The sequence below is a fragment of the Cellulosilyticum sp. I15G10I2 genome (assembly GCF_900095725.1).
Taxonomy (GTDB): Bacteria; Bacillota; Clostridia; order Lachnospirales; family Cellulosilyticaceae; genus FMMP01.
Window position 1 is genome coordinate 172,881 of sequence record NZ_FMMP01000015.1, and the last position, 95,448, is coordinate 268,328.

The following is a 95,448-nucleotide window of genomic DNA, read 5'->3' on the forward strand; positions in this document are numbered from 1 at the left end:
CGGAAGGAAATGTGTGTTCTATTAATAAATGAATATTTTCTGCAATATCATGGGCGCTGCTTAAAGATTGATGACCATCTGCCGCTATTTCTATATCTACATATATTTTAGAGCCAAACAATCTCGTTTTTATTTCGTCTAAGCTTAGCACACCATCTTGTTGTTTGATAAGTTCTTTCATACATAATAGTGTTTCAGGATCACAAGCGTGATCTACGAGTTTTGAAACAGTATCTCTTAATATATCATAAGCAGCTTTTTCAATAAATAGGCATATGATTACACTGGCAATAGGATCGAGTACCGAAAATCCAAGTCTAGCACCCAAAATACCGATAAAACTTCCGATAGAGGATAAGGCGTCAGAACGGTGGTGCCAAGCATCAGCCATTAATGCGCTAGAGTTTATTTTTTTGGCGGCCCCTCTTGTGTACCAGTACATCCATTCCTTTATTGCAATAGAAAGTATGGAGACTATAAGAGCAAACACACCTGTTATTTGGAAGCTGTCATAATCATAGTTGTAATTTAAAATTTTATTAACACCATTTAAACCAATGCCAAGTCCTGTAGCACCGAGGATAATGGCGAGAATAATAGAGGCAATACATTCTAAGCGCTCATGACCATATTGATGTTCGGCATCAGATGCTTTATTTGAGAGATTGACACCAATAATGACAATGAATGTACTAAATACATCAGATGCAGAATGAATGGCATCTGAAATCATAGCACTAGAATGTGCAAAAAGACCTGCAAAAAGTTTAAGTAGTGATAAGGCTATATTAGTGATAATACTTACTGCAGATACCTTCATCGTGAGCTCATTTTCTATACAATTTTCCATATAGTTACCTCCATATAATGCGTATAGGATAGCTCTATGGCATTTAAACCATCAGAATGCAGTACAAAGTGTTTTGTGATTATTCTATTCTATTATACTATGTGTAGTATCTTAAAGTGGTGCAAATATAAAAAACTATATTTTCTAGTTTGGTATACATATATTTTCTGAGGAATTATAATGAACATTAGCAGGGTAAAAAACCTAAAACAGAACAAGGAGAAAGATATGGATATAAAAGCATACTGTTTATCATTGCCTATGGCGACATTAGATTATCCATTTGGAGAGACGCCAATGGTGATAAAAGTCAATAACAAGATGTTTGCACTTATTAGTAACGCAGGGGACGTTTCTTTAAAATGTGAGCCGCTTCAAGCTTTAGCTTATCGTGACATGTTTGAAGCAGTTATACCAGGCTACCACCTTAATAAACAACATTGGAATACAATTAAACCGAACTTGGATATAGATGATGAAATGCTTAAAAGGATGGTTAGGGAATCCTATAAAGCTGTTGTTAATACATTTCCTAAGAAAGATAGAGCGTACTATTTAAACTTATTATTTTAAAAAAACACCTATTGACTTTAACCTTGGGGGAAGGTATACACTTACCTTGTCGACGTCAATTGAATAAGGATAGGAGGGGGAGATAAATATTTTTACCATTGGAATGTTTTCAAAAATAAACAGAATTACTACAAAAACACTTAGACACTATGATGAAATAGGATTATTAAAACCTGAGCATGTAGATGCATTTACAGGATACAGGTACTATACAACAAGTCAGCTCATGCAGCTTCATAAAATTATAACGCTAAAACAAATGGGACTATCGCTTAGTGATATCAAAGAAGTATTAAGTAATCCTAAAGCCATTGATCTATTTCTAAAGCTAAAAGAGCAGGATGTTTTAAATACCCTAAGAGCTGAAAATGCGAAACTATTACAAATCCGCAGCTATCTAAGCTGTATAAAAGGAGAGAATCAGAAAATGTATACACCAATTATTAAAGAATTGCCAGAAGTAATCGTAGCCTCTATGAGACAGGTAGTAGCAAGTTATGAGGAGTTTTTTCATCTTTGTCCCAATGTAATGGCAAAGGAAATGGAACGTTTAGGTTGCATATGTGCTGTGCCGGCGTATTGTTTTAATATTTACCATGATGGTGAATATAAAGAAAAAGATATTGATGTAGAAATTTGTGAAGCTGTAACTGAGCTTAAAGAGGATACCGCGCTATTAAAGTTTAAAAAAATGGATAAAGTATCTCGTGCGGTTTGTGTGCTTCATAAAGGACCCTATAATAATCTTGGTGAAGCATATGCCTTCATCTTTAACTGGATTAAAGAAAACAACTATGAAGTGATTGATGATCCAAGAGAATCCTTTATTGATGGTATTTGGAATAAAGAAAGTGAAGAAGATTGGCTGACAGAAGTGCAAGTACCTGTTTGTATGAAATAAACTTATATATTATAAGTGTAATATTGAAGAATTTCCCATAGAGGCTAAATACGCATATGAAAGCTTAAAAAATAAATAATAAGATAAACAAAGAAATATTGAAGGGAAGAATAATCTATGAAAAAATCTTTAATTCTATTCCTTGTTATAGGTATAGTTAGTTGTACTTTAAGTGGGTGTGCGAGATGGGAAAGAGATGAGACTGAGATTAGTACTTTTTTAGGTAAATAAATAAAGGTTTAATACTACCTAATAGATTAACTAACTATTGGGTAGTGTTTTTTTATCTATTATTAAATTATAGGTTAAGCCGGCCAAGACAAAAAAACCACCGAGTATTTTGCCGGCAGATAATAAATCGAACCTCATGTAGTCGATAATAATACCAACAAAAAACTGACCTATAAAAACTAAAAGCGTTAAATAAAAGCTAGAGATTTTAGATGTCATGTAAGTGGACAATATAACGATTAGAACGCCTATAAGCCCGCCAAGATAAGCCCACCAAGGGATGTTATGTAAGTTTGCTCGAAGCGGATACAAGGTTTCTTGACTAAATATTAAAATGGTAAAGGAGAATAGTAATCCAACAACATAGTTGAAAAATGTCCCCTCAAAAACACCAATTCTTTTAGCAAGATTAGCATTTATAATTCTGGCAGCTACAATAGAAACGCCAGCTAAAAATGATAGTATTATGACGAACATGATAACTCCTCCTTTAAAAAACAGCCATTATAAAGATGCCTAAGATAATAAATAGAAGTCCAACTAGTTTCTTCTTCTCAAATTTAACAACAGTCATTTCCAATATACCAAAATGATCTATGAGAATAGATGCTAAAGATTGGCCCAGTAAACTAAGCGCAAGGGTTAAAGAGGCACCCAGTAACGAAAAGCTTAAATTACTAAACAGAACAGTTAAGACCCCTATACCACCTGCGCTATATAAGTGGAGTGGTATTTGTGATGTGAACTTAATCTTTAATTTGCCGATTAAAAGAATGAGTATAACAGCAAAAAGCCCAGTAATATGTATCAGCACACTAGAAGTATAATTTCCGATAGCTTGGGATAAAGTACCATTAAACAAAAGCATTATAGCGATTAAAACACCTATAAAAGCTGAAATGAATATATTCATAAGTGATCCCCCTTTTAAAACTTTAATACTAATTTATCATGATATGCTTGCAGAGCGTTATGACATATGTCATATTAGAAATAAGACATCGTAGTTTGAGTTTGTATAAAAGATTCAAAGGAGAAAGCTGATGATAAAAATAAATGATTCTGAGAAGCTGAATCACTATGTGGCCAAGTATGATATTGATAAGCTATTTGATGAGGATGCAAAAACTTTTATAGAATTATTGTTTTTTAAAAAAAATGAGTATATTTGCAGGCAAGATGAACCTATTCATTACCTATTTTTCTTTGTAGAAGGCAAGGCGAAAATTTTTACAACACAAGGTAATGGCAAGTCTTTGCTGCTGAGTTTTTATCAAGAATTTAAAGTATTAGGAGATTTAGAGATTATTAATTTTGAAGTAGCAACTGCAAATGTACAAGCTATAGAAGATACTTATTGCTTAGGCATCCCCGTTGAACAGGTAAGAACATACTTATTTAATAATGTGAAGCTTTTAAGATTTATCTGTCAATCTCTAGGTGAAAAGTTAAATAGGTGTACTAAAAATAGTTCTGTTAACTTGCTCTATCCTCTTGAGAATAGATTGGCAAGTTATATGCTTGCAACTGCACCCAAAGAAGAGCTTAATGGAGAGAATATAATAAAGCTAAATGAAAATTTAACCGAGGTATCAGAACTATTAGGAACAAGCTACAGACATTTGTTAAGAACTTTAGATAATCTATGTTCAAAAAATATTATCAAAAAGAAGGGACATGGTTTTGAAGTTTTGGATGAAAGAGCTTTAAAAAAGCTTGCGGAAAACGTCTATAAATAAGAGAGATTTTAAAAGGTGATTATAGAGAATTTGTCTAAGTTTAACATTGCAAATAGAAGGTTTAGAAAGAATAATGGTATATTTATATAATAAACTATTGCATTTAAGACTTACTTGTGGTATATTTTTATTAAGGAAAACGTTTGCCCTGTATTTTTTTATAGATAGAGGAGAAGTATGAAAACAACAATAAAAGATATTGCACAAAAAGCCAATGTATCAGTTGGTACAGTTTCCAAAATTCTTAATAAAAAAGATGGGCATATTAGTGATGAAACAAGGCAAAAAGTCATGGCGACAGCTAAGGAGCTTAATTATACGCCAAATACTTTAGCAAGGAGTCTTGTAACAAGGCAAACAAAAACAATAGGTCTTATTTTACCTGATATTTCAAACCCTTTCTTTCCAGAACTTGCAAGAGGTGCAGAGGATAAGGCGAGTGAAGCTGGTTACAGTATTATGTACTGTAATACGGATGATGATATGAAAAAGGAAGATAAATATATCCAAATGCTTACTGAAAAAATGGTTGATGGCATTATTATTACCCAATCTACTGCGAGAAAGATGACATCAGAAAAGCTTCAATCAGTAACCACACCCATTGTTCTTATAGACAGAGATGTAGAAGGAGAAGGGATCCGTGGAAAGGTGCTTGTTGATAACTTGATGGGAGCTTATGAGGCGATGAAGCATTTAATTTTAAAAGGTCATAAAAAAATCGTATTTGTTGCCGGGCCGCTTACTTCAAATACAACGAAGGCAAGGCTAGAGGGCTATAAAAAGGCTTTAAAAGAGTTTAAGATTCCTTTTAATCAAAACTATATTTTAGAGGGACAATATAAAAGTGAATGGGGTTTTAATGCGGTTAAGCAGCTGTTTGAAAAAGACTATGATTTTGATGCAGTGTTTTGCGGCAATGATCTTATTGCTATTAGTGTAGTTAGAGCCCTAAAAGATGCTGGTAAACTAATACCACAAAACATAGCGGTTATAGGATATGATGATATACCCATGGCAAGTCTTATAGAACCTCCCTTAACGACAGTGCGTCAGCCAATCTATGAGATGGGGTATCATGCCGCCGAGATGCTGGTAGATATTATTGAAAACCCAAATGAAGATATAGAAGAAAGAAGCGTATTATTAGATACGCAACTAATAATAAGAAAAACGACTTGACTTATTTTTTTAGCATTTTAGGAAAACGTTTGCCTAGTAGTGCATATTTCTATGAGGAGGTTAAGATATGATTACAGTTGTTGGAAGTTTAAACATGGACTTAGTAACTAAAACAGATAAGGTACCTAAGGTAGGAGAGACATTTTTGGGTGTTGAGTTTAAGCAGGCAGCAGGCGGAAAAGGTGCAAATCAGGCAGATGCCATTGCGAAGCTTGGCGGAAAAGTTGCAATGATAGGCAGAGTAGGGAGTGATCAATTTGGAAAAACTCTTATAGAGAGCTTGAAGCATGATGGGGTTGAAGTATCTCAAGTTCAAGTAACAGAAGGTATCTCTACAGGTATTGCGACTATTATTGTAAATGGTGACGGCGATAATTCAATCATCGTGGTGTCAGGTGCAAATTTTAAGTTAATACCACAAGACATTGATAGAGCTGAAGAAGTCATTAAGGAATCAGCTATAATGATTGCACAACTTGAAGTGCCCATAGGCGTCATTAAGTATGCCTTTAAAAAGGCAAAGCAATATGGCAAGTATACGGTATTAAATCCTGCACCAGCAAGAGAACTTGATCAAGAACTTCTGGAGCTTACAGATCTCTTGGTTCCTAATGAAACAGAACTTGAAATACTAAGCGGCAGAACGCTTGTAACAAAAGATGATATGCTCGTGGCAGCAAAAGAACTTATGCAAAAAGGTGTAAAAGAAATGATTGTTACACTAGGTGGCAATGGATGTCTTCATATTAATAAGACAAGCAGCAATCATTATCCTGCACATCTTGTAGAAGCAGTAGATACAACAGCGGCAGGAGATAGCTTTATTGGAGCCATAGCAACGGCACTTTCTGAGGGTAAATCAATTGAAGCAGCTATTCATTTTGCAGCCAAGGTCAGCGCGCTTACAGTAACACGGGAGGGTGCACAAGATTCTTTACCTACCAAAAAAGAAGTAGAAGAATACATGACAGACATTTAGAACAGGAGAAGATTTCATGAAAAAAGGTATTCTTATTCATTCAGAAATATCTTATGCTATTAGCAAACTAGGTCATGGAGATGACATTGTTATAGCTGATAGCGGTTTACCTATTCCAAATAAAGTACAAAGAATAGATTTAGCATTAGCAGAGGGCATACCTTCTTTTATGCAAGTATTAAATGTTGTTTTAAGCGAACAACGCGTAGAGGAAGTCATTATTGCACAGGAGGTAAAAGAGCGTAACCCAAAGGTGTACGAACAACTATTAGAAACTGTTTGCAATTATGAAAAGACAGAACAGATTAAGCTTAAAATAACAGAAGTTTCTCATGAAGTATTTAAAATGGAGACTCAAAAAGCCAAGGCAATCATAAGGACAGGAGAATATACGCCTTATGCAAATATCATATTAAGATCAGGAGTGGTTTTTTAAGAGGAGGATTGTCATGGATCATACAATTTTAGAAATGAAAGGAATTACAAAAGAATTTCCAGGGGTGAAAGCATTAAACTCAGTTGATTTTCGTATCATTCGAGGCAAAATTATGGCACTGCTTGGTGAAAATGGTGCAGGTAAGTCTACATTGATGAAAATACTTACTGGCGTATATCCTAAAACACAGGGATCTATCCTATATGAGAATGAAGAGGTAACATTTAATTCCACAAAAGACTCTCAAGAAAAGGGCATTGCAATCATACACCAGGAACTTAACCTGATCCCTCAGCTTACCATGGGAGAGAATATCTTTTTGGGCCGAGAGCCAGTAAATGCAGCACGTAAAATTGACTCAAAAGCCCTATACAAAGAGGCTGAGGCTCTGCTTAAAAGACTAGGCGTAACAGAGGATCCCCGGACCATTACCGGAGAACTTAGTATAGGTAAGCAGCAAATGGTTGAGATTGCAAAAGCATTATCCTTGGATGCAAAAATAATTATTATGGATGAACCAACGGATGCGCTTACAGACAACGAGACAGAAAACCTTTTTAGAGTCATGAGGGAGTTAAAAGAAGAAGGTCGCAGCCTTGTATATATCTCACATCGCTTAAAAGAGATTTTTGAGGTATGTGATTATGCAACGGTTCTTAGAGATGGAGAGTTTGTAGCAGAACATGCAGTAAGTGAATTAACAGAGGATAAAATTATTGAACTCATGGTGGGGCGAAAGCTTACTGAACAATTTCCTAGGATAGAGTCTTATTTAGGAGAATGCGTACTGGAAGTTAAAAATTTATCTAATAAATATATAAGGGATGTTAATTTTACACTTAGAAAAGGTGAGATAGTTGGCATTGCAGGGTTAATGGGGGCAGGAAGAACGGAACTTGCTAAGACTATTTACGGAGCAATTCCCAAAGATAGGGGAGAGATCCTTATAGACGGCAAATCAGCAGAGATAAAGTCTCCACAGCAGGGCATAAAGATGGGGATATCTTATGTGTCAGAGGATAGAAAAAGAAATGGCTTAGTATTAAGTCTTTCGATCAAGGAGAATATGACCCTATCAGCACTAAAAGACTTTTCAATTGCCTTAGGGACGATTAGTAATACACAAGAAGAAGTCGTTTCAAATGATTATGTAAAAAAAATGTCTGTAAAAACACCAGGTATTAATCAGCTTGTTAAAAATTTAAGCGGCGGCAATCAACAAAAAGTATCTATTACTAAAAGTCTTATGACAAAGCCTAAGATACTGATATTGGATGAGCCTACAAGAGGTGTAGATGTAGGTGCAAAGAAAGAAATCTATGACATTATTAACAGTTTTAAGAAAGAGGGAATGAGTATTATTATGATTTCCTCAGAGATCCCTGAGATTCTAGGTATGAGTGACCGTATTCTTGTTATGCATGAAGGTAAGATAACTGGGGAACTAAATAGAGAAGCTGCAACTCAGGAGAGTATCATGAAATGTGCAGTTGGTGTAAAGGGAGGCGCAAATAAATGAGAACATTGCTACAGAAAGATATACTCATGAAATACAAGTCAGTTATAGGGTTGATTCTCTTTTCAGCCATTGTAACAATCATTAATCCAAGTTTTTTAAGTATGTCTAATATACTTAATGTATTTAGACAAACATCTATTAACGCTATTATTGCTGCAGGAATGACATTTATTATACTTACAGGCGGGATTGATCTTTCAGTAGGGTCTATACTTGCAGTAGCAGGTGCTATTGCAGCCACGATGGTTACAGATGGGCAGAATGTAGTTATTGTGCTCCTTGCAACACTTCTGATAGGCGCTGTAATTGGAGCGCTCAACGGTATTATCATCAGCAAAGGAAAGGTACAAGCTTTTATTGCCACATTAGCTATGATGACCTTAGCCAGAGGCTATACTTTAGTATTTACAGATGGTAAACCTATCGGGGTGGAAGCGTCAAAGAGTGCAGATGTTTTTGCATCGATAGGATCAGGTTATATACTTGGTATTCCAATTCCAATATATATTACAGTATTGGTTTTTATGATTTCATACTATATTCTAAAACATACGCGGTTTGGACGCTATATCTATGCTATGGGTGGCAATGAGGAAGCTACTAAGTTATCGGGCATAAATGTAGACTTGGTTAAAATCTATGTTTATGCATTATCAGGGGCTTTAGCAGCCCTTGCGGGTATTATTGTTACAGCAAGACTTTCTTCAGCACAGCCACAAGCGGGTGCCGGTTATGAACTTGATGCTATTGCTGCTGTTGTACTTGGTGGTACAAGTCTTGCGGGAGGAAATGGGAATATATTTGGTACGATAGTTGGGGCGCTTATTATTGGTATCTTAAATAACTCACTGAATTTAATGAATGTATCTTCATACTATCAATTATTGGCCAAAGGATTGGTTATATTGATTGCGGTATTGTTGGATAGAAAAAATAAGTAAAAAGAGATAAGGTAAAAACGAAAACTAGGAGGAAGAAAGATGAAAAAAATTATTGTATTATTAATTGTATTAACATTATCTTTAGGTGTTTTTGCAGGATGTGCAGCTAAAAATTCAGAGCCAAAGGCAGAAGGCAATACAGCCTCAAAACAAATAGGACTTGTTATTTCAACACTTAACAACCCATTTTTTGTAACACTAAAAGAAGGTGCTGAAGAAGAGGCGAAAGCATTAGGCTATGAGCTTGTTGTATTAGATTCACAAAATGATCCAAGCAAAGAAATGTCAAATGTAGAGGACCTTTTAACTAGAAATGTAGCTGTTCTTTTAATTAACCCTACAGATTCAAACTCTGTTGGTAATGCAGTGAAATTAGCTAATAATAAAAAAATACCAGTTATTACTCTAGACCGTGGTGCAGATTCAGGTGAAATCGTTACACATATTGCATCTGATAACGTTGCTGGAGGGAAGATGGCAGGAGAATATATTGTAGAGCAGCTTGGCGGCAAAGGTAATGTGGTAGAGCTTGAAGGGATTGCTGGAGCATCAGCGGCAAGAGACCGTGGAAATGGTTTTAATGAAGCGATCAAAGGATCGGGCATTGAAGTTATAGCAAAACAAACAGCTGATTTTGACAGAACTAAAGGACTTTCAGTTATGGAAAATATTCTTCAGGCACAGCCTAATATTGATGCTGTATTTGCACACAATGATGAAATGGCATTAGGAGCATTAAAAGCTATTCAAGCATCAGGAAGAAACATTATGGTTGTTGGTTTTGATGCGACAGACGATGCAGTAAAAGCAGTGGAAAACGGAGAAATGGCAGCTACAGTTGCACAACAACCTTCTTTAATTGGTTCAGCAGGTATTCGATATGCAGATAAAATTATTAAAGGTGAAACAGTAGAAAATGCTGTACCAATTGAATTGCAATTAATTAAAAAGTAAAAATGCTATGATTTAATTACTAATAGAGCTGACAACGTTCTTTAACGGTGTCAGCTCTATTTATAATATGCTACTGGTTTATCATTATCTTATACATCATTTCATAGAAACGAATTGACAAAAATTATTATCGTGATAAAATAATCTTAAGGTTAGATATTTTTATTACGATAAGAGGTGGTGGGTATGACAGGCGAATTTGATTTTTCATCCTATATTCATTTGGTCGATTTTTTAGGAGCTTGCTTTGGAGAAAACACAGAAGTCGTATTGCATAGTTTTGAAGATATGAACCATTCCGTTATTGCAATACATAATGGACATATCAGCGGCAGAAAAATTGGTGCACCACTCACTAAGTTTGCATTATCAAAATTAAAAGACAAAGGAAAAGAAGGCCCGCCATACTATTTGAATTACTTGGGCATGTCCGAAAACAATATTTCGTTAAGATCCAGCAGTTTTTTTATATTAGACAAGCAAGGTAATCCTAGAGGGATGTTATGTATTAATACAGATGTGACAAAGTACCAGCAAGCGGCAGAGTTATTGCAGAAATTAGCTTTTATGCCATCGACGTACTCTGAAGAAAAGGAAAATAATAATAGTATTGAAGTTTTTCAAGCGACATATGAAGAGGTGATTCAGGGCATAATTAATGATGTCACCCAATCCGCAGGCGTAGCAGTGGAGCGTTTAACTGTGGACGAGAAGGTTGAGATTGTAAAACGTCTCAATGATGAAAAGTTTTTTCTTATAAAAGGCGCTGTAAGCCAGGTTTCGGATATGTTAGGCGTTTCTGAAGCCACCGTGTATAGATACTTAAGTAACATTAATAAAAAAATGAAGAATGGAGAATAACTATGAGCAAAAAAATAATTAATGCAGAGGCAGCACCAGCTGCAATAGGACCTTATTCACATGCAGTGGATACTGGCCTCGGTTTTATTATCACATCAGGTCAAATTCCGATTGATCCTGCAACAGGTGAACTCGTCCCTGGCGGAATTGAAGCGCAAACAGAACAAGTATTTGCAAATTTAAAGGCAGTTCTTGAAGAGGCAGGGTCTTCTTTTGATAAAGTCGTAAAAGCAACTGTATTTTTACAAGATTTAAAAGATTTTGTTGCAGTAAACAACATCTATGCAAAATATTTAGGTGTTGATTCGCCAGCACGTTCAGCTGTACAAGTAGCAGGGCTGCCAAAAGGTTCCCTGGTTGAAATAGAAGTTATTGCATTAAAGTAATTAAATAGAATAACAACTAATTATTATAGTAATAAATGGTTATTAACTGAAATAAGCAGTATTTCCTTATGATAAGAATAATAAAAAGAATTATCAAGCCTTGATTTTGTTGATTTTAAACAAAATTAAGGCTTTTTTTATTTTGTTTGCAGTGGTATTGACAAATGGGCTGAAAAGTTATATATTAATATTGTAATAGAAAATTATTATCGAAATAAAAATTTATTATCTGCGTTATAATAAATTTTGCATAATGCTAAAGTTTATATAACGTATACATATTAATCTAAAACGGAGGAATTTGTTATGTCTAATGCAAAACACCCAGCAGAACCATTTAAAATCAAAATGATAGAACCACTTAATATCACAACGAGAGAACAAAGAGAAAAGGCTTTAAAAGAAGCAGGGTATAATCCATTTTTATTAAAATCAAAAGATGTATATATTGATTTGCTTACAGATAGCGGAACAGGTGCTATGAGCGATAACCAATGGGCAGGACTTATGTTAGGTGACGAAGCCTATGCAGGAAGCAAGAACTTCTATAATATCTGTGATGCGGTTAAGGATATTTTTGAGTACAACTATGTAGTACCAACACATCAGGGCAGGGGAGCAGAACAGGTATTATTCCCGCTATTATTAACACCAGGACAGTATGTATGCAGCAATCATCATTTCGATACAACTAAAGCCCATGTAGAGCTCTCAGGAGCAAAGGCTAGAAATTTCCTCATCCCAGAGGCTACAGACACAGGAACATACTATGACTTTAAAGGTAACTTTAACATCCCAGCACTTGAAGCTTTTATTGAAGAAGTTGGATCAGAAAATGTCGCATTTTTTATTATGACAGTGACGAATAACTCAGCTGGCGGACAACCTGTTTCAATGGCAAACATGAAAGAATTGAAAAGGGTTGCTGATAAATATGGTAAGAGAATTGTAATGGATTCTGCAAGATTTGCAGAGAATGCAATGTTTATTAAGCAAAGAGAGCCGGGCTATGAGAATACTTCTGTAAAAGATATTATTACTGAAATGTACTCTTATGCAGATATGTTAACGATGAGTGCAAAAAAAGATGCGATTGTTAATATGGGTGGTATGATTGCTATTAAAAATGATGAAGAAATATATAGAGGTGCACAAGCAAGATGTGTACCCATGGAAGGCTTCGCGACTTACGGGGGTTTATCAGGAAGAGATATGGAAGCACTCGCTAGAGGCTTATACGAAGGTATTGATGAAGACTATTTAGCTTATAGATTAGGTCAGATTAAATATCTAGGGGATAAATTGATGGAAATAGGTGTACCTATCCAGTATCCAACGGGTGGTCATGCGGTTTTCGTAGATGCCAGAAAAATTTTACCTGATATGCCAGGCTATGAATTTCCTGCACAAGCAATATGTAATGCGCTTTATCTAGAATCAGGCGTTAGACCTGTTGAAATAGGCTCTTTCCTACTAGGCCGAAATCCTCAAACAGGGGAACAAGAAGAGTCAGCACTTGAGCTTGTAAGACTGACTATTCCGAGAAGAGTTTACACACAAAGTCATATGGATGAAATCGTTGAAGGGTTTAAAGAAGTAATGGCGCATAAAGATGAGTTAGTTGGATTAACCTTTGATTATGAACCACCAGTACTTAGACATTTCTTAGCAAGACTCAGACCATTAAACAAATAATACATTTAGTTTTTAAAAACCCTCTTGAATCTTAATAGCAACAATCTACTATTTAAGGTTTGAGAGGGTTTTTTTACAAATTTAAATCATATTATTAAGGGGGAAGCTTATATGAGAGAAAAATGGCAAAGCAGGAAAGGTTTTATCTTTGCTGCCGCAGGAGCTGCGATAGGTTTAGGAAACTTATGGAGATTTCCATTTCAAGCTTATAAAAATGGTGGAGGCGCATTCCTTCTGCCCTATTTTGTAGCATTAATTACATGTGCAATTCCACTTATGATTATGGAGTATGCCTATGGCAGGAAGATTCGAGGAGGCTCTGTAAAAGCATTCGCTGACTTAAATAAAAAAGCTGAGGTTGTTGGCTGGATTCAAGTTATGGTGCCTATTATTGTTATGATGTATTATTCTGCAATTATTGCAGTGTCGGTTATTTTTATGATTTTCTCCTTAGGGCATGCATTTGGTATGATTAACTGGCTTTCGGATCCAGGTCCAATTATGGGGATGGTTACGGGAAGTGCAGAAAATGCATTAGATCTTGGAGCGGGTATTAGTATGTACATATTAATTGCTGTTATTTTTGTTTGGCTATGTAATTGGCTGATTGTTAAGAAGGGTATCTCAGGTGGTATAGAAAAAATGTCAACCCTATTTACCCCTATGCTTATGGTATTAATGGTTGTATTTATGATTAATGCAGTGCGTCTGCAAGGTTCTACAATTGGATTAGAAGCACTTTTTAAACCAGATTTCTCAAAGATTTTAAACCCTAGTATCTGGGTTTCAGCTTATGCGCAGGTATTCTTCTCGACTACCTTAGCTGTGGGGGTTATGATTGCATATGGTTCGTATTTACATGAAAAGGCAGATGTTGTTAATAGTGCATTTATTACTGTTTTTGCTAATGCGAGTTTTGACCTTATTGCAGGTGTATTAGTATTCTCAACACTTGGATATTTGGTAAATAGTATAGGGGTAGAATTCACATCCTTTGGAACTGGTGCAGGCGTTGCATTTATAGCATTTCCGATTGCTATTTCAACCATGTCTCAAAATGTATTTGTTCAAGGGTTGTTAGGTTTCGTATTCTTCTTCTGTTTATTTATTGCAGGACTCTCATCAAGTATTTCAATGCTTGAATCCTTTGCTACTGCAGCGCTTGATAAATTTAAGATCTCAAGAGAAAAACTAGTAACCATTATTTCATTAGTTGGCTTTGCAGGCAGTGCATGCTTTGCAAGCTACGCAGGATTCAACTATATCCTAGATATAGTTGATGCTTATGTAGGCAATATTATTATTGCAGGGCTGGGACTAGTAGAAGTAATCTTAATTAGTTACATTTATGGAACAGGTAAACTAAGAGAAGAAGCTAATGCGTTTTCTGACTTTAGAGTTGGCAAATGGTGGGATTATCTACTCAGATATTTCACACCGCTATTACTAGGAGCAGTTGTTATTACAAATCTATTTAACTTAGTTACTGGACTATTTAATCAAGATTCTGTAGGAATTCTTTCTAACATCGTATTTGGATGGGGAACAGTATTAATTATGGTTGGTGCTTCAGTCCTATTTTATAAAAGAAAATGGACTACAGATGCACATCAAGAATAATTGGAGGGGATCATATGTCTACTAGTGCAATAATAATGATGATCATTGGATGCGGAACAGTCTGGGGTGGTGTTATTGTTACAATTCTTATTGCCTTGGCTGTAGAGAAAAAAAATAATCTCAAAAAGGAAATGAATTAATGGGTAGAGGTATATAATAAATGTAAATGGGCTGACCTTAAACTAAACTTAGGGCAGCCCATTTATTGTTCTGCTATAATAAAATCTATATAGAAAACGATTGAGTATTTTCAGTTAGATGTAGTTTGCCGAAGTCTAGCAAGAAGGGACTTAGATTTTTATAAATACAAAAGTGAGCAGGTGGAAAATCCTAAAACCTTCTTGCGGATCTATAGCCATAAATGTATAAATTTAATCGCTTTCTATATAGTATAAATATAGGTAAAAATAGGAGATGAATTACATGACGATAGAAATTATTCCTTTACTTGAAGGCGTATCAAATGCCACTTTAACAGCATATATTCAAGATGCATCTATGGATCAGCGCTTCCCAATTATAAGACCGGCAATTATTATATGTCCAGGTGGGGCCTATATAGGAATCACAGAAAAAGAAGCTGAGCCGGTTGCACTAAGATTTATAGCAGCGGGATATCATGTGTTTGTGCTGAGATATTCCATTGGAACTCAGATTGGGAGATTTCCAGCTCCTTTTATAGATGCAGCCAAATCAGTCATGCTTATACGTGAGAATGCCAAGAGATGGTATGTAGATGCGGATAAAATTAGTTTATGTGGATTTTCAACAGGCGGTCATAGCGCGGCGGTCTTATCTGCATCGTGGCAAGATGATTATTTAGTAAAAGCCATTGGCGCAGATAGCCATTTATTTAAGCCTAATGCTTTGATTTTGGGGTATCCCTTATTAGATCTATATCAGTTCAAGATGAAGAGTCTTAAAAATTCCCTTGATATGCAGCCTTTATTAGAGATGATGTTTAGCGCTATATATGGCACCATAAATCCAAATGATACGCTTCTAGAGGAGTGGAGTTGTACGCGCAGAGTCACTTCAAATATGCCGCCAACCTTTTTATGGACAACTTCAGAGGATGCAGTTGTGGATGTAGAAGAAAGCCTTAATTTTGTTAAGGTTTTGGTTGCAAATAAAATTCCTTATGAGTTTCATATCTTTGAAAAAGGTGCCCATGGATTATCATTAGGAGATGAAACAGTTGGATATAAAGAGGCAGATATGAGAAAACATGTAAATGTTCATAAGTGGGTAGACCTGGCACTGAGTTGGCTTAAGAATTTACAAGGCTGAAGGGCTTAATAAAGTACCTTTACAATTTGCTGAAAAATGGTATAATACAAACGATTAAAAAGAAACATTATTAATAGACAGGAGATGAAAGCATTGAACTGGGAGCTACTTATAGGCCCTGTAGTTGGGGGTATCATAGGCTATATTACAAATGGCATAGCTATTAAAATGCTATTTAGACCATTAAACCCTATTCATATATTTGGAATAAAATTGCCGTTTACACCAGGGATTATACCTAAAGAAAAAGGCAGGCTGGCAAGAAGTATTGGGCAAGTAGTAGGGAAAGAACTTATTAATAAAAATGTGCTTGAAAAAGTACTTTTACAAGAAAATATATATGCGCAGATCGATCAGAAAATAGATGATGTTATTGGGCAATACGAAGCGAGTGAACTTACGGTAAAAGAACTCTCCGAGAAGATGATTGACAGGGATTCATTAGAGGAGATAGGTATTGAGGTAGAAAAAGCACTTACAAACAAACTTTATACTAAAATAGTTGAGATGAATTTAGGGGAGATCGCCGTAACAAACCTTATAAAAGAGGTTAATAATGGACTAGATAAATCTTTATTTGGAGCATTTGCATTTTTTATTAATGATAGCCTTATAGAGAGTATCGCGCTTAAACTGGAACCTATCATTAATCAAATGGTTGAAGCCCAGGGAGAACAGCTTATAATACGTGCTGTTCAAAGAGAAGGCGAAGCGTTTTTGAATCAGCCTATTATGCATATCACGTCTTATGCAAAAGAAAAAGCAGCGCTCATAAAAGATATAGTTAGAAAAGCCTATACGTATTTTGTACAGCATAATCTAGCACATGCTCTAGAGATTGTGGATTTATCAAAGGTGGTAGAAGAACGTATTAATGCTTTTGATACACTTGAACTCGAGAAAATGATCTTACAGATAATGGCTAAGGAACTAAATGCTATTATATGGCTGGGTGCTTTACTCGGTGCAGTACTAGGCTGTATAATGAGTATAGTCTAAAAAGTATTTCTTTGGTAATAGTGTGTCTATATATGATTTTTGGAGGTGAGAAGATGGACGAGGACAGTATAAAGAACATTAAGGGTGAGTGCGTATGGGATACGTGCGCTCATAAGATAATGGTTATCCAACTGAAATGTTCATCTTTTCAAGTGGATCTGAAGCAGAATAGATAACTTGACTCCTTAATGTTCCTTACTAAAAAATAGAGATTTATTAAATGGCATAATTTATACAAATAATGAACAAGAAGCCTAGTTATTCAAAATTGATGGCTTAAAGTAGGAGGAACTACGATGGAACAAGTACTGCAGCTTATTGAAGAAAAGAAATTTATAGAAGCAAGACAAGAGCTTAATAGAAAAAATGTAGTTGATATAGCTATGTTGTTTGAAGAAATGAGTAAAGAAAATGTTGTTAAAGTATTCAGGGTGCTTCCAAAAGATATAGCAGCTGATGTTTTTGCCTATATGGAACACGAACAAAGAGTTATCATTATAGATTCTTTAACAGATAAAGAAGTTTCTCATATTATTAATGATTTATTTATAGATGATACAGTTGACTTTTTAGAAGAACTTCCAGCTAATGTGGTTAAGAGAGTACTTAAGAATACAGATGAAGACACAAGAAAAATAATCAACCAATTATTAAAGTATCCTGAGGGTTCTGCTGGAAGTATTATGACTATTGAATATGTTAATCTCAAAAAAGAGATGACAGTAGAAGAGGCCCTCAAACATATTAAAAAGACTGGGATAGATAAAGAAACAATCAATACCTGTTATGTAACCTCAGAAAACAGAGAGCTACACGGTATAACATCTATTAGAAAACTTATATTAAGTGATGCAGATGTCTTCATAAAAGATATTATGAAGACAGAGTTTATTTATGTGCACACCTTAGATGATCAAGAAGAAATAGCAGAACTATTCAAAAAATATGACTTGTTATCTGTACCTGTTACAGACAATGAACAAAAGCTAGTTGGGATTATAACAATCGATGATATCGTGGATATTATAGATCAAGAAAATACAGAAGACTTCCAGAAAATGGCAGCAATGACCCCTTCAGATGAGGAATATTTAAAGACAGGGATATGGACGCTTGCCAAACATAGAATTGTATGGTTGTTGGTTTTAATGATTTCAGCGACATTTACTGGCAACATTATTAAGCGGTTTGAAGATGTGTTGCAATCAGTTGTGCTGCTGGCAGCATTTATTCCTATGATTATGGATACGGGGGGGAATGCCGGCTCGCAATCTTCGACGCTTATTATTCGTGGATTGGCACTGGGGGAGATCACCTTAAAGGATATGCTTAAAGTTATATTTAAAGAATTTAAAGTAAGCTTTATGGTGGGTAGTGCGCTTGCGGTTGTTAACTTCATAAGGATATATTATTTTGAAAGAACAAGTTTTCATATTAGTCTTACCGTGTGTATTACTTTGTTCTGTACAATCGTTATGGCAAAGGTATTAGGAGGTATACTTCCTATAGTTGCTAAGAAACTTAAACTAGATCCTGCGATTATGGCAGGGCCATTAATTACTACTGTAGTAGATGCTATAGCATTGATATTATACTTTACAATGGCAGCGTGGTTTTTGGGATTATAAAGAGACTTAAATAGTATTAACCACTATAACAATAACTTCTATGAGAGGTGTTAAAAGAACTCTTATAGAATTTTTTTTATTATTCAAGAAATGGAGAGGGCGTATCTATAAAAGAGTATTGTAAACTTTTAGAAATTAAAAAGTTGACAAATGGTATGGGATAAGTTTACAATACTCTTATAAAAAATAACAAATGGTAAGGAGAAAAAAATGGAATCAAGAACAATAGCGCAAACCAAAACGTATACATATGTTATCTGTGCCCTCTTTGCAGCACTTTCAGCAGTAGGTGCTTTTATTAAAATCCCTATGCCTCTAGTGCCGTTTACACTGCAATTTTTATTTACAGCATTATCAGGTGTTTTGCTGGGTTCAAAAAGAGGGATGCTCGCACAAATGCTTTATGTAGGTATCGGACTTGCGGGCATTCCTATATTTACAAAAGGCGGCGGCATAAGTTATGTTTTTCAGCCTACCTTCGGTTATCTCGTTGGATTTATTATAGGAGCATATATTATTGGGAAGATCGTTGAGCAAAAAGGTGCCAGTTTCAAAGTGATATTTATGGCTTCTTTTATTGGCGTTATAGCTATTTATATTTTTGGAGTAATATACATGTATTTTATTGTTAATCTTTATATTGGAAGCCCGATGCCTTTAAGTAAGGCCATTTACGTAGGTGCAATAGCTTGTTTGCCAGGAGATCTAATATCATGTTTTATTACCTCGTTAGTAGGTTCTAAGTTAGTTCCCATATTAAAGAAACAACAGCTTATTTAAGTGATGATGCCTGAAAAAGAATAGAAGGAGCTGCGATATGCATTTATTAGATCAACTCGTTAGGGATATTAAGGCAGGGTATCACATTACAAAAGAAGAATCTATAGCTCTACTAGATTATAAAACAGAAGATTTAGCAAGGGTAGCTGATGAAATAAGAGCCTATTTTTGTGGGGATCATTTTGATTTTTGCAGCATTATTAATGGTAAAAGCGGCAAGTGCAGTGAGGACTGTAAATACTGTGCGCAATCCGCACACTATAACACGCGTGTGGAAACATATTCGCTCCTAAGTGCAGAGGAATTTGTAAGAGATGCAGCCTATAATGCAAGGCAAGGTGTAGATAAATACTCTATTGTAACAGCAGGGAAGAAGCTTAGCCGCGAGGATGTAGAACATGTCTGTGAAGCCTATAGAGCTATAGGAGATCAAGTAAAGGTTAAGCTATGTGCTTCTCATGGGCTTTTAGATGAGGAGGCTATGCTTAAACTAAAAGAGGCAGGCGTACTGAGGTATCATAATAATCTAGAAACTTCAAGAAACTTTTTCCCAAAGATCTGTACCACACATACCTACGATGAAAAGGTAGAAACGATTAAAGCTGCTAAGAGAGTTGGTTTAGAAGTTTGTAGCGGCGGGATACTAGGGCTTGGAGAAAGTGTAATAGACCGTATAGATCTAGCTTTCGAGCTTAGGACATTAGAAGTAGATTCTATTCCGCTTAATATGCTAAATCCGATACCAGGGACACCACTTGAAAATATTTCCAAAATGACAGAAGATGAATTTTTGAAGACAGCGGCGCTTTTTAGATTCATCAACCCCCAAATATATATAAGACTTGCAGGCGGTAGAAATCTGCTTAGCGGATATGGAAGAGAAGCTTTAAGAGGGGGGGTTAATGCCACTCTTACAGGAGACCTTCTTACAACCTGTGGCAACAAAATTGTAGATGATATAAAAATGGTTAAAGCATTAGGTTATACCCTATAGCCGCGTAATGGATGAAATAGTAAGCGTATATAAATGGTGTATGGATGAAACAATAAGTATATAATAGATTCATACACTTAATAACTAGGAGTCAATGCTATGATCTATAGAATTAAACAATTTTTCCAGGGGTTGGCTGCAAATATTAATGAACAAGATAAGGTGTTTATTAATAACTATCTAAATGAAAAGGAACAGAGGCTTTTTTTTCAACTAAGACTTAGTGAACAATACCATAGTTTAAAGGTGGCATATGGCTGTTTCAAATGCTTACCACAAAGCAGATCGTTAATTAGATCAGCCCTTTTACATGATATCGGCAAAGTAGGAAGCAACTTGAATCTGATCAATAAGTCTCTTGTAGTGCTTGCCAAGAAGTTAAATATAAAACATCAATTGCTTCCTGAATTTTTGCAAAGAGCAATGTACTATAAAAAAGAGCACCCTGTAATCGGATATCGACTGCTCTTAGCGTATGATTTGGATCCAAGAGAGCTTCTCCTTATTAAAGATCATCACCACTTTAAGAAAGAGCAAACTATAGAAATGCAAATACTCCAATGTTATGATAATAAATTCTAATGAATTTATTATTGAAATGGACAGGGAGCAATGTTATAATCAAAAAAACGGGAATGAATGTCTCCCTTGGTAAAAACCAAAACCGCTTATTTAAGCTGATGACTTCTGTGATAATTTTATCGCAGTGCATCAGTTTTTTTGTTTATAAAGAATAAAGGAGAGAATCATATGTTACTAAGTTTTGCACTGATTTTATTGATTGGATTTATATTAAGCGGCATCTTTCAAAAGCTTAAATTACCAGGTCTTTTAGGAATGCTGATAACAGGTATTGTTTTAGGTCCGTATGTACTGGGGTTGATTCATCAGGATATACTTAATATTTCATCAGATCTTCGTACTATTGCACTCATTGTTATCTTAACGAGGGCCGGTTTGGCACTGGATCTTGAGGACTTAAAAAAAGTTGGAAAGCCTGCAATTCTAATGTGCTTTGTGCCTGCAACCTTTGAGATTGCTGCTGTTACACTGCTGGCACCTTTATTGTTGCAAATATCTTATATTGAAGCAGCTATTATGGGAACAGTATTAGCAGCGGTATCACCAGCTGTAATTGTTCCTAGGATGCTTAAATTAATGGAAAATGGCTATGGCAAAGTAAATAGTATTCCACAGCTTATTATGGCAGGAGCTTCTGTTGATGATATCTATGTTATTATCTTATTTACCTCTTTTATGAGTATGTATGAAGGGCAAGGATTTAATATGGCTGGGTTGATTCATGTGCCGATAGCTATAGTTGTTGGACTCGCAGCAGGCATTATAGCAGGACTATTACTCGTGTGGTTGTTTAATAAAATACACATGAGAGATACTATAAAAATACTTGTTATTTTAAGTACAGCTTTTATATTTATTTCAGTTGAAGCTATTGTGAAAGATTATATCCCTATGTCAGGCTTATTGGCTGTAATGGCTTTAGGGGGAACTATTTTAAAACAATATGAGGTTTTAGCCAGGAGATTATCTGGGAAATTTTCTAAGATATGGGTAGGTACAGAGATGCTGTTATTTGTACTTGTAGGAGCGGCTGTTGATATTAGATATATCGGGAGTGCAGGGCTTATGGCAGTGATACTTATAATAAGTGCACTTGTTCTTAGAATGGGCGGCGTATTTATATGTGTTATTAAAACCAAATTATCTGCCAAAGAAAAACTCTTCTGTGCGATTGCTTATTTACCTAAAGCTACTGTGCAGGCTGCGATCGGGGCCATCCCGCTTTTAGCTGGTGTTAAAGCTGGTAATACCATTCTTGCTGTCGCGGTACTTGCGATCATAATTACAGCTCCCTTAGGAGCTGTTGGAATAGATTTGAGCTTTAATAAACTGCTTTCTAAGTAAAGCTGGTATTATTATTTGCGTTTAAAATAATTCATCATTTTTTTATGATGATTGATATCTCTAATCTTCTTTTGCTTAACATGTGAAGTTTTTATGCCTTCTATCAAAGAGACTGTCATAATGGTAAGTATAATAGAAAAGGGTAGCCCGGTGGTAATAACTGCTGTTTGGAGTGTAGACAGACCTTTTTCGCCCCCAATAAGCAGTAAAATGGCAGCAATAAAGCCTTCCATACAGGCCCAGAAGACTCTCTGAGTCATAGGAGAATCTAAACGTCCTCCGGAAGTAATATTATCCACTACAAGTGAGCCGGAGTCGCTTGAAGTTACAAAAAAGGAAATCACAAGAATCGTACCCAAAATAGATAAAAGGATTCTAAGTGTACCTGCTAAAAAGGGAATGTTTAAGTAATTAATCATTTCAAATAAGGCAATTGGCAGATTATCTTGAACGACATCAAATAAACTACCACCTGAGGCTTCATTAAGATAAATAGCAGTTCCGCCGAATATGGACAACCAAATAAATGATAAGAGAGAGGGGACTAACAGTACCGCTAAAACAAACTCGCGGATGGTCCTGCCTTTAGAAATTCTGGCGATAAACATACCTACAAATGGAGACCAAGAAATCCACCATGCAAGGTAAAATACAGACCAACTCCCTTGCCAAGCTTGATCTTTAACAGAAACGCGGAAAGCTGATAAGATAAAATCATTAAGATAAAGGCCTAAGGAATTACAAAATAATCTGATGATATAAAGCGTTGGCCCTAAAATGAAAATCGCAAGCATAAAAACAGCAGCCAGTTTAATATTTAGGGTAGATAAGAACTTAACCCCTTTATCTAAACCTGAGACAACAGATAGGGTAGCTATTAAAGTAATAATAGTAATCATGATAACCTGAACAAGTATGCTGATTTCTAGCCCAAATAAATAATTAAGCCCGCTATTAATCTGTTGTACTCCAAGACCTAAAGACGTTGCTAAACCAAATAAACAAGCAAGTACTGCCAAAATATCGATAATGTCTCCCAAAATGCCTAGTACTTTATCGCCTAGTAATGGATAAAAGACAGACCTTAAAGAAAGAGGCAGTTTTTTATTGTAGGCAAAGAAAGCCAAGGCTAAGGAAATAAGCGTATAGATTCCCCAAGGGTGAAAGCCCCAATGAAAAAACGTTGTTGCCATAGCTGAATAGGTTGGGTTAGTGCTTGCGAATATAGGTGGGGCAATCTCGGCGTGATACAAAGGTTCTCCAACAGCCCAAAACATAAGACCTATGCCCATGCCAGCAGAGATGAGCATAGAGTACCATGCAAAGTTAGAGAATTCTGATTCGCTCTCTATGCCGCCAATCCTTACATTACCCAGTTTAGAAAAGGCAAGAAATAAACAAACAATAATAAAGAAATTGCTAGATAATATAAAGACCCAGTCGCATTGTGTAATGATAATTTCCTTTATATTTTCAAACATGTCAGTAGCACGATCTAAGTCTAAAAGTGCATATAAAGAAAATATTAATATAAAAACACCAGAAACAATAGAAACTACAGGATTTAAATCAAATCCGAACTTATTAAAGTTACGGCTGTAGAGCTTCTCTTCTAATTTTTTAGTAAGCTCATCTTGTTGTATATCTATGGTATCTTTCATTATAGAACCACCTTCCTAATACTAATAAAAGCTATACTCATGCTAGAGGTATAGCTTTTATTAGTATTAGGAGGGTGAAAAAAATTATACCCATTATATTAACTTTGGGTCTCAACAGGAGAAAGAGCAATTAGAGTTAAGCTTTTTGCCCACGCTAATATTATAGTACTTGAAAATTTTACTATGAAAAAAAGTCAATAACTAATGAAAATAAGAAAATATAAGCTGATATTATGCAATAAAGGTAGAGATATTGACACGCTGAGTGATATGATATATATTTTACACATGTTTTAGAGAGGGAGCATTCAAAAAAATATACAAATAGTACAAATATGTGGAGGAGATGATTTAGTATGAAATTAAGAAAGACTCTTATGTTAACTCTTAGTTGTATTATGGCAGTAGGTTCAGCTGGATGTGCATCAAAAACAACCAATCAAGCACCGGCTGCAGGCAGTGAAACTGTTCAAGGTGGAAATGCCAGTTCAGAACAGATTACTTTAAGAATGGCTTGGTGGGGATCTCAAGCGCGTCATGATGCAACAACAAAAGTCATTGAGATGTACCAAGAACAAAACCCTAATGTTAAAATCGAAGCAGAGTTCTATGATTTTGATGGATACTTTACAAAACTTAATACATTAGTAGCCGCTAATGGTGTTTGGGATATTTTCCAATTAGGAGGCAACTTCCCTACATATATTGATAAAATTGTTCCTCTTGATGAGTATATTAAAGACGGCATTGTTGATGTTTCAAATACAACAGAAGCATTTTTACTTACAACACAATCAGAAGGTAAACAAATCGGCATTTCTAATGGTGTTAACACTTATGGTATTGCGTATGATCCAGCAATGTTTAAAGAAGCTGGTGTTGAAGAACCAACAGAAAATTGGACATGGGATGATTTTAAGAATGCCGCTTTAACCATTCATGAAAAGTTAGATATATATGGAAGTTCTAAAATAGATGACTTTATTGCAGGGGGGTCAATGGGAGTATCTCAAGAAGACTACGCCTTAAACTTCTTTGCGGTATCAAATGATAAATTAGGTTTTGATGATCCTAATATGTTAGTAGACTACTTGCAAATGAAAAAAGATTTGGTAGACGCAGGGGCGTATCCAGATCCAGGAGCAATTGCTGAAATTAAAGATATTGAAGGAGATTACCTTGTAACTGGTGAAGCTGCTATGACTTGGGTAGCAAGTAATCAAATGCCTACTATTGCACAAGCAGCAGGCAGAGAAATTAAGCTTGCTACAGTTCCAAGAAAAAAAGCAGATGGACCAGCAGGTGCGACAATTCAATCTTCACAAATGCTTTGTGTATCCAAAGACTCAAAATATCCAGAAGAAGCTGCAAAATTCATTAGTTTCTTCCAAAATAATGAAGAAGCGAATAAAATTTTAAACGGTGAACGTGGTATACCTATTATGTCTAATGTACGTGATATGTTACTTGCAGAAGCAGATGAAGCAAAACAAGAAATGTATAACTTTGTTGATCTTGTAGGAAGTTTTAAAACTGGTCAAATAAATGTAATCAGCCCTCAGCCAAAGGCAGAAATAGAAGACCATTACAAACTATTACTAGACCAAGTTATTTATGATCGAAAAACAGCGCAGGAAGCAGCTAAAGAAATTTATGAGTTTGCTGCAGCGAAGTTCAATTAAGATTAATAATTGTCAAAGCGAAAGGTAAATACTTTGCTTGCAATAGGACTCTTATACTGTTCTTTTAGTATAGTATAGGAGTCCTACTATTAAATAAAGAATGTAATTATTTACATGAAGATTAGTTAGAGGAGAATAATATGGATAATATAAAAAAGAGAGATTCAGCGACATTTTCTAAATTTCTTCATAATAATAATACGGTAGGTTATTTCTTTGCAGCACCGTTTATTATTGGATTTTTAGGTTTTACCATTATACCCATGCTTACTTCCATGTATTATTCTTTTACGAATTATAATATGGTATCTCAGGAGAGTTGGGTAGGCTTTCAAAATTATGCACGACTATTTACAGATAAACGTTTTATAAATTCAGTTGCCGTTACTTTAAAATATGTGCTTTTATCTGTGCCTTTGAAGCTTATTTTTGCTTTATTCATTGCTTATTTATTAACTAGAAAGAGCAGTGCAGTAAGTGTATACCGTTCACTATACTATGTACCGTCACTTATTGGGGGCAGTATTGCTGTAGCATTAGTATGGAAAGAACTCTTTTCTACAAAAGGACTTATTAATGCGATGCTTATTTCGGCGGGATTTGAAAAAATCTCATGGTTTGGTAATCAAAAGATGGCCATGATACCTCTTATTTTGATGACGGTCTGGCAATTTGGATCCTCTATGATTATTTTCGCAGCAGGCCTGAAACAGATACCAAGCACCTATTACGAGGCCGCTAAAATTGACGGAGCCAATAAAATTCAATCATTTTCAAAAATTACTTTACCATGTCTTTCCCCAATTATCTTATATAATTTGGTTATGCAGACAATAGCAGCTTTTATGGCCTTTACACAAGCTTTTGTTATTACAAGAGGAGGTCCAAATGATGCGACTAACTTCTATGCCCTTTATGTCTATAATCAAGCTTTTAAGTATTATGATATGGGATATGCGAGTGCCATGTCATGGGTAATGTTAGTGATTATAAGTGTGATTACTGCAGTTATATTTAAAACATCTAAACGTTGGGTGTTTACAGAAGCCGGAGAGGAATAGGAGGGGCAGATTATGAATATAAAATCTAATACAAAAACGAGTCAGGTTAATGGCCAGGCAGTGAATGCGCCTTGGTCTTCAACGTTTAGATTCAGCACACAAATGAGTAGGTTGTGCTATCACGTTTTTATTCTAATATTTGGGTTAATAATGATTTATCCTGTACTATGGATGATCAGCGGTTCACTTAAAAATAATGCAGAGATTTTAAATGGTTCTTTAAGCCTTATTCCGCCAAATTGGAGATGGGATAATTTTTCAACTGGATGGAAAGGGTTTGGGGGAATAGGATTTGACACCTTCTTTAAAAATTCATTTGTTGTAAGTGTTGTTTCAACTGTAGCAACAGTTATATCCTCTGCTTGTGTTGCCTATGCGTTTTCGAGGATCAAGTTTAAAGGGAAAAAAATTTGGTTTACAGCTATGATCTGTACAATGATGTTACCAGGACAGATTATTCTTATTCCTCAATATATTATTTATAACAGATTAGGTTTTGTGGGTACGATTATTCCGCTGATACTGCCTCATTTCTTTGGTCAGGCTTTTTTCATCTATCAGATGATGCAGTTTACATCAGGTATTCCAAGAGAATTAGACGAAGCGGCTACGATTGATGGGTGCAGCAGATATTCGATTTTCACCCGTATTATTTTACCGCTTCTTAAACCTTCTATTGTAACCACAGTCATTATCCAATTTTATTGGAAGTGGGATGATTTTATGGGGCCACTTATTTATCTAAGCAAGCCTATAACTTATACAGTATCTATTGCTATTAAGTTGTTTGCAGATGCGTCCTCTACTACTGACTATGGCGCAATGTTTGCAATGTCCACGCTATCATTGCTCCCAGTATTTTTAATCTTCTTATTCTTTAATAAATATTTGGTTGATGGTATCAGCACAAGTGGTTTAAAAGGCTAGTAATCTTTTCATTTGTGACAGTATCACGGGCAAAGCTTGTGAGATGCATTGGGGGTAAAAGTATGATTAATAGATACGAATTAGTTTCAAGACATAATCCTATATTGAAAGAAGTTGACTTGTTTTCTCCGCTTACGGTTGGAAATGGAGATTTTGCATATACCGTAGATGTAACAGGCATGCAAACGCTATATACAGAGCATAAAGCAAGCTCGGTCCCTCTTTGTACGATGAGTAGCTGGGGCTGGCATACTGCCCAGGTGAGTGAAAAACAAGATGCCTATACAATGGATGATTTAGAAATGACAGAATACAACTATGCAGGCCGCAAGGTAACCTATGCCGTAGAGATGAAGGCAGGCAATGAAGAAGTTTATAAATGGCTCAGACATAATCCACATCGCATTAACCTAGGCCAAATAGGCTTGATCTTTAATGAAGAACCTATAAGGTTAGAGGATTTATCAGAAATACATCAAGAATTAAAACTATACGAAGGTATTATTGAAAGTCGTTTTAAGCTTCATGGGATCCCTTGCAAAGTCACCACAGCCTGTGATTATCATCAGGACGTTTTAGGCATTCACATTGAATCTGAGGCTCTTGCAAAGGGGCAGCTTAGTGTTAGGATAGCTTTCCCTTACGGGGCAACAGATATTACAGCTTCTGATTGGGAGAGTCCCAATAAGCATAGAAGTACTTTATGCCATCGGAGTCAAACGCAGCTTACGCTAAAGCGGAAGATGCACCATACTGTGTATTATGTTGACTTTAAATGTAATGGGCCTGCAGTGTTTACGCAGACAGAAGAACATATGTTTAAAATATCAGCCAGTTCAAGTAATGAACTTAATTTTACAACCATGTTTTCAAAGGAATATCCAGGTGAATCCACAAAAATAGAAGAAATATTTAAAAGTAGCCAAGAAGGCTGGAGAAGTTTCTGGGAAGATGGGGCAGCTATAGATCTGCATAAATCCAAAGACCCAAGAGCTATGGAACTTGAAAGAAGAATTGTATTGTCGCAGTATTTAATGGCTATTCAATCCTGCGGTTCTATGCCGCCACAGGAAACAGGACTTACCTGCAATAGCTGGTATGGCAAGTTTCACTTGGAAATGCACTTATGGCATTCAGCCAATCTTCCGCTTTGGAATCGTACCAGGCTCTTAAAAAGAAGTCTTCAGTGGTACAAGGAGCAGCTTGAGGGAGCTAAAATGAATGCAGCAAGAAATGGTTATAAAGGGGCTAGGTGGCCAAAGATGGTAGCCTATAATGGGATCGACAGTCCATCTCTTATTGCAACCTTATTAATATGGCAGCAGCCACATATTATTTATATGTTAGAACTTGCCTACCAAAGTGGCGAAGGAGAAGCATTCCTTAAAGAATATTGGGAAATAGTTAAAGAAACAGCAGAATTTATGGTAGATTTTACAGTCTATAATGATGAAACGAGAAGGTATGATTTGCGTTCTCCTATTATTCCCGCTCAGGAAGAACATGATCCTACTATAACCATCAATCCAACCTTCGAAGTAGAATACTGGAGATTTACATTAAAAATTGCATTCGATTGGGCAAAACGTCTAGGCTATGAGGCCTATAAATGGAATCACATTGCTGATAATATGGCAGAGCTGCCTATAAAAGATGGTTTCTATTTAGCCCACGAAAACTGTCCTGCTACATTTGAAAAGTTTAATAAAGATCATCCATCTATGGTTGGAGCTTTTGGTCTGATTCAAAGTGACAGAGTATCTCATAACGTGATGAAAAATACTTTAGAAAAAGTATTTGAATGCTGGGATTTTTCTACAATGTGGGGCTGGGACTTTGCGATGATGGCTATGACAGCGGTACGGCTTGGCGATCCGGAAACAGCTATTGATATTTTACTCAAAGATACACCAAAGAATAGTTATGTAGCAAGCGGCAATAACTTTCAGAAGTTACGCCGGGATTTACCGTTGTATTTGCCTGGGAATGGTTCATTGTTACTGGCCATTCCTCTTATGACGGCAGGGTACACGGGGTGTACAGAAAAACTTCCTGGATTTCCAAAGAATGGCATGTGGAAAGTGGAGTTTGAGAACATGAATGCATATCCCTATTGATAACGTAATGGTTATGCAGAAGCGCTGTTATTTACATAAAAGTATGGGATATTTTTGTAAGATAAAAGGAGAGAACGATGATAGAGAATCCTATTTTAAAAGGCTTTTGTCCAGATCCTAGTATTATAAGGGTGGGAGAAGATTATTATATTGCAACTTCTACTTTTGAATGGTGGCCAGGGGTAAAGATCCATCACTCTAAGGATCTGAAACACTGGGAGCAAATACCATCTCCTCTTCGAAGAATGAGTCAGCTTAATATGATAGGAGATCCTACTTCTGGTGGCATATGGGCACCTTGTTTAAGCTATGATAATGGCAAATTTTATTTAATTTATACAGATGTAAAGACAAAAAAAGGCCGTTACTACAATAATCATAATTACCTCATCGAAACGGAAGATATTTATGGTGAGTGGTCAGATCCTATTTATTTAAACAGTACAGGCTTTGACCCTTCTCTTTTCCATGATACAGATGGCAAAAAATATCTTGTTAATATGCGTAACGGATTTAAAGGTATTTTAGTTCAGGAGTATGACCCTGTAAATAAGTGTTTAATAGGAGAAGTAAAAAATATTTTTGCAGGGACTGAAGCTGGTTATACAGAAGGACCGCATCTATACCACATTGGTGAATGGTATTATCTTATAGTAGCTGAGGGTGGTACAGGATATGGACATTGTGTAACAATGGCCCGTTCTAAAAGTATATGGGGACCCTATCAAGTAGATCCTGGAAATCCTATGCTCACCTCCAAAGAGGATGATGATGCTTATCTGCAAAAATGTGGGCATGCTGACTTTACGGATACACAAAATGGAGAATGGTATATGGTTCATCTTTGTGCCAGACCACGAAAAGGTGAGAAAGCCTGTGTATTAGGGAGGGAAACGGCCATTCAGAAGGTTTACTGGAATGAGGAGGGGTGGCTTAGGCTTGCAAACAATCAGTTTGAAGCGGCAAAGTTTGTAGAAGAACCAGCAGGAATAGAAGAACACCCTTTTGGTAAAATAGAGGAACGCGATGATTTTGAGGCGGAGGAGTTAGATGTCCGCTATGTTTCGCCGAGGATTCCGCTAGATGATAATGCAGACTTAACTGCCCGCAAAGGATATTTGCGTTTATATGGGCAAGAATCTATGAATTCGTTGCACCGGGTCACTTTAGTAGCCCTCAGACAGATGGCGGTAAAAGCAGAAGCAGAGCTGTCAGTAGAATTTTCACCGAGACATCCTGAGCAACTGGCGGGACTAACTTATATGTATGATGCTATGAATTTTTATATTTTAGGAAAGTCAGTAAGTGAAGACGGCAAGCCTGTACTAACACTTCTTATAAGTGATACCGGAGTTATAACAGAGCTTATAGAACCAGTAATACTTGAAACAGATGAGAGGCTTTATCTAAAAGTATGTACCAGTCAAGATGGAAAAATTGTTGATTTTTATTATTCCTATGACGGTAATGGGTGGAGACAAGTAGGTTCCTCTTGTGACACCTATATCTTGACAGATGAGCATTGCAGAGGATTTACAGGAGCGCACTTTGGGATGTATTGCCATGATATGACAGGTCTAAGGCTGCATGCTGATTTTGACTATTTCATTTACAGATAACATACATGTATAGATACAGCGGGGATTACTCTTGTTTTCTATCTCGGAGTTGATAAGTTACGGCCAGCATTTTTTTTCTGTATTTTAACGGAGTGGTTTCAGTATATTTTTTGAAGGCCTTTTCAAAAGAAGTGATGCTGTTATAGCCTAATAGGCTTGTAATCTCTGAGATGTTATAGTCACTGCTAATAAGAAGTTCCTGAGCTTTTTTAATTTTACAGATACTGATATATTCATTAACTGTAAATCCTGTTACTTCTTTAAAAAGACGGCTTAAATAACATTTGCTTATGTAAAAATATTTAGCTAAATCATCAAGAGATTGTATCTGCGCATAATTTTCAGTAATATATAGGGTTAACTCGTGAATTTTCTGATGTTTTACCTTTTGAGAAGGTTTAGGCATTGAGAAAACATTTTCTTTTGACTGTAGACGCATGGCATAGATTAAGAGCTCTGTTAATTTGGTATAGGCTGCAAGTTTATAGCCTGGAGCTTTATTCTGAATTTCTTTGACAATATCAAAAAGTAAGTTTTCTACGTAAGACTGGCTTTTTGAATCTAAGTGCAGAACTCCATAATACTTTGAAAAATAATTTTCAAGAGAAAAGTCACCTACAGAAGCAAAAAAAGGCGCAAGGTAGTCGCTACGCAGCTCAATAACAATGCGATCATGATAGGCTTCACTCACAGATCCGGTTTTATGAATTTGATTATGATTAATAAAAACGAGGCTGCCTTCATTGACTAAATAAGTCTCATTTTCAATAAAATAATACCGCTCTCCCTTTAAAAGATAGTATATTTCATACTCATTATGAAAATGTTTAGCGGGCATAGTAAACTCAGAATCACGAACCACACGGTTAATAATCATTCCATCAATAATTTCTTCAAATAAAGTCTTTCTCATAATTACCCCCATTGCAGTATCATAAGCTTCAGTATAGGTTAGTATAAACCATCTAAGATTTTGAAAAACAACTTATAATAATATTATACGGTATTGAGATAGAATGTCTAGGGATAGCTGTAAATTGGGGGTTTCAAGCATACAAGTAAACGTTTAAGGAGGCAAAAAATGATTCGTGAGAATAATAAAGTTAAAGATATTCAAATTGCATATATTGGAGGAGGTTCACGGAACTGGGCTTGGACTTTTATGAAGGACCTTGCATTAGAAGCAGAACTTTCAGGAACAATTAGATTGTATGACATTGATAAAAAGGCTGCAAAGGCGAATGAAATAATCGGAAATAAGATCAGCCAAAAAGAAAATGCAGTGGGTAAATGGGAATACAAGGCATTGGCTTCTATTGAAGAAACACTAACTGGAGCTGATTTTGTTATCATTTCTGTTTTACCTGGTGATTTTAAAGAAATGGCAAGTGATGTACATACACCAGAGAAATATGGCATTTATCAATCGGTTGGGGATACTGTAGGGCCAGGGGGTATTATTCGTGCCATGCGTACTATTCCTATGTTTTTTGAGATTGCAGAGAATATAAAAAAATATTCACCAGATGCGTGGGTTATTAACTATACTAATCCAATGACTATTTGTGTCAAAGCACTATATGCTGCATTTCCAGAGATTAAAGCTTATGGTTGTTGTCATGAAGTATTTGGCACACAGACTATATTAAAAAAAGCTTTAGAGGAAATGAGAGGGCTAAAAGATGTAGAAAGACATGAAATAAGAACAAATGCATTGGGCATCAATCACTTTACATGGATAGACCGTGCAACTTATAAAGATATAGATCTTTTACCAATCTATAAAGAGTTTGTAGATAAGCATTATGAAGAAGGCTATCAAGTCGATGAAGAACATTGGCTTAACAGTGTGTTTAAGTCCTCAGAAAAAGTTAAATTTGATTTATTTAGAAGGCATGGCTTAATTGCAGCGGCCGGAGACAGACATTTGGCAGAATTTGTTCCATCAAACTGGTATTTGAAAGACCCAGAAACTGTAGCCAAGTGGCAATATAAGTTGACGCCTGTATCTTTTAGAATTGAAAACAGAGAGGCGCTAAAGGAAAAGAGCCGAAAATATGTAGACGGTATGCTCGAAATCGAGCTTGAAAACTCTGGAGAAGAAGGTATAGCTCAGATTAAGGCGCTGGTGGGGCTTAATGAACTTGTGACAAATGTTAATCTGCCAAATAAGGGGCAAATGGCTGGCGTGCCTTTTGATGCAGTTGTGGAAACCAATGCACTTTTTCAAGCCGGTACGGTAAGGCCTATTATTGCGGGAGGGCTTCCTAGAGAGATTGAAAGTATTACACTAAGACATGTAGAGGTTCAAGAAGGTATCATAGAAGCAGCGCTTGCAAAAGATATGGATAAAGCATTTAAAGCTTTTAGTGCGGACGTTCAGGTTTCAACGCTTAATCCAGATGATGCAAGAGCATTATTTGATGAGATGGTTGAAAATACAAAGCACTATCTTTCATATTGGAATATATAGTTTGGATATTTATTTAAAAGACGTCCGTTAAAGGACGTCTTTTAATCATATGCATGATTATATTTGAAGTACTCTAATTTGCGCTGACTTTAACATAGAAAAATGATATAAAGTAAAGTCAAAACCTTGCGATTTATAAAGGATTCAATAATGACCTGACAAAGTCCGCGTTATTCCAAAGCGCACAGCCACCTTCTATCTCTCGTAGATGGTCTGGGCTGTTTTGGAGTTTGAAAAATAACTCTGACTTTAGCCCTTCTTTAAGAGAGACCTCATTTAAGTTTTGATCAGAATAGGGAGAGAAGGGACAGGGTTCAAGTCCACCCTCAGGGTTAATATGAAAAAATCCCCTGCCGGCAGCCAAGCATCCTCCAAAAGCTTCTTCACTTCCTGGAAAAGCAATAAATAAACTGTTAAACTTTGACCGATAATCTTCAAGTAGTGTCATTAAATTTACTCTTTGTTGGATAGAAATAACGCTGGCGGCATCCTCACTTGTATCCACTGGTACATACTCAACGTAGAAAAAGAGTTTTGCCCCCAATTTTTCATGAGTCTTAACAAAATCTGGAGCAGTCAAAGTCGAAAAGTTATCACGATTAATAGTAAAAGATAATCCAAAAAAAATGCCAGCCTCATCTAGCTGTTTCATCACTTCTGTCACTTTTTTATAAATACCCATCCCTCGTCTTGCATCTGTTTTAGCTGCATCTCCCTCAATACTCAAAATAGGGATAACATTTTTTAGTTTTTTAAGTTCATTAATTAATGTATCATTTAGAAACAGGCCATTTGTAAACACAGGGAAAATAATATGCTTATGGGCTTTTGCAGTTTGGAGGAATTCTGGTTTAACAAAAGGTTCACCCCCTGCTATAAGTGCCAGAGAGATACCTAGCTCACTCGCTTCCCCCACAATCTTATCAAATTTTTCTGAACTCATTTCGGAAGTATTATTATGTTTAAAAACATGAGAATAGCACCCTTTGCATCTTAAGTTACATTTTCTTGTAATGCTTGCAATCATAAATGGAGGAACATGAATGCCTTGTTTTTCCCAAAAGGCTCTTTTATTAGATGCTTCACTTTGCCATTTGATGGATTGGAGAGCATAGGCAGTAAGAGACGGATGATGCGTAACGATTTTAAGTGCACCTTTAAACATATTCATAATAGAGTGATCTAGTTTAGTAATATAATTTTCATAAGCCATATTTTCAACTTCTTTCAATAGTTTCCTAATTATAAATATTACACTAAATTATAAATATATCAATATTTAATAGATGTTTTTTATTATAAATTTGATTAGCAAATGGATGTTAAGTATAAAAGGTATTTATTCTGAGCGACATGGCCCTTAAGAAGGGTTGGCGGTATATGGCGTAATGAATTTACCGTACTTTAACACTTGAAACAGATAGATTTATAACTTATAATAAAGACACCCTTTAATAGGTCAAATAATTAACAAAGTGTAACGCTATTTATAAAAAGCTGCATATAAAAATAGTACAGAGAAACAACATGTAGACTTTAGTTATTCATCACTTATTATTGGGAATAACTAAAGTTTACAGATGTGAAATCTATACATATCAAAAAGATATAGCATTATTTAGAGAAAGGTGCTGACTATGAACATACAATTAATCAAAAAAGCAGAAGAAACACATATTTTAACGAAAGAAGAACTCGTATGCTTGCTTAAAGATGACAGTATTAATGAAGAACTTTTTAAAGCAGCAGATAGAGTCAGAAAGAAATACATGGGAGATGAAGTCCACTTAAGAGGTATTATTGAGTTCTCTAACAAATGTAAAAGGGATTGTCTATACTGCGGCTTAAGAGCATCTAATAAGAATGTGGAAAGATATAGACTTATGCCGGATGAAATTATAGAACTTGCTAAAAAAGCAGTTGGTTATGGTTATAAGACTGTGGTTATGCAATCAGGAGAAGACGCGTATTATACAGTAGATCGACTTAAATACATCATAACGACGCTCAAAGAATTTGGGATAGCAGTTACTTTATCTTTAGGAGAAAAAACTTATGATGAGTATAAAGCCTATAAAGAAGCTGGTGCAGATAGATATCTTCTTAGAATAGAAACAACAGACAAAGCATTATATGAAGCACTAGATCCGGGAATGAAACATGAAGACCGCATAAGATGCCTTAAAGACCTTAAGGCGCTTGGCTATGAGGTGGGAACAGGCTGCTTAGTAGGCCTGCCTAATCAAACGATAGAGTCTATAGCAGATGATATACTATTTTTTAAAGAAATAGATGCAGATATGATCGGATTAGGACCGTTTATCCCAAATGATGACACGCCGCTAAAGGGTGCAGAAGCTGGAGACTTTACAATGAGTCTCAAGGTAATGGCGCTGGTAAGACTTTTACTTCCAGATGTCAACATACCAGCAACTACAGCGATGGAGACGCTGAACAAACAAGGCAGAATGATTGCCCTCCAAAGTGGTGCCAATATCGTTATGCCTAATGTAACAGAAGGTGACTACAGAAAGATGTATGCACTTTATCCAGGGAAGATCTGTGTGAATGATACACCAGGTCACTGTTTTAACTGTATTACAGGAAAAATAAAGTCTATCGGAAGAACTGTATCAAATTCTAAAGGATCAAGAGTTAAGAAGGCTAATCGTTAGGGTTTTCCAACCGGTCGCGATATGTTCTTGGAGACATGCCGTAGTGTTTTTTAAAGATGTTAGAGAATAAAAAGGGATCGCCATATCCTATGGAATTAGATATTTCGTTAATAGATAAGTTAGAGCTTGTGAGTAAATCACAGGCTTTTTTTAGTCTAAAACTAACAACATAGTTTTGTGGCGAAATATTAAGCGTATTTGAGAAAAGTTTAGAAAGATACTTGCGGTCAATCCCAACATAGTTTGCAATTTCTTGTATGGTTATTTTGCGGGAATAATTAGTATCTATAAATTCAATCGCTTGCTTAATGTATAAATCCTGGGGTTTAGAAGAATTCTTTTCGAGATTATCTGAACAAGACCCTTCTATAATAAGTGATAGGAGATTATAGAAGGCGCTAAGTGACTTAAGATCCATAGATTTTTCACAATTAATTGCATCGAATATAGCCTGGAAGCATGCATTCATACGATCTTCATCGGTAGATTTAAAGAGTGGGTGTTCGGCAGTCAAATGGGCGCGTTTTAAGTAGCTTTCAGCATGAAGTCCGTTAAAGGCAACCCAGGAGTAATTCCACGCCTCTTCGGAGATTGGATGGTAGGAGGCTACAACGTTTGGGCATATCAAAAAGCCTTCTCCTTTTGAAACGGAGTAGGTAGTATCACCGGCTTTAAAGATGCCGTGACCGCTATGTATGTAGTGGAGTTTATAATGATCTTTAATACCAGGGCCCCAGGAAAAATTATTTTCACAGTCTCCAGTCCCACAGTAGTAGAGTTTCATATCAAGGTTTAATTCTAGATTAATGTGTTCATTTTTAGGTTTAAAACAAATCATAGTGTAATCTCCTGATTATAGATAGACATAAGACATTATACCATTTTTTTCAGTCATTATGAAATGGATACTTTTTAAATAGGGTGTAGAATGGATAATATAAGAACATTTATATACTAGCTGAGGCAACATAGGACTTATACGAAGTTAAAGGGGTGTAAAATTTTAGAAAAGGGGAATAAAATCTATGAGATATCGTAAATTTGGCAATACTGGGGAAAGTGTGTCTGTTTTAGGGTTTGGCTGTATGAGGTTGCCTGAGATGGAATTGAATGGGAAGTGGTATATCGATGAAGATAAGGCATTACCTCTACTTTTTAGGGCTTATGAAGAAGGCGTTAACTATTTTGATTCGGCACCTTATTATTGCCATAAAAATAGTGAGTATGCTATGGGTAAAGCCCTAAAAAGTGTTAGAGATAAAGTGATGATGACCACAAAGCTGCCGTTTGAAGTGATCGCATCACCCGCTGATTTTAGAAAAACGTTGGAGAATAGTCTAACTAAAATAGGTACCGATTATATTGATTTTTATCATTTGTGGGGCATTAATAAAGGTTCTTTGCAGACCATTGAAAAATATAACCTTTTTAATGAAGCCAGGAAAGCAAAGGATGAGGGCTTGGTAAGGCATATGTGCTTTTCTTTTCATGATGTCCCTGAAAATATGATTGATATGATAGATGCAGGAGAGGGGATCCTTGAAACAGTGCTATGTCAGTATAACTTGCTGGATAGGTCGAATGAAAAGTCTATTGCATATGCAAAGTCTAAAGGATATGGCGTAGCGGCTATGGGGCCAGTAGCGGGGGGAAGGCTTTCGGCACCAACAGAGCTCTATAAAAAGCTTACAGGAAAAGCATCTATGGCAACGTATGAACTGGCGTTAAGGTTTGTACTCGGCAATGAAGATATATCCCTTGCGCTTTCGGGGATGGAGAATATGGATATGCTCGAGAAAAATCTCGCTATTGCAGATCTTGCAACCTATATGACCAGGGCAGACTGGGATCAAGTCGGTGTGGCAATGGAAGAGGTTAAAAAGTTTTCAGAACTTTACTGCACAGGATGCAACTACTGCCAGCCTTGTCCAGAAAATATCATTATTCCTAAGCTATTTAATATGTATACGTACCATAATGTTTACGGACTGACAGTAACTGCAAAAAGTGAATTCGAAAATTATAAGAAAAATACTAAGAATAGCGCTATGCCAGAGGCTTGTATTGACTGTGGTTTATGTGAAGAGAAATGTCCACAGCATCTCAATATAAGAAGTGAAATGAAGCGGGTAGTTGAAGTTTTAGAAGCACTTTAATAGGGTTATTGTATTACCAGCTTAGGTGGCGTACAATATAAGGAATAAAAGCTGCGGTATTTAAAAGGGGGCGTACTGTGATTAAGCCTAAAGTATTGATTGCTTCGAGGATATCTAAAGAAGCAGAAGCTTACATTGGTACTTATTGTGACTATGAAAGATGGGAAGGGCCCAGACAAATTCCACAAGAGGTATTATTTGAAAAACTACAGGATAAAGAGGGCGCTATACTTACTGGTATTCCTGTTAATGAAGAGCTGCTTAGCCATGCGCCTAAGTTAAGAGTAGCCAGTAATGTGTCAGTTGGATACAACAACTTTGATATTAAGGCGATGAAAGCCAGGGGGATTATAGGAACTAACACCCCAGGTGTATTAGAAAATACGGTAGCAGACTTAGTAATGGGACTGATGCTTGCTACAGCTCGGCGCATTTCTGAGCTTGATCACTATGTAAAGGCTGGCAGATGGAAAAGGGAAGATAATAAAAATCTATTTGGACTGGATGTATATGGCACAACACTTGGCATTATTGGCATGGGCAGAATAGGAGAAGCGATAGCTAAAAGGGCTAAGTTCGGTTTTGATATGGAAGTGCGCTATTATAATAGAACCAGAAAATACGAAGCAGAAAAGCATTTAGGCGTAGTATACAGTGACTTTGAAACACTTCTAAAAACCAGCGACTTTGTCGTACTGATTGTGCCGCTTACGGAAGATACATACCATATGATAGGCACAAAGGAATTTGCTCTAATGAAAGAGAGTGCTTTTTTCATTAATGCTTCCCGCGGCCAGACGGTGGATGAAGAGGCGCTGATCAGGGCACTGGAGAATAAAGAACTATTAGGAGCAGGGCTGGATGTTTTTGAAACAGAACCTGTTCAACCAGATAATCCTCTGCTTAGGCTGCCAAATGTTATAACAGTTCCTCATATAGGTTCATCAACCGAAAAGACGCGCAGGTGCATGGCAATGACAGCTGCAAAAAATTTAGTGGCAGCACTTCAAGGAGATATAACAGATAGCTGTGTGCCAGAATTAAGGAGGAAAGGCAGTCGTTAGAGGCTATCCCGGGCGTTGTATAGTCTTTAAGTGACGAGGGGTATACTTTTAAGACGGTCTCAGAACTTTTAAGCTATCAGCGGCAACGTTGATAGCTTTTTTAACTTAGATGATAGAGTCCTAGCTAGGCGATTAGGCAAGTTCCTTTATAAAAAAATGTGTATCACTTCCAGTATATTCTTTAAAACCCATTTTCCTAAGATACTGAATATGCTTTTCATTAGATGAAAAACATACTAGCTTGGAAAAACCATGTTTTAAAAAGTAGTCTTTTTTAGTTTCATAAATATAGGTTCCTATTTTAAAGTCTCTATACTCTGGGGTTACAAAATCAAGTTCAACTTTAAGTGTATTTTCATCATAACGTGAACCTAAAAAAATACCTGCAGGCACAGTATTTCTTAAAATATAAAAACTAATTTCGGCGCTTTCAAAGTTAAATCCAGAAGTATTCATATATTTTTGAATGCCTTCTTGATAGAATTCTAAGAAATAGTTAAAGTACAAAGAAGCAGTTAGAAGTGGAATAAGCTTAAAATATTCTTTTGAACCATAGATTTTAACAAGATAATAAATATTAATAATAGCAATACCTATATTCATAAAAGCTACAGGCAATGCGCCTATTAAAAAACCATAAATTGCAAAAATACTAGAACCTAGCAGATTAATCCACCTTAATTTTATAATAGAGCTCATGAGCAGGGATATAAGCACAATAAATGAAGCTAAATAACCTATCCACTCAAGTAATACATCATTCATAGAAGTACTCCTTCCAAAAACATAATAATGTTATTATATCACAAAACTTAGATTTAAAATCCTTATTTAGAGTTTAAAAGAGAATCAAGAGGCATCGGGTGAAAATAATAATGGGTGAATTGATATAATCAATAATATAATTAATATATTTGATATATTTAAGTATATTTATTGAATATATCAAGTTTTATATTGAATAATTTCATTTGATATGCTATATTATTACTAAGAAAATGAAAGGAGAGGAGAAGTTGGCTTATAAAGTTATTAATAAGTGCCCTGTGTGTCAAGGCAAGCTTACAATTAGAAAGCTGGAATGCAAAAAGTGTAGTACAATTATAGAAAATCATTTTGAAATGTCCAAGTTTGATTATTTAACAAGCGAACAAATAAATTTTATTGAAGTTTTCCTTAAAAACCGAGGAAATATCAAAGACGTAGAAAAAGAACTTGGAATTTCATACCCTACGGTAAGAGCAAAACTTGACGAGGTGATATCAGCTCTAGGGCATAACGTAACAGCACCTCCCACTGTTGATAAAAAACGTGTGATAGATATGCTCGATCGAGGTGAGATTACCAGTGATGAGGCAATCAAGATGTTAAATGGAGAAAAAATAAGGAGGGAATTATAATGAGTGATGAAGTATTAAAAATTTTAAAAATGGTTGAAGACGGTAAGATTACCGCTGATAAAGCGCAATTACTTATTGAATCAATTAATAATAAAAGTGCTATGGAAACACCTGCGGTTTCGGATAATGATATTATGAACAAAATGCTTAAGATAAAGGTAAATTCTGATAATGGAGATAATGTAGATGTCAAGATCCCGGTTAAGCTCATTAAAACAACGCTTAAAGCATTAGGAAAGATTCCTATAGATAAGCATGTTGATGGCATGGATAAAATAGATTTTAATCTTATCTCAGAGGCAATTGATAATGGCCTTTGCGGGAAAATAGTAGATGTACACAGTGCAAATGGGGATATTGTTGAGGTTGTTATAGAATAGCGAGGACGTACCTGATGAGAATTTATATTAAAGAGGATAAAAATATAATTTTTATTCCTATTCCTTTAGTACTTTTAAAAGCGGTTTTTTCTATAATGGAAATGCCTATTGTAAAAAGACACATACCTGAAAGGAAACGGTACATTATTCAAGATATTAATTTTAATCAACTTAAGCAATGTGTTGATATGCTGAAAGAATATAAAGGATTAAAACTAGTAGATATCAAAGATAGTAAGGGGAATCGCATAAAAATCACCATCTGAAAATCTATATAAAGAGCGGAAGTTTCACAGCGATAGGAAACCAAGCTCTTTTTTTGTGTTTAATTTAAGCTAAAAAGAGAGGACCCTATAAAGGATCAGCTATAAAGCCTTTGCAGCAATGCTTTATAGGGTGCTAAGTAGCCAGCTAAAATATCAGACTGGAAGCTAATTATTAACACATGGCAACTCAATATAGAAGGTAGTACTTTCATGTAAGATACTTGTAACTGCAATTTTACCATGATGCTGATTAAGTATGGTCTGTGCTATGGGAAGACCGAGTCCATGACCACCTTTAGATCTTGAACGGGACTTATCTATGCGGTAAAATCTATCAAAGATTTTATCAAGCTCCTCATTAGGTATGCCATCCCCAGTATTCGTTACAGATAATAGAGCCGTATTATGCTGCTTTTTAAGTGAAATATTAATAGTGCCTTTGGGATTTGCATACTTGATAGCATTATCTAGAAGGATAATAATAACTTGGGTAATCTGTTCCATGCTGCCAGAAATCATAATATCTGGTCTAATATCATATTCTAGTGAAATATTATTTTCAAAGATAACTGCTTCCATTGTTAATATTATATTTTCTGCACATTCACTTAAATTAAAATCACTAAAGACCATTTGAATATCAGAGTAATCCACTTGAGTGAGATAGAGTAAATCATTTGTAAGTTTAGCCATTCTTTCAGCTTCACCTTTGATATAATGCAGCCATTTCACTTCATCACCTAGAGAAGTGCCAATACTAGACAGGAGTACGTCTGTATTTGTGTTAATAACGGCGAGGGGTGTTTTGAGTTCATGAGAAGCATCGGCAATAAATTGTTTTTGCTTATTAAAAGCTTCTTTGATAGGAGCAATAGCTCTATTGGCAAAAAATCTGCTGATAAAGAAGATCACAATAAGCATAATAAATGCTACAGCCAAAAAGGTATAGATTAGTTTCATTAATATATTCTGCTGAAAAGTAATATCTAAGAAAATTATTTTATAACCTGTAGGATGAGGTCTAATCATAAATGCCCAGTAATTGCCATCAAGCTTAAATTGTCCTTGACTTTTATATTTACTAAGTGCAGATTGTGCTGCATCCTCATAAAACGTATCATCCATATCAAAGATAGAATTGACTTTTACAATATCCCAAGTACTGTCTAATAGGATAGTAAATGATACGGAACGTTTCTGCATGTTTGGGACATCATCAGACTTGGATATGGGTGGCATATCAGAACGCCCAAGAGGAGGTTCGTTAGATCTAGGATTAAATTCAGCTAATTTGTGAAGTTCTCTATTAATATCTGAATGTGTATTATTATAAGTTATGAGGTAAATAGATGTAAAAGCAATCATCATCATAATGGAGATAGTTATGAGGTTAAGAATAAGAAACTTATTTCTAAGGGCTTTAAACATTTAATCTTTCACCTCCAGGCTGTAACCTATACCACGAACTGTTGTGATACTTACATTAGAATCTAAAAAGTTTAATTTTTTTCTTAGAAAAGAAACATACACCTCAACATGGTTATGCTCTACATCAGCATCAAAACCCCAAAGTTTTTCAATAATCATTTCTTTTGAAGTAGCTGCGTTTTTACGTGAAATAAGAAACTCAAGCAGTTCACTTTCTTTTAATGTAAGCTTAACCTCTTTTCCTAAAGCTGAGAGCTTAAGATTGGCAGTGTTAAGCATAATATCGCCAAATTTTAAGGTGTTATCTGTGACCACTTCACCCTTACGTCTCGACATAGCCCTTATTCTTGCCAGAAGCTCCTCTGTTGCAAAAGGTTTTGGAAGATAATCATCTGCCCCGCTGTCAAGACCCATCACCCGATCACTTATTTCACCCTTAGCTGTAAGAAGCAGTACAGGAGTTGTAAGACCCTGCAAGCGGATATTTTTAAGTACGGTGATTCCATCCATTTTAGGCATCATAATATCTAGTAGTATTAAGTCATAAATATCACTTAATGCATTATCTAAACCAGATTCTCCGTCATAAGATACATCTACTGTATAATTATTTTTACGTAAAATCTGTACAAGGGCTTCAGCTAAATGTATTTCATCTTCAACAAGTAATATACGCATTATATAACCCCCATTTCCTTTTTATTATTATAGCATAGCAAACCTTAAAAGAACCTTAAAAATATATTAGCTTATAAAGGATATAGAACCTTAAATTTTTTTTGAAAAATTTAAGGTTCTTTTAAGGTTGCACTCGTACAATAAGTTCAAATAGATCACTAAACAGTGAAATGAAGTATGGAAGGAGTAACAAAAATGGGAATAGAAGTTTTTAACAGATATGAAAACAAGTTTTTACTAGATGATAAGACCTACGAACAACTGCAAGGTTATCTTTGTGACTATATGGAACATGATAAATACAATAAGGAAAATGGGTTTTATACGATCAGTAATATCTATTATGACACAGCAGATAATCATTTGATAAGGAGTTCTTTAGAAAAACCTAAGTATAAGGAAAAATTACGACTTAGAGCTTATGGCGTTCCAAATAGCGATAGTGAAGGTTATTTAGAGATTAAAAAGAAGGTGTGCGGGCTCGTTAATAAAAGAAGAACCACATTAAAGCTTGATGAGGCCTATGAATTTGTAAATACAGGCATAAAACCTGATATTAAAGATTATATGAATGAACAAGTTATTAATGAAATTGAATATATTTTAAAACGTTATACCCTTGAACCTAAACTTTACTTAGCTTATGACAGAACAGCTATGTTTTCTAGAGAATGCAGTGATTTAAGAATAACTTTTGATACCAACATAAGAACTAGAAGATATGACCTTAAGTTAGAGTGTGGAGATTACGGAGAAAAACTTTTAGAAGATAATAGGTGGCTTATGGAAGTGAAGGCGAAAGACAGTATACCTATTTGGTTATCGAAGCTTTTATCAGAATGTAAGGCATATAAAGCAAGTTTTTCAAAGTATGGTACACAACATAAAAAAACAGTAGCAAATGCACAACATATGAAAGGAGATTTAAACACATGTTTGAAACAATACTCAGCATAGACACAGTAAATACAGCAGCCTCTTCAATTCCTTTGATGGATGCACTGCTAACCATTATTGTATCCTTTATTTTAGGAGGAGCGATTAGTATGAGCTATATTAAGACTTCGAATAAGGGGACGTATTCACAAAATTTTTCGCTTACACTTATACTTGTTCCTACAGTTATTGCTATTATTATTCTCCTAATTGGCAGCAATGTTGCAAGAGCCTTTAGTCTGGCAGGAGCTTTTTCAATCATAAGATTCAGAAGTGCACCAGGGGATCCTAAAGATATTGCATATGTACTTTTTACAATGGCAGCTGGGCTTGCCTGTGGCGTAGGTTTTTATGGTTATGCAATTTTATTTACTTTTGCTCTTTGCTTTCTTATGTTTATGTTAAGCATATTTAACTTTGGAGCAGAAAAATCTTCTCATAAAATATTAAAAATAGTTATTCCAGAAGACTTAAACTATGAAGGTGCCTTTGATGATATTTTTCAGAAATTTACAACACATTACGAGCTAAAAAGAGTTAGGACAACAGATCTTGGAAGTCTTTATGAACTTGTTTATAGCATTACAGTAGATAATGCAATCAATCAAAAAGAGTTTCTGGATGCGCTGCGTTGCAGAAACGGAAATTTAAATATCACCTTATCAATGTGTGCGGATGCAGCATAATTCTAAATAATGGAGGAATGAATATGAAAAATATAGGCATAAAACAATTAATAGCAGCAGTTTCAGTGGTAGTGGTACTTATTACAGGGGTTTTTCTAAATACTAACGTTATCGGAGCAACAACATCTCAAAATACTAAGGGGTATGAAAAACTGTTCCAAAAAGACAAAGTAATAGACATTCGTATTAATGTTTCTGATGCAGATCTTGAAAGTATGATGAGTGATCCTTTGGCTGAAGAATACAAAAGTGCAACGGTTAAGGTCGGGGGTGTTACTGTAGAAAATGTAGGTTTTAGAACAAAAGGAAATTCTACACTAAAGTCTGTTGCGGGCAGTGATTCCGATCGCTACAGCTTTAGAATCAAACTTGATAAATATGTAAAAGGGCAGACGCTCCTAGGGCTTGACGAATTTGTAGTCAATAATATGTACTCAGATCCTTCCTATATGCGAGAATATCTAAGTTATGAAGCGCTTAGGGCTATGGGAGTGGATGTACCTTTGACAGCTTTTGCAAATGTGTATATTAATGATGAACTTTTTGGGTTTTACCTTTGTGTTGAAGCTCTGGATGATAGCTTTATAGAAAGAAGCTTTGGGGATGATAGTGGCAGTCTTTATAAGCAAGAGCAAGGCAGTACTTTACAGTACGTGGCAGACAGTAATTATGATAAGAGCGAGCTAAAAATAGGAAAAGATAAAACTAAAACAGATCTTAAGAACTTTATTAAAGTTTTAAATGAGATGCCTACTGGGCAAAAGGGTGATATTGAAAGTGTGTTGGATGTAGATAGTGCATTGAAGTATATCGCAGTAAATACTGTTCTCGGTAACTATGACAGCTACAACGGCAATTTCTCTCATAACTATTATTTGTATGGGCAAGATGGTAGATTTACTGTTATTCCATGGGACTATAATATGTCTATAGCAGGATTTGGAGGAGGCAATCAAACAACTATTCCGATTGACCAACCGGTAGTGGGCGTCGATATTAAAAACCTTCCGCTTATTAATAACTTACTTGCAGTTGAGGCATATAAACAAAAGTATTACACCTATATCGAAGAGCTTAATATCTATTTAGAAAATTTTGAACAGAGGGTAACGCAGGTGGCAAATATTATAAGACCCTATGTTAAGGCTGATCCTACGAAGTTTTATACAATGGAACAATTTGAAGCAAGTATAACTTATTCAGAAACAGAAGTAGATGAACTAACAAATGCTGCGCCGAGCACAGGACGTGTAGCCGTAACAGATGGCCAAAGTCCAGTACTACCAAATATGCCGGAAGATTTTACTCCAGGCGAAAGGCCTGAGATGCCAACTGGACAAAGGCCAGAAATGCTAGCTGGCGAGAGACCAGAAATGCCTATGGGGGAAAGGCCTGAAAGACTACAAGGTGTGCCGGGGGATATGAAAAATGGCCGAAACGGTGGTATGGGCATGCAAGTAAGCTCAGTATCTATTGTAAACTTTATAAAGGCAAGAGTTGAGAATGTCAAAGCACAGCTCTCAGGAAGCATTTCGACTACTGGTAATACAACTATGAACAATACTGTAAAGGGAAAATAAAATATTGCGATCTCAAACTAAACAAAAGAGGAAGATGCTTATGGACAAAATATCTACTAAAATCGTTATGCTATCACTTGTGAATACAATTATTGTTGCAATACTTAATGTAGCAGCATCACTTTATATGAATAAAAGTCAGCAAATGCCAAGTGGCGCAGAAGTAGCATCAGGTGTTGAGAAAGGAACTGGCGGCGGGCAGTTTCTTTTGCCCACTCCAGTGCTTATAGGATTACTCATATCACTTATTCTAGGGATTATTATATCTTATTTCCTAGGAAAATATATCGCTAAACCCATTATAAAAGTGACGGAGCTGACAAGGAAAACAGCAAGTTTCGACTTGGTTTATGATGAGTCTTTTGATGAAGTACTTAAGTATAAAGATGAAAGCGGCTTAATGGGAGAAGCCTTAAGTGATACAAGAGAAGTTCTAAGGGATATGGCTCTTAAATTACAAAATATCTGTGGGGAACTTACCTCACACTCGCATAGTCTTAGTAAAACAACTGATGACAATGTACAAACTATTACGCAAGTTGTAACGACAATGAATCAAGTAGCAGCAGGCAATGGACATCAAGCTAAAACAATTAATGCTATTAACATAACGTTAACTGAGGTCGCACAGCTGATCGATAATATTACAAAAGAAGCTTTAGAAGGAGCTGATCATGCTGTAAAGTCTATTGACAGTATTCAAGAAGGACAAAAGGCTGTTGATATACAATCTAAGAAAATGGAAGAAAACATAGCAATATCCTATGAGACCAATAAGTCAATGGATGAACTAAGTATTATGATAGAAAAGGTTGCTGATACCATTAATATTATTACTGCTATAGCGGACCAGACTAATCTGCTCGCACTTAATGCAGCGATAGAAGCAGCGAGAGCGGGAGAAGCAGGTAAAGGATTTGCTGTAGTTGCTGATGAAATTAGAAAGCTTGCGGAAGAGTCGGGAAAAGCTGCTAAAGTAATCAATGAGATTATTAATCAGACAACAGATAAGACTAAGCAAGTTGTAAATAATATAAGTACGACCACGACACTTATTGATGAACAGAAAAAAGCGCTGGGTATTACACAAGATGCATTTGATAAAATCAAAGGGACCTACAATGGTATTGTAGCTGGTTTTAAGCAGACAGCAGCATCCATACAGACAGTCAATGAAAAATCTAAAGGTATATCAGGTCAAACACAGAGTATGGCAGCTGTAGCACAGCAGTCAGCTGCAAGTATGGAAGAGGTATCAGCAGCAGGTCAGGAACAGCTTGCTTCTATAGAAGATATAGCGCAATCTGCGAAAGGGCTATTTACGCTGGCTAAAGAATTAAGAGAAGAAGTGGATAAGTTTAAAATTGCCTAAAAGAAGCATAATAAGCCATTTTGAGTAGAAGCCAATTCTACCAAAATGGCTTATTTCTTATATAGAGCGGTATCTCTGATTATATCCGCCTAGGCATAAGCCCAAAACCTACACCACATACGCCACCCAAAATGTGCGCTCCGCGAGCTATACCGTCCTGTGCACCAATACTTAGTAGTTCGCCTCCTAGATAGATAATTAGAACTAGGATCAGTGTAAGAGGAATTTTTCCTTCTTTCATACCTCCAACTGACGCTAAGACGATCATCATAAATACAATGCCACTTGCTCCCAATAATACATTGCTGGGATATAAAATAATATAAAAGAGTCCAGAAACCAAAGTGGTCACTGCAATCATTATCAACAATGCTTTTGACTTATACTTTTCTTCAAGCATAGGTCCTAATACCAAAAATAAAACCATATTACTAGCATAGTGATTCCAATCTGCATGACCTAAACTATGACTAAATAATCTAAAATAAGTTAAAGGATCCGTCCAAGAGGATCGATAGACACAAAAAAGCAAATTTGTAGATAATCTGCCTGTCATATCACCTAGTAGTAATACAAGTAATGAAACAAAAGCAAAAGTTAATGTAACGGGTGAATTATATTGAAATTTTCCAAGTATTCTTTTCATGCTGTTCAGCTCCTTATCTAATCTATATTTTTTATTATAACAATATATCTGCTAAACACTAATAATAAAATAAATAAAAATAAGCCATTTTGAGCAGAAATTAATTCTGTCAAAATGGCTTATTTCTTATTAGTAATAATCTAACAGGTCCCACATCTATTATTTTCCTTTTGTAATAATACCATTTCCTTCAAGATGGTGTTTAGCATTTTTAGTAGTATCATGCCTGTTAGATGGATAAATCCCAGATTCCGGATTAGGTTGTTTTGAACCTTCTTTTAACATTTCTGTAGTGTAAGTAGACATACCGTTTCCTTTAGACATAAAATCACCTCCTTATCACTTTAGTGTGCCAAGGAGGTGATTTTATATACTGGCAATGATTGAAAAGATGTCTGTTGAAAAGGCATTTATAGAAAATAATAGTAAACTATAAGAATAAAAGCAGGCTCACGGCCATTACCATCATACCGGCTATAAGTCCATAAATAGATAAGTGGTGTTCACCGTATTTCTCCGAGGCTGGAAGCAGCTCATCTAGGGAGATAAAGACCATGATTCCCGCTACAAGTGCAAATAAAATACCAAATGTTGCCTCGTTGAAAAATTGTGAGAGTAAAAGATAACCTACAAGAGCACCTATGGGTTCAGAAAGGCCAGATAAAAAGGAATAATAAAAGGCTTTTTTCTTACTGCCAGTAGCATAATAAATAGGCACTGATACAGCAATACCCTCTGGAATATTATGAATAGCAATAGCAACAGCTATAGGTAAGCCGATATTAATATCTTTTATTGCAGCCATAAAGGTGGCGAGTCCCTCGGGAAAGTTATGTATTGCAATGGCAATAGCGGACATCATACCCATTCTAAGAAGTTTATGATTTTTAGCATGACTTGGATCTGTAAGATCCTCTACGCTGTGAGCCTCATGAGGATTCTCAGAACTTGGTACAAACTTATCAATAAGTGCAATTAAAAACATGCCTCCAAAAAAGCCCAGTACAGTCATCCATGCGCCTCTTTTTACCCCAAACTCAAGCGTTAGAGAATCCAGAGCCTTTACAAATATTTCCACAAAGGAAACATAGATCATGACACCTGCTGAAAAACCTAGTGAGATCGATAAGAATTTTGTGTTTGTGCGCTTAGTAAAAAAGGCTAAGCAGCTGCCTATTCCTGTTGCAAGCCCCGCAAATAAGGTCAGCCCAAAAGCTATTAAAATAGTATTTGTATCTGCTGTCATAGTAATCCTCCTTTTTAAAAGCATATAAAAAATGATAAAATATATATTAGGTAACATGTATCACCCAAGTGTTTCATAGGAGGGCCTCTAACTGATAGAGGCCTTGCGGATTGATTCTATCTATAGACTAGTTTATTCCTTTTATTCGTATTATATCACTTTACCTCATCTTCAAATGAAATTTATCACAAACATTCAAAACGTTTAAATGGCTTAAACGGATTCTAGTTTTCCGTTAGATAATTTTTGAGGAGCAATTTTTATTTTAAATTCCCGCTCATAGATTCTAATGGCTGCAAGTTCTTTGTGGGCAATAATACCTATAGAAAAACCAGAAAAGTTGCCTCTGGCAGTTCTGCCCGCGCGGTGCAGATAGTCATTTGCGGTATTTGGAAAGTCTAGATGGAATATATGCGTGATTTCTGGAACATCAAGGCCTCTAGCCGATAAATCAGATGAAACAAGAAATTTTATTTTGCCGCTTCTAAAACGTGTAAGTGCTGTTTTTCTATCTTCTTTGGAAGTTTTGCCAGAGATGCTTGCGGCAGCGAGTTTATGATAATTAAGCTTATCAGTAATCATCTGTACTTCATTAGTTTGGCTTATAAAGATAAGAGCACGCTCAGGATTTGTAGCCGCGATGATTTTTCTTAATGTTTCAAACTTATCTCTCTGATCAACCACAATATACTTATGCTCAATATTAGGATTAAGAGCTGTCTTAGGAGCTGTTTTAAGGGTAATAGGATCTTTCATAAAAGGCGCTATTACATCTACTGTTTTTTTATTAATAGTGGCCGAAAAGATACAAAGCTGTTTTTCTTTTGGAATACTATGCAAGATGGCCTTAATCGTTGCAGCCTCATTGCGTTCAAGCAGATGATCGGCTTCATCAATAATAACCGTTTGAATGGTTTGATGGGTTATTTTTTTCTTTTTAATAAGATCCATTATACGGCCCGGGGTTCCGACAATAATATGTGGTTTCTCTTTGAGCTTTTTGATCTGTCTGTCAATATGCACTTCTCCCATAATTGTAGTAGAAGTTACTGGGAGTTCAGCATTTTTACTTAATAAGGTAACTTGATTACTAATTTGCATAACAAGTTCATGGGTTGGTGCTAAAATAATAGCCTGCATTTCTCTTTTTTCAGTATTTATCTTTTCAAATAAAGGTGTAAGAAAAGCAAGGGTTTTACCACTTCCAGTATGAGATTCAGCGATAATATCTTTTCCTTCTAGGATAGCTGGTATAGTAAGCGTTTGAATCTCTGTAGGAATAGTGATATTTTGTTTTTCTAAACCATTTATTATATTTTGATTTAACTTTAAATCTATAAAATTGTTATTCATTATATTCTCCTTAGTCTGAGGTCGTATCATACAGTATATTATACACTTATTCGTAAAGTTTAAGCAAGGAAGCTGAATTAGAGATTTTTATAGCAGTATGATACAAAATGCATTTAATAATATATAATAAAAATAGCAGCAGTTTAAAGAACTATAAAAGTAGGTGCTTAGATGACGATTAAAAAGCAATTTCTTATTATTATTATCTTACTAACAACGATACCTTTTATTATAGTGCCTTGGGCAGGTTATTTTTATATAGAAAATATTATGGAAGAGCAGTTACTTTTGCAATCTCAGCAGAACCTAGGAAAAATTACAAAAGATATAGAACAAGTATTAGACAGCCTTATAGCTTCTTCTAATGCAATAACTTTAGATCAAGACATAACCGGTGCTCTTAAAAATAATGAAGCAAGTCTTCCTGAGGTAAGGAAGATAACAAAAAAGTTATCCAATATAAATGCAGCGCACTTGTATGCCTATAATGCGGATATTTATATTTATAATAAACAAGCCGACATCTATACAACCACCGCACAAAACAACATAAGCAGTTTTGAAGCGTATAAAAAAGCTTGGATTAAAGAGACGTTAAATGCAGAAGGCTTTTTTGTGTGGAAGGAGTTTTCTGGGATTCCAAGTGAAAAGTATGAACAAGTACCTATAATAGGCATGGCTAGAAATATATTAGATATAAATGGTAGAACAGTTGGGGTTTTAGCTATAGAGTTATTTAACGAAAGAAATATTAACAGCCTATTATTTGCAGGCAATGAATTTCAAAATACAGAAAGATATTTAGTTGACCATGAGGGCAACATCATATTGGAGTATATTAATAATAGCGAAAAGAGTAAGTTATTTAGTAAACAGTGGTTTAAAGACTATATTCAAGAAAGAAAGTTAGAATCTCATGAAGTTGCTTCCTATAAAGGGGAAAAACAAGTTGTTAGTATAAGAAATATCAGTAAAGCGCATTGGAAAGTTGTACAAATCATTCCCTATAGGGATATGTTAAGAAAGGTAAGCTATTATAGAAACTTTACAATAGGGATTAATCTCATCGTCTTAGTCATTATTATTTGTGCAGATATACTTAGTATCAATAGACTGACAAGGTCTATAACTAAATTAAGGGATGCTATGCGGACTGTAAAGGATGGTAAGTTCATTCAAATTGCAATTCCTAAAACAAATCAGGAAGTAGAGGAACTTAGCAAAGATTTTAATATAATGAGTACAAAATTAAATGAACTATTTGAGGAAAATAGGAGAATTTATGAAGAAAAACAAAGAACAAAGCTAGAAGCACTACAGTCCCAGATTCAGCCCCACTTTTTATTTAATACATTAAATGGCATTAAGTGGCTATGTATTATGGAAGGTGCAAAAACAGCAGAAAAAATGATTATTTCACTAGGGTATATACTTGAGTATTCCTTAAGTAAAAACAGAGATATTATTACATTAAAAGAAGAAATAACATGTCTTAATCATTATATTGAGCTGCAAAAGATGAGATATGGGGAAACTTTTAGGGTTGTTTTTGAAGTAGAGGAAGAACTCTATGACTTAGAGGTGCCTATATTATTTTTACAGCCCTTAATAGAAAATGCTATTATTCATGGACTACAAGGAAAGGACGATCTAGGGATTATAAAAGTTAGATTGTTTAAGAGCGTGGATAGCGTGAATATATTAGTAGAGGACAATGGATGCGGAATGAGTGATGAACAAATAAAAGAGCTATTAACAAGTACTAAAAAATCTTCAGGAATTGGTGTGAAAAATGTGCAAGAGCGCATACAGATTTATTACGGAAATGATAGTACATTACGTATCAGCAGGAATGAAGCGGGGGGGATAACTATCGCTATTAAATTATTAGTGAGAGGGGGGCTTGGAGATGAAAATCATAATAGTTGATGATGAAATATTAATTCGCAAGGGCATTGCTACATCTGTTAATTGGGAAGAAATAGGTATAGATGAGGTGATAGAAGCAAGTAACGGCGAACAGGCGCTGGAACTTATTCTAAAAAACAATATTGATATTGTCCTGACCGATATTAAGATGCCAAAGATGGACGGGCTGACGCTTATAGAGCAGCTTAAGCTATGTAGTCCTTATACTGTTGCTATTGTACTAAGCTGTGTAAATGACATGGATGTGGTAAGACAAGCCTTAAAGTTTGGAGGTGCCCTAGACTATATTCCTAAACTATCTATGACAACAGAGGAGTTGGTAGATACAATAAATAGAGCTATAACCTATGTGCGTAAAAATAATGCCTATGTGCCTTTAGATAAAAATAAAATACTTCCTAGTTTTTTTACTTTGGAGCATGAGCAAAGTCTAAGAAGCGCTATAGAATATGGAGATTTAGATACTTTAAATAAAGTGATAAAGAAGATTCTTAAGAGTGCCTATATCTTAAAAGAGTTTTGGAAAGAAAGTAGGGAATGGGAGGATATATTTGGTGTCTTTTCTAATGTCATTAAAAAATATGATATAGATCCTAATAAGTTTTTTTCAAACTATAAGACGATAAGACAAATCATCCAAGATTCCCATAACATTGATGAAGCTGTTAAGTCTTTGGGAGAAATAGCTTTAGATATAAAGACTTCTATAGAGCAGGAGCGAAAAGAAAACTATGATGCAGTTATTAATAAGGCGGTTATTTACATTAACAAATACTATAACCAAAACATTAAGTTAAAGGATGTAGCAGATCACGTCAGTATGAGTGAAAGCTACTTCTCCAAGTACTTTAAGAAAATAATGAACACCAACTTCATTGACTATATTAATCAGATAAAAATTGAAAGATCTAAGGAACTTTTAGCCAGGAAGAAAATAACAATACAAGAAGTGTCAGAGCTTATGGGGTATACTAACTGCAGTTATTTTACTCAAGTCTTTAAAGAGCTTGAAGGGGTAACGCCTAAACAATATCAAAAGAATATACTTATAAAAAATAACACCTAAGTACATAAGGTGTTATTTTTTAGTTTATAAAGTATTAGCATGTGTAAATTATTGTTTGAGTCAAATAGTATATAAATTGCATAGCTGTAAGAACAAAATAACAATGAAAATGTACAAAATAATATAAAAAAATATTATGCAAAAGGTTTATACTATAAAAGTGTTAAAAACAGTCAATATTATAGCCGGATTATTAGGCGGTTTTGAAATATAATAAACTTATCAAATAAGATAATGATTAATAAAAGAGGGGGACTTATAATGAAGAAGTTAACAAAAAAGTTAATGGGATTATCACTATGTGCAACACTCATGATAACTTCACTTGCAGGCTGTACTTCAAAAGATAATACAGCTTCAACGACTGGGGGGAATGCCAAAGAACAGGCAGCACCTAAAGAAAAGGATGGCGCAGCTGCAGGTGGCAAGCTTGTGGTATGGGGTGGCGTTCCAGAAGAAAGCGGCCCAGGAGAAATTGTTAAAGAGTGGAATGCTAAAAATCCTGATATGCAAGTAGAATACGTGCGTTATGTGAATGATGATACAGGTAATACAAAGCTTGATACAGCACTCCTATCTGGTGAGCCAATCGATGTATTTTTTACATACTCAGCAGATCTTTTGAAAAAACGTGTAGATAGTAAAATGATAGAAGATCTTAGTAATCTTAATGCAGAAGAATTTGTAAACAGTCAAATTCACGGGGGAATGGATGGCATCTTAAAGCCTAACGATGGTTTATATGCTATTCCAACAGCAAGAGAACCTATTGGCTTTATGATTAATAAAAATATGTTAGATGAAAAAGGCATCACTATTCCAGAAAACTGGACTATGGATCAGTTTGTAGAGATTGCACAAAAGTTAACAGGTGAAAAAGATGGCAAAAAAGTATATGGAACATGTATTTATTACGATGGGCTGCCACTAGGTGTGCCTCAAACACTGCTCGGCGGCAACTACTTATATAAAGCAGATGGCACAAGTAATTTTGATGATGCTATCTTTAAAACAAATACTAAGCTAAAAGAAATGATGGATAAAGGCAGTGCTATCCCTTATGAGGAAGTATTCTCCAGAAAGTTAGAGAGATTTTCACATCCAGCCTTCTTAAATGAAGAAATTGCGATGATGCCTTTTGCATCTTGGATGTTAAGATATGTTAATGATCCAGAATTTCCACATGACTTTATAACAACTTTTGCACCTATTCCAAGAGTAGATGCAAACACAGAAAACCCATATCAATCTATTTTAAATAACTTTGTATCTATTAATTCTAATTCACAAAATAAAGAAAAAGCTTGGGAGTTCATTCAGTTTTGGGCTACAGAAGGCGCTAAGCATATTGCCAAGATGCCAGCTTATAATGCATTTGGAGAAGAAAATGAAGTTAAACTTATTTTAGGAGAAAACCCAGAAGAAAGATTTGACGTAGAAGCTTATAAAAAAGTGATGCTTGATCCAAGTCTTAAATATGTTATTGCAACAGAAACAACTGCACTTCCAGAAATTATGCAGATCTATAAAGAAGAATCAGAAAAATACTTCTTAGGGGCGACTAAAGACGATGATTACTATGTCATCTTAAAATCAAGAGCAGATGATGTGATTAGTAAGGCTAAAAAATAATAGATTGACTTAAATAGCTGACAGTAATGTCAGCTATTTAAAATAAGGAGGGACAGTCGATGGAACTAAAAGCAGAAAGCATAAAAGTAAATACTACTAAAAAGAGAAAGAAGCTAAATTGGGAACCCTATGTATTTATAGCTCCTAATTTTATAGGCTTTTTTGTATTCATATTATTGCCTGTAATATTTTCTTTAGTTGTAGCTTTTACAAATTTTAATATTTTTGAAGGTTTTGAAAATACCCAGTTTGTAGGAATCGGCAATTTTATAGAAATGTTTAAGGACCCTTGGTTTATACAGGCTATTATTAATAACTTGATTTATACATTGTGTACGATCCCAGTACTTATTGGGTTATCTGTTGTCATAGCTACCATACTGAATAATAAAGTATACTGCAGCAATGTGATTAGGGTTATGATATTCATTCCTTACATTGCCAGCATAGTAGCTGTTTCAGCCATATGGATGATTCTTTTTAATCCTTCACAAGGTATCATTAATCAGGTACTCAGAACTTTAGGTGTAAATAACACTCCAGGATGGCTGGGGAGCTTACAATGGGCCCTGCCGGCTATCATTATAGTAGGGATTTGGATGGGGCTTGGCTATAATGTAATCATTTATATGGCTGGCCTTCAGGGAATCTCGAAGTCACTCTACGAAGCAGCTCAGATTGATGGTGCAACATCTTTGCAGGTATTTAAATATGTTACAGTGCCTATGTTAAAAAACACGACGTTTTTTTTACTCATTACCAATATTATAAGTTCCTTCCAAATATTTGGAACAATTAATATCATGACAGGTGGGGGCCCAGGTACTTCTACTACAGTACTTGCCCATTATATTTATATTGCAGGCTTTAGATATCATAAGATGGGCTATGCAGCAGCTATGGCATGGATCTTATTGCTCGCCATATTTGCAGTGACCTTATTCCAATGGAAAATGCAGAAAAAGCATGAAGACAACTTTTAGGAGGGAAGTATGAAGACAACCAATAAACAAACTAAGACGATTTTAACAGTTATGATGATGCTGATAGCTTGTGTAGTCATATTTCCTTTTGCATGGATGGTGATATGCTCATTTAAACCCCTTAATGAAATTTATCAATATCCGCCCAAGCTATTTTCAGCCAATATGTCACTTAATAACTACAAAGAAGTTTTATTTAATCAATCACCTTCTTTTTTGATTTATTTCAAAAACACCTTTATAACGACTATTGTATCTGTAATAGGAACAGTTATTACTTCAGCTATGGGGGGCTATGCTTTTGCAAAGCTGAAATTTAAATATAGAGATCAGTTATTTATGCTTTATCTCATAACGATGATGGTGCCTTTCCAAGTGCTTATGGTACCACAGTTCATACTATTTAAGTATATGGGTATTTTTAATACTTTATGGGCGCTGATACTGCCACGTTTATTTACACCTTTAGGCACATTTCTTATGAGGCAATTCTTTTTAGAAGTACCTAATGAAATTTTAGAAGCTGGGAGAGTAGATGGTATGGGTGAGTTTGGTATTTTCTCTAAGCTCGTTCTGCCACTGGCTAAACCAGCTGTATCAACTGTTGTTATACTGAATTTTGTATGGAGGTGGAATGATTATGAGGCACCACTTATCTTTTTAACAAATAATAAACTATACACACTAACGGTAGGGCTTACTAATTTTATAGATGAATCAGGATTCTCTCAGGATCATCTTATTATGGCAGCTTCAACAGTAGCGCTTATCCCTATGGTGTTAGTCTTTTTATTAGGACAGAAGTATTTTATAGAAGGCTTAGCAAGTGGCAGTGTCAAAGGGTAGGGAGAATTTTAGAGATGTGGAGTAAGTTATAGTTGAAAATAATGAGGTGAAAAAATATGACATATATAGATAAGCAATATGATGTAGTTGTTGTAGGTGGTGGGCTGGCGGGAGTCTGTGCGGCCATAGCTAGCAGTAGAAATGGTGTTCGGACAGCGCTTATTCAAGACAGACCAGTACTTGGTGGTAATGCGAGTTCGGAAATAAGAATGCATATTTGTGGTGCTAATATGCATGGGACGAGGGAGAATGCCAGAGAGACAGGGATCATAGAAGAAATACAACTTGAAAACAGAAAGAAAAATCCCAATCATTCTTTTTCTATTTTAGATACGATACTTTGGGAAAAAGTAAACTTTCAAGAGAACTTAGAGCTGTATTTAAATACGAGAATGATAGATGTGGCAACAAACAATAATGAGATTATTTCAGTATCAGCACACCAGCTTACTACGGAAAAAGACTTTTTATTTAAGGCCAAAATATTTATAGACTGTACAGGAGACAGTAGTCTTGCCTATAAAGCAGGGGCAAACTATAGAGTTGGAAGAGAGTCAAAAGATGAGTTTGGAGAACAATTTGCGCCTGAGCAGGCAGATCATTATACGATGGGGAACACCGTTATGTTTAAGGCGATAGACATGGGGGGACCTGTACCTTTTGAAAAACCTGATTGGGCTTATACTTTTACAGAGGAAGATCTCAAGTACAGAGGACACAGCGCCGTTAATAATAAGCTTGAACATTATGGCGTAGATTCCGGCTATTGGTGGATAGAACTGGGGGGCACAGATAATACGATTGATGATGCAGAAGAGATTAGAGATGAGCTTTTAAAGACAGTGTATGGCATATGGGATCATATCAAAAATGGTGGAGAACATGGTGCAGAAAACTATACATTAGACTGGGTGCAGTTCTTACCAGGCAAACGTGAAAGCCGAAGGATAGAAGGGGATTATATCCTTAAAGAACAAGATTTACTGCAAGGAAGAGTGTTTGAAGATGCGGTAGCCTATGGTGGATGGCCAATGGATATGCATCCACCAGAAGGATTTAAACATAAAGGAAAAAGTACGGATTTTATAAGGGTGCCTCTATATACTATCCCTTATAGATGTTTTTACTCTAAAAATATTAATAATTTAATGATGGCCGGTAGGAATATCAGTGCATCTCATATGGCTTTTGGTTCTATTAGAATTATGGGAACTTGTGCAGTAGGCGGGCAGGCCGTGGGAATAGCAGCAGCTATGGCAATAGGCTATAACTGTATGCCAAGAGAAATAGGGACTCACATAAAAGAGCTACAGCAAAAACTCTTAAAAGAAGACTGTTATATAGTGGGTTATAAAAATAAAGATAAAGCCGATAAAGCTCTTGGGGCAAAGGTAATAGCTTCCAGCGAAACAGATAAAGGCAAAGCTATAAATGTTATAAATGGTGTAGCTAGAATGGTTGAAGAGAATGTGAATTGCTGGATTTCAGACGCCATAGGCAACGATGGGGAATGGATTGAACTTCAGCTGGCGGGTCAACAAGAAATAAAAGAGGTGCATATTAAATTTGACTCAGCACTATCAACTGAAATATCAACCACGCTTTCAGACGTTGTTCGCTCCAATCAGATACAAGGACTGCCTGGAACACTAGCTAAACATTATGCAATACAAATAATAGATAGAGATAAGGTTATTTATACTCATGAGATTAAACATAATTATTTAAGGCACAATAAACATCAAATGCCTTCTGGCGTATATGGTGATAAGGTTAAAATTATTATTTATACTACGCAGGGAGTGGGAGAAGCGAGAATATTTGAAGTAAGAGTTTATTAGAATTGATATAAGTAGCAATGCATAAAAAATAGATAAAAAATATGTGCAAAATGTCCATTTTTTGTTATACTATTAGGGAAAGCTTACAATAGTATTTGTAACCTAGATAGAGGCTGCAAATTAGATATTGCAAGGTATGATCTGAGTGAAGAAAGGATATATATTGCTATGATAGATTTGCATGTGCATTCTACGGTATCTGATGGGAGTAATACACCTAAAGAAATAATAAGAATGGCTTATGAGAAAAAAATAAAATTGCTAGCCTTAACGGACCACGATAACATAGAAGGTCTTGAAGAGGCAAAAATGGAGGCAAGTCGATATAATATTGAATTTTTAGATGGAATTGAAGTTAGTGCATCCTATAAAACCGGTAGGTTGCTTCACATTTTAGGACTTGGTATAGATACTAAAAACGCATCTTTTTTAAAAACATATACTAAGTTTAGAAAAACAAGAGAAGAAAAGGTTGAAAATATCTTGCGACTCATTAATAAGCAAGGTATTTCTATAAATATAGAAGAATTAACAGAATTTGCTGTTGGAAAATACCTAGACCGACAAACCATAGCCAAATGTTTAGTCAAAAAAGGGATATGCATGAAAGTTCAGGAAGCCTGGGAAAAATATTTAGACCCTATTGCCTACGAAAAAGGAGAGCTTTTAGAGGTTGATGAAACGATAGATATGATTAAAAAATCTGGAGGACTTTCTTTTTTGGCACATTATCCTAAGATGATAGGACTTGCAGGTTATACGGAGTATGAAAAAGAAGAGCACATTAAGTATTTGGTGTCCTTAGGATTAGATGGTATCGAATGTTATTACCCATCCTTTAGTGAGGAAGATACTAAGTATGGGGAATATCTAGCAAAAAAATACAACCTTTTATGTTCCGGCGGATCAGATTTTCATGGAAGCAATAGGCCAGAAGTTTCCCTTGGCAGCGGAGGCGGAGATTTTTGCATTCCTAATAGAGTATATGAGGAGATTAAAGTAAGGCTATTAAAGTAGTAGAATACAAAAATCAACTAAATCAAATTAGTGAATTAGGGGACAGGTACCCAATAAGTGGGTATTTGTCCCCAGAACTTATTTTAAAACACCTACTTTATGCTTAAATCGTTTTTAATAGCTCATTCCCTGAACTGGAGTTTTTTCAATCATTTTAATGATAGTATCTATAAGAGAGAATAATAGCCTTTGAACAAACAAATAAATAGGTAAATAAATAGTTTTGTGTTAAGATGAACAATATAACCTAAAATAACCTAAAGGCGGAATAGCATGAGAAACTTTAAGATAGTAGTCCAGTATGATGGCAGCAGATATAAGGGATGGCAGATTCAACAAGATAATGATTTAACGGTACAAGGTAAGATACAAGCAGTACTCACTAAGATGGCAGAAGAACCAGTAGAAGTAATAGGCTGTGACAGAACAGATATAGGGGCACACGCGGAAAACTATATTGCTAACTTTCACACAGCATGTGACCTCAGTAAAGATATAATATTAAATTACCTTTATGAATTTCTACCTGAAGACATTGTTGTAAAATCGATACAAGAAGTAGGGGAAAGATTTCATGCAAGATACAATGTAAAATCAATGACCTATGTTTATACAATAGATAATAATACTTTTAGAAATGTATTCAATAGAAAATACACCTATCATACAGATGATAAGCTTGATATATTTGAAATGGAAAAAGCAGCCCAAGTGCTAGTTGGGACCCATGATTTTCAGAGTTTTACAACACTTAAAGTGGGTAATAAGTCTACGGTTAGAACACTCAATTTTATCGACATCACTGTAAATGATGGCATAATAAAAATAGAAATGAATGCAAATGATTTCTTGTGGAATATGCCAAGGATTGTCAGTGGAATGCTTTTAGAAGTAGGCACAGGAAAATTGAAAGCATCCGATGTACAAAAGTTATTAGATGAAAAGAAAAAGCCAGAGGGTGGGCCAATAGCTAAGGCAAAAGGTTTATGTTTAACAGAAGTTACGTATTAAAATAGGTGAATGACTAAAAATAAGATGTTCTAAAGGGGAGGGATACTTGTCTTTGGAACATCTTTTTGTGTATCGATTATCTACTAAGACGTATGTGGGTATGGGGACAGGTCTCCAATATTCATGTCAAAGATGCAACTTGGTATTTCTTCTATGCAACTTGGTAGGATAATTATTTACTAAATCTAAGATAGTGACTATAGTGTAAGTAAGAACATTGTTTTTACAGGAGGTGGATTCAGTGAAAGTAACTATAGATGAATCAATAAATTATCTGGAAACTGAAATAATCATTAAATGTTCTGAGGTTAATGAGGAGACTCAAAAGCTTATTTTAATGCTTAAGAACTCTGAGAAAAAAATCTTTGGTGTCATCGGAAAGGCAACTCAATTAATTGATCCTCACAATATTCTTTACTTTGAAAGTGTGGATAAAAAGACTTTTATCTATACTAAAGAGCAGGTTTTAGAGTCGCCTCTTAGGCTTTATGAAGTTGAGAGTAAGCTTTCTGATCATGATTTTTTTAGGGCCAGCAAATCTACTATCATTAATATGAGTAAGATCGAGAAGCTCACACCAAAATTAAATGGTAAGTTAGAAGTTCTCCTGGAGAATAATGAAAAAATCATTGTTTCGAGGCAGTATGTACCTATTTTAAAAGAAATTTTGGGACTATAGAGGAGGGGTTTTTATGAAGAAATATATGGAAATTATTGTACAATTTAAATTTGTATGGGGATTGTTTTTCACAGGATCTATTATCATCTATACTATTATCAATATGCTTCTAGGCAAGACTTCTATGGATTTTATCACGGTTTGGCAATTTATACTGCTTACTATAACGCTAACTTTCATTTATTATCTTATTTTTGGCGAATTTATATTAAAAACACTTCACGTAAGGTATAAAGTGCTTGTTCATTTTTTATTATCTTATATGACACTTCTTATAGGCGCTCATTTGCTTAAATGGATTGATACTTCAAATGTTTCTCATTTAGGACTATTTACCATAGGATGTATCATTCTTTATTTAGCTGTTTCTCTTTCCTTTTTTATGTATTATAAAAGTACCGGTGAGCAGTTAAATAAAAAACTTGCACTCTATAAACGACAAAAGAGTGGGGAGGAGAAGCATAATGATTAAAGTAGAAAAGCTATTTTTTGCATACCCAAGGATGAAAGAAGATGTCTTAAAGGATTTAAATTTTGAAGTAGGAGAAGGGGAGATATTTGGACTTTTAGGACCCTCAGGAGCAGGTAAAAGTACACTTCAAAAAATTCTCTTGGGCCTTCTTAAAGGCTATAGAGGCAGTGCTAAGGTTATGGGGAAAGAAGTTAGTGCTATGGAAACAACTTATTACGATAAGATTGGTGTAGGTTTTGAGCTACCAAATCTCTATGAGCAGCTTACGGTGCTTGAAAATATGCAGACCTTTTCAAAGCTGTATACAAAGCCTGCAAGTATAGAAAGCTTACTCAGAGATGTTGGCCTTTATGAACATAAGACTAAAAAAGTTTCTCAGATATCAAAAGGCATGAAGATGCGTCTTAATTTTTGCAGAGCACTTATTGGCACACCGGAGATATTATTTCTGGATGAACCTACATCAGGACTTGATCCTAATAATATAGAGGTGATTAGAAAGCTTGTCTTAAAACAAAAAGAATTAGGAAGAACGATAATACTTACCACCCATAATATGAGTTTTGCAGAAGAGGTTTGTGATAGGGTAGGGTTTGTAGTAGAGGGAGAAATTAAGAAGATAGGAACGCCAGCTTTCTTAAAATACGAGTATGGGGAAAATAAAGTATGTGTTAGAACAACGGATAGGATACAAGAATTTGAAATGAAGGGAATAGATCAAAACAAACTGTTTTTAGAGGCAATAAAACACTCGGACTTAAAACAAATTTATACTAAACAGCCTTCTCTTGAAGAAATATTCTCTATTGTAACGGGGAGGGTACTTATATGATACGGCTAGCGTGGCTAAAACACGAGGTCAAACTGCAGATCAAAAATGGTCTATATGGTATTTATATATTAGTTAATCTCATTTATCTTTTCTTACTTGGCTATGTGCCGGAAGAATCTAAAGAACTCGTTCTTTCGCTTATAATTTTCAGTGATCCTACGATACTGGGAATGGTTTTTATAGGCGCATTCATTTTACTTGAAAAAATAAATGGGGTTACAGGAGGAATTGCTGTGAGTCCCTTAGGGGCAGCAAACTATATAAAGGGGAAGATGTTCTCCATGCTTTTTATTTCTCTGATAACTTCTCTTGTACTTGCGATAGGGGTAAAAGGGTTAGACTTTAATATAGGCGGGCTTATTAGTATTGTTACGATAAGTAGTATGCTATTTACACTATTAGGCATTTTAACAGCGGTTTATACTAAGACAATTAATGGGTATTTGATAAGCATAATGGGAATCGGACTAGTAACAGGACTACCACTGATGAGTTATTTTGGATGGATGAAGCTGCCGTTTGCTAAGATGATTCCAACCTACTCTATATTTTCGTTAATTGAAAAGAGTATTACAGGGGAAAAGATATTAGCATTTCCTAATACATTTTTATTAGTATGGCTTCTAAGTATTTATTGGCTTACAGTTTCAAAAGTAAATAGTAAATTGTTTAGGGGGTGAGTGTATGTATCAAGAAGTGCTTAAAAATGATATCAGGTATATGAAAAAGGATCCTATGGTGTGGATGATCCTTAGTGTGCCGATTCTATATATAGCAATCTATCATCTGCTTGTTTTAAGATTAGATTTTTTGTTACCGTATAAGGGTGCTATTCAATATATGATTATAGTTCTGATGCCTTTTTTTATTGGCATGGTATTAGGTTTTAGAATGTTAGATGAGAAAGATGAGCATATGCTTAGTTTTTATGCCGTGAGTCCCTTAGGCATAAGAGGTTATATAGGACTCCGAGTCGCAATGGCAGTGATATTAAACTTACTTGGGATCATAATGATTGGGATGTTTGGCGTTTTTCCAAGGGCATATTGGTTTTTTATACTTATCCAAACACTATTACTCGCACCCTTTGTTTTTTTGATTTTAGGCTTAATAGGCAAAAATAAAATTCAGGGGCTGACACTTGTTAAAATAATGGGAATGATTTTTATGTTACCCCTATTAAAGCTGATTAAAGCTAATCCACTGGATAAAATATTTATACTTATTCCAAGCTATAATATTTTTGAACTTATTGTAAATCAAGCTTTTGATTATGGTGTATTTGTCTATATAGGGGCATTATGCCTAGGCATCTATATACTTATAGAGTCATTTAGTCATAAGTGTATCAGTGAAATCTAACCGAATAGCTAAATAACTTCAATAACTGTAGTGCCTGGCACTACAGTTATTGAGTTTTATGGTTAAGAGAGATTATCCAAATATGGCGTTAACGATCAATAGTTCTACAATACCAACCGCCCAAGCGATGGTAGTTGTTACAGACCATACTCTGATTTGCTCTTTGGCATCTTCAATACCTAAAAGACGGTTAACCACCCAGAAGAAGCTATCGTTAAAATATGAGAATATGAGTGAACCGATACAAGCAGCCAGTGCAGCAAATACGGGGTTGACGTTCATGGTTGCAAGTATTGGGGCCGTGATAGATGCAGAGGTAATCATTGCAACTGTGCCGCTTCCTTGGATTAAACGAACGAGTGAAGCAATAATAAAAGGTAATAAAATAGCTGGCAAAGCTGTCCCGGCTACAAGTTCTGCTATGTACTGTCCTGCACCGCCGTCACGTAAAATCTGACCAAGGGCACCACCGCCGCCAGTAACTAAGATGATGATACCAGCAGTTTTTATACCTCTTTCCATATTTTCAAGCGTCGTTTTTCTTGATTCACTTCTGGTTAATCCATAGATCGCAACAATTAAGCCAAGGCCAACAGCAACAACAGGTGCACCAATAAACTGAATAATAACGGTTATAGGACTATCTAATTTTAAAGCTGTAACAACCGTATTAAGTAATATAAGAATAACAGGAAGCAGGATAGGGGCAAAAGCCATAAAAGTTGATGGAAGATTTTTAGTACTAGATGTGTCAAAGTTGAGTATAGGTTTTTGGTATTCAGGTCGAATCCAACCATCACCGGCATCATTTGGCAGCTGATAAATCTTTTTACCAATCCATTTGGCGTAGACCATCGCTGCTAGAACCATAGGGATACTTAGAGGAATGGCCCATAATATAAGTGTACCGACATTTGCATTAAAGAGGCCTGCAACACCTAGAGGTCCGGGAGTAGGCGGTACAAGAGAGTGTGTTACTACAAGGCCCACAGCTAATGCTACACCCAGTGATACGACAGATTTTTTTGTTTTCTTTGAGATAGCTTTTGCAAGAGGTGACAATACTACAAAACCTGAGTCACAGAAAATAGGAATTGAAACGATAAATCCTGTAAGTGCCAACGCTAGTTCTTCTCTTTTTTTGCCTAAACGTTTTAAAAAGACCATAGCCATTTTCTCTGCGGCTCCAGATTTTTCAAAGATTTCCCCCATCATAACGCCAAATCCAATAATAATACCAATACTTCCTAAAGTATTTCCAAACCCTTTAGATATTGTTGAAACCACATCATTTGGCTGCATACCGCCAATAAGTCCTGTTAGGGCAGCTGCAATAATCAGCGCTAAAAAGGCATGAATTTTAGTTTTTAAAATAAGAGCAACTAAAACAACAATACCAATCACTAACCCCAGAATCAATTGTCCCCCTAGAATAGTTGTTTCCATAACAAAATCCCTCCAATTAATATATTTTTTAATAAGGAATTAGTGTTCCTTTTTAAAACTATGAGAGTACTTGGCTGCTAAACGTATGGCCTCAACCATGCTTATTTCACTTGCCTTACCCGTTCCGGCAATGTCAAAGGCTGTGCCGTGGTCAACAGAGGTTCTAAGGAAAGGAAGTCCGTTTGTAATGGCAATAGTTCTTTCAAAGTCTAATGTTTTGGTTGCGATGTGGCCTTGGTCATGATACAAAGATAAAACACTATTAAACTTACCTTGCAGTGCAAGATGAAAAACAGAATCAGCACCGATTGGGCCAACTACCTTATAGCCTAATGCCTGAGCCTGAGTAATAGCGGGTTCCACATCTGTGACTTCCTCATTCCCGAAAAGGCCATGTTCTCCGCTATGAGGATTAAGGCCTGCTACAGCCATTACGCCCTCGTCTATCCCCAGTCTTTTAAGTGCTTCTGTGCAGCGTATAATATAATCAAGCAGCCTTTCTTCTGTAACCATATCGCAAGCTTTTCTTAAAGACACATGACGGCTTAGAAAAAATACACGCATATTTCTAACTTCAAACATCGTAAGCGGATCTTGGATATTAGTAAGATCTGCTAAGATTTCGGTATGGCCTATAAAGTTGATATTAGCAGCTTTTAGAGATTCTTTGTTAATGGGCGTTGTAGCAATAGCATCAACTTCCCCTAAGTTTGCCATGTCAATGGATTTTTCGATATACTCAAAGGCCGCCTTTCCACCTAAAGCTTGAACCTCACCTATTTTAAGTTCGCTAAGGTCTACGTTGTCTAGATCGATAAGGTCAATAACTCCGGCTTCATATCTGCCAAGTGCTGCGTTTTCGGTTAAATTTACACTGAGATTTAAGCTGCAGAAGTTTATAGCTTGTTCAATAACATGCCTATCCCCGATAACAACCGGTTTGCAGATTTCATAAATACTTTTTTCATTTAATGCTTTTACAACTATTTCAGGGCCTATTCCTGCAGGGTCTCCCATGGGAATGCCAATATAGGGTCTGTTCATGTAAAATACCTCCAAAGTTTATTTTTATAATTGGTCCTTTAGATATTGAATGCATATTTTTGTCGTATCTTTATCGCCTACCATACCCCCTTTAGTTACGAGTTTCAAATCAGGAAATGCCCCGCCATCTAAGCTGCCATAGGCAACAAGTGGTAAGATTTCTTGACTAAGCTTTAATCCAGAAGCATTAAGCCGCTTGCACAGCGCCACTGTGATATCACCCCCGCTGCTAAAAACCCCTTCAAATCCAGGAATATCTTTTAGGATGTTATAAGACATTTCTGCAAGAGATTCATTGATTCTTAAAGAAACAGCCTCATCTGTAGTAGAGAGCTGGCGGGAGATTGTTTTTAAATCTAATTTACAGTCTGTGGCATCATAGTTGGTTGTAATACAGAAAAGGTCAAATTGGTCTTGATGTTTTTTGAGAGCATACACTATCCTCGCTATTTCTTCTTCTCTTTCTGCAGCACTGTAAATGAGCTTATTGACTTGAATGTTAATTTTATAGCCGTTATATGCTCTAAATACTTCTTTAATCTGAGTTTTGGTTAATGTAGAAGCACTGCCCATAACCATTAGTATTTTATTTTTACCCATATTAAGAGGAGTAGTAAGTGTTTTTTTTGCCACTGCCGCAGTAAAAGCACCTGGATCTATTGTAACAAAGGATTTTCCAGATTGAATAAGTGCCTCTGCAATAATGTCTAAGTCCTCAATTTGCAGAGCATCGATAATAAGTATACGGCTACCCTCTTCAGCATAACGCATGATTTTATCTTTTAAAGCACCTACCCCTTCATAGACAGTATCCAAATAAATAGACTTAATGGGATATTTGGTTTGAGCTTTAATAAGCTTTTCAATAATAGAAGTATTGATAGGGTTTTTAGGATCTTTGGCAGCATCTGTTTTTTGAAGTATGACACCATTTACAAGAAGATAACCACCTATAGCAACCCTCCCAGCCTGAGGAAAGCTAGGCACCACAATAGCTATCCTATCATCACCTAAACCATCTAGCAGTGCATCAATCTCAGCACCAAGGTTACCTCTTAAAGTACTGTCAATGCGTTTGTTATAGAGCTTAATTTTCGGAGATTTTAAAAGGCCGACAGCATTAAAAACACGATTATAAGCCATCTCAGCGTCCACACCACGACTATCGGTAGGATACGTAATAACATCATATTGTGATAGATTATCAAAATTAATTCTGCCCGAATTTAATAAAGTAGTCACTTTTAAATCCAGTTTTTTAAGTAAAACCCCTGTAGCATTAGCGCCAGTTAAGTCATCGGCTATGACTATGCATTGAGCCATTTATGTACCTCCTTCTTATAAATAGTTAGTTAACTTCATAAATCTACTTCAGCTGAAACTCAAAGACTATAGGATGACAGCTACAGGTGGCTACTCCATGATTTTAGCTAATGCTAACAAATACGTAGCAAGTGATTTTAGTATTCGGAAGTTGCCTATGGAATGTTTCGTAAAGAAAATCTTAGCAGTTTTTTGAAATGGTTTTTAGGGAGACTGTTTGAGCGTATGCGAGTTTCGACCGTTCATTTCAAAAAACTGTTTAGATTTTTAGAAACATGAAATCGAGTAACTGAAGAATACTAAAATCATCTTGCGGTACTGCTCAATAACCTGAAACATCAATAACCTCTATAGCCATTTTTTTAAGCTTGCTGCTTTCTTCCTTAGTAAAGCCCTTACTTGTTATTAGCATATCCACTTTATCTAAAGGACAAATTTTAACAAATGCTTCCTTATGAAATTTACTTTCATCCGCCAGCAAGACAGACTTTGATGCACAAGCAATCATCTTATTTTTTAGGGCAGCCTTTTCGAATGTTGGGGTACAGAGCATCCAATTGTTATTAATCGAGGATATACCAATAAAGGCTATATCTACACTAATATTTGAAATAAAGTTTTCGGTTACAGCGCCAAGGGCACCAGCTGTTTCTTTTTGGATTTGCCCCCCTGTTAACATGACTTTTAGTTCTGTAGGATACAATTCTAATGCGATTTTCAAGTCATTTGTAACTACGGCTAGGTCTTTTTTTGTTTTTAATAAAAGGGCAAGTTCATAGGTTGTTGTTCCGATATCTAATAAAATGGTATCACCATCTTTAACTAACTGGGCAGCAGCCTTTGCAATTTGTTGTTTTTTATAATAATTATTCATTTTTTTCTCTTCATAATGCTGCTCTTTTTGTAAGGGGTTTTTAAGTACTGCACCTCCATGGCTTCTAAAGGCTAAGCCTTGTTTTTCAAGCTTTTCTAAATCTCTTCGGATCGTCATTGGCGTAACACTTAAGGCTTTAGCGAGTTCTTCTATTTTGACGACACCGTTTCCTCTAAGGTGTTCAAGAATATATGTTTCTCTTTCGGCAGGAATCATTGAGCGGCCTCCTATCTCGTTTGCTAGTGTTCCTAAATGTTATAATATATGTTCATAAATTTTACTTTATGTTCGGTTTTGTTATTTTATTTCTGGGTGTACTACACAACAGGTTATAGGTGAAAAAGAGTAGAAGTAAGTTTTATATAATCACTATTAAATATAAAAAATTAAATAAAGCAAAAAAAGAGATAAAAGAAATAAAAATATAAAAAGTAACTTAGGGTACGGACGTTTTAATTGAGAAGTGTTATCATAATGACATAAAGATAGTTGGAATTTAGGAGGAGCGCTTATGAAAAGAGATATAACATATAAAACAATTGACGGCAGGGGAGAACATGAATCTTTTAGAGATTGTGTAACAAAGGCTATTGAAGATCTAAAGCCTGGTGAAGGGATCCATGTGATCAAAGATTTTGAGCCCTTTCCGATGTATAAAATGATGGAAGCTAAGGGGTTTGATAAAGAAGTTGAGAAAATAAGTGATACAGAGTATCACGTCTATTTTTATCCATCAGCAGCCTTAGAAGCTATAAAAATGGGAGAATTTTTAGATGTAGATGAAGAAAAGATAAAAAAAATCGTCAACATAAAATTGGATTTTTTAAATGATCAAATAAGTTTATCAGAGGCAAAAGAAAAAATGAATGCTGCTTTTGATCAAATTACTGCACAGGAATTTGCAATCTGTGAGCAATATTTGCAAAAGTATGGTATTACAGATGATACCCTTGCAGAGCGTATGGAAGAGATCTTAAAAATCTTTGAAGATGTTTTGGTGTCTACTGAATTAGACCTGCCACTGGGGCATCCTATTAGAACTTACCTGGATGAAACAGATGCTATTAAAGGCGTTCTTAAGCAAATGGAATCTTTGCTTCAAAAGAAGTTTATCAAGAATCAGTGGTTGGAAATCTATGAGAAACTCAGTCAAATTAATATTCATTTTAGCAGAAAGCAAAATCAACTATTCGCAGCACTTGAAAGAAAAGGGTTTGATAAGCCTTCTAAAGTAATGTGGACACTTGATAATAATATTAAAGAAATCATTAAAAAGGCTAAAACTTATTTAGATGAAAATAAAGATGATGTATTTATAAAGCTTCAAGATGAAGTCATTGAAATGGTAAAAGATATGATGATAAAGGAGATAGAGATTTTATTTCCAACAGCTATAGAATTGCTTTCAGAGGAAGACTTTATTGAAATGCGGATTGGTGATGATGAGATAGGGTATTGCCTGATAGAGGCTCCGATGCCTTTTGGTCATCAAGAGGTTCAAAATCAAACAGCAGCATCAAATGATGGACTGTTAAAAGACTTAGCAGCAGTTTTAAGTAAGCACGGTGTTTTAAATACTGCACCCAGTAATAATGAGGTATTGGATGTCAGTCAAGGCAAGCTGACCCTTGAACAGATTAATTTGATTTTTAAACACTTACAAGTAGACTTGTCTTACGTAGATGAAAATGAGATCGTTAAATTCTACAGTGATACAAAGCATAGGGTATTCCCAAGAAGCGCAGGTGTTATTGGACGTAAAGTGCAAAACTGCCATCCAAGAGAAAGTGTAGATACAGTTGAAAGAATCATCAAAGCCTTTAGAGCAGGAGAACAGGATCAAGCAGAATTTTGGCTTGAAATAGGCGGCAAGTTCATCTATATTATTTATAATGCAGTAAGAGATGAAAAAGGCAATTTCAGAGGTATTTTAGAAATGATGCAAGATGTAACCCATATTAGAAGTCTAACTGGCAGTCAAAGATTGTTATCTTGGGAAATAGGGCATAACAGTGATGAAGAACAAGCAGAAGATGGGGGAAAAGCAGTAAAATTAGATGTGAGATCAGATTCTGAAGACTTGCAGCTAGTCCATGAAGAAATACCTAAAAATGCCTATGGCATTAACAAAGAAACTATTCTAGGACATATTGTAAAAGAATATCCTTTTATAAAAGATTATTTGTTAACGTTGTCACCTAAATTTGCTAAATTAAAAAATCCTTTCTTATTCAAAACCATGTCCTCGGTAGCCACTTTGGAGATGATTAGTGAAAGAGGAGAACTTGATGTAAAGGATGTTATTGATAAAATAACTAGAGAAATAGAAGTACAAAAATAAAAAGTAGAGGGCTATCATGAAAATTATACTCGTTATTATAGGAACCATTAGTTTAGCACTTGGTATTTTGGGGATTTTATTACCCGTATTACCAACAACGCCATTTGTGCTCTTAACAATTGCATGCTACCTAAGAAGCAGTCCTAGATTATATCACTTAGTGCTTTCAAATAAATATTTAGGGCCTTATGTTAAAGATTATGTCTCGGGCAAGGGTATTCCACTTAAAGCAAAGAAGAAATCTATCTTTCTTCTTTGGCTGACTATTGGATTTTCTATACTATTTATAATTGATAAGGCTTTTGTAAAAGGGATGTTAGTAGTTATTGCAGCCTGTGTTTCCTGTTATATATGGACGAGAAAGACCGCTACTGAGGAAGAGACGCTAGAGTATAGTGCTGACGAGAAGTGTGCTGATTAAACAACATTTGCCACATAGGCTATAAAACACAAGCATTGATTTTTATTTGAAAATAGATTATCCTAATGATAGATGACGGTATCTATATGAACTGTACACTAGGCAATTCTCTTTCAAATCTTAAATCCATAGAAATATCTGCTTTGATCCACTCGGACAGAGACAGCATCATATCTATTTATAGGATACGTATGTCTTTTTAGTTTGCGCTGGCAGATTAAAAAGACTTTTTTATTAAAAAAATTAATTTGAAAGATGAAAAGTGGGTATCTGCCGTCTCAATTTATTTAGAAAGGTGTGCCTGCTATGAATATGAGATTTACAATACAATCTTTTTTAGAAGCTAAAGCGAAAAAAGAGAAGATCACAATGCTCACAGCTTACGATTATTCCATGTCCAAAATCATTGATGAAGGTGGTGTGGATGCCATCCTCATTGGCGATTCGCTGGGGATGGTTGTTCAGGGCTATGAGTCTACTTTAGAAGTAACACTTGAGGATATGCTTTATCATTGTAAAAGTGTAGCCAGAGGGGCCAAGAGAGCCATGTTGATCGGCGATATGCCTTTTTTATCTTATCATATCAGTATCACAGAAGCGGTGAGAAATGCGGGACGAATGGTCCAAGAAGGCAAAGTACATGCAGTTAAGCTAGAAGGCGGGCGATCTATGGTTGAAACGATTAAAGCCATTGTACATGCCCAGATTCCTGTGATGGGGCATTTAGGGTTAACGCCTCAATCTATCCATACTTTAGGCGGATTTAAAGTTCAGGGTAAAGATGAAGTTAAAGCTAAAGCATTAATTGAAGATGCGCTTACCTTAGAGGAAGCGGGAGTTTTTGGAATTGTGCTGGAAGCTGTTCCGGAGGGGCTTGCACAACTTATCTGTGAAAAACTGCATATACCTGTCATTGGTATTGGCGCTGGCAAGTACTGTGATGGGCAAGTATTAGTTATTAATGATATGTTGGGCATATACAGTGATTTTACGCCGAAGTTTGTCAAACAGTATGCCAACCTTAAAGTAAATATTAACGATGCGGTAAGTAACTATATTGAGGAAGTTAAAACGCAAAGATTTCCAGAAGCAAAACATACTTTTAGTATGGATGGGGAGCTGCTTGAAAAATTATATGAGGAAAAAAGGAGACAATCATGAGTATAATACAAACCGTACAAGCCTTAAACATTTGGTTAGATAATCATGAACGATCCAGAAAAAGCCTAGGCTTTGTTCCTACTATGGGCTATTTGCATGAAGGGCATCTATCTTTAATTAGAGAAGCAAAGGCCAATAATGATTTAGTAATAGTCAGTATTTTTGTGAACCCTACACAATTTGCCCCAGGAGAGGATTTTGATAAGTATCCGAGAAATCTTGAAAGGGATTATGAACTTTCAAGAGCGGCAGGTGCAGATGTGGTTTTTCATCCTGAGGTAGATGAAGTTTATCCAGATGGCGCGGCTACACAAGTAGAAGTAACGGGGGCACTTACACAAACCTTATGTGGTCTTTCTAGACCCACACACTTTAAGGGCGTCACCACAGTAGTCAATATTTTGTTAAACATGGTACGGCCCAATCAGGTATATTTTGGACAAAAGGATGCGCAGCAAGCTTTAATTATCAAGAAAATGATTAGAGATTTATATATGCAGGTTAAATTAAATATTTGTCCTATTGTAAGAGAAGCAGATGGTCTAGCTATGAGCTCTAGAAATGTTTATTTAAATCCAGAAGAGCGAAGGCAAGCGCTAATATTATATAGAAGTATTCAAAAGGGTGAAGAGCTAGTACATCAGGGTGTAACTGATGTTAGGGAAGTCATCCAGGCAGTTCAAGAAGAGATCACAAAGGCACCCTTAGCAGTTATTGATTATATTGAAATTTTGGAGGCGAAGACTCTAGAATCAATTGACACAATTAATGATGAGGTACTGCTTGCTGTGGCTGTTAAGTTTGGAAAAACACGTTTGATTGATAATAAGTTAATCAAACCTCAGGAGGGACAGCTATGTTTTTGACACTTTTTAAATCTAAACTGCACCGAGCAACAGTAACAGAGGCCAATCTTAATTATGTGGGAAGTATCACTATCGATGCGCATCTACTGAGGCAAGCCAATATTTTGCCTGGTGAAAAGGTTCAAGTAGTGAATCTTAATAACGGAGAACGGTTTGAAACCTATACCATAGAGGGAGAGGCAGAGAGTGGCGTTGTCTGTTTAAATGGCGCAGCAGCCCGCTTGGTACAAGTAGGCGACAAAGTTATTATCATCGCTTATGCGCTTATGGATGCTGGGGAAGCGCGTACATTTAAGCCTAATGTACTTATTTTGGACGATGACAATCACATTGTTGCAATTAAGGATAGAGAAATACATGGCACCAACTGGTAAAAAAACATTTTAAATTTTACTTGCAATTTATTCAAAATATTGTATGATATAAAAATATAAGAGACGAAGAGGTCTAGAAAATTTCTTAAGTAGAAAATTTTCTAGACCTCTTTTTATGATAGGGGATTAAAAAGCGTAGTATAATTTTAAACTAATAAGAATATATAAGTAATGTTCAGAAAATAAATATTTAATATTTAATTATAATAAATTGTATACTTTATCTAAAAAAATTATAATAAATTAGCTATTTTTATATTAATACGTTTATTGTTGAAGAAGAACGTTATGGTGTAACATTAATGGCATAGATAAGAAAACAAAAATGCATTGACAAAGGGGTCTAGCATCCGGATCAAACCGATCGGGAAAGTTAGGCCCCTTTTGCTTATCTAAAAGTGCAAAAATCGCTATCAGTAAAAAACTATAGGAAACAGGGAGGTAAGATTTATGAGACAAGTAGCTATTTATGGAAAAGGTGGCATTGGAAAATCTACAACAACACAGAACTTAACAGCAGGGCTTGGAGAAATGGGCAAAAATATTATGATAGTTGGGTGTGACCCTAAAGCTGATTCAACAAGACTTGTACTTGGAGGCCTTGCTCAAAAGAGTGTACTTGATACGCTTCGTGAAGAAGGGGATGATGTAGAACTAGAAAACATCTTGAAAAAAGGTGCATTCGGCATCAGATGTGTTGAATCTGGCGGACCAGAACCAGGTGTTGGATGTGCAGGACGCGGTATTATTACTTCAATCAATATGCTTGAACAATTAGGTGCTTATACAGATGATTTAGATTATGTATTCTATGACGTTTTAGGTGATGTTGTATGTGGTGGTTTCGCAATGCCTATTCGTGAAGGTAAAGCACAAGAGATTTATATCGTTGCCAGCGGTGAAATGATGGCGTTATACGCTGCAAATAATATCTGTAAAGGTATTCAAAAATATGCGGCAACAGGTGGCACAAGGCTTGGTGGTATCATCTGTAACAGTAGAAAAGTAGATGGTGAAAAAGAACTTCTTGAAGCATTTGCAAAAGAACTTGGCAGTCAGCTTCTATACTTTGTACCACGTGATAACATGGTTCAAAGAGCAGAAATTAACAAAAAAACAGTTATAGATTTCGATCCTACAGCAGAGCAAGCAGATGCTTACAGAGGCCTTGCAAATGCCATGGACAGTAATCAACTCTTTGTTATTCCAAAACCAATGCCTCAAGATAGATTAGAAGAGATCTTAATGGAACATGGTATTTTAGATATTTAAGCTTAAAGCTAATAAAACTATAAATATAATTTAGGGAGGATATTCATATGGTAATGGTTCGTGCGATTATAAGACCTGAAAAAGTTGGGGCAGTTCTTTCTGAACTCAGTGATGCAAGCTTTCCAGCGGTAACAAAAATGGACGTTATGGGTAGAGGTAAACAAAAAGGGATTAAAGTAGGAGATATGTACTACGATGAGATTCCAAAAGAAATGATTCTTTTAGTTGTAAAAGATGAAGACAAAGATGATGTTGTAAAAATCATTATGCGTGTAGCCCGCACAGGCGAAAAAGGAAACTTCGGAGATGGTAGAATCTTTGTAAGTCCAGTTGAAGAAGCTTATACAATTAGTACAGGTAAAAAAGGATTATAAAAGACGATTATAAAAAGGAGGAAGCAAGATGAAAGAGGTTATGGCCATTATTCGTTTAAATAAGGTTAATCAAACCAAAGAAGCTCTTGCATCAGCGGGATATCCAGCTTTTACCTGTAGGAAAGTATTGGGCCGGGGAAAGAAAAAAGTAGATTTTTCTATGGTAGAAAGCGTTATTGCAGATGGCGTTATCCCCGCTACAGCAGTTGGAGAGCATCTTACAGAAGGTGCTAGGCTTATTCCAAAAAGAGTTTTTACACTTATCGTAAGTGATGATGATGTTGAAAAGGTAGTAGATATCATTATTCAAACAAACACAACAGGTAATCCTGGAGACGGCAAAATATTCGTTATTCCTATTATGGAATCTTACCAAGTAAGAAGCGGCGAAGCAGCTACAGATGCCTATTAATCTAGAAAGTTGGAGGTGAAATAAATGAGTAGTATAGAAAAAGTACTTGATAAATATAGTTCGAAAGTATACAAAAATCGTAAAAAACATATTCTCGAAAAAACAGATGAAGTGCAGGAAATAGCAGCTGATGTCAGAACCATGCCGGGGGTTATGACTAATCGTGGATGTTGTTATGCGGGTTGTAAAGGGGTTGTACTTTCTCCTATAAAAGACGCAGCAGTTATTACCCATGGACCTATTGGATGTGGTTTTTATACATGGGGAACCCGTCGGCATAAAGCTAAAGGTGATGAAGATACTAAAAACTTCCTTGAATACTGCTTATCTACTGATATGCAAGAAGCTGATATCGTATTTGGTGGTGAAAAGAAACTAAGACAGGCGATTAAAGAGACAGTAGAAATCTTTGATCCAGCAACGATTGTTATCTGTTCAACATGTCCCGTTGGTCTGATTGGTGATGATATTCACGCTGTTGCAGCAGAAGCAGAAAAACTATATGGAAGAAAAGTAATGGCTTATAGCTGTGAAGGTTATAAAGGTGTAAGTCAGTCAGGTGGTCACCATATAGCAAGTAATGGACTTATCAAACATGTTATAGGAACAGGGGATAGAATTCCTAAAAAATTCGCTATCAATATCTTAGGTGAATACAATATTGGTGGTGATGGATGGGAAATCACAAGGATTCTTAAAAGAATTGGCTACGATATTATCTGTTCACTTCCAGGAGACGGAAGCTATGTAGAAATCAAGAGTGCACATGTTGCAGACTTAAACCTTGTTCAATGTCATCGTTCTATCAACTATGTAGCAGAAATGATGAAAGAGCAATACGGTACCCCTTGGCTTAAAGTTAACTTTATCGGTGTTGAAGGAACGATAGAAGCACTGAGAAACATGGCGAAATTCTTCGATGATGCTGAACTTACTGCTAAAACAGAAGAAGTAATAGCTGATGAAGTAGCAAACATACTAGATGATATGGAATACTATAAGTCAAAATTAAAAGGTAAAACAGCGGCTCTATTTGTAGGTGGTTCAAGATCCCACCACTATCAAACCTTACTTAAAGAATTAGATATGGAGACAATACTTGCAGGGTATGAGTTTGGTCATAGAGATGACTATGAAGGCCGTGAAGTCATACCAACTATTAAACAAGATGGTGATAGTAAGAGTATTGAATCTATTAAAGTAGAAAAAGTACCTGATAAATATAAAGTCTTCTTATCTGAAGAGAGATATGAAAAATTAAAAGAAGAAATTGGGCTTGAATCATATGGCGGTATGATTAAAGATATGGAAAATGGTTCGCTTATTGTCGATGACCTTAACCATTATGAGACAGAAGAGTTTTTAAAACTTCTTAAACCAGATGTATTCTTCTCAGGGATCAAAGATAAATATGTAGCACAAAAGGGTGGTATCCTATCAAGACAATTACACTCTTATGATTATAGCGGTCCCTATGCAGGATTTAGCGGCGCGGTAAACTTTGCAAGAGACGTAACAATGGGTATTTATACACCAGCATGGAGCTTTGTGCGGGCACCATGGAAAGTTGAACCAATTTTAGAAGGGCAAGTAGCAGGAGGTGAAGCATAATGTTAGATTTAACACCAAAAGAGTTATCGGCGAGGAGTGCTTTAAGAGTCAATCCAGCAAAAACCTGTCAGCCAGTAGGCGCTATGTATGCGGCACTTGGTGTGCATAAATGTATGCCTCATAGCCATGGTTCACAAGGTTGCTGTTCTTTCCATCGTATGTATCTTACAAGACACTTTAAAGAACCAGCAATTGCTGCAAGTAGCTCATTTACAGAAGGAGCTTCTGTATTTGGAGGCGGTGCAAATATTAAAACTTCAATCAAAAATATATTTGATATGTACAATCCAGATATCATTGCAGTGCATACAACTTGTTTAAGTGAAACGATAGGGGATGACCTTAATGCATTTATTCAGGACTCACCTATACCGGAAGGTAAAATAGTTGTTCATACGAATACACCAAGCTATGTAGGTTCTCACATTACTGGATATGGCAACATGATATCAGGATTTATAAAATATTTAGCGAAATCTACAAAGGTAAGTAACGGCAAGGTTAACCTTATACCTGGCTTTGTAAATCCAGGCGATATGAGAGAAATGAAAAAGCTTGCAGAGCTTATGGGTGCTTCTTATACAATGCTTCCTGATACAAGCGGGGTTTTAGATGCTCCTATGACAGGTAATTATGATATGTATCCAAAAGGCGGTACAAAAATATCAGATATCCAAACTATGGGAGATAGTGAGCTTACACTGGCTATAGGAGAGCTTACAACAGAAAATCCAGCCAATGAGCTTAAGAGAAAATGCGGTGTACCTTATAAAGCGATGCCTCTTCCAATTGGTATTGCAGCAACTGATGAATATATCATGGCATTATCACACTTCACAAAAAATGAAGTACCTTATGCAATCGAAGAAGAACGTGGTCAGCTCGTGGATACTATTCTCGATGGCCATCCATACTTCCACAACAAAACAGTAGCGATCTACGGTGACCCTGATACAGTTTTAGGTATTACAGCACTTGTTCTTGAAATGGGGATGATTCCTAAATACGTTGTAACAGGTACACCAGGAGAAATTTTTAATAAAAAAGCAAAAGAGTTATTTGATCAAGCAGGGGTTACTGGTTGCACAGCAAAAGCTGCCGGAGACTTATTTGAACTTCATCAATGGATTAAAAATGACCCTGTAGATCTTATGATCGGTGGAACACATGGCAAACATATTGCAAGAGCAGAAGATATTCCTCTGGTTCGAGCAGGATTTCCGATCATTGACAGATATGTGCATTCTTATATGCCGATTGTAGGCTATAAAGGGGCAATGAGACTTGTTGAGCTTATCCTAACAGCCTTAATGGATAGACAGGATAGGGATTGTAATGAAGAAGATATGGAAATGGTAATGTAAGATCACATTGGTTCTTACGGGCGGCCGAGAGATTTTAGCATTCTCCAGTTGCTCACTTGCGTGTTTCTAAAAATCTAAGAGCATTCTTCAAATGAACGGTCGAAACTCGCGACTTATAAAATTTGCAGGCAAATTTTATAAGTGCTGCTCAGACAGTCTCCCTAAAAACCATTTGAATAATTCTCTAAGATTTTCTTTACGCCCCTTCGTAAGAAGGGATACACTCCAGAGGCAACTTCCGAATACTAAAATCTCTCTGCAAGACGATAAGTACCAAGAGCTCTTCCAAAGCTAAGAGAGAAAAGAAAAAGAAATAAGAAGAAAAAAGAGTATTTAATATAGAAGAAAGTTTTCAACTTAAATATCAAAACCTTTTAAATATCAAATACGCGGAATCTCATTCTGTGAAATATATGAAGCTAAGTAAAAACTAAATAGTGATTAATATAGAAGGAATTAAACATTGCAAGGCTCTGAGGAACAAAATATACCCTCTGAGTTCTGTGGGGAGCCTTGCAAATAAAATGAAGACGAAAAGGAGTTGAGATTATGAAAGGAATAGATCAAGGTACTGCACTTCAAGGTAACACGCTGTTAAAAGAAAGAGAAGATTTTATTTATTGTAAAGATGGATGTAAGACAGACACCTTGCGTTGTGATTCTGAGAGTGTATCTGGAGCTGTCAGTCAGAGAGCTTGTGTATACTGTGGAGCCCGTGTTGTACTTAATCCAATCACTGATGCCTTTCATATCGTTCATGGGCCAATAGGCTGTGCAAGTTATACTTGGGATATAAGAGGGAGTTTGACAAGTGGTGAGGATCTTTATAGGAATAGTTTTTCAACGGATTTGGAAGAACAAGATATTATTTTTGGAGGTGAAAAGAAGCTTGGGGCAGCCATTGATGAAGTGGTGGGAACCTATGCGCCAAAGGTAATATTTGTTTATGCAACATGTATAGTAGGTGTTATTGGAGATGATGTAAAGGCAGTCTGTAAGACGGCAGAAAACAAACATGGTATAAGAGTTATACCCGTTATGTCTCCTGGTTTTGCAGGGCATAAATCAGTAGGGTATAAGATGGCGTGTAACGCTATTATGGAGCTCATTGGTAGTGAAAAAGCAGAAAAAACAAAGGGTATTAATATATTAGGAGATTTTAATCTAGCTGGTGAAATGTGGATTATTAAAGATTATTTAAAGCAAATAGGGATTGATGTAGTCGCACAGATTACAGGGGATGCAAGCTGTGAGCAACTTCAAAAAGCAAAAAGCGCTGCCCTTAATATTGTTCAGTGTGCAGGCTCTATGACCTATCTTGCAAAACGTATGGAAGAAGAGATGGAGATCCCTTATGTTAAAGTAAGTTTCTTTGGAATAGAGGATACGACTACTTCGCTGATAAGAATAGCTGAAGCCCTTGGTGACGGGGAAGCTATCCAAAAAGCAGAAATGCTATGTAAAAATGAAAAAGATAAGTTGCAGGACTTTTTAAATAAATATAGAAAGAACTTGGAAGGAAAAAAAGCTGCGATCTATGTAGGTGGTGGATTTAAAGCGATTTCTCTTATTAAACAATTTAATGAAATAGGTATTGAGACAGTAGTTGTGGGAACGCAGACTGGTAAGAAAGATGATTATGAGATCATCGGGCAGCTTGTGAATGCTGGGACAGTCGTACTAGATGATGCTAACCCGGCGGAACTTGAAACATTTATGAAGCAAAAACAAGCAGATATCCTTGTGGGAGGGGTAAAGGAAAGACCTCTTGCCTATAAGCTTGGCATAGCTTTTTGTGATCACAATCATGAAAGGAAACACCCGTTAGCAGGCTTTATAGGTGTTGAAAATTTTATTAAGGAAATCAATTTAAGTATGAACAGTCCCGTTTGGGAATATATAAGGAGGGAGAGCCTATGAGTAAGCATCTAGTTAATTTGACAACTAATCCATGCAAGATGTGTATGCCGATGGGTGTGATTACTGCTTTTTATGGTATTAGCAAGTGTATGAGTATTCTTCATGGTTCACAAGGCTGCAGTACTTATATCAGGCGTCATATGGCAACCCACTATAATGAACCGGTAGATATAGCGTCATCTTCTCTTACAGAGCACGGTACTGTATACGGCGGAGAGAAAAATCTTATAAAAGGCATTGAAAATCTAATCACACTCTATAACCCGGAGGTCATAGGAGTTGCTACCACTTGCTTGGCTGAGACGATTGGAGAAGATATTTCACATATTATCAAAAATTTCTATGAGCAACATCCAGAAAGCAAAGTTAAACTCATTCCAGTACCATCCGGTGGGTATATGGGGACGCAATATGAAGGGTTCTTCAGAGGGCTTTACGGCATAGTTTCTCATATAGAGATGGATAAGGCGCCAAATGACAAGATCAATATTATAACTGGACCTCTAAGTCCAGCAGATACAAGATATTTAAAATCAGTACTTGAACAAATGGCAATAGACTATATTCTGCTGCCGGATTTATCACAGAATCTAGATGGCGGCCACTATGAAACTTATAATAGACTTCCAGAGGGAGGTACAACGCTAGAAGCTATATCTAAAATGGCAGGGGCAAAAGCAACACTTGAACTTAGTACTTTTATAGAAGAAAAGTATTCCCCGGGAAAATATTTAGCAGAAAACTATGGAGTAGCTTATAAAAAGCTTAATCTGCCAGTAGGTCTTAGGGATACTGATGCTTTTATTAAAGCTTTATCAGAAGTAAGCGGCACACCTATTCCGGACAGTATTAAAGAAGAAAGAGCAAGATATCTGGATGCGATGATTGATTCGCATAAATATAATGCAGAAGGCAGAGCTGTCGTATTTGGAGAACCAGACTTTGTATATGGGATCACTAAACTCTGCAGCGAAAATGGTATTATGCCGGTCGTAACGGCAGTGGGTACAAAATGTAAAATGCTTAAAGCAGTGCTTAAAGAAGAAATCGAAGATGTGGCAGACAGACTTTTTGTAAAAGAGTATATCACATTAGATGAAGCCGATTTTGAAACAATAGAAAGCTACGCGCTAAAGTTTAAAGCAAACATCATGATAGGGAGTTCTGATGGCAGAAGAATCGAAGAAAAGCATGGTATTAGTTTAGTAAGATGTGCTTTTCCCGTACATGATCGGATCGGCGGACAAAGAATCAGAATGCTTGGTTACGAAGGCGGACTCTCTTTACTGGATACCATCACAAATACTGTATTAAAAAGTAAAGAAGGCGGCTTTAGAAAAGAACTTTACAATAAGTACTACAAACCCAATATTGGAGAAGCGTCCCCAAAAGCTTCCCCAAAAGCTAAAGCCAGCAAGATTAGAGGACTGTCCCCAAGAACTAAGGTCAGCAAAATTGGAGGACTGTCCCCAAAAACTAAGACCAGCGAAATTGGAGAAACGTCCCCAGAACTTACGCTTGAGGATAAGAAGAAAACCCATCCTTGCTTTAGCTGTAGCAGTGCCCATAAATATGCAAGAATCCATTTGCCTATAGCACCAAAGTGTAATATTAGCTGCAACTATTGTGTGAGAAAGTTTGACTGTCCAAATGAAAGTAGACCAGGGGTTACTACACAGGTTTTAGAACCACAAGAGGCCTTAGAAAGATACATACAAGTGAAAAAAGATGTGCCGAACCTAACTGTTGTAGGGATAGCAGGTCCTGGAGATGCCTTAGCGAACTTTGATAAGACAAAAGAGACTCTAAGCCTCATTAAGCAATATGATAAGAACGTAACTTTTTGTTTATCAACCAATGGACTCATGCTTCCCATGTATGCCAGCGAACTTTTAGAACTTGGTGTAAGCCACGTAACCGTTACAATCAATGCCATCGATCCCAAAATAGGAGCGCAGATTTACAAGCGGATACGCTACTTGGGCACAACGTACACCGGCGTAGAAGCAGCCACCATTTTGATGGCAAATCAACTTTCAGGACTTAAATATTTAGCTTCAAGAGGGCTTGTCTGTAAGGTGAATATTGTTACATTAAAAGGGATTAACGATCATCATATAGAAGAAGTGGTTAAAAAGGTTAAAGAACTTGGTGCAACGATTACGAATATTATGCAGATGATACCTGTAGAGGGCAGTGTGTTTGAAAACATACCACTTGTAAGCAACAAAGAAATCACAGCACTTCGAGAAAAATGTGGCATTCATCTTGAACAGATGCTCCACTGTAAGCAGTGCAGGGCTGATGCTATAGGGATGCTAGATAAAGATATTTCTATGCATTATTCAGAACCCGAAAATAAAGAAGCGTTTAAAAAGTTAGAAACCACAATGAAACCTATTCGGTTTGCAATAGCTTCTAAGAGCGGGATGCTAATAGATGAACATTTTGGTCATGCAAAAACCTTCTATATTTATGATTATAAAGAGGGTAAGCCTGTTTATATAGAAAATAGAAATGTTAATAAGTATTGTGAGGGATCTGACGCTTGTGATGAAGAACAAGATAAAATAGAAAAGATTTTAAATACCATACAAGATTGTCAGGGGGTACTTACACTAAGGATTGGTCATGCGCCCGAGAAGAAGCTTATGGATAGAGGCATAAAAGTATTTAAAACGTATGACAGAATCGAAAAAGCAGTACAAGAAGCAGCACAACAACTATTATAAAAAAGGATAAAGGGAGTGAAGTCAAATGGTAACACCAAAATATCATTTATTTGTCTGTACAAGTTGCAGAATAAACGGGGTACAGAAAGGTTTTTGCTACGGAAAAGGTGCGGTTGATATTGTTCAGGCTTTTATGGAAGAAATTGATGATCGGGATCTATCCTCAGAGGTTATGATCACCAATACAGGATGTTTTGGAATCTGTGATAAAGGTCCTGTTGTAGTTGTTTATCCAGAAGGCACATGGTATGGCAATGTAACTGCTGACGATGTTGAAGAGATTGTTGAATCCCATTTAGAAGGCGGGAAAAAAGTAGAGCGGTTACTTATCTAAAAATTATAGGATAAGGGTGGGAATGGCATGTTCAAACTAATAGATCGAACACTTACAGCGATAAAGTTGGAAGAAGATTATCCAACAGGAGAAATGTTGGCGCGGATGTGCGAGTTGCTCCCAAGACTTGGAGTGGATTATATTGAGATTTCCGTGCCTGTACTTAGACTTATAGGGGAGTTGCCTATTGGGCCTAAATATATACTGAAAGTAGATACCCTAGAAGAGATGGAAAAATATAATACGTTTGAAATGTATGTGTCGAAATGCAAGGAGGATCTCAAGTCGGATAAAGTCATCCATGAGATACAAGTCAATGATGCAAGAGAAATTCCTATGCTTAATAGATATGAACATCTGAAAAATGTACGCATTACAGGTTTAGATGATCTGATGTGTACAGATTATATGGTAAGTCTTAAAAGGTTGAGAGAAATATTTACCCATCCCATTAGCCTATGTCCGCAAAATACTTATTATTGCGCGACAGCGCTTGCTTTAGAGTGGCTGCTAAGTGGCGGCAAAAGTATTGCAGTAAGTTTTGCCGGTATAGGCGGCTATGCGGTTTTAGAAGAAATTTTAATGGCCATAAAGGTGATTATGCATAAAAAGATAAATGTAGACCTAAGTATATTGCCGGAGGTAACACATCTTTATGAGACCATTACAAAGCGTAAGGTAAACTATAATAAGCCTATTTTAGGAGATAATATATTTTCTGTAGAAGCCGGTATACATGCAGATGGTATCTCAAAAAATCCTTTGACCTATGAGCCATATGACCCACAGAGCGTAGGGAAAGTAAGAAAGATCGTAGTTGGCAAACACTCAGGAGCCAGTGCTATTAGAATTAAGTTAAAGGAAAAGGGCGCGAAATTACCAGATCACCTTATAGAAGTTGTTTTAGAACAGGTGAAGAAAGAGAGCATCCTTAAAAAAAGAAGTCTGACAGACCAAGAATTTATTCGTATTGTAAAAGAGGTGGTGGCCAGTGAAAAGCAGAAAATATATAGTTGACACAACCCTTCGCGATGGGGAGCAAAGTGCGGGGATCGCCTTTAATACAAAAGATAAAGTGAGACTTGCAAGGCTTATGGATGATATTGGTATCTATCAAATAGAAGCAGGTATTCCAGCAATAGGTAAAGTAGAAAAAGAAGCGATACTAAAGATTATGGAAAATAAAAAGAATGCTGTGATCTCCGCGTGGAATAGGATGAATATATCGGATATCAAGCACTCCATGGAATGCAGTCCTGATGTGATTCATATTAGTGCACCAGTATCCTATGTTCAGATCTATTCAAAACTTCGCAAGAATAAACAATGGTTAAGACATAATCTAATAGACTGTGTAGAGTATGCATTAGGTAAAGGCTATAAAGTAACAGTAGGTTTTGAAGATGCCTCAAGAGCAGATATCTCTTTTATTATCAGTCTCGGGGTTATGCTTAAGGAACTTGGGGTTTCTTGTATAAGATATGCTGATACAGTAGGCGTGCTTACCCCGCATAATATTTCTGATATCACAAAGTCGATCATCCGCTATACAGATATGGATATTCAAATACATGTGCATAACGACTTTGGGATGGCCGTTGCTAATTCCTTAGAAGCTGCAAAGAATGGTGCAAAATATATAGATTGCACCTTTTTAGGCATTGGAGAACGAGCAGGCAACTGTGACTTTATTAAGTTCATTAAATCTAGTGAAAGTATTTTTGACTGTGGTATAGCTAAAAAGGTAGCGCTTGATGTTCAAAAAGAAGTCTATAGTATTATCAAAAATAAATAACACGTATTAAAAGTCCCTTTGTCTAAATAAATGAGAAAGGAAGCTCTTAATACGTGGAAAAGATTTACTCAATAGTTTTAAATTGACTTACGCGATCAGTCAACTGTTTAGCGACATTTCGATTTACAATAGCTAAAGCGTTAACTTCTTGGACAGAAGCTGTTTGTTCCTCGGTAGATGCAGATATCTGTTCACAGGTGGCTGAAAGATTATCAGTTAAAATCGATAGCACACCAATGGCATCCATTATAATGGCTTTGCTTTCACTTACTGCATCATTGACCACCACAACGGCATCCATAGCTTGTACCAGTTCTAAGACAGACTCTTGAATGCGACCAAAAATAGACAACGTATTGTGCAGAGTTTCCTTTTGTTGAGAAGTAACTTTGCTGATGGATAAAATATCTTTAGAAGCAACAGCTGTTTTAGCAGTAATTTCTTCTATAATAGTTTCAACCTGTTCTGTAGTCTGGTTAGTTTCATCAGCTAATTTTCGGATCTCCTCAGCAACAACAGCAAAGCCGCGGCCGGATTCGCCAGCCCTTGCAGCTTCAATAGAAGCATTGAGTGCTAATAGATTGGTCTGTTTTGAGATCGACCTGATGTGATCCATAAAGTTGCGCATATTATAGACGGTTTCTTCAACCTTTTTAATACCTGCGGAGACAGTGTCTGTACGTTCAATACTCTCATGGGTTACTTTTTCAAGAGCTGAAACGATTTCTTTTCCGTCTGCACTTAACTTATTAACTGATACCACTTGTGTGTTGGCACGCTTTATGCATTCTTGTCCTTGATCGACTTTATCGCCTAAGATTTCAACAGACTTAGCAACTTTTTCTGCTTCATGGGACTGATCTGTCGCCGAAACAGCTAATGCTTCAACCGCACGAGCGTTTTCTTCGATGGCTCTGGAGGTCTCCTGCATAATTTCTGAAAGTTGATCTGCACCATTTTCAACACGATTGGCATCGGTTCTTAATGCACAGATCAAGATACTGAGTTCTTGCCGCATAGCTTGTACAGATCTGGCTATAATGCCTAATTCGTCTTTTTGCCTAATCAGCGTAGCATCTTGATCAATAGAAAAATCACCGCCAGATATATCTGCTAATTGGCTGCTTAATATTTTAAGCGGCTTCAGAAGCAATCGGATTGCGAAGAGAACAATTAAAATACCAATGATACAGGTAACAGTGGTAACAATGATAGCTATGAAAGCATTGTTACGAAGGGAAGTATCCATTCGTTCTAAGGTGATTCCGATACAGATAGAACCCATAAGTTCATCCTCCTCATAATACGGGATCTGAACGTCATAAGCACGGATTCCAGCCTTAGGATCTTCCCAAAAAGCAGCACCCGGAATGCCGTTTTGGGTGGCATTTATAGTCACTTCATCAGTATAAGGCTCATCACTGATCATAGACTCTGTTCCAGCGTAAGCAAGACCTTCTTTGTTTAACATTATTGCGTACATAACATCTTCGTGTACTTCGATGTCTTTAAGTAAAGTGTTGGGATTAAAAGTTTTCTGAAGCTCTAAAATGGTAATGGCCTTAACACCTATTTGTACATAGTAACCCTTTTGAGTTAAGGCCATTCCACCGTACTTGTTCAGTTCACCGGAGATTAAATCACCACGGATAGCTTCCATATAAGTTTTTTGACTGTTGCTAAATACAGGGTCCATCGCATGCGGAACGGGGTACTCCCACCCAACATAGTCAACGACATCTGAAAATACGATTTTTCTATCCGGACCAATGACATAAATGCCACCATCCACTTTCAGCTTGGAGGCTAAGCTTATTAATTTCTCATTGGACATTTCATCAATATTTAAAAGATCGATAGCTTCACAGGCTTGAATGATCCGTTCGGCCATTAAATCATCCAGTACTTTTTCGAATTCTTTAGAGGTTTTCAGTTTATTGTCTACGGACTGTGCTAAGGTGAATCCAAGAGTCTTCATTTCTTCAGTAAGCAAAACTGCTGTTGAATTAAGGTTTTGATATGTAAGAAACGAACTTGTAACAACAACTAGTACAAAAACCATAAGCATAAGTTTGGTTTGAAATTTTAACCGCATAATGATCCTCTCCTATAATTAATAGTAGTGATAATATGCTTTTAATTATAGCATTTTTAGGGCTATATTTCTACAAAAAATAACAATAAATAAAAAAATGTAGAAAAATTTAGAAAATAGTATTTTGTTGACTAAGCAACCAACAACATATGAACATTATTAAGACTTAAAATGTATAACATACACTATTTAGCCTAAATAACCGAACGAAATTTTGATATTGACAATCAATGTACGGTAAAATATAATTAGGTTAAGCATTTTTACGCTATGAACTCGAATTAAATAAATGCTAGTCTTACCCTTAAACATAGAAGATAAGGCTTTTTCATTTATTAAAATAAGCAGCAAAGTATAACGCATCTACTCATCTTAACAGATGGTTAAAATATAAAAAAAATATACTTATATGGAGGGTTTTATGAAAAAGTCATTATTAAAATTTAGCGCATTACTTATGGCGGGGATGTTAGTTTTATCAGGTTGTGGCAGCACCACTAAAGATGAAGCAGCAAAACCAGCTGAAACCAATAATACAGCAGAAGCACCAAAAGCAGCAGAGACTGATGCAGCTACGGCGGTAAAAGTAGGATTTATTTATGTAGGACCAACAGGAGATGGGGGCTGGAGTTATGCCCATGACCAAGGTAGATTATATCTTGAAGAACAATTAGGTGTAGAAACTATTATTAAAGAATCTGTACCAGAATCACAAGAAGTTGAAGCAGTAGCAGCAAGTATGATTGATCAAGGCTGTAATGTGATTTTTGCAACATCATTTGGTTATATGGACTATCTAGAAAAAATGTCAAAAGAATATCCAGATGTTAAGTTTTTCCACTGTTCAGGGTATAAAACAACAGAAAATATGACAGCTTACTTTGGTAGAGTTTATCAAGCGCGTTATCTTTCTGGTATTGTAGCTGGTATGAAAACTGAAACAAATAAAATTGGCTATGTAGCAGCTTTTCCAATTCCAGAAGTTATAAGAGGTATTAATGCCTTTACACTTGGCGCACAATCAGTTAATCCTGATGTTAAAGTTCAGGTGACATGGACAAATACATGGTATGATCCTGCCAAAGAAAAAGATGCAGCGATTGCACTTTTAGACAGCGGCGCAGATGTAATTGCACAACATCAAGATACAGCAGGTCCACAACAAGCAGCAGAAGAAAGAGGCGTATGGGCAGTAGGTTATAACTCAGATATGTCTATGTTTGCACCAAAAGCGAATCTTACAAGTGCAGTGTGGAACTGGGGTCCTTATTATGTAGAAGCCGTACAATCAGTAATTGATGGCACTTATCAATCAGAATCATACTGGCATGGACTTGAAGCAGGTATTGTAGACATATCACCACTTACTGAGAATGCACCAGCAGGGGCGCAGGAAAAAGTAGATGCTGCTAAGGCTGCAATTTTAGACGGTTCATTAAATCCTTTTGCAGGACCTATTAAAGATCAAACAGGTGCTGTTAAAGTAGAAGAAGGAAATGCAATGACAGATGAAGAAATGCTTTCATTTGATTGGTTTGTTGCAGGCGTAGAAGGCGAAATAAAATAATAACTAGGGGAGCCCATTTATGAGAGAGTCAGTAATGGTAGAATTAAAGCAAATAACAAAAACCTTTGGAACTGTCCTTGCTAATGAAGATGTTGATCTTATAGTTCAAAAAGGAGAAATACATGCACTCCTCGGAGAAAATGGCGCAGGTAAAAGCACCCTTGTGAACATGCTATCAGGAATTTATAGTCCTGATAGCGGTTCTATTTTTATAAGAGGGCAGCAAATGAATTTTAGTTCTCCGCGGGAATCTATAGCCTGTGGTATTGGCATGGTGCATCAGCATTTTAAATTAGTAGATAGATTAACAGCCAAAGAAAACATTATAGCAGGCAATAAAGGAAAAATCTTTACATCAGGCAAAGAGATCGAAAAGGAAATTATGGCGCTTTGTGAAAGATATGATCTAAGCGTAGAACTTTCAAAAAGAGTGCAAGATATGTCTGTTGGAGAAAAACAGATGTTAGAAATCATAAAGGTTCTCTATAGAGGTGCAGATATTCTCATACTTGATGAACCTACGGCAGTTCTTATTCCACAAGAAGTTGAAAGACTGTTTAATATTATTAGAAGAATGAAAAAAGAAGGCTGTGCTGTTATTATTATCACACATAAGCTCGGTGAAGTTATGGCACTGTGCGATAAAGTAACTGTACTTAGAAAAGGTAAAAACGCAGCCACTGTAGATATTGCGGGGACAAATCCTAAACATCTTACAGAACTGATGGTAGGCGGTAGTGTAGATCTTGCAATACAAAGAACGGAATCAGAAAATAAAAAACCAATTTATGAGATAAATAATGTTACTGTAACCAATAAAGAAGGGGTAAAAGCCCTAAAAGATATAAGTTTTACAATGTATACATCAGAAATCCTTGGGGTTGCTGCAGTGGCTGGAAGTGGTCAAAAAGAACTGTGTGAAGCTTTATTTGGTCTCTTGAAATTAAGTCAAGGGGAGCTCGTTTTTAAGGGCGAAAATATTACAGGCAAAACGCCAAGAGAAATTTATAAAAAAGGTATTAGTATGAGTTCTGTACCAGAAGACAGACTTGGAATGGGACTAGTAGGCAGCATGGATATCGTAGATAATCTGCTGTTAAAGGAGTACTATACCCAAAAAGGATTATTTATTACCAGAAAACCTCTAAGAGAAAAGGCAAGAGAATTAGTTAAGAGGCTGCAAGTGAGTACGCCAGGTATTCATCATCCAGTCAAACAGCTCTCAGGAGGCAATATTCAAAAAGTATTATTAGGCAGAGAAATTTATTTAGACCCAGATGTTCTGATTACTTCTTATCCAGTAAGAGGACTTGACATTGGGGCTACTTATCAAATATATGATTTGTTAAATGAACAAAAAGCAAAAGGTGTATCCGTATTATTTGTAGGAGAAGACTTAGATGTACTTCTTAATTTAAGTGACCGTATACTTGTCCTATGTGATGGTAAAATAACAGGACTCGTAGATGCAAAAGATACGACTAAAGAAGAAATAGGTATGATGATGGCCGGGCATACTTTGGCAGATGTTAAAGATAAAGGAGGCGCAAATGGTGAGAGTAAGAGTTGTTAAGGCAAAAGAAAGCAGCAGAAATAAAAAAATTCTTATTCAAACGATGGCGATTATAGCAGCTCTTTTGATTACAGGTATTTTTATACTTACCATAGGGCATAATCCGATAAATGTTTATCGTTCAATGATAGAAGGCTCTTTTGGCAGTGCGTATAGAATGAAGGAAACTATTATTAAAGCAGTACCCCTTCTTATTACAGCATTAGGGATAGCTGTAGCTTTTAGAATGAAGTTCTGGAATATAGGCGCAGAAGGACAAATTACTATGGGTGCCTTTGGAGCAGCTTTTATTGCCCTTAACTTCGGGGATTTACCTAAACCTATTATGCTGATTACTATGGTGCTTGCAGCAATAATCTGCGGAGGCATATGGGCATTTATCCCAGGCTACCTTAAGGCAAAGTGGAGTACTAATGAATCGATTGTTACACTGATGATGAACTATATTGCTATAAAGTGGGTTGTTTATCTGCAGTATGGACCTTGGAAAGACAAGGCGTCATTAGGATTTCCCAAGATAGCTAATTTTCCTGATGCAGCTATTTTACCTAAAGTCTTTGGGGTGCATATCGGGTGGATTATTGCACTGATCTTAGTAGTCGTTATTCATATCTTTATTCATTACACTAAAAAAGGTTATGAAATTGTAGTATTTGGAGAAAGTGAAAATACAGCAAGATATGCGGGGATGGATATTAAAAAGATTATACTTCTTGCAACTTTTCTAAGCGGTGGGATTGCAGGATGGGTAGGGATGATTCAATCCTCAGCAGTGAGTAATACACTTAATATGCAAATAGCAGGCGGTGTTGGCTACACGGCTATCATTGTTGCCTGGTTATCAGGACTTAGTGCGCCTTGGATGGTCGTAGTATCACTTCTTTTTGCGGCACTTACACAAGGTGGTTCATATATTCAAACAGCTTTTCAGATTCCACAGTCTGCATCAGATATTATCCAGGCACTTATTTTGTTCTGTGTACTTGGAAGTCAATTTTTCTTACAGTATAAAGTAGTGTTTGATCAAACTGTAAAAGCGAAGAAGGAAGATCAGCAAGGAGGCAAAGTGCATGGAAATTAGTCTGTTTTTATCCGCAGCAGTTATAGCAGGAACGCCTTTGTTATTTGCGACACTCGGAGGCATTTTAAATGAAAAAGTAGGTAATCTTAACCTAGGGGTAGAGGGGATGATGCTCATGGGTGCTATTGCCGGTTTTATGGTTGGTTTTACGACGAATAATGCACTGCTTGCACTGCTAGGTGCCGGTATGGTAGGCGCTTTAGGCGCACTTATATATGCTGTTTTAACAGTATCCTTGCATGCCAATCAAGTTGTTACAGGATTGTCCCTTACTATATTTGGTACTGGATTTTCTGGATTTTTAGGTCAGAAGATGGTTGGGCAAATTATTTCTGATAAGTTAAAATCAAGTTTATCACCTATTCGTATTCCTGTTCTTAGTGAGATTCCAATGATAGGAGAGGCGCTTTTTAATCAAAGTCCTTTTGTTTACTTTGGGTTTGTCAGTGCACTTTTGATATTTATCTACTTTATCTTTACAAGCTGGGGACTGAATGCACGCATGGTAGGCGAAAATCCAGCAGCAGCAGATGCAGCGGGGATCAATGTAAACTTATATAAGTATATACACGTTTTAGCAGGAGGCGCTTTTTGCGGACTAGGTGGAGCTTTCTTATCTTTAGTCTATGTTCCAGCGTGGCAAGAAGGCATTACAGCAGGAAGAGGCTGGATTGCGGTAGCACTTGTTATTTTTGCAGGGTGGAATCCACTAAAAGCTATTTTGGGAGGCTTTTTATTTGGAGGTTTAGATATTTTAGGTTTTAGACTGCAAGGCGCAGGGATGAATGTAAATCAATTTTTCCTGGATATGGTTCCTTACATTGTTACAATTGTGGTTCTAGTGATCGCGGGTATTAAGAAAAACAGTTTGAATGCCCCGCCAAAGGGTCTGGGAATTGCTTATTTTAGAGAAGAAAGATAATTTGCGCCAAGCAGAAAGGAACAGAAGCGATGCAATTATTACAAGATAAGATTAGGAGCGATGGAACAGTAAAGCCAGGTGGCGTACTGAAGGTAGACAGCTTTTTAAACCATCAGATTGATATTCCGCTTTACAATGAAATGGGTAAAGAATTCGCAAGGCTATTTAAGGATCAAGGAGTCACTAAAATCCTTACAATAGAGGCCTCAGGCATAGGGATTGCCTGTATAGCAGCACAATACTTTAATGTACCCGTTGTCTTTGCAAAAAAAGTTCAGTCTAAAAACTTAGATGGCGATATTTATACAAGTCAGGTACATTCATTTACTCACGGCAAAGAGTATACTATAAGAGTTTCTAAAAAGTTTATCAGTGAAGAAGATAAAGTACTTATAATAGATGATTTCTTAGCTAATGGCAAAGCATTAATAGGTCTTATAGATATCCTAGATCAAGCAAATGCCACTTTAGTTGGCGCAGGTATTGCGATAGAAAAAGGATTTCAAGAGGGCGGAAAAGCTTTAAGAGATAAAGGGATTAACATTCAGTCTTTGGCTATTATTAAGGAGATGGATGAAGAGCGGATTGTGTTTGAGGATTAGGTGAGTTAAATGTTTCGGTGACGTCCGCAAGGAGGGCAGGATAGCTATCTTTTTCCGCTCCGTCACATGTATCCAAGTCGCGTCTAAAGATACTATCCTGCCCCCCTTGCTCCTCTTCGAGGAGTTATGATTTATGAAAAATATATTTAGATTTTAACTAGTTACCCGTCAACAATGACATCTGTTTCTTCGTCATTGGTGACGGGATATTTATTATGCATACAAATAAAAAGACAGAAATAAACCAGTTTAGGCAAATTGATATGCTCCCCTTATAGTAGACAGTAAAAATAATAAAACTGTTTACTGTAAGGAGGAGCATATTTTTATGGGACAAAAAAGTAATTTTTCGGCAGAACAGAAACTAAAGTACGTTCTTAGATG

General features: G+C 36.0%; 89 protein-coding genes and 1 riboswitch (1 of these 90 cut by a window edge). Of the genes, 70 read left to right on the forward strand and 19 right to left on the reverse strand.

The features are described 5' to 3' along the window. Positions 1-850, reverse strand: the 5' portion of a protein-coding gene (locus BN3326_RS15015) for a cation diffusion facilitator family transporter (RefSeq protein WP_070000065.1). The gene continues 59 nt to the left of window position 1, outside the view; 850 of the gene's 909 nt are visible here — the first part of the coding sequence; it begins with the start codon at positions 848-850; its stop codon lies off the left edge, out of view. Between the two features lie 228 nt (positions 851-1,078). Here BN3326_RS15015 and BN3326_RS15020 point away from each other — a divergent pair, with 228 nt between their 5' ends. Further along, complete coding sequence (locus BN3326_RS15020) at positions 1,079-1,423, forward strand: MmcQ/YjbR family DNA-binding protein (RefSeq protein ID WP_070000066.1); 345 nt, start codon at positions 1,079-1,081, stop codon at positions 1,421-1,423. A 103-nt stretch (positions 1,424-1,526) separates the two neighbouring features. After that, positions 1,527-2,324: a MerR family transcriptional regulator gene (locus BN3326_RS15025; RefSeq protein ID WP_070000067.1), complete on the forward strand. Its 798-nt coding sequence runs from the start codon at positions 1,527-1,529 to the stop codon at positions 2,322-2,324. A gap of 261 nt (positions 2,325-2,585) precedes the next feature. Here BN3326_RS15025 and BN3326_RS15030 read toward each other — a convergent pair whose 3' ends face one another. Both BN3326_RS15030 and BN3326_RS15035 read right to left on the reverse strand, forming a co-directional pair. Beyond that, the gene (locus BN3326_RS15030) at positions 2,586-3,032 is read right to left on the reverse strand and encodes a DMT family transporter (RefSeq protein WP_070000068.1); all 447 of its coding nucleotides are present in this window, start codon (positions 3,030-3,032) and stop codon (positions 2,586-2,588) included. A gap of 13 nt (positions 3,033-3,045) precedes the next feature. Beyond that, positions 3,046-3,468, reverse strand: a complete 423-nt coding sequence (locus BN3326_RS15035) for a DMT family transporter (RefSeq protein ID WP_070000069.1) — start codon at positions 3,466-3,468, stop codon at positions 3,046-3,048. A 130-nt stretch (positions 3,469-3,598) separates the two neighbouring features. Here BN3326_RS15035 and BN3326_RS15040 point away from each other — a divergent pair, with 130 nt between their 5' ends. The 19 genes from BN3326_RS15040 to BN3326_RS15125 all read left to right on the forward strand — a co-directional run bounded on the left by BN3326_RS15040 (position 3,599) and on the right by BN3326_RS15125 (position 22,484). Beyond that, entirely contained in the window at positions 3,599-4,294 is a 696-nt protein-coding gene (locus tag BN3326_RS15040; RefSeq protein WP_070000070.1) for a cyclic nucleotide-binding domain-containing protein, read from the forward strand. Positions 4,295-4,471: 177 nt separating this feature from the next. Beyond that, entirely contained in the window at positions 4,472-5,476 is a 1,005-nt protein-coding gene (locus BN3326_RS15045) for a LacI family DNA-binding transcriptional regulator (RefSeq protein ID WP_070000071.1), read from the forward strand. Between the two features lie 67 nt (positions 5,477-5,543). Then, on the forward strand, positions 5,544-6,455 hold the full coding sequence (gene rbsK, locus BN3326_RS15050; protein WP_070000072.1) for a ribokinase: 912 nt from the start codon (positions 5,544-5,546) through the stop codon (positions 6,453-6,455). Between the two features lie 16 nt (positions 6,456-6,471). Then, positions 6,472-6,891, forward strand: a complete 420-nt coding sequence (gene rbsD / locus BN3326_RS15055) for a D-ribose pyranase (protein ID WP_070000073.1) — start codon at positions 6,472-6,474, stop codon at positions 6,889-6,891. 13 nt (positions 6,892-6,904) lie between these two features. Beyond that, positions 6,905-8,410, forward strand: a complete 1,506-nt coding sequence (gene rbsA / locus BN3326_RS15060; RefSeq protein WP_070000074.1) for a ribose ABC transporter ATP-binding protein RbsA — start codon at positions 6,905-6,907, stop codon at positions 8,408-8,410. Then, entirely contained in the window at positions 8,407-9,351 is a 945-nt protein-coding gene (gene rbsC / locus BN3326_RS15065) for a ribose ABC transporter permease (protein ID WP_070000075.1), read from the forward strand. The genes rbsA and rbsC overlap by 4 nt, the downstream gene beginning before the upstream one ends. Positions 9,352-9,390: 39 nt before the next feature. Continuing rightward, positions 9,391-10,305: a ribose ABC transporter substrate-binding protein RbsB gene (rbsB, locus tag BN3326_RS15070; RefSeq protein ID WP_070000076.1), complete on the forward strand. Its 915-nt coding sequence runs from the start codon at positions 9,391-9,393 to the stop codon at positions 10,303-10,305. 186 nt (positions 10,306-10,491) lie between these two features. Next, positions 10,492-11,166, forward strand: coding sequence for a helix-turn-helix transcriptional regulator (locus tag BN3326_RS15075; protein ID WP_070000077.1), 675 nt, complete (start codon positions 10,492-10,494; stop codon positions 11,164-11,166). Positions 11,167-11,168: 2 nt separating this feature from the next. Further along, positions 11,169-11,552 (forward strand): RidA family protein, encoded by a 384-nt coding sequence (locus BN3326_RS15080; protein WP_070000078.1) that lies wholly within the window; start codon positions 11,169-11,171, stop codon positions 11,550-11,552. Between the two features lie 306 nt (positions 11,553-11,858). Continuing rightward, entirely contained in the window at positions 11,859-13,247 is a 1,389-nt protein-coding gene (locus BN3326_RS15085; protein WP_070000079.1) for a tryptophanase, read from the forward strand. Positions 13,248-13,358: 111 nt separating this feature from the next. Next, positions 13,359-14,867: a sodium-dependent transporter gene (locus BN3326_RS15090; RefSeq protein ID WP_070000080.1), complete on the forward strand. Its 1,509-nt coding sequence runs from the start codon at positions 13,359-13,361 to the stop codon at positions 14,865-14,867. Between the two features lie 14 nt (positions 14,868-14,881). Next, on the forward strand, positions 14,882-15,007 hold the full coding sequence (locus BN3326_RS21760; protein ID WP_141722937.1) for a MetS family NSS transporter small subunit: 126 nt from the start codon (positions 14,882-14,884) through the stop codon (positions 15,005-15,007). Between the two features lie 283 nt (positions 15,008-15,290). Further along, entirely contained in the window at positions 15,291-16,157 is an 867-nt protein-coding gene (locus BN3326_RS15095) for an alpha/beta hydrolase (RefSeq protein WP_070000081.1), read from the forward strand. Between the two features lie 93 nt (positions 16,158-16,250). Then, positions 16,251-17,156, forward strand: coding sequence for a DUF445 domain-containing protein (locus tag BN3326_RS15100; RefSeq protein ID WP_070000082.1), 906 nt, complete (start codon positions 16,251-16,253; stop codon positions 17,154-17,156). Positions 17,157-17,452: 296 nt separating this feature from the next. After that, positions 17,453-18,784: a magnesium transporter gene (gene mgtE, locus BN3326_RS15105; RefSeq protein WP_070000083.1), complete on the forward strand. Its 1,332-nt coding sequence runs from the start codon at positions 17,453-17,455 to the stop codon at positions 18,782-18,784. Between the two features lie 210 nt (positions 18,785-18,994). Further along, a complete protein-coding gene (locus BN3326_RS15110) occupies positions 18,995-19,564 on the forward strand; it encodes a biotin transporter BioY (RefSeq protein WP_070000084.1) in 570 nt (189 codons plus the stop codon). Positions 19,565-19,601: 37 nt separating this feature from the next. Then, on the forward strand, positions 19,602-20,558 hold the full coding sequence (gene bioB, locus BN3326_RS15115) for a biotin synthase BioB (RefSeq protein ID WP_070000085.1): 957 nt from the start codon (positions 19,602-19,604) through the stop codon (positions 20,556-20,558). Between the two features lie 99 nt (positions 20,559-20,657). Then, positions 20,658-21,140, forward strand: coding sequence for an HD domain-containing protein (locus BN3326_RS15120; RefSeq protein WP_070000086.1), 483 nt, complete (start codon positions 20,658-20,660; stop codon positions 21,138-21,140). 40 nt (positions 21,141-21,180) lie between these two features. Then, positions 21,181-21,255: riboswitch (Fluoride riboswitch) on the forward strand. A gap of 53 nt (positions 21,256-21,308) precedes the next feature. After that, positions 21,309-22,484 carry a cation:proton antiporter gene (locus tag BN3326_RS15125; RefSeq protein ID WP_070000087.1) on the forward strand — a complete coding sequence of 392 codons (1,176 nt, stop codon included), beginning with the start codon at positions 21,309-21,311 and terminating at the stop codon, positions 22,482-22,484. An 11-nt stretch (positions 22,485-22,495) separates the two neighbouring features. Here the strand turns inward: BN3326_RS15125 and BN3326_RS15130 are convergent, their stop codons facing one another. Continuing rightward, positions 22,496-24,145, reverse strand: a complete 1,650-nt coding sequence (locus BN3326_RS15130; protein WP_070000088.1) for a BCCT family transporter — start codon at positions 24,143-24,145, stop codon at positions 22,496-22,498. 356 nt (positions 24,146-24,501) lie between these two features. Between BN3326_RS15130 and BN3326_RS15135 the strand changes: the two genes are divergently transcribed. The 5 genes from BN3326_RS15135 to BN3326_RS15155 all read left to right on the forward strand — a co-directional run bounded on the left by BN3326_RS15135 (position 24,502) and on the right by BN3326_RS15155 (position 31,551). After that, complete coding sequence (locus tag BN3326_RS15135) at positions 24,502-25,827, forward strand: ABC transporter substrate-binding protein (protein WP_070000089.1); 1,326 nt, start codon at positions 24,502-24,504, stop codon at positions 25,825-25,827. Between the two features lie 140 nt (positions 25,828-25,967). Further along, complete coding sequence (locus BN3326_RS15140) at positions 25,968-26,888, forward strand: carbohydrate ABC transporter permease (protein ID WP_070000090.1); 921 nt, start codon at positions 25,968-25,970, stop codon at positions 26,886-26,888. A gap of 102 nt (positions 26,889-26,990) precedes the next feature. Then, positions 26,991-27,815 carry a carbohydrate ABC transporter permease gene (locus BN3326_RS15145; RefSeq protein ID WP_070000158.1) on the forward strand — a complete coding sequence of 275 codons (825 nt, stop codon included), beginning with the start codon at positions 26,991-26,993 and terminating at the stop codon, positions 27,813-27,815. 62 nt (positions 27,816-27,877) lie between these two features. Continuing rightward, positions 27,878-29,932 carry a glycoside hydrolase family 65 protein gene (locus BN3326_RS15150; protein ID WP_070000091.1) on the forward strand — a complete coding sequence of 685 codons (2,055 nt, stop codon included), beginning with the start codon at positions 27,878-27,880 and terminating at the stop codon, positions 29,930-29,932. A 77-nt stretch (positions 29,933-30,009) separates the two neighbouring features. Further along, positions 30,010-31,551: a glycoside hydrolase family 43 protein gene (locus tag BN3326_RS15155; RefSeq protein WP_070000092.1), complete on the forward strand. Its 1,542-nt coding sequence runs from the start codon at positions 30,010-30,012 to the stop codon at positions 31,549-31,551. A gap of 25 nt (positions 31,552-31,576) precedes the next feature. Here BN3326_RS15155 and BN3326_RS15160 read toward each other — a convergent pair whose 3' ends face one another. Continuing rightward, the gene (locus BN3326_RS15160; RefSeq protein ID WP_070000093.1) at positions 31,577-32,464 is read right to left on the reverse strand and encodes an AraC family transcriptional regulator; all 888 of its coding nucleotides are present in this window, start codon (positions 32,462-32,464) and stop codon (positions 31,577-31,579) included. A gap of 168 nt (positions 32,465-32,632) precedes the next feature. On the opposite strand from BN3326_RS15160, the gene BN3326_RS15165 reads away from it, so the two are divergent. Then, positions 32,633-34,024: a family 4 glycosyl hydrolase gene (locus BN3326_RS15165; protein WP_070000094.1), complete on the forward strand. Its 1,392-nt coding sequence runs from the start codon at positions 32,633-32,635 to the stop codon at positions 34,022-34,024. A gap of 133 nt (positions 34,025-34,157) precedes the next feature. On the opposite strand, the gene BN3326_RS15170 is transcribed toward BN3326_RS15165, so the two are convergent. Next, positions 34,158-35,237, reverse strand: a complete 1,080-nt coding sequence (locus BN3326_RS15170) for a radical SAM/SPASM domain-containing protein (protein ID WP_070000095.1) — start codon at positions 35,235-35,237, stop codon at positions 34,158-34,160. Positions 35,238-35,661: 424 nt separating this feature from the next. On the opposite strand from BN3326_RS15170, the gene hydE reads away from it, so the two are divergent. Continuing rightward, on the forward strand, positions 35,662-36,699 hold the full coding sequence (hydE, locus tag BN3326_RS15175) for a [FeFe] hydrogenase H-cluster radical SAM maturase HydE (protein ID WP_070000096.1): 1,038 nt from the start codon (positions 35,662-35,664) through the stop codon (positions 36,697-36,699). On the opposite strand, the gene BN3326_RS15180 is transcribed toward hydE, so the two are convergent. After that, the gene (locus tag BN3326_RS15180; protein WP_070000097.1) at positions 36,689-37,537 is read right to left on the reverse strand and encodes an AraC family transcriptional regulator; all 849 of its coding nucleotides are present in this window, start codon (positions 37,535-37,537) and stop codon (positions 36,689-36,691) included. The genes hydE and BN3326_RS15180 overlap by 11 nt on opposite strands. Positions 37,538-37,724: 187 nt before the next feature. On the opposite strand from BN3326_RS15180, the gene BN3326_RS15185 reads away from it, so the two are divergent. Further along, positions 37,725-38,855, forward strand: a complete 1,131-nt coding sequence (locus BN3326_RS15185; protein WP_070000098.1) for an aldo/keto reductase — start codon at positions 37,725-37,727, stop codon at positions 38,853-38,855. A gap of 77 nt (positions 38,856-38,932) precedes the next feature. Further along, a complete protein-coding gene (locus BN3326_RS15190) occupies positions 38,933-39,919 on the forward strand; it encodes a 2-hydroxyacid dehydrogenase (protein ID WP_207646356.1) in 987 nt (328 codons plus the stop codon). 132 nt (positions 39,920-40,051) lie between these two features. On the opposite strand, the gene BN3326_RS15195 is transcribed toward BN3326_RS15190, so the two are convergent. After that, on the reverse strand, positions 40,052-40,684 hold the full coding sequence (locus BN3326_RS15195) for a GNAT family N-acetyltransferase (RefSeq protein WP_070000100.1): 633 nt from the start codon (positions 40,682-40,684) through the stop codon (positions 40,052-40,054). A 251-nt stretch (positions 40,685-40,935) separates the two neighbouring features. Between BN3326_RS15195 and BN3326_RS15200 the strand changes: the two genes are divergently transcribed. From BN3326_RS15200 to BN3326_RS15210, 3 genes are read left to right on the forward strand one after another with little or no spacing between them, the layout of a single operon-like run. Then, entirely contained in the window at positions 40,936-41,319 is a 384-nt protein-coding gene (locus tag BN3326_RS15200; RefSeq protein WP_070000101.1) for a DUF2089 domain-containing protein, read from the forward strand. Next, complete coding sequence (locus BN3326_RS15205; RefSeq protein ID WP_070000102.1) at positions 41,319-41,699, forward strand: SHOCT-like domain-containing protein; 381 nt, start codon at positions 41,319-41,321, stop codon at positions 41,697-41,699. Before BN3326_RS15200 ends, BN3326_RS15205 begins: the two co-directional genes overlap by 1 nt. A gap of 14 nt (positions 41,700-41,713) precedes the next feature. Then, on the forward strand, positions 41,714-41,965 hold the full coding sequence (locus BN3326_RS15210) for a hypothetical protein (protein WP_070000103.1): 252 nt from the start codon (positions 41,714-41,716) through the stop codon (positions 41,963-41,965). Positions 41,966-42,130: 165 nt separating this feature from the next. On the opposite strand, the gene BN3326_RS15215 is transcribed toward BN3326_RS15210, so the two are convergent. Further along, positions 42,131-43,393, reverse strand: a complete 1,263-nt coding sequence (locus tag BN3326_RS15215) for a sensor histidine kinase (RefSeq protein ID WP_070000104.1) — start codon at positions 43,391-43,393, stop codon at positions 42,131-42,133. Beyond that, on the reverse strand, positions 43,394-44,071 hold the full coding sequence (locus BN3326_RS15220) for a response regulator transcription factor (protein ID WP_070000105.1): 678 nt from the start codon (positions 44,069-44,071) through the stop codon (positions 43,394-43,396). Positions 44,072-44,266: 195 nt separating this feature from the next. Between BN3326_RS15220 and BN3326_RS15225 the strand changes: the two genes are divergently transcribed. From BN3326_RS15225 to BN3326_RS15240, 4 genes are read left to right on the forward strand one after another with little or no spacing between them, the layout of a single operon-like run. Beyond that, positions 44,267-45,028, forward strand: a complete 762-nt coding sequence (locus BN3326_RS15225) for a polyphosphate polymerase domain-containing protein (RefSeq protein WP_070000106.1) — start codon at positions 44,267-44,269, stop codon at positions 45,026-45,028. Beyond that, a complete protein-coding gene (locus tag BN3326_RS15230) occupies positions 45,004-45,693 on the forward strand; it encodes a DUF4956 domain-containing protein (protein WP_070000107.1) in 690 nt (229 codons plus the stop codon). Before BN3326_RS15225 ends, BN3326_RS15230 begins: the two co-directional genes overlap by 25 nt. 23 nt (positions 45,694-45,716) lie before the next feature. Then, the gene (locus tag BN3326_RS15235; RefSeq protein ID WP_070000108.1) at positions 45,717-47,273 is read left to right on the forward strand and encodes a CotH kinase family protein; all 1,557 of its coding nucleotides are present in this window, start codon (positions 45,717-45,719) and stop codon (positions 47,271-47,273) included. A 40-nt stretch (positions 47,274-47,313) separates the two neighbouring features. Then, positions 47,314-48,645 carry a methyl-accepting chemotaxis protein gene (locus tag BN3326_RS15240; protein WP_141722938.1) on the forward strand — a complete coding sequence of 444 codons (1,332 nt, stop codon included), beginning with the start codon at positions 47,314-47,316 and terminating at the stop codon, positions 48,643-48,645. 79 nt (positions 48,646-48,724) lie between these two features. On the opposite strand, the gene BN3326_RS15245 is transcribed toward BN3326_RS15240, so the two are convergent. From BN3326_RS15245 to BN3326_RS15255, 4 genes are all read right to left on the reverse strand, one after another. Next, positions 48,725-49,291 carry a rhomboid family intramembrane serine protease gene (locus tag BN3326_RS15245; RefSeq protein WP_083258745.1) on the reverse strand — a complete coding sequence of 189 codons (567 nt, stop codon included), beginning with the start codon at positions 49,289-49,291 and terminating at the stop codon, positions 48,725-48,727. 159 nt (positions 49,292-49,450) lie between these two features. Beyond that, on the reverse strand, positions 49,451-49,615 hold the full coding sequence (locus BN3326_RS22060; RefSeq protein WP_171903843.1) for a hypothetical protein: 165 nt from the start codon (positions 49,613-49,615) through the stop codon (positions 49,451-49,453). A gap of 106 nt (positions 49,616-49,721) precedes the next feature. Then, the gene (zupT, locus tag BN3326_RS15250; protein ID WP_070000110.1) at positions 49,722-50,537 is read right to left on the reverse strand and encodes a zinc transporter ZupT; all 816 of its coding nucleotides are present in this window, start codon (positions 50,535-50,537) and stop codon (positions 49,722-49,724) included. A 213-nt stretch (positions 50,538-50,750) separates the two neighbouring features. Further along, complete coding sequence (locus tag BN3326_RS15255) at positions 50,751-51,890, reverse strand: DEAD/DEAH box helicase (protein WP_070000111.1); 1,140 nt, start codon at positions 51,888-51,890, stop codon at positions 50,751-50,753. Positions 51,891-52,061: 171 nt separating this feature from the next. Between BN3326_RS15255 and BN3326_RS15260 the strand changes: the two genes are divergently transcribed. The 13 genes from BN3326_RS15260 to BN3326_RS15320 all read left to right on the forward strand — a co-directional run bounded on the left by BN3326_RS15260 (position 52,062) and on the right by BN3326_RS15320 (position 65,560). Continuing rightward, positions 52,062-53,819 carry a sensor histidine kinase gene (locus BN3326_RS15260; RefSeq protein WP_070000112.1) on the forward strand — a complete coding sequence of 586 codons (1,758 nt, stop codon included), beginning with the start codon at positions 52,062-52,064 and terminating at the stop codon, positions 53,817-53,819. After that, complete coding sequence (locus BN3326_RS15265; protein ID WP_070000113.1) at positions 53,800-54,885, forward strand: response regulator transcription factor; 1,086 nt, start codon at positions 53,800-53,802, stop codon at positions 54,883-54,885. Before BN3326_RS15260 ends, BN3326_RS15265 begins: the two co-directional genes overlap by 20 nt. A 261-nt stretch (positions 54,886-55,146) precedes the next feature. Continuing rightward, positions 55,147-56,517 (forward strand): ABC transporter substrate-binding protein, encoded by a 1,371-nt coding sequence (locus tag BN3326_RS15270; RefSeq protein ID WP_070000114.1) that lies wholly within the window; start codon positions 55,147-55,149, stop codon positions 56,515-56,517. A gap of 59 nt (positions 56,518-56,576) precedes the next feature. Next, positions 56,577-57,500, forward strand: coding sequence for a carbohydrate ABC transporter permease (locus BN3326_RS15275; RefSeq protein ID WP_070000115.1), 924 nt, complete (start codon positions 56,577-56,579; stop codon positions 57,498-57,500). Positions 57,501-57,509: 9 nt separating this feature from the next. Next, on the forward strand, positions 57,510-58,346 hold the full coding sequence (locus BN3326_RS15280) for a carbohydrate ABC transporter permease (protein ID WP_070000116.1): 837 nt from the start codon (positions 57,510-57,512) through the stop codon (positions 58,344-58,346). 56 nt (positions 58,347-58,402) lie between these two features. After that, on the forward strand, positions 58,403-60,187 hold the full coding sequence (locus tag BN3326_RS15285) for an FAD-dependent oxidoreductase (RefSeq protein WP_070000117.1): 1,785 nt from the start codon (positions 58,403-58,405) through the stop codon (positions 60,185-60,187). A gap of 168 nt (positions 60,188-60,355) precedes the next feature. Continuing rightward, positions 60,356-61,204 (forward strand): PHP domain-containing protein, encoded by an 849-nt coding sequence (locus BN3326_RS15290; protein ID WP_070000118.1) that lies wholly within the window; start codon positions 60,356-60,358, stop codon positions 61,202-61,204. A 273-nt stretch (positions 61,205-61,477) separates the two neighbouring features. Continuing rightward, a complete protein-coding gene (gene truA, locus BN3326_RS15295; protein WP_171903844.1) occupies positions 61,478-62,215 on the forward strand; it encodes a tRNA pseudouridine(38-40) synthase TruA in 738 nt (245 codons plus the stop codon). 241 nt (positions 62,216-62,456) lie between these two features. Then, positions 62,457-62,894: a LytTR family DNA-binding domain-containing protein gene (locus tag BN3326_RS15300; protein ID WP_070000119.1), complete on the forward strand. Its 438-nt coding sequence runs from the start codon at positions 62,457-62,459 to the stop codon at positions 62,892-62,894. A 13-nt stretch (positions 62,895-62,907) separates the two neighbouring features. Beyond that, complete coding sequence (locus BN3326_RS15305) at positions 62,908-63,366, forward strand: DUF3021 family protein (protein ID WP_070000120.1); 459 nt, start codon at positions 62,908-62,910, stop codon at positions 63,364-63,366. Then, the gene (locus BN3326_RS15310; RefSeq protein WP_070000121.1) at positions 63,359-64,198 is read left to right on the forward strand and encodes an ABC transporter ATP-binding protein; all 840 of its coding nucleotides are present in this window, start codon (positions 63,359-63,361) and stop codon (positions 64,196-64,198) included. Before BN3326_RS15305 ends, BN3326_RS15310 begins: the two co-directional genes overlap by 8 nt. Further along, the gene (locus BN3326_RS15315; RefSeq protein ID WP_070000122.1) at positions 64,195-64,878 is read left to right on the forward strand and encodes a fluoroquinolone export ABC transporter permease subunit; all 684 of its coding nucleotides are present in this window, start codon (positions 64,195-64,197) and stop codon (positions 64,876-64,878) included. Before BN3326_RS15310 ends, BN3326_RS15315 begins: the two co-directional genes overlap by 4 nt. Before the next feature lie 4 nt (positions 64,879-64,882). Then, positions 64,883-65,560 carry a hypothetical protein gene (locus tag BN3326_RS15320; protein ID WP_070000123.1) on the forward strand — a complete coding sequence of 226 codons (678 nt, stop codon included), beginning with the start codon at positions 64,883-64,885 and terminating at the stop codon, positions 65,558-65,560. A 72-nt stretch (positions 65,561-65,632) separates the two neighbouring features. Here the strand turns inward: BN3326_RS15320 and BN3326_RS15325 are convergent, their stop codons facing one another. The 4 genes from BN3326_RS15325 to BN3326_RS15340 form a co-directional block, all read right to left on the reverse strand. Then, positions 65,633-67,006: a GntP family permease gene (locus BN3326_RS15325; protein ID WP_070000124.1), complete on the reverse strand. Its 1,374-nt coding sequence runs from the start codon at positions 67,004-67,006 to the stop codon at positions 65,633-65,635. A 39-nt stretch (positions 67,007-67,045) separates the two neighbouring features. Next, positions 67,046-68,050, reverse strand: a complete 1,005-nt coding sequence (pdxA, locus tag BN3326_RS15330) for a 4-hydroxythreonine-4-phosphate dehydrogenase PdxA (protein WP_070000125.1) — start codon at positions 68,048-68,050, stop codon at positions 67,046-67,048. 24 nt (positions 68,051-68,074) lie between these two features. Then, positions 68,075-69,373: a four-carbon acid sugar kinase family protein gene (locus BN3326_RS15335; RefSeq protein WP_070000126.1), complete on the reverse strand. Its 1,299-nt coding sequence runs from the start codon at positions 69,371-69,373 to the stop codon at positions 68,075-68,077. 322 nt (positions 69,374-69,695) lie between these two features. Next, entirely contained in the window at positions 69,696-70,463 is a 768-nt protein-coding gene (locus tag BN3326_RS15340) for a DeoR/GlpR family DNA-binding transcription regulator (RefSeq protein WP_070000127.1), read from the reverse strand. A 295-nt stretch (positions 70,464-70,758) separates the two neighbouring features. On the opposite strand from BN3326_RS15340, the gene BN3326_RS15345 reads away from it, so the two are divergent. The 15 genes from BN3326_RS15345 to BN3326_RS15415 all read left to right on the forward strand — a co-directional run bounded on the left by BN3326_RS15345 (position 70,759) and on the right by BN3326_RS15415 (position 87,224). Then, positions 70,759-72,588: a PAS domain-containing protein gene (locus tag BN3326_RS15345; protein ID WP_074463618.1), complete on the forward strand. Its 1,830-nt coding sequence runs from the start codon at positions 70,759-70,761 to the stop codon at positions 72,586-72,588. Between the two features lie 16 nt (positions 72,589-72,604). Further along, on the forward strand, positions 72,605-73,009 hold the full coding sequence (locus BN3326_RS15350) for a YbaN family protein (RefSeq protein WP_070000128.1): 405 nt from the start codon (positions 72,605-72,607) through the stop codon (positions 73,007-73,009). Between the two features lie 312 nt (positions 73,010-73,321). Then, complete coding sequence (panB, locus tag BN3326_RS15355) at positions 73,322-74,170, forward strand: 3-methyl-2-oxobutanoate hydroxymethyltransferase (protein ID WP_070000169.1); 849 nt, start codon at positions 73,322-73,324, stop codon at positions 74,168-74,170. Next, positions 74,167-75,036, forward strand: a complete 870-nt coding sequence (gene panC, locus BN3326_RS15360) for a pantoate--beta-alanine ligase (protein WP_070000129.1) — start codon at positions 74,167-74,169, stop codon at positions 75,034-75,036. The genes panB and panC overlap by 4 nt, the downstream gene beginning before the upstream one ends. Then, positions 75,027-75,410: an aspartate 1-decarboxylase gene (gene panD, locus BN3326_RS15365; protein ID WP_070000130.1), complete on the forward strand. Its 384-nt coding sequence runs from the start codon at positions 75,027-75,029 to the stop codon at positions 75,408-75,410. Before panC ends, panD begins: the two co-directional genes overlap by 10 nt. Before the next feature lie 450 nt (positions 75,411-75,860). Continuing rightward, positions 75,861-76,682, forward strand: a complete 822-nt coding sequence (gene nifH / locus BN3326_RS15370; protein ID WP_070000131.1) for a nitrogenase iron protein — start codon at positions 75,861-75,863, stop codon at positions 76,680-76,682. Positions 76,683-76,729: 47 nt separating this feature from the next. Further along, on the forward strand, positions 76,730-77,056 hold the full coding sequence (locus tag BN3326_RS15375; RefSeq protein WP_070000132.1) for a P-II family nitrogen regulator: 327 nt from the start codon (positions 76,730-76,732) through the stop codon (positions 77,054-77,056). Positions 77,057-77,084: 28 nt separating this feature from the next. Beyond that, a complete protein-coding gene (locus BN3326_RS15380) occupies positions 77,085-77,468 on the forward strand; it encodes a P-II family nitrogen regulator (RefSeq protein WP_070000133.1) in 384 nt (127 codons plus the stop codon). Positions 77,469-77,492: 24 nt separating this feature from the next. After that, positions 77,493-79,079 carry a nitrogenase molybdenum-iron protein alpha chain gene (gene nifD, locus BN3326_RS15385; RefSeq protein ID WP_070000134.1) on the forward strand — a complete coding sequence of 529 codons (1,587 nt, stop codon included), beginning with the start codon at positions 77,493-77,495 and terminating at the stop codon, positions 79,077-79,079. Continuing rightward, positions 79,079-80,443 carry a nitrogenase molybdenum-iron protein subunit beta gene (nifK, locus tag BN3326_RS15390; RefSeq protein WP_070000135.1) on the forward strand — a complete coding sequence of 455 codons (1,365 nt, stop codon included), beginning with the start codon at positions 79,079-79,081 and terminating at the stop codon, positions 80,441-80,443. Before nifD ends, nifK begins: the two co-directional genes overlap by 1 nt. Before the next feature lie 549 nt (positions 80,444-80,992). Beyond that, positions 80,993-82,363 (forward strand): nitrogenase iron-molybdenum cofactor biosynthesis protein NifE, encoded by a 1,371-nt coding sequence (gene nifE / locus BN3326_RS15395; RefSeq protein ID WP_070000136.1) that lies wholly within the window; start codon positions 80,993-80,995, stop codon positions 82,361-82,363. After that, positions 82,360-85,095, forward strand: coding sequence for a nitrogenase cofactor biosynthesis protein NifB (gene nifB, locus BN3326_RS15400; protein ID WP_070000137.1), 2,736 nt, complete (start codon positions 82,360-82,362; stop codon positions 85,093-85,095). The genes nifE and nifB overlap by 4 nt, the downstream gene beginning before the upstream one ends. Before the next feature lie 25 nt (positions 85,096-85,120). After that, positions 85,121-85,429 (forward strand): 2Fe-2S ferredoxin, encoded by a 309-nt coding sequence (locus BN3326_RS15405; protein WP_070000138.1) that lies wholly within the window; start codon positions 85,121-85,123, stop codon positions 85,427-85,429. 27 nt (positions 85,430-85,456) lie between these two features. Beyond that, positions 85,457-86,446: a homocitrate synthase/isopropylmalate synthase family protein gene (locus BN3326_RS15410; protein WP_070000139.1), complete on the forward strand. Its 990-nt coding sequence runs from the start codon at positions 85,457-85,459 to the stop codon at positions 86,444-86,446. Continuing rightward, positions 86,421-87,224 carry a beta/alpha barrel domain-containing protein gene (locus BN3326_RS15415; protein WP_070000140.1) on the forward strand — a complete coding sequence of 268 codons (804 nt, stop codon included), beginning with the start codon at positions 86,421-86,423 and terminating at the stop codon, positions 87,222-87,224. The genes BN3326_RS15410 and BN3326_RS15415 overlap by 26 nt, the downstream gene beginning before the upstream one ends. Positions 87,225-87,288: 64 nt before the next feature. Here BN3326_RS15415 and BN3326_RS15420 read toward each other — a convergent pair whose 3' ends face one another. Beyond that, positions 87,289-89,319, reverse strand: a complete 2,031-nt coding sequence (locus BN3326_RS15420) for a methyl-accepting chemotaxis protein (RefSeq protein WP_070000141.1) — start codon at positions 89,317-89,319, stop codon at positions 87,289-87,291. Positions 89,320-89,740: 421 nt separating this feature from the next. On the opposite strand from BN3326_RS15420, the gene BN3326_RS15425 reads away from it, so the two are divergent. From BN3326_RS15425 to BN3326_RS15445, 5 genes are read left to right on the forward strand one after another with little or no spacing between them, the layout of a single operon-like run. After that, positions 89,741-90,886: a BMP family ABC transporter substrate-binding protein gene (locus BN3326_RS15425; RefSeq protein WP_070000142.1), complete on the forward strand. Its 1,146-nt coding sequence runs from the start codon at positions 89,741-89,743 to the stop codon at positions 90,884-90,886. Positions 90,887-90,905: 19 nt separating this feature from the next. Next, complete coding sequence (locus BN3326_RS15430; protein ID WP_070000143.1) at positions 90,906-92,459, forward strand: ABC transporter ATP-binding protein; 1,554 nt, start codon at positions 90,906-90,908, stop codon at positions 92,457-92,459. After that, complete coding sequence (locus tag BN3326_RS15435; RefSeq protein WP_171903845.1) at positions 92,437-93,540, forward strand: ABC transporter permease; 1,104 nt, start codon at positions 92,437-92,439, stop codon at positions 93,538-93,540. The genes BN3326_RS15430 and BN3326_RS15435 overlap by 23 nt, the downstream gene beginning before the upstream one ends. Further along, complete coding sequence (locus tag BN3326_RS15440) at positions 93,530-94,462, forward strand: ABC transporter permease (RefSeq protein WP_070000144.1); 933 nt, start codon at positions 93,530-93,532, stop codon at positions 94,460-94,462. Before BN3326_RS15435 ends, BN3326_RS15440 begins: the two co-directional genes overlap by 11 nt. A 29-nt stretch (positions 94,463-94,491) precedes the next feature. After that, complete coding sequence (locus BN3326_RS15445; RefSeq protein WP_070000145.1) at positions 94,492-95,064, forward strand: xanthine phosphoribosyltransferase; 573 nt, start codon at positions 94,492-94,494, stop codon at positions 95,062-95,064. Positions 95,065-95,448: the final 384 nt, after the last annotated feature.

What these genes read in the sequence shown, in the direction of transcription:
- BN3326_RS15020 (WP_070000066.1), top strand. Translation starts at nt 1,079, where the DNA reads ATGGATATAAAAGCATACTGTTTATCATTGCCTATGGCGACATTAGAT.
- BN3326_RS15025 (WP_070000067.1), top strand. Translation starts at nt 1,527, where the DNA reads ATGTTTTCAAAAATAAACAGAATTACTACAAAAACACTTAGACACTAT.
- BN3326_RS15030 (WP_070000068.1), bottom strand. Translation starts at nt 3,032, where the DNA reads ATGTTCGTCATAATACTATCATTTTTAGCTGGCGTTTCTATTGTAGCT.
- BN3326_RS15035 (WP_070000069.1), bottom strand. Translation starts at nt 3,468, where the DNA reads ATGAATATATTCATTTCAGCTTTTATAGGTGTTTTAATCGCTATAATG.
- BN3326_RS15040 (WP_070000070.1), top strand. Translation starts at nt 3,599, where the DNA reads ATGATAAAAATAAATGATTCTGAGAAGCTGAATCACTATGTGGCCAAG.
- BN3326_RS15045 (WP_070000071.1), top strand. Translation starts at nt 4,472, where the DNA reads ATGAAAACAACAATAAAAGATATTGCACAAAAAGCCAATGTATCAGTT.
- rbsK (WP_070000072.1), top strand. Translation starts at nt 5,544, where the DNA reads ATGATTACAGTTGTTGGAAGTTTAAACATGGACTTAGTAACTAAAACA.
- rbsD (WP_070000073.1), top strand. Translation starts at nt 6,472, where the DNA reads ATGAAAAAAGGTATTCTTATTCATTCAGAAATATCTTATGCTATTAGC.
- rbsA (WP_070000074.1), top strand. Translation starts at nt 6,905, where the DNA reads ATGGATCATACAATTTTAGAAATGAAAGGAATTACAAAAGAATTTCCA.
- rbsC (WP_070000075.1), top strand. Translation starts at nt 8,407, where the DNA reads ATGAGAACATTGCTACAGAAAGATATACTCATGAAATACAAGTCAGTT.
- rbsB (WP_070000076.1), top strand. Translation starts at nt 9,391, where the DNA reads ATGAAAAAAATTATTGTATTATTAATTGTATTAACATTATCTTTAGGT.
- BN3326_RS15075 (WP_070000077.1), top strand. Translation starts at nt 10,492, where the DNA reads ATGACAGGCGAATTTGATTTTTCATCCTATATTCATTTGGTCGATTTT.
- BN3326_RS15080 (WP_070000078.1), top strand. Translation starts at nt 11,169, where the DNA reads ATGAGCAAAAAAATAATTAATGCAGAGGCAGCACCAGCTGCAATAGGA.
- BN3326_RS15085 (WP_070000079.1), top strand. Translation starts at nt 11,859, where the DNA reads ATGTCTAATGCAAAACACCCAGCAGAACCATTTAAAATCAAAATGATA.
- BN3326_RS15090 (WP_070000080.1), top strand. Translation starts at nt 13,359, where the DNA reads ATGAGAGAAAAATGGCAAAGCAGGAAAGGTTTTATCTTTGCTGCCGCA.
- BN3326_RS21760 (WP_141722937.1), top strand. Translation starts at nt 14,882, where the DNA reads ATGTCTACTAGTGCAATAATAATGATGATCATTGGATGCGGAACAGTC.
- BN3326_RS15095 (WP_070000081.1), top strand. Translation starts at nt 15,291, where the DNA reads ATGACGATAGAAATTATTCCTTTACTTGAAGGCGTATCAAATGCCACT.
- mgtE (WP_070000083.1), top strand. Translation starts at nt 17,453, where the DNA reads ATGGAACAAGTACTGCAGCTTATTGAAGAAAAGAAATTTATAGAAGCA.
- BN3326_RS15110 (WP_070000084.1), top strand. Translation starts at nt 18,995, where the DNA reads ATGGAATCAAGAACAATAGCGCAAACCAAAACGTATACATATGTTATC.
- bioB (WP_070000085.1), top strand. Translation starts at nt 19,602, where the DNA reads ATGCATTTATTAGATCAACTCGTTAGGGATATTAAGGCAGGGTATCAC.
- BN3326_RS15120 (WP_070000086.1), top strand. Translation starts at nt 20,658, where the DNA reads ATGATCTATAGAATTAAACAATTTTTCCAGGGGTTGGCTGCAAATATT.
- BN3326_RS15125 (WP_070000087.1), top strand. Translation starts at nt 21,309, where the DNA reads ATGTTACTAAGTTTTGCACTGATTTTATTGATTGGATTTATATTAAGC.
- BN3326_RS15130 (WP_070000088.1), bottom strand. Translation starts at nt 24,145, where the DNA reads ATGAAAGATACCATAGATATACAACAAGATGAGCTTACTAAAAAATTA.
- BN3326_RS15135 (WP_070000089.1), top strand. Translation starts at nt 24,502, where the DNA reads ATGAAATTAAGAAAGACTCTTATGTTAACTCTTAGTTGTATTATGGCA.
- BN3326_RS15140 (WP_070000090.1), top strand. Translation starts at nt 25,968, where the DNA reads ATGGATAATATAAAAAAGAGAGATTCAGCGACATTTTCTAAATTTCTT.
- BN3326_RS15145 (WP_070000158.1), top strand. Translation starts at nt 26,991, where the DNA reads ATGAGTAGGTTGTGCTATCACGTTTTTATTCTAATATTTGGGTTAATA.
- BN3326_RS15150 (WP_070000091.1), top strand. Translation starts at nt 27,878, where the DNA reads ATGATTAATAGATACGAATTAGTTTCAAGACATAATCCTATATTGAAA.
- BN3326_RS15155 (WP_070000092.1), top strand. Translation starts at nt 30,010, where the DNA reads ATGATAGAGAATCCTATTTTAAAAGGCTTTTGTCCAGATCCTAGTATT.
- BN3326_RS15160 (WP_070000093.1), bottom strand. Translation starts at nt 32,464, where the DNA reads ATGAGAAAGACTTTATTTGAAGAAATTATTGATGGAATGATTATTAAC.
- BN3326_RS15165 (WP_070000094.1), top strand. Translation starts at nt 32,633, where the DNA reads ATGATTCGTGAGAATAATAAAGTTAAAGATATTCAAATTGCATATATT.
- BN3326_RS15170 (WP_070000095.1), bottom strand. Translation starts at nt 35,237, where the DNA reads ATGGCTTATGAAAATTATATTACTAAACTAGATCACTCTATTATGAAT.
- hydE (WP_070000096.1), top strand. Translation starts at nt 35,662, where the DNA reads ATGAACATACAATTAATCAAAAAAGCAGAAGAAACACATATTTTAACG.
- BN3326_RS15180 (WP_070000097.1), bottom strand. Translation starts at nt 37,537, where the DNA reads ATGATTTGTTTTAAACCTAAAAATGAACACATTAATCTAGAATTAAAC.
- BN3326_RS15185 (WP_070000098.1), top strand. Translation starts at nt 37,725, where the DNA reads ATGAGATATCGTAAATTTGGCAATACTGGGGAAAGTGTGTCTGTTTTA.
- BN3326_RS15195 (WP_070000100.1), bottom strand. Translation starts at nt 40,684, where the DNA reads ATGAATGATGTATTACTTGAGTGGATAGGTTATTTAGCTTCATTTATT.
- BN3326_RS15205 (WP_070000102.1), top strand. Translation starts at nt 41,319, where the DNA reads ATGAGTGATGAAGTATTAAAAATTTTAAAAATGGTTGAAGACGGTAAG.
- BN3326_RS15210 (WP_070000103.1), top strand. Translation starts at nt 41,714, where the DNA reads ATGAGAATTTATATTAAAGAGGATAAAAATATAATTTTTATTCCTATT.
- BN3326_RS15215 (WP_070000104.1), bottom strand. Translation starts at nt 43,393, where the DNA reads ATGTTTAAAGCCCTTAGAAATAAGTTTCTTATTCTTAACCTCATAACT.
- BN3326_RS15220 (WP_070000105.1), bottom strand. Translation starts at nt 44,071, where the DNA reads ATGCGTATATTACTTGTTGAAGATGAAATACATTTAGCTGAAGCCCTT.
- BN3326_RS15225 (WP_070000106.1), top strand. Translation starts at nt 44,267, where the DNA reads ATGGGAATAGAAGTTTTTAACAGATATGAAAACAAGTTTTTACTAGAT.
- BN3326_RS15230 (WP_070000107.1), top strand. Translation starts at nt 45,004, where the DNA reads ATGTTTGAAACAATACTCAGCATAGACACAGTAAATACAGCAGCCTCT.
- BN3326_RS15235 (WP_070000108.1), top strand. Translation starts at nt 45,717, where the DNA reads ATGAAAAATATAGGCATAAAACAATTAATAGCAGCAGTTTCAGTGGTA.
- BN3326_RS15240 (WP_141722938.1), top strand. Translation starts at nt 47,314, where the DNA reads ATGGACAAAATATCTACTAAAATCGTTATGCTATCACTTGTGAATACA.
- BN3326_RS15245 (WP_083258745.1), bottom strand. Translation starts at nt 49,291, where the DNA reads ATGAAAAGAATACTTGGAAAATTTCAATATAATTCACCCGTTACATTA.
- BN3326_RS22060 (WP_171903843.1), bottom strand. Translation starts at nt 49,615, where the DNA reads ATGTCTAAAGGAAACGGTATGTCTACTTACACTACAGAAATGTTAAAA.
- zupT (WP_070000110.1), bottom strand. Translation starts at nt 50,537, where the DNA reads ATGACAGCAGATACAAATACTATTTTAATAGCTTTTGGGCTGACCTTA.
- BN3326_RS15255 (WP_070000111.1), bottom strand. Translation starts at nt 51,890, where the DNA reads ATGAATAACAATTTTATAGATTTAAAGTTAAATCAAAATATAATAAAT.
- BN3326_RS15260 (WP_070000112.1), top strand. Translation starts at nt 52,062, where the DNA reads ATGACGATTAAAAAGCAATTTCTTATTATTATTATCTTACTAACAACG.
- BN3326_RS15265 (WP_070000113.1), top strand. Translation starts at nt 53,800, where the DNA reads ATGAAAATCATAATAGTTGATGATGAAATATTAATTCGCAAGGGCATT.
- BN3326_RS15270 (WP_070000114.1), top strand. Translation starts at nt 55,147, where the DNA reads ATGAAGAAGTTAACAAAAAAGTTAATGGGATTATCACTATGTGCAACA.
- BN3326_RS15275 (WP_070000115.1), top strand. Translation starts at nt 56,577, where the DNA reads ATGGAACTAAAAGCAGAAAGCATAAAAGTAAATACTACTAAAAAGAGA.
- BN3326_RS15280 (WP_070000116.1), top strand. Translation starts at nt 57,510, where the DNA reads ATGAAGACAACCAATAAACAAACTAAGACGATTTTAACAGTTATGATG.
- BN3326_RS15285 (WP_070000117.1), top strand. Translation starts at nt 58,403, where the DNA reads ATGACATATATAGATAAGCAATATGATGTAGTTGTTGTAGGTGGTGGG.
- BN3326_RS15290 (WP_070000118.1), top strand. Translation starts at nt 60,356, where the DNA reads ATGATAGATTTGCATGTGCATTCTACGGTATCTGATGGGAGTAATACA.
- truA (WP_171903844.1), top strand. Translation starts at nt 61,478, where the DNA reads ATGAGAAACTTTAAGATAGTAGTCCAGTATGATGGCAGCAGATATAAG.
- BN3326_RS15305 (WP_070000120.1), top strand. Translation starts at nt 62,908, where the DNA reads ATGAAGAAATATATGGAAATTATTGTACAATTTAAATTTGTATGGGGA.
- BN3326_RS15310 (WP_070000121.1), top strand. Translation starts at nt 63,359, where the DNA reads ATGATTAAAGTAGAAAAGCTATTTTTTGCATACCCAAGGATGAAAGAA.
- BN3326_RS15315 (WP_070000122.1), top strand. Translation starts at nt 64,195, where the DNA reads ATGATACGGCTAGCGTGGCTAAAACACGAGGTCAAACTGCAGATCAAA.
- BN3326_RS15320 (WP_070000123.1), top strand. Translation starts at nt 64,883, where the DNA reads ATGTATCAAGAAGTGCTTAAAAATGATATCAGGTATATGAAAAAGGAT.
- BN3326_RS15325 (WP_070000124.1), bottom strand. Translation starts at nt 67,006, where the DNA reads ATGGAAACAACTATTCTAGGGGGACAATTGATTCTGGGGTTAGTGATT.
- pdxA (WP_070000125.1), bottom strand. Translation starts at nt 68,050, where the DNA reads ATGAACAGACCCTATATTGGCATTCCCATGGGAGACCCTGCAGGAATA.
- BN3326_RS15335 (WP_070000126.1), bottom strand. Translation starts at nt 69,373, where the DNA reads ATGGCTCAATGCATAGTCATAGCCGATGACTTAACTGGCGCTAATGCT.
- BN3326_RS15340 (WP_070000127.1), bottom strand. Translation starts at nt 70,463, where the DNA reads ATGATTCCTGCCGAAAGAGAAACATATATTCTTGAACACCTTAGAGGA.
- BN3326_RS15345 (WP_074463618.1), top strand. Translation starts at nt 70,759, where the DNA reads ATGAAAAGAGATATAACATATAAAACAATTGACGGCAGGGGAGAACAT.
- BN3326_RS15350 (WP_070000128.1), top strand. Translation starts at nt 72,605, where the DNA reads ATGAAAATTATACTCGTTATTATAGGAACCATTAGTTTAGCACTTGGT.
- panB (WP_070000169.1), top strand. Translation starts at nt 73,322, where the DNA reads ATGAGATTTACAATACAATCTTTTTTAGAAGCTAAAGCGAAAAAAGAG.
- panC (WP_070000129.1), top strand. Translation starts at nt 74,167, where the DNA reads ATGAGTATAATACAAACCGTACAAGCCTTAAACATTTGGTTAGATAAT.
- panD (WP_070000130.1), top strand. Translation starts at nt 75,027, where the DNA reads ATGTTTTTGACACTTTTTAAATCTAAACTGCACCGAGCAACAGTAACA.
- nifH (WP_070000131.1), top strand. Translation starts at nt 75,861, where the DNA reads ATGAGACAAGTAGCTATTTATGGAAAAGGTGGCATTGGAAAATCTACA.
- BN3326_RS15375 (WP_070000132.1), top strand. Translation starts at nt 76,730, where the DNA reads ATGGTAATGGTTCGTGCGATTATAAGACCTGAAAAAGTTGGGGCAGTT.
- BN3326_RS15380 (WP_070000133.1), top strand. Translation starts at nt 77,085, where the DNA reads ATGAAAGAGGTTATGGCCATTATTCGTTTAAATAAGGTTAATCAAACC.
- nifD (WP_070000134.1), top strand. Translation starts at nt 77,493, where the DNA reads ATGAGTAGTATAGAAAAAGTACTTGATAAATATAGTTCGAAAGTATAC.
- nifK (WP_070000135.1), top strand. Translation starts at nt 79,079, where the DNA reads ATGTTAGATTTAACACCAAAAGAGTTATCGGCGAGGAGTGCTTTAAGA.
- nifE (WP_070000136.1), top strand. Translation starts at nt 80,993, where the DNA reads ATGAAAGGAATAGATCAAGGTACTGCACTTCAAGGTAACACGCTGTTA.
- nifB (WP_070000137.1), top strand. Translation starts at nt 82,360, where the DNA reads ATGAGTAAGCATCTAGTTAATTTGACAACTAATCCATGCAAGATGTGT.
- BN3326_RS15405 (WP_070000138.1), top strand. Translation starts at nt 85,121, where the DNA reads ATGGTAACACCAAAATATCATTTATTTGTCTGTACAAGTTGCAGAATA.
- BN3326_RS15410 (WP_070000139.1), top strand. Translation starts at nt 85,457, where the DNA reads ATGTTCAAACTAATAGATCGAACACTTACAGCGATAAAGTTGGAAGAA.
- BN3326_RS15420 (WP_070000141.1), bottom strand. Translation starts at nt 89,319, where the DNA reads ATGCGGTTAAAATTTCAAACCAAACTTATGCTTATGGTTTTTGTACTA.
- BN3326_RS15425 (WP_070000142.1), top strand. Translation starts at nt 89,741, where the DNA reads ATGAAAAAGTCATTATTAAAATTTAGCGCATTACTTATGGCGGGGATG.
- BN3326_RS15430 (WP_070000143.1), top strand. Translation starts at nt 90,906, where the DNA reads ATGAGAGAGTCAGTAATGGTAGAATTAAAGCAAATAACAAAAACCTTT.
- BN3326_RS15435 (WP_171903845.1), top strand. Translation starts at nt 92,437, where the DNA reads ATGGTGAGAGTAAGAGTTGTTAAGGCAAAAGAAAGCAGCAGAAATAAA.
- BN3326_RS15440 (WP_070000144.1), top strand. Translation starts at nt 93,530, where the DNA reads ATGGAAATTAGTCTGTTTTTATCCGCAGCAGTTATAGCAGGAACGCCT.
- BN3326_RS15445 (WP_070000145.1), top strand. Translation starts at nt 94,492, where the DNA reads ATGCAATTATTACAAGATAAGATTAGGAGCGATGGAACAGTAAAGCCA.